General features: G+C 65.2%; 109 protein-coding genes (1 of these 109 only partly in view). 73 read left to right on the top strand and 36 right to left on the bottom strand.

Annotation, left to right across the window (positions count from 1 at the left end):
- From hemC to BJL86_RS13250, 9 genes are all read left to right on the top strand, one after another.
- Window positions 1-370, top strand: partial view of a hydroxymethylbilane synthase gene (hemC, locus tag BJL86_RS13285; RefSeq protein WP_075845021.1) — the 3' portion only. It extends 707 nt beyond the left edge of the window; only the last 370 of its 1,077 coding nucleotides appear in the window; its start codon lies off the left edge, out of view; it ends in the stop codon at window positions 368-370.
- A gap of 107 nt (window positions 371-477) precedes the next feature.
- Window positions 478-2,124, top strand: coding sequence for a bifunctional uroporphyrinogen-III C-methyltransferase/uroporphyrinogen-III synthase (locus BJL86_RS13280; RefSeq protein ID WP_067477858.1), 1,647 nt, complete (start codon window positions 478-480; stop codon window positions 2,122-2,124).
- Between the two features lie 293 nt (window positions 2,125-2,417).
- Window positions 2,418-3,461 (top strand): porphobilinogen synthase, encoded by a 1,044-nt coding sequence (hemB, locus tag BJL86_RS13275; RefSeq protein ID WP_067477855.1) that lies wholly within the window; start codon window positions 2,418-2,420, stop codon window positions 3,459-3,461.
- Window positions 3,462-3,502: 41 nt separating this feature from the next.
- Entirely contained in the window at window positions 3,503-4,474 is a 972-nt protein-coding gene (locus tag BJL86_RS13270) for a hypothetical protein (RefSeq protein WP_075845020.1), read from the top strand.
- Window positions 4,458-5,057, top strand: a complete 600-nt coding sequence (locus BJL86_RS13265) for a hypothetical protein (RefSeq protein WP_197487662.1) — start codon at window positions 4,458-4,460, stop codon at window positions 5,055-5,057. The genes BJL86_RS13270 and BJL86_RS13265 overlap by 17 nt, the downstream gene beginning before the upstream one ends.
- Window positions 5,050-5,388, top strand: coding sequence for a hypothetical protein (locus tag BJL86_RS13260; RefSeq protein WP_156515462.1), 339 nt, complete (start codon window positions 5,050-5,052; stop codon window positions 5,386-5,388). The genes BJL86_RS13265 and BJL86_RS13260 overlap by 8 nt, the downstream gene beginning before the upstream one ends.
- A 274-nt stretch (window positions 5,389-5,662) precedes the next feature.
- Entirely contained in the window at window positions 5,663-7,639 is a 1,977-nt protein-coding gene (locus BJL86_RS13255; protein ID WP_075845178.1) for an alpha/beta fold hydrolase, read from the top strand.
- A 278-nt stretch (window positions 7,640-7,917) separates the two neighbouring features.
- The gene (locus tag BJL86_RS17205) at window positions 7,918-8,124 is read left to right on the top strand and encodes a hypothetical protein (protein ID WP_156896129.1); all 207 of its coding nucleotides are present in this window, start codon (window positions 7,918-7,920) and stop codon (window positions 8,122-8,124) included.
- A 101-nt stretch (window positions 8,125-8,225) separates the two neighbouring features.
- Entirely contained in the window at window positions 8,226-8,972 is a 747-nt protein-coding gene (locus BJL86_RS13250) for a lytic transglycosylase domain-containing protein (RefSeq protein ID WP_067478245.1), read from the top strand.
- Window positions 8,973-9,020: 48 nt separating this feature from the next.
- Here the strand turns inward: BJL86_RS13250 and BJL86_RS13245 are convergent, their stop codons facing one another.
- From BJL86_RS13245 to BJL86_RS13235, 3 genes are read right to left on the bottom strand one after another with little or no spacing between them, the layout of a single operon-like run.
- A complete protein-coding gene (locus tag BJL86_RS13245) occupies window positions 9,021-9,956 on the bottom strand; it encodes an NAD-dependent epimerase/dehydratase family protein (protein ID WP_067478242.1) in 936 nt (311 codons plus the stop codon).
- Window positions 9,953-11,149 carry an aminotransferase class I/II-fold pyridoxal phosphate-dependent enzyme gene (locus BJL86_RS13240; protein ID WP_067478239.1) on the bottom strand — a complete coding sequence of 399 codons (1,197 nt, stop codon included), beginning with the start codon at window positions 11,147-11,149 and terminating at the stop codon, window positions 9,953-9,955. Before BJL86_RS13240 ends, BJL86_RS13245 begins: the two co-directional genes overlap by 4 nt.
- A gap of 5 nt (window positions 11,150-11,154) precedes the next feature.
- On the bottom strand, window positions 11,155-12,303 hold the full coding sequence (locus BJL86_RS13235) for an acyl-CoA dehydrogenase family protein (protein WP_067478236.1): 1,149 nt from the start codon (window positions 12,301-12,303) through the stop codon (window positions 11,155-11,157).
- A 589-nt stretch (window positions 12,304-12,892) separates the two neighbouring features.
- On the opposite strand from BJL86_RS13235, the gene hemL reads away from it, so the two are divergent.
- The 10 genes from hemL to BJL86_RS13185 all read left to right on the top strand — a co-directional run bounded on the left by hemL (window position 12,893) and on the right by BJL86_RS13185 (window position 23,999).
- Window positions 12,893-14,236, top strand: a complete 1,344-nt coding sequence (gene hemL / locus BJL86_RS13230; RefSeq protein WP_075845018.1) for a glutamate-1-semialdehyde 2,1-aminomutase — start codon at window positions 12,893-12,895, stop codon at window positions 14,234-14,236.
- A gap of 47 nt (window positions 14,237-14,283) precedes the next feature.
- The gene (locus BJL86_RS13225; RefSeq protein ID WP_083657646.1) at window positions 14,284-15,021 is read left to right on the top strand and encodes a histidine phosphatase family protein; all 738 of its coding nucleotides are present in this window, start codon (window positions 14,284-14,286) and stop codon (window positions 15,019-15,021) included.
- Window positions 15,022-15,919: 898 nt separating this feature from the next.
- The gene (locus BJL86_RS17200) at window positions 15,920-17,023 is read left to right on the top strand and encodes a type IV toxin-antitoxin system AbiEi family antitoxin domain-containing protein (protein WP_197487530.1); all 1,104 of its coding nucleotides are present in this window, start codon (window positions 15,920-15,922) and stop codon (window positions 17,021-17,023) included.
- Window positions 17,024-17,063: 40 nt separating this feature from the next.
- The gene (locus BJL86_RS13215) at window positions 17,064-17,963 is read left to right on the top strand and encodes a nucleotidyl transferase AbiEii/AbiGii toxin family protein (protein ID WP_075845016.1); all 900 of its coding nucleotides are present in this window, start codon (window positions 17,064-17,066) and stop codon (window positions 17,961-17,963) included.
- 258 nt (window positions 17,964-18,221) lie between these two features.
- Window positions 18,222-18,875, top strand: coding sequence for a TlpA family protein disulfide reductase (locus tag BJL86_RS13210; protein WP_231887131.1), 654 nt, complete (start codon window positions 18,222-18,224; stop codon window positions 18,873-18,875).
- The gene (locus BJL86_RS13205) at window positions 18,876-19,763 is read left to right on the top strand and encodes a cytochrome c biogenesis CcdA family protein (RefSeq protein ID WP_082908368.1); all 888 of its coding nucleotides are present in this window, start codon (window positions 18,876-18,878) and stop codon (window positions 19,761-19,763) included. It begins immediately after the preceding gene.
- Window positions 19,764-19,789: 26 nt separating this feature from the next.
- Window positions 19,790-20,746: an SDR family NAD(P)-dependent oxidoreductase gene (locus tag BJL86_RS13200; RefSeq protein WP_067472346.1), complete on the top strand. Its 957-nt coding sequence runs from the start codon at window positions 19,790-19,792 to the stop codon at window positions 20,744-20,746.
- 14 nt (window positions 20,747-20,760) lie between these two features.
- The gene (gene resB / locus BJL86_RS13195; protein ID WP_082908369.1) at window positions 20,761-22,431 is read left to right on the top strand and encodes a cytochrome c biogenesis protein ResB; all 1,671 of its coding nucleotides are present in this window, start codon (window positions 20,761-20,763) and stop codon (window positions 22,429-22,431) included.
- Complete coding sequence (gene ccsB / locus BJL86_RS13190; protein WP_067472349.1) at window positions 22,431-23,411, top strand: c-type cytochrome biogenesis protein CcsB; 981 nt, start codon at window positions 22,431-22,433, stop codon at window positions 23,409-23,411. The genes resB and ccsB overlap by 1 nt, the downstream gene beginning before the upstream one ends.
- A 108-nt stretch (window positions 23,412-23,519) precedes the next feature.
- Window positions 23,520-23,999 (top strand): MarR family winged helix-turn-helix transcriptional regulator, encoded by a 480-nt coding sequence (locus BJL86_RS13185; protein ID WP_156515225.1) that lies wholly within the window; start codon window positions 23,520-23,522, stop codon window positions 23,997-23,999.
- Window positions 24,000-24,113: 114 nt separating this feature from the next.
- On the opposite strand, the gene BJL86_RS17430 is transcribed toward BJL86_RS13185, so the two are convergent.
- Window positions 24,114-24,287: a hypothetical protein gene (locus tag BJL86_RS17430; RefSeq protein WP_197487531.1), complete on the bottom strand. Its 174-nt coding sequence runs from the start codon at window positions 24,285-24,287 to the stop codon at window positions 24,114-24,116.
- Between the two features lie 1,402 nt (window positions 24,288-25,689).
- On the opposite strand from BJL86_RS17430, the gene BJL86_RS17190 reads away from it, so the two are divergent.
- Window positions 25,690-26,091: a hypothetical protein gene (locus BJL86_RS17190; protein WP_156515226.1), complete on the top strand. Its 402-nt coding sequence runs from the start codon at window positions 25,690-25,692 to the stop codon at window positions 26,089-26,091.
- A gap of 253 nt (window positions 26,092-26,344) precedes the next feature.
- Here the strand turns inward: BJL86_RS17190 and BJL86_RS13180 are convergent, their stop codons facing one another.
- From BJL86_RS13180 to BJL86_RS13165, 5 genes are all read right to left on the bottom strand, one after another.
- Window positions 26,345-26,953, bottom strand: coding sequence for a hypothetical protein (locus BJL86_RS13180; RefSeq protein WP_075845015.1), 609 nt, complete (start codon window positions 26,951-26,953; stop codon window positions 26,345-26,347).
- Window positions 26,954-27,126: 173 nt separating this feature from the next.
- Complete coding sequence (locus BJL86_RS13175; protein ID WP_156515227.1) at window positions 27,127-27,396, bottom strand: hypothetical protein; 270 nt, start codon at window positions 27,394-27,396, stop codon at window positions 27,127-27,129.
- 224 nt (window positions 27,397-27,620) lie between these two features.
- Window positions 27,621-28,682, bottom strand: a complete 1,062-nt coding sequence (locus BJL86_RS17185; RefSeq protein ID WP_156515228.1) for a DUF6602 domain-containing protein — start codon at window positions 28,680-28,682, stop codon at window positions 27,621-27,623.
- Window positions 28,683-29,003: 321 nt separating this feature from the next.
- A complete protein-coding gene (locus BJL86_RS13170) occupies window positions 29,004-29,282 on the bottom strand; it encodes a hypothetical protein (protein ID WP_067472363.1) in 279 nt (92 codons plus the stop codon).
- Window positions 29,283-29,368: 86 nt separating this feature from the next.
- Window positions 29,369-29,650, bottom strand: a complete 282-nt coding sequence (locus BJL86_RS13165) for a DUF7218 family protein (protein WP_067472367.1) — start codon at window positions 29,648-29,650, stop codon at window positions 29,369-29,371.
- A 309-nt stretch (window positions 29,651-29,959) separates the two neighbouring features.
- Between BJL86_RS13165 and BJL86_RS13160 the strand changes: the two genes are divergently transcribed.
- Window positions 29,960-30,199: a hypothetical protein gene (locus BJL86_RS13160; RefSeq protein ID WP_067472370.1), complete on the top strand. Its 240-nt coding sequence runs from the start codon at window positions 29,960-29,962 to the stop codon at window positions 30,197-30,199.
- A gap of 133 nt (window positions 30,200-30,332) precedes the next feature.
- Window positions 30,333-30,791, top strand: a complete 459-nt coding sequence (locus BJL86_RS13155) for a DoxX family protein (RefSeq protein ID WP_067472373.1) — start codon at window positions 30,333-30,335, stop codon at window positions 30,789-30,791.
- Window positions 30,792-30,855: 64 nt separating this feature from the next.
- Here the strand turns inward: BJL86_RS13155 and BJL86_RS13150 are convergent, their stop codons facing one another.
- Window positions 30,856-31,425 (bottom strand): YdeI/OmpD-associated family protein, encoded by a 570-nt coding sequence (locus tag BJL86_RS13150; protein WP_067472376.1) that lies wholly within the window; start codon window positions 31,423-31,425, stop codon window positions 30,856-30,858.
- Between the two features lie 59 nt (window positions 31,426-31,484).
- Window positions 31,485-32,129 (bottom strand): hypothetical protein, encoded by a 645-nt coding sequence (locus tag BJL86_RS13145; RefSeq protein WP_067472423.1) that lies wholly within the window; start codon window positions 32,127-32,129, stop codon window positions 31,485-31,487.
- A 104-nt stretch (window positions 32,130-32,233) separates the two neighbouring features.
- On the opposite strand from BJL86_RS13145, the gene BJL86_RS13140 reads away from it, so the two are divergent.
- Window positions 32,234-32,857: a TetR family transcriptional regulator gene (locus tag BJL86_RS13140; RefSeq protein WP_067472426.1), complete on the top strand. Its 624-nt coding sequence runs from the start codon at window positions 32,234-32,236 to the stop codon at window positions 32,855-32,857.
- A 93-nt stretch (window positions 32,858-32,950) separates the two neighbouring features.
- Here BJL86_RS13140 and BJL86_RS13135 read toward each other — a convergent pair whose 3' ends face one another.
- Window positions 32,951-33,346, bottom strand: a complete 396-nt coding sequence (locus BJL86_RS13135) for a hypothetical protein (RefSeq protein ID WP_067472378.1) — start codon at window positions 33,344-33,346, stop codon at window positions 32,951-32,953.
- A 311-nt stretch (window positions 33,347-33,657) separates the two neighbouring features.
- On the opposite strand from BJL86_RS13135, the gene BJL86_RS13130 reads away from it, so the two are divergent.
- Window positions 33,658-34,032, top strand: coding sequence for a hypothetical protein (locus tag BJL86_RS13130; protein ID WP_067472381.1), 375 nt, complete (start codon window positions 33,658-33,660; stop codon window positions 34,030-34,032).
- Between the two features lie 122 nt (window positions 34,033-34,154).
- Here BJL86_RS13130 and BJL86_RS13125 read toward each other — a convergent pair whose 3' ends face one another.
- Complete coding sequence (locus BJL86_RS13125; protein ID WP_197487532.1) at window positions 34,155-34,499, bottom strand: winged helix-turn-helix transcriptional regulator; 345 nt, start codon at window positions 34,497-34,499, stop codon at window positions 34,155-34,157.
- A gap of 88 nt (window positions 34,500-34,587) precedes the next feature.
- Here BJL86_RS13125 and BJL86_RS13120 point away from each other — a divergent pair, with 88 nt between their 5' ends.
- From BJL86_RS13120 to BJL86_RS16835, 3 genes are all read left to right on the top strand, one after another.
- Window positions 34,588-35,385 carry an NAD(P)H-dependent oxidoreductase gene (locus BJL86_RS13120; protein WP_067472384.1) on the top strand — a complete coding sequence of 266 codons (798 nt, stop codon included), beginning with the start codon at window positions 34,588-34,590 and terminating at the stop codon, window positions 35,383-35,385.
- Window positions 35,378-36,550, top strand: a complete 1,173-nt coding sequence (locus BJL86_RS13115) for an epoxide hydrolase family protein (RefSeq protein ID WP_067472387.1) — start codon at window positions 35,378-35,380, stop codon at window positions 36,548-36,550. The genes BJL86_RS13120 and BJL86_RS13115 overlap by 8 nt, the downstream gene beginning before the upstream one ends.
- 348 nt (window positions 36,551-36,898) lie before the next feature.
- Entirely contained in the window at window positions 36,899-39,217 is a 2,319-nt protein-coding gene (locus BJL86_RS16835) for a CHAT domain-containing protein (protein WP_197487533.1), read from the top strand.
- 59 nt (window positions 39,218-39,276) lie between these two features.
- Here BJL86_RS16835 and BJL86_RS13105 read toward each other — a convergent pair whose 3' ends face one another.
- Entirely contained in the window at window positions 39,277-41,088 is a 1,812-nt protein-coding gene (locus BJL86_RS13105) for an alkaline phosphatase D family protein (protein WP_067472432.1), read from the bottom strand.
- A 282-nt stretch (window positions 41,089-41,370) separates the two neighbouring features.
- On the opposite strand from BJL86_RS13105, the gene BJL86_RS13100 reads away from it, so the two are divergent.
- Entirely contained in the window at window positions 41,371-41,973 is a 603-nt protein-coding gene (locus tag BJL86_RS13100) for a hypothetical protein (RefSeq protein WP_067472394.1), read from the top strand.
- Window positions 41,974-42,000: 27 nt separating this feature from the next.
- Here the strand turns inward: BJL86_RS13100 and BJL86_RS13095 are convergent, their stop codons facing one another.
- Window positions 42,001-42,549 (bottom strand): dihydrofolate reductase family protein, encoded by a 549-nt coding sequence (locus BJL86_RS13095; RefSeq protein ID WP_067472397.1) that lies wholly within the window; start codon window positions 42,547-42,549, stop codon window positions 42,001-42,003.
- A gap of 112 nt (window positions 42,550-42,661) precedes the next feature.
- Window positions 42,662-43,624 (bottom strand): sigma-70 family RNA polymerase sigma factor, encoded by a 963-nt coding sequence (locus tag BJL86_RS13090; protein WP_067472400.1) that lies wholly within the window; start codon window positions 43,622-43,624, stop codon window positions 42,662-42,664.
- Window positions 43,625-43,755: 131 nt separating this feature from the next.
- Here BJL86_RS13090 and BJL86_RS13085 point away from each other — a divergent pair, with 131 nt between their 5' ends.
- Window positions 43,756-44,370 (top strand): hypothetical protein, encoded by a 615-nt coding sequence (locus BJL86_RS13085; protein WP_067472403.1) that lies wholly within the window; start codon window positions 43,756-43,758, stop codon window positions 44,368-44,370.
- A gap of 29 nt (window positions 44,371-44,399) precedes the next feature.
- Here BJL86_RS13085 and BJL86_RS13080 read toward each other — a convergent pair whose 3' ends face one another.
- Complete coding sequence (locus tag BJL86_RS13080) at window positions 44,400-44,765, bottom strand: TraR/DksA family transcriptional regulator (RefSeq protein ID WP_067472406.1); 366 nt, start codon at window positions 44,763-44,765, stop codon at window positions 44,400-44,402.
- A 594-nt stretch (window positions 44,766-45,359) separates the two neighbouring features.
- On the opposite strand from BJL86_RS13080, the gene BJL86_RS13075 reads away from it, so the two are divergent.
- Together BJL86_RS13075 and BJL86_RS13070 are read left to right on the top strand one after the other, a co-directional pair.
- Window positions 45,360-47,207, top strand: coding sequence for a YPDG domain-containing protein (locus tag BJL86_RS13075; protein ID WP_156515229.1), 1,848 nt, complete (start codon window positions 45,360-45,362; stop codon window positions 47,205-47,207).
- Window positions 47,208-47,718: 511 nt separating this feature from the next.
- Window positions 47,719-48,912 (top strand): IS30 family transposase, encoded by a 1,194-nt coding sequence (locus BJL86_RS13070; RefSeq protein ID WP_198034346.1) that lies wholly within the window; start codon window positions 47,719-47,721, stop codon window positions 48,910-48,912.
- A gap of 75 nt (window positions 48,913-48,987) precedes the next feature.
- Here BJL86_RS13070 and BJL86_RS13065 read toward each other — a convergent pair whose 3' ends face one another.
- Window positions 48,988-49,329, bottom strand: a complete 342-nt coding sequence (locus tag BJL86_RS13065; protein ID WP_067478763.1) for a VOC family protein — start codon at window positions 49,327-49,329, stop codon at window positions 48,988-48,990.
- Between the two features lie 59 nt (window positions 49,330-49,388).
- Between BJL86_RS13065 and BJL86_RS13060 the strand changes: the two genes are divergently transcribed.
- Window positions 49,389-49,847, top strand: a complete 459-nt coding sequence (locus tag BJL86_RS13060; protein WP_067478766.1) for a MarR family winged helix-turn-helix transcriptional regulator — start codon at window positions 49,389-49,391, stop codon at window positions 49,845-49,847.
- Window positions 49,848-49,951: 104 nt separating this feature from the next.
- Here BJL86_RS13060 and BJL86_RS13055 read toward each other — a convergent pair whose 3' ends face one another.
- The 3 genes from BJL86_RS13055 to BJL86_RS13045 form a co-directional block, all read right to left on the bottom strand.
- Window positions 49,952-50,488: a hypothetical protein gene (locus BJL86_RS13055; protein ID WP_067478769.1), complete on the bottom strand. Its 537-nt coding sequence runs from the start codon at window positions 50,486-50,488 to the stop codon at window positions 49,952-49,954.
- A 406-nt stretch (window positions 50,489-50,894) separates the two neighbouring features.
- Window positions 50,895-51,863 carry a LysR family transcriptional regulator gene (locus BJL86_RS13050; protein ID WP_075845011.1) on the bottom strand — a complete coding sequence of 323 codons (969 nt, stop codon included), beginning with the start codon at window positions 51,861-51,863 and terminating at the stop codon, window positions 50,895-50,897.
- A 107-nt stretch (window positions 51,864-51,970) separates the two neighbouring features.
- Window positions 51,971-52,969 (bottom strand): IS110 family RNA-guided transposase, encoded by a 999-nt coding sequence (locus tag BJL86_RS13045; RefSeq protein WP_075844888.1) that lies wholly within the window; start codon window positions 52,967-52,969, stop codon window positions 51,971-51,973.
- A gap of 331 nt (window positions 52,970-53,300) precedes the next feature.
- Here BJL86_RS13045 and BJL86_RS13040 point away from each other — a divergent pair, with 331 nt between their 5' ends.
- Together BJL86_RS13040 and BJL86_RS13035 are read left to right on the top strand one after the other, a co-directional pair.
- On the top strand, window positions 53,301-54,404 hold the full coding sequence (locus tag BJL86_RS13040; RefSeq protein WP_067475643.1) for a TDT family transporter: 1,104 nt from the start codon (window positions 53,301-53,303) through the stop codon (window positions 54,402-54,404).
- 211 nt (window positions 54,405-54,615) lie between these two features.
- On the top strand, window positions 54,616-55,485 hold the full coding sequence (locus tag BJL86_RS13035) for a phytanoyl-CoA dioxygenase family protein (RefSeq protein WP_067475640.1): 870 nt from the start codon (window positions 54,616-54,618) through the stop codon (window positions 55,483-55,485).
- Between the two features lie 145 nt (window positions 55,486-55,630).
- On the opposite strand, the gene BJL86_RS17180 is transcribed toward BJL86_RS13035, so the two are convergent.
- The gene (locus BJL86_RS17180; protein WP_156515350.1) at window positions 55,631-55,795 is read right to left on the bottom strand and encodes a hypothetical protein; all 165 of its coding nucleotides are present in this window, start codon (window positions 55,793-55,795) and stop codon (window positions 55,631-55,633) included.
- Between the two features lie 517 nt (window positions 55,796-56,312).
- Between BJL86_RS17180 and nirB the strand changes: the two genes are divergently transcribed.
- From nirB to bla, 3 genes are all read left to right on the top strand, one after another.
- Complete coding sequence (gene nirB, locus BJL86_RS13030) at window positions 56,313-58,868, top strand: nitrite reductase large subunit NirB (RefSeq protein ID WP_067475637.1); 2,556 nt, start codon at window positions 56,313-56,315, stop codon at window positions 58,866-58,868.
- A gap of 75 nt (window positions 58,869-58,943) precedes the next feature.
- The gene (gene nirD, locus BJL86_RS13025) at window positions 58,944-59,315 is read left to right on the top strand and encodes a nitrite reductase small subunit NirD (RefSeq protein ID WP_067475634.1); all 372 of its coding nucleotides are present in this window, start codon (window positions 58,944-58,946) and stop codon (window positions 59,313-59,315) included.
- 96 nt (window positions 59,316-59,411) lie between these two features.
- Entirely contained in the window at window positions 59,412-60,419 is a 1,008-nt protein-coding gene (gene bla / locus BJL86_RS13020; protein WP_067475631.1) for a class A beta-lactamase, read from the top strand.
- A gap of 26 nt (window positions 60,420-60,445) precedes the next feature.
- Here the strand turns inward: bla and BJL86_RS13015 are convergent, their stop codons facing one another.
- On the bottom strand, window positions 60,446-61,012 hold the full coding sequence (locus tag BJL86_RS13015) for a TetR/AcrR family transcriptional regulator (protein WP_067475628.1): 567 nt from the start codon (window positions 61,010-61,012) through the stop codon (window positions 60,446-60,448).
- A 94-nt stretch (window positions 61,013-61,106) separates the two neighbouring features.
- Here BJL86_RS13015 and BJL86_RS17635 point away from each other — a divergent pair, with 94 nt between their 5' ends.
- The 3 genes from BJL86_RS17635 to BJL86_RS13005 are packed head-to-tail and all read left to right on the top strand — an operon-like array spanning window position 61,107 to window position 62,705.
- Window positions 61,107-61,535 (top strand): alcohol dehydrogenase catalytic domain-containing protein, encoded by a 429-nt coding sequence (locus tag BJL86_RS17635; protein WP_231887247.1) that lies wholly within the window; start codon window positions 61,107-61,109, stop codon window positions 61,533-61,535.
- Window positions 61,536-61,571: 36 nt separating this feature from the next.
- Window positions 61,572-62,270: a zinc-binding dehydrogenase gene (locus tag BJL86_RS17630; RefSeq protein ID WP_231887246.1), complete on the top strand. Its 699-nt coding sequence runs from the start codon at window positions 61,572-61,574 to the stop codon at window positions 62,268-62,270.
- An 18-nt stretch (window positions 62,271-62,288) separates the two neighbouring features.
- Entirely contained in the window at window positions 62,289-62,705 is a 417-nt protein-coding gene (locus BJL86_RS13005; RefSeq protein ID WP_067475625.1) for a tautomerase family protein, read from the top strand.
- 58 nt (window positions 62,706-62,763) lie between these two features.
- Here the strand turns inward: BJL86_RS13005 and BJL86_RS13000 are convergent, their stop codons facing one another.
- A complete protein-coding gene (locus tag BJL86_RS13000; protein WP_067475622.1) occupies window positions 62,764-63,081 on the bottom strand; it encodes an ArsR/SmtB family transcription factor in 318 nt (105 codons plus the stop codon).
- A gap of 178 nt (window positions 63,082-63,259) precedes the next feature.
- Between BJL86_RS13000 and BJL86_RS12995 the strand changes: the two genes are divergently transcribed.
- From BJL86_RS12995 to BJL86_RS12985, 3 genes are all read left to right on the top strand, one after another.
- Window positions 63,260-64,336, top strand: coding sequence for an NADH:flavin oxidoreductase/NADH oxidase (locus BJL86_RS12995; RefSeq protein WP_067475619.1), 1,077 nt, complete (start codon window positions 63,260-63,262; stop codon window positions 64,334-64,336).
- A 76-nt stretch (window positions 64,337-64,412) separates the two neighbouring features.
- Window positions 64,413-65,006 (top strand): flavin reductase family protein, encoded by a 594-nt coding sequence (locus BJL86_RS12990; RefSeq protein WP_067475616.1) that lies wholly within the window; start codon window positions 64,413-64,415, stop codon window positions 65,004-65,006.
- A 150-nt stretch (window positions 65,007-65,156) separates the two neighbouring features.
- Window positions 65,157-66,062, top strand: coding sequence for an aldo/keto reductase (locus tag BJL86_RS12985; RefSeq protein WP_067475660.1), 906 nt, complete (start codon window positions 65,157-65,159; stop codon window positions 66,060-66,062).
- A gap of 6 nt (window positions 66,063-66,068) precedes the next feature.
- On the opposite strand, the gene BJL86_RS12980 is transcribed toward BJL86_RS12985, so the two are convergent.
- Window positions 66,069-67,748 (bottom strand): hypothetical protein, encoded by a 1,680-nt coding sequence (locus tag BJL86_RS12980; protein ID WP_231887245.1) that lies wholly within the window; start codon window positions 67,746-67,748, stop codon window positions 66,069-66,071.
- Between the two features lie 359 nt (window positions 67,749-68,107).
- Here BJL86_RS12980 and BJL86_RS12975 point away from each other — a divergent pair, with 359 nt between their 5' ends.
- Window positions 68,108-68,866 carry an LGFP repeat-containing protein gene (locus BJL86_RS12975; protein WP_156515348.1) on the top strand — a complete coding sequence of 253 codons (759 nt, stop codon included), beginning with the start codon at window positions 68,108-68,110 and terminating at the stop codon, window positions 68,864-68,866.
- 659 nt (window positions 68,867-69,525) lie between these two features.
- Here the strand turns inward: BJL86_RS12975 and BJL86_RS12970 are convergent.
- A complete protein-coding gene (locus BJL86_RS12970) occupies window positions 69,526-69,822 on the bottom strand; it encodes a hypothetical protein (protein ID WP_067475610.1) in 297 nt (98 codons plus the stop codon).
- A 79-nt stretch (window positions 69,823-69,901) separates the two neighbouring features.
- Window positions 69,902-71,074: a sulfotransferase family protein gene (locus tag BJL86_RS12965; RefSeq protein ID WP_067475607.1), complete on the bottom strand. Its 1,173-nt coding sequence runs from the start codon at window positions 71,072-71,074 to the stop codon at window positions 69,902-69,904.
- A gap of 204 nt (window positions 71,075-71,278) precedes the next feature.
- Here BJL86_RS12965 and BJL86_RS12960 point away from each other — a divergent pair, with 204 nt between their 5' ends.
- Together BJL86_RS12960 and BJL86_RS12955 are read left to right on the top strand one after the other, a co-directional pair.
- Complete coding sequence (locus BJL86_RS12960) at window positions 71,279-73,612, top strand: TPR repeat domain-containing protein (protein ID WP_156515347.1); 2,334 nt, start codon at window positions 71,279-71,281, stop codon at window positions 73,610-73,612.
- A gap of 199 nt (window positions 73,613-73,811) precedes the next feature.
- Complete coding sequence (locus tag BJL86_RS12955; protein WP_067475602.1) at window positions 73,812-74,576, top strand: LGFP repeat-containing protein; 765 nt, start codon at window positions 73,812-73,814, stop codon at window positions 74,574-74,576.
- 86 nt (window positions 74,577-74,662) lie between these two features.
- Here the strand turns inward: BJL86_RS12955 and BJL86_RS12950 are convergent, their stop codons facing one another.
- Window positions 74,663-75,892, bottom strand: a complete 1,230-nt coding sequence (locus BJL86_RS12950; RefSeq protein WP_067475599.1) for a hypothetical protein — start codon at window positions 75,890-75,892, stop codon at window positions 74,663-74,665.
- A 94-nt stretch (window positions 75,893-75,986) separates the two neighbouring features.
- Here BJL86_RS12950 and BJL86_RS12945 point away from each other — a divergent pair, with 94 nt between their 5' ends.
- From BJL86_RS12945 to BJL86_RS12925, 5 genes are all read left to right on the top strand, one after another.
- Window positions 75,987-76,337 carry an ArsR/SmtB family transcription factor gene (locus tag BJL86_RS12945; RefSeq protein ID WP_075845010.1) on the top strand — a complete coding sequence of 117 codons (351 nt, stop codon included), beginning with the start codon at window positions 75,987-75,989 and terminating at the stop codon, window positions 76,335-76,337.
- Window positions 76,334-77,002 carry a cation diffusion facilitator family transporter gene (locus BJL86_RS12940; RefSeq protein WP_067475654.1) on the top strand — a complete coding sequence of 223 codons (669 nt, stop codon included), beginning with the start codon at window positions 76,334-76,336 and terminating at the stop codon, window positions 77,000-77,002. The genes BJL86_RS12945 and BJL86_RS12940 overlap by 4 nt, the downstream gene beginning before the upstream one ends.
- Before the next feature lie 39 nt (window positions 77,003-77,041).
- Window positions 77,042-77,803: a sulfite exporter TauE/SafE family protein gene (locus tag BJL86_RS12935; RefSeq protein ID WP_231887244.1), complete on the top strand. Its 762-nt coding sequence runs from the start codon at window positions 77,042-77,044 to the stop codon at window positions 77,801-77,803.
- A gap of 159 nt (window positions 77,804-77,962) precedes the next feature.
- Window positions 77,963-79,618: an SLC13 family permease gene (locus tag BJL86_RS12930; protein WP_067475594.1), complete on the top strand. Its 1,656-nt coding sequence runs from the start codon at window positions 77,963-77,965 to the stop codon at window positions 79,616-79,618.
- A 147-nt stretch (window positions 79,619-79,765) separates the two neighbouring features.
- The gene (locus tag BJL86_RS12925) at window positions 79,766-81,205 is read left to right on the top strand and encodes a serine hydrolase domain-containing protein (protein ID WP_231887243.1); all 1,440 of its coding nucleotides are present in this window, start codon (window positions 79,766-79,768) and stop codon (window positions 81,203-81,205) included.
- A gap of 132 nt (window positions 81,206-81,337) precedes the next feature.
- Here BJL86_RS12925 and BJL86_RS12920 read toward each other — a convergent pair whose 3' ends face one another.
- Together BJL86_RS12920 and BJL86_RS12915 are read right to left on the bottom strand one after the other, a co-directional pair.
- On the bottom strand, window positions 81,338-82,147 hold the full coding sequence (locus BJL86_RS12920) for a hypothetical protein (protein ID WP_067475591.1): 810 nt from the start codon (window positions 82,145-82,147) through the stop codon (window positions 81,338-81,340).
- A 218-nt stretch (window positions 82,148-82,365) separates the two neighbouring features.
- The gene (locus BJL86_RS12915) at window positions 82,366-83,265 is read right to left on the bottom strand and encodes a LysR family transcriptional regulator (protein WP_067475588.1); all 900 of its coding nucleotides are present in this window, start codon (window positions 83,263-83,265) and stop codon (window positions 82,366-82,368) included.
- A gap of 90 nt (window positions 83,266-83,355) precedes the next feature.
- Between BJL86_RS12915 and BJL86_RS12910 the strand changes: the two genes are divergently transcribed.
- The gene (locus BJL86_RS12910) at window positions 83,356-84,339 is read left to right on the top strand and encodes an EamA family transporter (RefSeq protein ID WP_067475586.1); all 984 of its coding nucleotides are present in this window, start codon (window positions 83,356-83,358) and stop codon (window positions 84,337-84,339) included.
- 330 nt (window positions 84,340-84,669) lie between these two features.
- Here the strand turns inward: BJL86_RS12910 and BJL86_RS12905 are convergent, their stop codons facing one another.
- Window positions 84,670-85,227 (bottom strand): hypothetical protein, encoded by a 558-nt coding sequence (locus BJL86_RS12905; protein WP_067475584.1) that lies wholly within the window; start codon window positions 85,225-85,227, stop codon window positions 84,670-84,672.
- Window positions 85,228-85,544: 317 nt separating this feature from the next.
- Here BJL86_RS12905 and BJL86_RS12900 point away from each other — a divergent pair, with 317 nt between their 5' ends.
- Genes BJL86_RS12900 through BJL86_RS12880 form a run of 5 tightly spaced genes read left to right on the top strand, consistent with a single transcriptional unit; the run spans window position 85,545 to window position 92,958 of the window.
- The gene (locus BJL86_RS12900) at window positions 85,545-86,972 is read left to right on the top strand and encodes a glycoside-pentoside-hexuronide (GPH):cation symporter (RefSeq protein WP_197487606.1); all 1,428 of its coding nucleotides are present in this window, start codon (window positions 85,545-85,547) and stop codon (window positions 86,970-86,972) included.
- Complete coding sequence (locus tag BJL86_RS12895; protein WP_075845008.1) at window positions 86,965-89,094, top strand: alpha-amylase family glycosyl hydrolase; 2,130 nt, start codon at window positions 86,965-86,967, stop codon at window positions 89,092-89,094. Before BJL86_RS12900 ends, BJL86_RS12895 begins: the two co-directional genes overlap by 8 nt.
- Window positions 89,091-90,017, top strand: coding sequence for a sulfate adenylyltransferase subunit CysD (gene cysD / locus BJL86_RS12890; protein WP_197487597.1), 927 nt, complete (start codon window positions 89,091-89,093; stop codon window positions 90,015-90,017). Before BJL86_RS12895 ends, cysD begins: the two co-directional genes overlap by 4 nt.
- Window positions 90,017-91,963 (top strand): adenylyl-sulfate kinase, encoded by a 1,947-nt coding sequence (gene cysC / locus BJL86_RS12885; RefSeq protein WP_067475214.1) that lies wholly within the window; start codon window positions 90,017-90,019, stop codon window positions 91,961-91,963. Before cysD ends, cysC begins: the two co-directional genes overlap by 1 nt.
- Before the next feature lie 23 nt (window positions 91,964-91,986).
- Complete coding sequence (locus BJL86_RS12880) at window positions 91,987-92,958, top strand: sulfite exporter TauE/SafE family protein (protein WP_075845007.1); 972 nt, start codon at window positions 91,987-91,989, stop codon at window positions 92,956-92,958.
- Here the strand turns inward: BJL86_RS12880 and BJL86_RS12875 are convergent.
- Window positions 92,955-93,575, bottom strand: a complete 621-nt coding sequence (locus tag BJL86_RS12875; protein ID WP_067475212.1) for a TetR/AcrR family transcriptional regulator — start codon at window positions 93,573-93,575, stop codon at window positions 92,955-92,957. The two genes, BJL86_RS12880 and BJL86_RS12875, sit on opposite strands and share 4 nt — an antisense overlap.
- Window positions 93,576-93,830: 255 nt before the next feature.
- On the opposite strand from BJL86_RS12875, the gene BJL86_RS12870 reads away from it, so the two are divergent.
- From BJL86_RS12870 to BJL86_RS12855, 4 genes are read left to right on the top strand one after another with little or no spacing between them, the layout of a single operon-like run.
- Window positions 93,831-95,081: an MFS transporter gene (locus tag BJL86_RS12870; protein WP_067475218.1), complete on the top strand. Its 1,251-nt coding sequence runs from the start codon at window positions 93,831-93,833 to the stop codon at window positions 95,079-95,081.
- A 6-nt stretch (window positions 95,082-95,087) separates the two neighbouring features.
- Window positions 95,088-96,134: a phosphotransferase family protein gene (locus tag BJL86_RS12865; protein ID WP_075845006.1), complete on the top strand. Its 1,047-nt coding sequence runs from the start codon at window positions 95,088-95,090 to the stop codon at window positions 96,132-96,134.
- A 40-nt stretch (window positions 96,135-96,174) separates the two neighbouring features.
- On the top strand, window positions 96,175-96,972 hold the full coding sequence (locus BJL86_RS12860) for an SDR family NAD(P)-dependent oxidoreductase (RefSeq protein WP_232228993.1): 798 nt from the start codon (window positions 96,175-96,177) through the stop codon (window positions 96,970-96,972).
- Between the two features lie 60 nt (window positions 96,973-97,032).
- Window positions 97,033-98,238 carry an acyl-CoA dehydrogenase family protein gene (locus tag BJL86_RS12855; protein ID WP_067476649.1) on the top strand — a complete coding sequence of 402 codons (1,206 nt, stop codon included), beginning with the start codon at window positions 97,033-97,035 and terminating at the stop codon, window positions 98,236-98,238.
- Window positions 98,239-98,263: 25 nt separating this feature from the next.
- Here the strand turns inward: BJL86_RS12855 and BJL86_RS12850 are convergent, their stop codons facing one another.
- A complete protein-coding gene (locus tag BJL86_RS12850; protein WP_067476646.1) occupies window positions 98,264-98,761 on the bottom strand; it encodes a DUF309 domain-containing protein in 498 nt (165 codons plus the stop codon).
- Between the two features lie 53 nt (window positions 98,762-98,814).
- Window positions 98,815-99,645, bottom strand: coding sequence for a hypothetical protein (locus BJL86_RS12845; protein ID WP_067476643.1), 831 nt, complete (start codon window positions 99,643-99,645; stop codon window positions 98,815-98,817).
- 167 nt (window positions 99,646-99,812) lie between these two features.
- Here BJL86_RS12845 and BJL86_RS12840 point away from each other — a divergent pair, with 167 nt between their 5' ends.
- From BJL86_RS12840 to BJL86_RS12820, 5 genes are all read left to right on the top strand, one after another.
- Window positions 99,813-100,466, top strand: a complete 654-nt coding sequence (locus tag BJL86_RS12840) for a hypothetical protein (RefSeq protein WP_067476640.1) — start codon at window positions 99,813-99,815, stop codon at window positions 100,464-100,466.
- A gap of 46 nt (window positions 100,467-100,512) precedes the next feature.
- Entirely contained in the window at window positions 100,513-101,346 is an 834-nt protein-coding gene (locus BJL86_RS12835; RefSeq protein WP_067476657.1) for a 3'(2'),5'-bisphosphate nucleotidase CysQ, read from the top strand.
- A gap of 132 nt (window positions 101,347-101,478) precedes the next feature.
- On the top strand, window positions 101,479-102,093 hold the full coding sequence (locus BJL86_RS12830) for a TetR/AcrR family transcriptional regulator (RefSeq protein WP_067476637.1): 615 nt from the start codon (window positions 101,479-101,481) through the stop codon (window positions 102,091-102,093).
- Complete coding sequence (locus BJL86_RS12825; RefSeq protein ID WP_067476634.1) at window positions 102,090-103,775, top strand: acyl-CoA dehydrogenase family protein; 1,686 nt, start codon at window positions 102,090-102,092, stop codon at window positions 103,773-103,775. The genes BJL86_RS12830 and BJL86_RS12825 overlap by 4 nt, the downstream gene beginning before the upstream one ends.
- Before the next feature lie 87 nt (window positions 103,776-103,862).
- Window positions 103,863-104,294 (top strand): PAS domain-containing protein, encoded by a 432-nt coding sequence (locus BJL86_RS12820; RefSeq protein WP_156515394.1) that lies wholly within the window; start codon window positions 103,863-103,865, stop codon window positions 104,292-104,294.
- Here the strand turns inward: BJL86_RS12820 and BJL86_RS12815 are convergent.
- Window positions 104,291-104,950: a TetR/AcrR family transcriptional regulator gene (locus BJL86_RS12815; RefSeq protein WP_067476627.1), complete on the bottom strand. Its 660-nt coding sequence runs from the start codon at window positions 104,948-104,950 to the stop codon at window positions 104,291-104,293. The genes BJL86_RS12820 and BJL86_RS12815 overlap by 4 nt on opposite strands.
- A 505-nt stretch (window positions 104,951-105,455) precedes the next feature.
- On the opposite strand from BJL86_RS12815, the gene BJL86_RS12810 reads away from it, so the two are divergent.
- From BJL86_RS12810 to BJL86_RS12790, 5 genes are read left to right on the top strand one after another with little or no spacing between them, the layout of a single operon-like run.
- On the top strand, window positions 105,456-105,899 hold the full coding sequence (locus BJL86_RS12810; RefSeq protein WP_197487628.1) for a PAS domain-containing protein: 444 nt from the start codon (window positions 105,456-105,458) through the stop codon (window positions 105,897-105,899).
- 28 nt (window positions 105,900-105,927) lie between these two features.
- Entirely contained in the window at window positions 105,928-106,932 is a 1,005-nt protein-coding gene (rfbB, locus tag BJL86_RS12805; RefSeq protein WP_067476622.1) for a dTDP-glucose 4,6-dehydratase, read from the top strand.
- Window positions 106,933-107,814: a glucose-1-phosphate thymidylyltransferase RfbA gene (gene rfbA, locus BJL86_RS12800; RefSeq protein ID WP_067476619.1), complete on the top strand. Its 882-nt coding sequence runs from the start codon at window positions 106,933-106,935 to the stop codon at window positions 107,812-107,814.
- Window positions 107,807-108,808, top strand: coding sequence for an SDR family oxidoreductase (locus BJL86_RS12795; RefSeq protein ID WP_231887265.1), 1,002 nt, complete (start codon window positions 107,807-107,809; stop codon window positions 108,806-108,808). The genes rfbA and BJL86_RS12795 overlap by 8 nt, the downstream gene beginning before the upstream one ends.
- Complete coding sequence (locus tag BJL86_RS12790) at window positions 108,805-109,425, top strand: YdcF family protein (protein ID WP_067476613.1); 621 nt, start codon at window positions 108,805-108,807, stop codon at window positions 109,423-109,425. The genes BJL86_RS12795 and BJL86_RS12790 overlap by 4 nt, the downstream gene beginning before the upstream one ends.
- 10 nt (window positions 109,426-109,435) lie before the next feature.
- Here the strand turns inward: BJL86_RS12790 and BJL86_RS12785 are convergent, their stop codons facing one another.
- Entirely contained in the window at window positions 109,436-110,275 is an 840-nt protein-coding gene (locus tag BJL86_RS12785; protein WP_197487627.1) for an oxygenase MpaB family protein, read from the bottom strand.
- Window positions 110,276-110,673: 398 nt separating this feature from the next.
- On the opposite strand from BJL86_RS12785, the gene BJL86_RS12780 reads away from it, so the two are divergent.
- Window positions 110,674-111,432 carry an SDR family oxidoreductase gene (locus BJL86_RS12780; protein WP_067476607.1) on the top strand — a complete coding sequence of 253 codons (759 nt, stop codon included), beginning with the start codon at window positions 110,674-110,676 and terminating at the stop codon, window positions 111,430-111,432.
- A 63-nt stretch (window positions 111,433-111,495) separates the two neighbouring features.
- Entirely contained in the window at window positions 111,496-111,954 is a 459-nt protein-coding gene (locus tag BJL86_RS12775; protein ID WP_067476605.1) for a MaoC family dehydratase, read from the top strand.
- Window positions 111,955-111,975: the final 21 nt, after the last annotated feature.

Genomic DNA, 111,975 nt, shown 5'->3' with positions numbered 1-111,975 from the left:
CGCGGTCACCGCGGAACGCCGGGTGCTCGCGGTTCTCGAGGCGGGCTGCACGGCGCCGGTCGGCGCGATCGCGCAGCTCGATGGAGGCGAGCTCCACCTCGAGGCCGTGGTCGCGTCCGTCGCGGGCACGAAGGTCTTGCGGGAGAGCGCCTCCGCCGTCATAGGTGACGACGCAGCGGCGGATGGGGCGCTCGGCGCCGCCAGGGAACTAGGCGAGACGGTCGCGAACGCGCTGCTCGCGGGCGGGGCGGCGGAGGTCGTCGCGGTCGCGAACGGCACGGCCGACGAGCGCGTGCCGCTCGCGCCGGAGATACCGCCCGAGCAAGGCGGGCAGCCAGGCGCGGAGCCCGGCGGCGAGAAACCGGGCTAGGCGAGAAACAGCCCTGCCACAGACCCGGGCAGCCGCCGCACACGTTTGACATGCAACTTGCGCCACATCCAGTGGCGAACAAAGAAGCGTTGGAGAGAAAGAAAACCATGACTCGAAGCAGCACCACCCGCCCCGGCACCGTTCGATTCGTCGGCGGGGGGCCGGGCAACGCCGGCATGCTCACCTGTCGCGCGCGCGACGTGCTCGCCGGCACGGCGGTCGTGTACGTCGACGCCGATGTGCCCGAGGACGTGCTCCGCCTCGTCGCCGGGGACGTGCTGGTTCCGCAGGAGCTGCTCGACGAGCGCCAGGCCGCGATGGACGAGGCTGTGGCCTCGGAGGACAAGGCCGAGATCAAGCGCCTGAAGAACGCGCCCGCGCCGACCGCCGCCGATGTGCGCACCGCGATCGGCGAGCCCAAGTCGATCGCGAAGACGCTGGTCGCGGAGGCAAAAAAGGGTCATGACGTCGTACGACTCGTTTCCGGTGACCCCATGACCTGCGACATCGCTTCGGCGGAGATCACTGCCGTGGGCCGCACGGTCGTCCCGTTCGAGGTGATTCCGGGACTGGCCCCGGCGACGTCCGTGCCCGCGTTCGCCGGCATCGTGCTCGGCTCGGGCCACGTTGCCGTCGACGCGCGCCGCGACGTCGACTGGTCCGTGGTCGCGCAGGGGCCGCTGCCGATCGTCATCACGACCTCGGCCTCGCATCTCGCCGAGACGCAGAAGGCGCTGTGCGAGCAGGGGCTCGCCCCGTCGACGGCCGTGACCGTGACCGCCGCCGGTTCGATGGTCTCGCAGAAGTCCGCGGACGGAGCGCTGTCGGAGCTGGCAAGCTTGGGGAAGACCTTCGACGGCGAGTTGGTGGTGACCTTGGGCAAGCAGGCCGCGGCCAGGCACAAGCAGCAGTGGTGGGAGTCACGCGCGCTGTTCGGCTGGAACGTGCTCGTGCCGCGCACGAAGGAGCAGTCCGGCGACATGAGCGCCCGGATCCGCGACTTCGGCGCCGTGCCGATCGAGGTGCCGACCATCTCGGTCGAGCCGCCGCGCTCGCCGGCGCAGATGGAGCGCGCCGTCAAGGGCCTGGTCGACGGCCGCTACGAGTGGGTCGTGTTCACCTCCGCGAACGCCGTGAAGGCCGTGTGGGAGAAGTTCTGCGAGTTCGGCCTGGACTCGCGCGCGTTCTCCGGTGTCCGCGTCGCAGCGGTGGGCGAGAAGACCGCCGAGCGCGTTCGCGAACTGGGGATCACGCCCGAGCTGCTGCCGCGCGGCGAGCAGTCCTCGCAGGGCCTGCTCGAGGTGTTCCCGGCGTACGAGCCGGACGTCGACCCGGCCTCGCGCGTGCTTCTGCCGCGCGCGGACATCGCGACCGAGACGTTGGCCGCGGGCCTCGCCGAGCTCGGTTGGGAGACCGAGGATGTGACGGCGTACCGTACCGTCCGCGCGGCGCCGCCTGCTGCGGAGATCCGCGACATGATCAAGTCCGGCGGGTTCGACGCGGTGTGCTTCACCTCGTCGTCCACCGTCCGGAACCTCGTCGGCATCGCCGGCAAGCCGCATGCGCGCACGTTGATTGCGTGCATCGGGCCGCGGACTGCCGAGACCGCCGCGGAGTTCGGGCTGCGCGTGGACGTGCAGCCGACGAACGCGAATGCGGTCGAGCTGGTCGAGGCCCTCGCCGAGCACGCGCAGGTGCTGCGCGAGGCCGGCGAGCTTCCGCCGCCGCGCAAGAAGTCCCGCCGCCGCGGATAGGCGCGATCTCTCGCTAGGTTCGAAAAGCCGGCGCCCGCTTCGGTGCGCGCCGGCTTTTTCGTGCCTTCGGCGGGGCTCCGCTCCCGCCGGCGCTCCCGTCTGGACGCCACTTTGTGCCGATGAACGCTCTCAGGGACGCGGAAAATCGGTGTCTATCGATACAAACTGGCGTCCAGTCGTAATCGAAGCGCGCAGGCCCGAGAGAAGCCCGGCGAACTATGTCACCGGCATAGCCGGCCGGCAAGTCAGGAACCGCCGGAGGACCCAACGCCCTCGCAAGTAAACTCGGCCCCATGGGTATTCAGCAGCCGTTCCACCGCCCCCGCCGCCTGCGGCAGTCCCCGGCCATGCGCCGGCTCGTGTCGGAAACCTCCCTCGAGCCGCGCCACCTCATTCTCCCCGTGTTCGTCGCGGACGGCCTCACCGAACCAAAGGAAATCTCCTCCCTCCCCGGCGTCTACCAGCACACCATCGAGTCGATAAAGCAGGTCGCCCATGACGTCGCCGCCACAGGCCTCGGCGGGATCATGGTCTTCGGCGTCCCCAAAGACGAAGACAAGGACGCGACCGGAGAGGCGGGCGTCAGCCCCGACGGCATCCTCAACCGCGCACTCGCCGCGATCCGCGAAGATGTCGGCGACGACACGCTCGTCATGAGCGACCTGTGCCTCGACGAGTTCACCGACCACGGCCACTGCGGGGTGCTCGGCACCGACGCGCGCGGCGCCCAGGTCGTCGAGAACGACGCCACGCTCGAGCAGTACGCCAAAATGGCGGTCGCCCAGGCGAAGGCCGGGGCGCACATCGTGGCCCCCAGCGGCATGATGGACGGACAGGTCGCCGTCATTCGCGAGGCCCTCGATGCGGCCGGGTTCGAGGAAACCGTCGTGCTGGCCTACGCCGCCAAGTATGCGAGCGCGTTCTACGGGCCGTTCCGGGAGGCGGTCGGGTCGTCGCTCAAGGGAGATCGGCGCACCTACCAGCAGGATCCGGGCAATGCGCGCGAGTCGTTGCGCGAGGTTGAGCTCGACATCGACGAGGGCGCGGACATCGTCATGGTCAAGCCGGCGATGTCGTTTTCTGACATCATCGCGCAGACCGCCGCGAGCGTCGACGTGCCAGTCGCGACGTACCAGGTCTCCGGCGAATACGCGATGCTCGTCGCCGCGTTCGAGCGCGGTTGGCTCGACCGCGAACCGGCAATCGTGGAGTCGCTGTACAGCCTTCGCCGCGCCGGCGCAGACATGATCCTCACGTACTTCGCGCTGGAGGCGGCACGGCTTATTAATGACGGCGGAGCCCACGGCGCGCCGGTCGGCTGGCAGAATCGCACGTAATCGTCCATTCCGCCCGGCCGGGGCGAAGAAAGGGGTCTCCTGTGGCGCAGCCGCCGTTCCCGCAGCCGCAGCCGGAACCGAACTTTCCGGGGCGTCCGGAAGGTCCCGGGCTGCCGCAGCCCGGTGGTGAGCCGCGCCTGCCGGAGCCCGACTGGGGTTCGCCGGTGCCCGGCGATGGCCGGCCGGGCGGGGATCCGGAACCGCACACGCCGGGCCGGCAGCCCGGCGGCGCGGGGGAGCCGGGGATTCCCGGCGGCGGAGGTGCCGCGCCCGGCGGCTACGGCGGCGGCTTTCCCGAGGGCGAGCGCTCCGGCGAGCTTCCCCGCGAGGGCGAGGTCCCGCCCGAGGGCGACCGCCGCGGCGGCGACGCCGGCTACGGCGGAGGCGGGGGAGGCCAGTGGCCGCCGCAGCCGCGCGAGCCGCAGCGCCCGGATAACCAAGGCGGCAACTACCCCGGCGACCCAGGCGATTCCGGCGACGTCAGCCGCAAGAACTCCGACGCGCCCGAACAGGTGCGGACCGCGTGGATCCTGTACATCATGGCCGCGCTCGCGGCGACCCTCGCGTCGGCGACCGCGCTGCTGCCAGGCGGCCGCTCGGTGTCGGTAGAGCAGGTCCGCGATGCCGTGCCCGGCGGCATGAGCGAGTACTCCGACGAGCAGCTGCAGGCGGCCGCCACGCTGTCGGGCATCATCGGCGTCATACTCGTAGTTGTCTTATCCGCGCTGTTCCTGCTCGCGGCGCGCCAGCTGTTGAAGGGCAAGCAGTGGGCGCGGGCGCTGCTCACGGTCGGGTCGATAGTGCTCATTGCGCAGGGGCTCGCGGCGCTGCTCGTGCTGTTCGCGGGCGGTTCGCCGCAGGGCGCGCCCGCCGAGGCCGACCCGATCCCGAACTTCATCGAGCTCGCCGCCTCGGTGTGCGCCGGGCTGTTCGCGGGTACGGCGCTGTGGCAGCTGTACACCAAGGATGCGACCACGTTTTTCCAGGAGCATTCCGGTGTCGGCAAGCCCTGAGTTCCCCGACGACCCGGCCGCCGACCCCGGCGCCGGCGCAGAAGCCCGGATGCCGCGCGATCCGGACCCGCGCCTGCGCGACCAGACCGTCCTCTACGCCGAGGACGGCTGGTCGTGGGCGTGGATCCTCGCCGCGCCGATCTTCTGCGCCGCCGCCGGCCTGTTCGAGATCGCCACGGGCGCGCCGGTGCATTGGCTCATGCTGGCCGTCTGCGCGCTGGGCACGATGCTCACCCACGGGATCATGATCGCCGCGACCCGCGTCCACGGCCGCCTGCGCGTCACCGACGAATCGCTGTGGCAGGGCACCGAGGAACTCCCGTACACCGAGGTCGACGGTGTGCTGCCCGAACCCGTCGACGGCACCCGCCTGCTCGGCGAGCTGCGCACCGTCCCCCGCAAGCGCGGCGAGGTCGGGATCAAACTCGTCGACGGCTCCCTCGTCCGCGCCTTCGCGCGCGACCCCGAGGCCCTCGAAGCCGCCCTCATCTCGCAGGTCGGAACCGCCGAGCCGCCGAGCGATACGCCCGCCGGGGGCACGGACGGAACATCGCTGGATGACGGCGGAGGCACGCATGACTAGCCCCCGCCGCCTCGCGCCGCGAGCGAGGACCCGGGCGATTCTGCTCGCCTCCGCCGTCATGGCCGGATTGTTGGCCGTTGTGCTGTGGTACTCGGCGTCGGAGATGGCGCTTGCGGGCTCCCCGGTGGACGCGGAAGGGCAGGTGCTCGACCGGTCGTGGGACACGCGGCTGCTCGGGGCGGCGGTGGTGCTGTTCAACGTTGCGCTCGTCGCGCTGTTCGCGGCGCTCGTTCCGCCCAGTGGCGAGACCGGCGCGCCTCAGGACGCGCCAGAGGAGACCGCCGGCGCGCCCGAGGATGCCCCCGTTCAGGAAGCGCGAGACGAAAACTGAGCGATTCGACCCAGCAATGTGCAGCGACTTTCAGCATCCCCTTACTTAACACAGGTAACAGTTGAATTTCGTTTCCAGATCGTTGCTTATGTACCTTTCACCGCCTGTTTGGACCGACTAATGTGATGGCGGATCGAACGCGGGAATTACAACCGTGTGAGATGAATAGCACGACTAACCGTCGGTGCCCCGCTCGCGACGAAGCGGGGAGGCCCGGCGCATTGTGGATCGGGGAATAGTGCAGGTCAAAGGCAAGATCGTAAGTGTGGCGGCAATGGCGGGGGCCACCGCGGTAATCTCGGCGGGAACGGCCACGGCGGTGCAGCCGATCCAGTGGCAATCCTGTGAGACGCTGTTCAATCTCGAGCCCGGCTCGGTCCCCGAGGAGCAGCGCCTCGAGTGCGCGATCGTCGACGCCCCGCTCGATTACGACAACCCGGACGGCCCGACCACGCCGATCGCCGTGTCGAAGGTCTCGCCGAAGTCCGGCCAGTCGAAGTCCGCGATCTTCGGCAACCCCGGCGGCCCCGGCGACGATGCGCTCATGTTCTGGGCGAACCGCGACACAGGCATCGCCCCGACGGACCTGTACAACGACCACGACCTCATCGCCGTGCAGCCGCGCGGCCTGTGGGGCTCGAACCCCATTCAGTGCGACCCGTCGCTGGCCTCGCCGTTCGCGCTCAACCCGCTGCACGATGCGTGCTACGGCACCAATGGCGCCTACATCGAGTCGATGACGACGGAGAACGCCGCCCGCGATATGGATTTTGTCCGCCAGTCCATGGGCCTGGAGACCATCGACTACTACGGCGTCTCCTACGGCACCAAGCTCGGCGCCGATTACGCGACCCTGTACCCGGAGCACACGGGCAAGATGATGCTCGACTCCAACGTCGGCCCGGACTGGGCGTGGTCGGAGCAGTCCGCGCAGACCACCGAGGCGCAGCACGCCCGAATGTACGACATGTTCGAGTGGATCGCGTCCAACGACGAGACCTACGGCCTCGGCGATACCCCGCTCAAGGTGTTCAACCGCTGGAAGGCGATCTCCGACCAGGAGGTCGGCGGCCCGTCGAACATGATTCCGCCGGCCGCCCAGGAAGGCGATCTGCCGAACGAGCTGCGCGGCACGCCCGTGCAGCAGCCGGCGCTCGACGTCATCAACACCACCGCCCCGGGGCGCGCGCGCCTCGAGGGCCTGTGGAACGCCGTCACGCTGCGCGAGCTCACCAACAACGCGGCCTCGGGCATGTACGACACGGCCGTCGGCGCCTCGTTCAATGAGACCTCGTGGCCGATGGTCGCGAACATCCTGTCGTACTACGACAAGAACCAGGGCGAGATCCCGCGCGTCAGCCCGGTCGCGGCGCAGCGCATCCGCAACGCGAAGGCCTCGGACAACACGCAGTTCAACACGCAGCACGACATGTTCCGCATCGTCACCTGCAACGAAGACCAGACGGTCCAGAACCCGCTGGCGATCGGTTCGGCGGAGCTCGACGCGAAGACGGGCGGCGACCGCCTGCTCGCCCAGGCCGCCGGGCAGCGCGCCGGCTCGGACTGCTTCGGCTACCAGCCGGTCACCGAGCCGATCAAGGTCTCGGGTGAGGGCCTCGAGCAGAAGCCGATCATCCTGCAGAACGTGCACGACGCGGTCACGCCGATGGGCGGCGCCGAGAACATGCTCGAGCGCATGGGCGGCAAGCTCGTCACGGTCGACAACGGCGGCCACGGCGCGTTCCGCACGGGCAACAAGTTCATCGACGATGCGGTCGCGGACTTCTTCACCAACGGCACCGTCCCGCCGGACACTCTCCCGGGACGCCCGACCCCGAAGCCGCTGCCGACCACCCTTGAGGGCGAGTACCCGAGCAACACCGTCGGCTACGGCGAGGGCGAGAACCCGTTCGCCCAGGCGCAGCGCGGCATCTCTCAGGCCGTGGATGCGGGCGCCCAGGCGGCGCAGGATGCTGTCGAGCCGGCGGGCCAGCAGGCTCAGCCCACCGAGCAGCAGGCTCAGCCCACCGAGCAGCAGGCCGGCGCCGAGCAGTCCGGCACCGAGCAGGACCCAGCGGCCACCGGCCAGCAGGCTCAGAACACCACCGCCAATGACGGCGGAGCTGCGGAAGATCCCGCGGAGAAGGCTGCTCGCGACGCAGCGGCGGGCATCGACCAGGCGGTCGGCGCGCTCACGGGTACGCAGCAGAATGGTGCGCAGTACACGGTGGATCAGTACTACGGCCAGTAGCCTTCGGTAGCCTTCCCGGCTATAGACGACCAGCGGCCTGCGGCGGGAGAAATCCCACCGCAGGCCGCTTTCGTTCGCCGACTCCCGCAGGAGCCAAAACACCGCGCGTGGCTGGAAACACACACGCTGGCCGCAGTGTTTCCGGCCGAACGTGTCGTATTCGCCCACCCGCCCTGCAGGACATCCCGCCCGCGCCAGGGCCTCCCGCAGCATTCTCATATTACAGCGGCGTCTTCGCGGAGAACCTACTGTGTGTAACGGAAAGGAGTGAGCGAAAGGTGAACCACAAATTTCGCGCCCTGACAGGCGGAATGTCGATGTGGGTTCTTGTGGCCGCAGCGGTAATTGTTCTCGCGCTGTACGTGCTCCAGGGAGTCTTCAGCGACTGGGTGTTCTTTATCGCCCTGGCCGTCGTTGTGATCTTGGTAGTAGCGGTATTGAGGTATCGAAAGAACAGAACGGCAAGCGCGAATCGACGCGTCTGATTGAGAGCCACTTTCGAAGGCGGCGTCGCCCAGACGATAAGGGGCGAAATCCGGGAGGTCCCCGATGTCGACACGGTCGCGCCCGGGAAGGATGGGAAGCGATGACATCCTTTTCCATGCGCCACGCGGCGCTCGGGGCGCCTCTCGCCGCCGTCGCCATGGCCGCGGCCTCCTGCTCCTTCGGCCCCTCCGGCGAACCGTCCGCGCCGGTACTGCCCGGGATTCCGCCTGACGCCGGAGAGCCTGTGCCCGAAATCGATATCGGTGCGCCCGGCCGAACGTCCGACCAGCTGCGCCCGTGGGCGCAGGGCATCAACGAGCAGATGGACATCCCGCAGGCCGCACTGGCCGCCTACGCCAACGCGGCCGAGACCATGCGGCAGACGCTGCCCGAGTGCAACCTCGGGTGGACGACGCTCGCCGGGATCGGCCACGTCGAAACGCGGCACGGCAGACACCAGGGCGCGTCGATCGGTGACGACGGCGTCGTGAACCCGCCGATCATCGGCGTCAAACTCGATGGTTCGCCCGGCTTCGCCGATATCCCCGACACCGATGGCGGCGCCTTGGACGGGGATCCCGAACACGACCGCGCGGTCGGGCCGATGCAGTTCATCCCCGAATCGTGGAACAAGTACGGCCGCGACGCCGATGGCAACGGGCACGCCGATCCCCATCAGATCGACGATGCCGCCGTCGCCACCGCGCGGCTTCTCTGCGAGGCCGGGGGAGACCTGAGCCAGGCCCAGAACTGGCAGCGGGCGGTGCTCGCCTACAACGCCTCGCAGGAGTACGTGGCCGACGTGCGCGACGCGGCGGCGGCGTACGCGGCGGGGACCTCCGCGTAGCTGCCGCGCGCCGCCGGCGGCGCGACGTGAACACTGCCGCCCACCCGCTCAGCCCTGAGCGGTATCCGAGATCAAGCGAAGTGCCTCCCGGCTCGAGCGGGATGCCTGCCAGCCGAGCACCTCGCGGGAACGGGACGGCCGCATCACGGGATCGCCGTAGGTGACCCAGCGCGAGGAGAACGTCGTGAGCCCGGTGGCGAACCCGAGATCGCTGGCCTTCCGCGCAAGCCACAGCGGGACCCCGATCGCCCGGTGGCCCTGAGCGCGGGCGATGTCGCGGACCGTCAGCGAATCGTCCGGGGCGAGGTTGAAGGTGCCGCCGGCCATTGAACCCACGATGCGGGCCAGGGCATCGGCGACGTCGTCGACGCCGATGAACTGGTAACTCGAATGTTCCGGCGCCGGGTAGAAAAGCGGGTCCGACGTCATGGTTGACAGGGCCGAATTGGCCACGCCGGGCCCGACCACCATGCAGGGGCGCGCGATGGCGAAGGTTGCGTCGCCCCCGAGCTGCGCGAAGGATCGGATCGCGATCTCGCACAGGAATTTGTGGTGCAGGTAGAAGTGGTGCGGCGCGTCGGAGATGGGATCGGACTCGGCCAGGGGAACGGGCCCCGAACGCAGGCCGTAGGCGTTGGCGCTGGACACGAACGTGATGTGGCGAACGCCCGCGCCGGAGGCCGTGGAGAGCAGGCGCAGCGAACCCTCGACGTTGGCGGCGAACGCCTCGGCCTGGCGCGGGGTGTCCTCGATGATGAACGCGGCGTGCACGAGCGCATCGACCCCGCGGCCCACGGCGGCCGCGACGGCCTCGCCGGGCCACAGGTCACCGAGCTCCCACGGCACGAAATGGGCGCGGCCCGGGAGCCGGTCCGGCCGGCACCTGCCGAGCACCACGAGCCCCTCGACCCAGTCCTGCCCGCCGAGGTGCTGCAGCAGGGCGGAGCCGACGGCCCCGGTGGCGCCGGTGAGCGCGACGATCACGACGCGCCCACCAATTCGCCGAGGTCGTCGACGAGCTTGTCGATCTCGTCGGACGTGGTGCCGGCGGTGACGCACAGCCGCAGGATCGCGCCGTCCTCGGGGACCGCCGGATAGAGCGCGGCGCCGACATAGGTGCCCGAGCCGATGAGGGAACGGGAGATCGACGCCGCGCGCAACGAGTCGCCGATCTTGAACGGCGTGATCGGGGTGACCTCGCGCCCGGAGTAATCGGCGTGCTCGGTGCCGAACGCCTTCGACAGCGACGTGCGCAGGTAGGTGGATTGGTGAAGCACATCGGCGCGCAGGTCCTCGCCCTCGGCCGAGCCGATGACCCCGATCGACGCGCGCGCCGCGGCGGCTGTCGCGGGTGTGGAGGAGGTCGAGAACATCAGCGCGCGGGCGGTGTAGCGCAGGACGTCGATGAGCTCTTCGGAGCCGGCGATGAAACCGCCGGTCGAGGCGACGGCCTTGGACAGCGAGCCCATGAGCACGTCGACCTCGTCGGCCACCCCGCATTCGGCGACCCAGCCCGAACCCCCGGGGCCGAAGACGCCGATACCGTGGGCCTCGTCGACCATCACTGCGGCGCCGAAATCCCGCGCGGTCTGGCAGATGTCGGCGAGCGGCGCCAGCGAACCCTCCATCGAGTAGACGCTGTCCACGATGATCAACGTGCCTGCGCCGTCATCTGTGGTTCGTAGTGTCTCGCGCAGGTCGTCGACGTCGTTGTGCCGGAATTTCTTCAGCTGCGCCCCGGACATCTTGACTCCGTCGAGCACGGACGCGTGGACGTACTCGTCGACGACGGCGGTGTTGCCGCGCCGCAACAGCGCGGCGATCGTGCCGACGTTCGCCTGGTATCCGCTGGGGAAGCTGAGCGCCGATTCGGCGCCGACGAGGCCCGCGATCGCGGTGTCGAGGTCGGCGTGGAGGTCGTAGGTGCCGTTGAGGAGGCGGCTGCCGGTCGTCGCGCTGCCGAGCGCCTCGGTGGCGGCGCGCGATGCGGCGATGACGTCGGGGTGGTGGGCGAGTCCGAGGTAATTGTTCGAGCCGAACATCGACAGGCGATCGCTGCCGCGGATCTCGTCGCGGGAGAACACGCGGTGGTACATCGACGACAGGTCTGTCTCGGCGAGCTGTTGTTTGAGCTGGTAGACGGGGTGTTGCTGGGTGCTGGCGATGATGGGATGCATGGGGTTCACCTCTGCTGCGTGTCGGTATAGGAGAACTGGCCGGTCGACTCCTGCGTGCGGACCGCGCTGACCGTCTCGACCCTGGACGGCGGGTGGTACTCGTAGGCGTGGAGCACCTCGATGAAGTAGTTGAGGTCCGCGTTGGAGGAATAGCGGCGCCCGCCGCGTAGCCGCGAGAGCAACGCGACAACGTCGGCGAGCGCCGACTTGAGCGAGGTTCTCGTGAGCAGAAGGTCGGCGATGTCCGCGTCGCCGACGCGGGCGCCCGGCTGGCGCAGCGCCGCATAGCGCAGCGCACCAGTGTGCGCGGCGATTCGCGCCTGCGCCTCGACGAGCAGGTGCTCGTCGAGGGGTCCTCCGTCGTCGAGCTCGTTGATGGCGCGCTGGGCTGCGCCGAGGTATGCGGCGCTGATGAGGAGACCGAAGACCTGGTAGGCGGCCTTCTCCAGCGAGCCGTCGGGGTCGAAATCGTCGTTCTGGAACGTGAGGCTCGCGGGGACCTGCGCGTGGTCGAACACGACCATCTCCGACTGGGAGCCCTTGAGCACGGGCGCGTTCCAGATATCGGTGACCGACACCCCTTCGGTGTCCGCGGGGACGAGCGCCACGGCCCGGCGCTCGTGGGAGTCGAGGTAGCTCGCCATGAGGAAATCCATCGAGTGGCTCAGGCTGCACGGAGCCTTACGTCCGTCGAGCACGACCGTGGCCTCGGCGCCGTCCCCGTCGTCGTCGCCCGGTCGTCCGGTCATGCTCGGGGCGAACACCGATCCGCCGGGAATCGATTCGGAGAACGCGGAGGCGAGCACCGCGTGGCTGGAAATGAGCGCGATGACCGTCTCCCGGTCGTCCTCATCGGTCGTGGATTGGCCGAAGTCGACGAGCGAGAGCATCGACAGGTGGTGCATCGTCGTAGCTGCGGCGAGGGACGGGGAGAAATATCCCAGGGCGCTTTGCAGCGTGATCATGTCGTCGAGGCTTGCCCCCTCGCCGCCGAACTCGGTCGGCGCCACCGCTCCGGGGAGCGCGGAATCCTTCCACCGGTCGATGGCTTCTGATCCGGCGCGTTCGAGCTCTGCGCGCTCGGTATCGCGGAGAAAATCCGCGAGAGGCTGGCTGTAGTCGGAAATTATTCGATGTGCGCGTGATTGATCCATGGCAACCTTTCTGCACCGTCGGTGTTCCGGAACATGTCCGGCGGGGATATCCAGTTGGCGGCGAGCGGTCGCCGCGACGTGCGCGGTTACCGCCGCGGCCGATCGGGCCGCGCGATATTTGCACGGAGCAACGGGATGCCCGCCGGTGCGTGGTTCGGAGCGCCGCGGGAGGGGGATGGGTCGCGGCGCGAAAAAGTTTCGCTAAATATTTGTTCGGGCAAGGTGTGACGTTTTCGCAGGCGCCGGCAATACAGTGTTAGCCGCCGACAAACACGATCTGCTCTGGACGCCAGGCGCCGCCGAAACCCTCACGGGATCGCGCAGCCATAAGAGGCTGCACCCCGTCCCGGCGCGCGCCGTTCGAGTCCGGTCGCCACGTAGGCGCAACGCTTGGCGTGCAGGTGTTGTCGAGTGCTGGGAGAGCGAACGCGAGGGGGCTTTCCCAGGGATACGAGCGGCGCACGTTCGAAGCGGGTCCGAAAGGTCGGGCCCGCTTTTGTGCATTTCAGGCTGTGCTGGTCGATCGAATCCGACTGAATGGCACAGGCCGCGCCTGGCACGCGCCGAGGTTTCTGGGACACTGGAAGCCGTGAGTACGCCACAAGATGCACAGCCCGCTTCCGCCGAAAACCCGCCGCAGCCCACGGAGAAATCGGCCGCCTGGTTCAAGGCGGCGTCCGACGTCATCCCCGGTGGGGTGAACTCGCCGGTGCGCGCGTTCGCCTCGGTGGGGGGAACGCCGCGGTTCGTTGGCGAGGCGGCCGGCTCGCAGCTCACCGACGTCGACGGCAATACGTACGTCGACCTCGTCTCGAGCTGGGGGCCGATGATCCACGGGCACGCGCACCCGGAGATCGTCGACGCGGTGCAGCAGGCCGCGGCGAAGGGGCTCAGCTTCGGCACGCCCACCGCCGGCGAGGTCGAGCTTGCGCAGGAGATCGTGGCGCGCGCGCCGGTCGAGCAGGTGCGGCTGGTCAATTCGGGCACCGAGGCGACGATGTCGGCGGTGCGGCTCGCGCGCGGGTTCACCGGGCGCACGAAGGTCGTCAAGTTCGCCGGAAACTACCACGGCCACGTCGACGCGCTGCTCGCCGAGGCGGGCTCGGGAGTCGCGACGTTCGGTCTGCCCGGCTCGCCCGGGGTGACCGGAGCGAGCGCGCACGACACGATCGTCGTGCCCTATAACGACATCGAGGCCGTGCGCGGCGCGTTCGCGGAGTCCGGCGGCGAGATCGCGTGCGTGATTCTCGAGGCCGCCGCCGGCAACATGGGCACGGTACCGCCGCTGCCCGGCTTCAACCAGGCGCTGCGCGAGCTCACCGCCGGGCACGGCGCGTTGCTCATCCACGACGAGGTCATGACCGGCTTTCGCGCCTCCCGCGCCGGCTGGTGGGGGATCGAAGGTGTGACGCCGGACCTCGCCACCTTCGGGAAGGTCATGTCCGGCGGCCTGCCTGCGGCAGCGTTCGGCGGGCGCAGCGACATCATGGCGAAACTCGCGCCCGCCGGGCCGGTGTACCAGGCGGGCACGCTGTCCGGGAATCCCGTGGCCGTCGCGGCCGGGCTCAAGAGCCTGCAGCTCGCGGATACGGGCGCGTACACGCAGCTGCAGTCGAACGCCGATCGGCTCGAGCGGCTCATCTCCGATGCGCTCACCCGCGAGGGCGTCGCGCACCGCATCCAGCGGGCGGGCACGATGCTCTCGCCCTTCTTCACCGATAACCCGGTGACCAATTTCGACGAGGCGAAGGCGGCCGAGTCCTTCCGCTTCGCCCCGTTCTTCCATGCGCTCCTCGCGGGCGGCGTGTTCGCGCCGCCGAGCGCGTTCGAGACGTGGTTCGTGTCCACCGCGCTCACGGACGACGATTTCCAGAAGATCGCCGACGCGCTCGTGCCGGCCGCGAAGGCCGCCGCCGCGGCCACGCCGAACTGACCCACGCCGAACTGACCGCCTGCCGGATTAACCGCAAAGGACCCTCGATGTCTCAGATCTCCGGACTCTCCCGCGCCGTGCGCGGCGCCCACCCCGAGCCCGCCGAGGCGCCGCCGGCGCTCGACCCGGCCGCGAACAACGGGCCCGCCGAGGAGCGCCAGACCATCGTGCACCTGTGCCGGCACGGGGAGGTGCACAACCCCGACGGCGTGCTCTACGGGCGACTGCCCGGCTTCCGCTTGTCGGAGCTCGGCCAGAGCCAGGCCGAGACCATCGGCCGCACGCTCGGACATGGCCACGACATCAAGACCGTGACCGCGTCCCCGCTGCAGCGGGCGATCGAGACGGCGACTCCGCTTTCCGAGACGCTCGGACTGCCGATTTCCATCAACGAAGAAATCATCGAGGCCGCCAACTCGTTCGAGGGCTCGGTCGTCGCAGGCCGCGGGGGAGCGCTGGCCGATCCGAAGCGGTGGAAGTCGCTGGTCAACCCGTTCAAGCCGAGCTGGGGCGAGCCGTACCTCGCCATCGCGCACCGCATGGTCGGCGCCGTATACACCGCGCTCGATGGCGCGCGCGGGCACGAGGCAGTGCTCGTCAGCCACCAGCTGCCGGTGTACACCACGCGACGCTTCCTCGAGGGCCGCCGCCTGTGGCACGACCCGCGCTCGCGCCAGTGCTCGCTCGCCTCGGTCACCTCGCTCGTCTTCGAGGGCACGACGCTCCGCGAGATCGTCTACAGTGAGCCCGCAGGCGCCTCGGATCCCTCCCAGACCGGGGCGTAGCGCGCGGCGAAAAGCCGCCAAGCGCAAGCTGATCGTATTTCTCAATCAACTCCGATGGTGGAATTTGACCCCCGGAATTCGTCTTCGACTAACTATTCTCGCGCGAAGAGTTCGCCTTGGCCGCCGTCGAGATAGAGTTCCCGATTCGGGACAAGGACCGGGCCATCCGAGTGCGGTTCCTCTCGTGAGCAAGCTCGGTCGCCTTGGCCAGACGGCCCCCGCCGGAGAGATTGATTCGACCTGCTCCCTGAACTATCGCCCTCGTCCTTGACATGCCTTGGATTGTATCCATCGTCGCTCCTGTTTTCCTCGTACGAATCCTGATCGTGACTCACTAGAAGCCCACAAGTCTTTTGACGAACGCTGGTTAGGTCGCAATACCTCAATCAATTGAGCTTCTACTACCTGGGGGATAGGTCGGCGCGATTGTTCATCAAAAGTGGGACTGTCCGTATATGCCGACGAAGAACTCATTGGATTTGGCTCTCGGGACGCCCATTCGGCCGAGGTTGTCGAGGACAGAGCAAGTCCAAGACGTGTGCCGAGGTCCTTGCTCGGCCACGCGCCCCCGCGCCGCTTCCGCAGGGATCAATGACCAGGCACGTCCTGTACGTCGGCTCATTCTCGTCGGAATTGGCCCGGTTCTTCGTCTTCGTGTCTGTATGCCGCGCAAGGTCGTCAGCAGCAAGCCGCCCGTATCTGCGGATCTACCAGGTAATGAAGGTATTCCCTTTACTCCGCGCGTGCCCAAGACAGCGACATTGAAGGGCCGCGGGGTCAACAAGTAGCGCGAAAACAGCTGAAGTGAAAAGTACTGAATAAGTTGCGCACGCAATTAACGAACTACCGGTTAAGTAACAATGAAGTGTAACGTAACCAGTATTAGTGGAGGTGAATGATGAAATCCGCAACGATTCTTGGACGCCTTGAGTCCGCCGCTGTTGGTCAGAGAGGACTGATTACTACAACGCAGGCCCAACGAGAAGGTGTTGAACGGGTCCAACTTAAGCGTTTGGAGGGCGCAGCCGTCATCGCGCGAGTCCGGCGTGGCGTATACGCGCTCCCGTCTGCGGAGCCATCAGCCTTGCTAGAGGTTCGGGCCGCCTGGTTACATCTTGATCCGACGCGATTCGCAGAAGAACGCCTCTTCGATGATCAAAAGATCGTCATCTCGCACACTTCGGCTGCAAATGTGCATGGCCTCGGGGTGATGATTCCGAATCGCCACGAGTTCACAACGAATTATCGAAAGCAGAGCACGCAGGACGACATCCAAATCCGTCGCGGAGCGTTCGGAGATGACGACACGGCGATCGTGGAGGGTATGTTGGTCACCTCGATTACGCGCACCGTGTCGGACCTTGCTCGCTCCCGCATCGAGTTCGGCTATCTCGCTGACGTTGTCTCTGATGCCCTGTCTCGGCCCGAAATACGAGTCACCGATGTCGTGCGAGTTCTTGACCGATGGGCAGAGCGTTACGAATTTAGTTCGGGCGGGGCCATGCTTGAGGCCTGTCGAGCTCATGCTGGTGAAGTTCATGACCAGGCCGAACAGCTCGCACGGCTATCTCCTTCAGCCCGTGAACAGTTGAGCAAGCAGATTTCGGCAGCAATAGCCCCAACTGTGCAGCTGCAGGTCCAAAAGATCCTCGATGCACAATTGGCGGGCCGAACGCCTCAACTCTCTGTGCAATCGGCGCTCGAGAACACGACTAGGCACCAGCAGAAGCTCGTCCGAGATGCATTGCAAGTTGCGTCCGCCGGATTAACTATCCCAGCTGGCGTCGCTACACCCCCAGTGTTGCCGAAAGGTCTGTCGGAGGCCCTGGGAAAAGTTTGGGAATCCAACTCGACAAACCTGGCCATTGCGAAGTCGATGGAGGCAACCACTAGACAGATCTCGTCGCCTGTGATCCCGCAAGATGGCGACTCAGCGACTGCCAACGACGGCACCGATCGCGCCGTCGAGAACGAAGACGAGCTGAGGCGCCACAGTGAGTAAGGGCGGGGACTCTCGGTCGGAACGAGATCGGCGATTGCAAGTGAACCTCGAGATTAAGACCTATGCCATGGAAAATGGTGTTGGCCCTCAAATCGCCAGATCCCGGCTCGCATTCAATGAGTTTCTATTGGTGATATTTCGGGACGGCGCTGGTGAGTGGATCCTCAAGGGGTCAACCTCCCTCGTGCTACGGACCGGTGGAGGCCGGTTTACCGAAGACATAGACATGGCTCGAGCGCGTCAGTGGGCATCACCGAGCGAACTGGTCGATGATTTGAAACGACGCGCAAGTCAGCACCGAGTCACCGATCCTCTGCGCTTTGAGATTCGTGGAGCAAGGAATCAATCTGAAGCTGATCCTGCCGGCTACTGGGGCGAGAAAGTGAAAGTCTCGATTCGGAGCTACATTGGCGCGACTATCTTCAACAACTTCTCCGTCGATGTTACCCTGCAGCGGCAATCTCAAGAGCCGCGCAAGAGCGTAGAGGTCAAACCCCTCGGCCCCTTCGCTCATGAAGGGCGCGAAGTGGAGACGACATTCGTCCCCGTCGTTGCGATTGAGGGACAGGCCGCCGACAAAATCTGCGCAATGTACGAATTTCACGGCCCGAATGCTTCAGTTTCAACGCGGTTTCACGATTTGGCAGATCTCGCCAGAATCGTGAGATACGAAGCGCTAGATGCAAGTCTGCTGGACGCTGCAATTCATTCCGAGTGTCGGCGGCGGCGAATCGATCGGCCGACTGCGATGGTGAGCCCCGGCGGACTTTGGGAAAACGAGTTCGGCAAACAGTCCGCAGAATTTGCGGACTATCCAGTCGAATTGCGAAACCTTGAAGCTGCACTCAGCTGGGTAGGGGATTGCGTGAACGAAGTTCTGGATACCACGAGGCGCGTGGGAACCTGGGATCCGAAGGAACGACGATGGAAGCACTACTAATCGTGCCCCGCGGAATGGAAAATCCGATAGCCGTGTCCCGACAAAGTCCACGCCGGGGCAGCGACTCAAGAAGTACTTTCGGTCACAGTTGCCCAGAGCGAAATAAAATCGACCTTGTCCAACCCCTCAAGACCCCTCCCACCCCACCCCCTCGCCGGTTACCGCCCGGCACCCCGATCCCACTACGCTGGAACGCGATCGTCTTCAGCAAGCCGGCGGCGCCCAGGCCCCGCCGAAGACAGGAGCGTTAGACCCGTCGTGCCGTGGCCAAGCAAGCCCCACCAAGCCCTCCGCGCGCGCACCGCGAAGGTGGCCCGCAGCGCGGTCGCAGCGCTCGCAGCGGTCACCGTCCTTGCCGCCGGGTGCTCCACGGGCCGCGGCGATGCCGTGTCCTCCGGCGAGACCTTCGATTTCGTCTCCCCGGGCGGACAGACCGAAATCTCCTATGACGTCGGAGAGCGCAAACCCCTGGCCGAACTCAGCGGGCCCGACGTCATGGATAAATCCACCCAGATCGGTCTCGATGACTTCGACGGCGAGGTCGTGCTCATCAACCTCTGGGGCCAGTGGTGCGCGCCGTGCCGCAGCGAGGTCGACGATCTGCAGCGCCTGCAGGAGGAGAACGAGGACAAGGGCTTCAGCGTCCTCGGCATCAATCTGCGCGACCCGAACATCCAGAAGCCGCAGGACTTCATCAAAGACAACGGCGTCACCTATCCGTCGATCTGGGATCCCTCGCAGGCCGCGGTCGCCGCGCTGCACGGTTTCCCCACCTCGGTCGTCCCGTCGACGATCATCCTCGATAAGGACCACAAGGTCGCGGCGGTGTACCTCGCGGAGGTCAGCGATGTGCAGCTGCAGCCGGTCATCGACGAGCTTCTCGCGGAGCCGGCAGGGGAGCAGGCGGCGTAGATGATGGGCGCGGAGGCGGCCGACACTGCGGCCGCCGCTAACACGGTGGTTCTCGCTTCGGTGGGGGAGTCGTTCCAGAACGCGGTCGCCTCGGGCCCGCTGCTCCTCGCGATCGGTGCGGCGCTGCTCGCGGGGCTCATCTCCTTCGCCTCGCCGTGCGTGGTGCCGCTCGTCCCTGGCTACCTCGCCTACCTCACGTCCATCGGCGCGCCCGAGAAGGCCCCCGCCGGCGCCGCCACCTCCGCAACCGTCACGGAAACGGACACCCAGCAAGCCACTGCAACGGCCACCGAAACGAAGTCCCTGCGCTGGCGCGTCACCGGAGCCGCCCTGCTCTTCGTCGCCGGCTTCACCGTCGTCTTCGTCCTGCTCAGCGCGGTCGTCCTCGGCGCCATCCAGTACCTCGCCCCACAGCAGGAGCTACTCCAGCGCGTCGGCGGCGTCATCACCATTCTCATGGGCCTGGTGTTCATCGGCCTCGTCCCCGCGCTCCAAAAAGACACCCGCATGCAGCCAAAGGCCGTCTCCACCTGGCTCGGCGCCCCGCTGCTCGGCGGCGTGTTCGCGCTCGGCTGGACCCCGTGCCTCGGCCCGACGCTCGCCGCGGCGCTCGCCCTCAGCGCGGGCACCGGCGCGGACGCCGTCCGCGGGGTGTCGATGATCGTCGTCTACTGCCTCGGCCTCGGCCTACCGTTCGTCCTTCTCGCGTTCGGTTCGACGTGGGCGGCGGGTGCAACGCGGTGGGCCCAGCGCCACAGTCGTACGATTCAGGTAATCGGCGGGGTCATGCTCATCATCGTGGGCGCGCTCCTCGCCACCGGCCTGTGGATGGAGTTCGTCGCGTGGCTGCGCGACTTCGCCATCTCGGACACGACGCTCCCCATCTAGAGATCGCCCAGGAAAGGACCACAACCATGAGCCCCGAGGTCAACCCCAAGAAGGTTCTCGTCACCGGCGGCGCCGGGTTCATCGGTTCCACCCTCGTCGACCGGCTCATCGCCGAGGGCTACGAGGTCGCGGTTGTCGACAACCTCGTCTCCGGGCGCCGCGAGAACCTCGCCAAGGCGCAGGAGACCGGCAAACTCTCCTTCCACCAGGTCGATATCACCGACCCGGCGCTCGCCCAGATCGTCGAGAACGAAGCCCCGCACACGATCTTCCACCTCGCCGCGCAGATCGACGTCCGCAAGTCCGTGGAGGACCCGATCTTCGACTCGGAGGTCAACGTCGTCGGCACCGTCCGCATCGCCGAAGCGGCACGCCGTGCCGGCACCCAGCGCATCGTGTTCACCTCCTCAGGCGGCTCGATCTACGGCCCGACCGACGACATCCCGGTCTCCGATTCCCGCCCGGTCAACCCGCTGAGCCCCTACGCGGCGGGCAAGGTCGCCGGCGAGATCTACCTCGAGATGTTCGCCCAGCTCTACGGCATCTCGTGGGCGGCGGTCGCCCCGGCGAACGTCTACGGCCCGCGCCAGAACCCGCACGGCGAGGCAGGAGTCGTGGCGATCTTCTCCGAGCGCCTCCTCGCCGGCACCCCGACCCGCGTGTTCGGCGACGGCGGCAACACCCGCGACTACGTCTTCGTCGACGACGTCGTCGACGCCTTCTTCCGCGCCGCCACCACCGAGCAGGCCGCCGGCCTCCGCTTCAACATCGGCACGGGCGTGGAGACCTCGGACCGCCGGCTGCACACCCTCGTCGCCGAGACCATCGGGGTCGCCGATAACCCGGACTTCGCCCCGCCACGACTTGGTGATGTCGCACGTAGCGCCCTCGATGCCGCCCGCGCCCGCGACGTCCTCGGGTGGGCACCCGGTGTCGACATCGCCACCGGCGTCGCCCGCACAGTGGATTTCTTCCGAAAGTAGTTCAAGCAGAGTTCATGGCCCCCACCGCAACGTCGAACGAGAAGCCGGGCGAGAGCCCGTCTCCCGCGCCCGAGAAGAAGGCCCGCACGGGTCCGAGCCTCGCCAATCGCATAATCGCCCCGTTCCGTAACGCCTGGCGCATCCTCACGCAGATGCGCACGGCGCTCATCCTGCTCATGATGCTCGCGATCGCCGCGATCCCGGGCGCGCTCCTCCCGCAGCGCAACCTCAGCCAGCAGAACGTCGACCAGTACCTCGCGGAGCGGCCGACGCTCGGCAAGGTCTTCGACGCGGTGCAGCTGTTCGACGTGTTCTCCTCGTGGTGGTTCACCGCGATCTACGCGCTGCTGTTCATCTCGCTCATCGGCTGCCTCACCCCGCGCTCGTTCGAGCTGGTCCGCCAGCTCAAGACGGAGCCGCCGAAGGCGCCGAGCCGCTTCACCCGCCTCCCGCACAACGCCAAGGTCACCACCGATCTCGCCCCCGACGAGGTCGAGGACGTAATCCGCGACAACCTCAAAGGCTGGCGCGTCCGCTACAGCGACGGCGACGGCCGCGTCAAGGGCGCGAAGGAATTCTCCGCGGAGCGTGGCTACTTGCGCGAGATCGGCAATATCGTCTTCCACTTCGGCATGCTCGCGCTCCTCATCGCCATGGCGCTCGGCAAATTCTTCTACTACGAGGGCATGGTCATCCAGATTCCGGGCCGCGACGCCCCGGCGTTCTGCAACACCACGCCCGCCGCGTTCGACTCGTTCCGCGCCGGCCTGCGCGTCGACGGCACGGAGCTCAGCCCGTTCTGCGTCCGCGTCGACAACTTCTCCGCGGACTACCTGCCCAACGGCCAGGCCAAGATGTTCTCCGCGGATATCCGCCACAATGACGAGGTCGAGGCCTCGGATCCGAACACGTGGGCCACCCACCACCTCAAGGTCAACGATCCGCTGCGCATCAACGGTGACCGCGTCTACCTGCAGGGCCACGGTTACGCCCCGACGTTCACGGTCACGTGGCCGAACGGCGAGACCCGCACGGACACCTACCAATGGGCGCCGACGGATCAGATGACTTTCTTGTCCTCCGGCGTCATGCGCTTCGACCCGCCTGCCGGCATGTACCCGGACTTCGGCGAGCGTGTCGAGAACGGCATCGCCATCCAGGGCCTGTTCGCCCCGACCGCCGCCTTCGAGGGCGAGCTGCTGTCCTCCTCGTTCCCCGCCATGAACGACCCGGCCGTCGCAGTCGACGTCTACGTCGGCGACACGGGCCTCGAGACCGGCCGCATGCCCGGCGTATTCTCACTGGACCAAACGCTTATTGACGACGGACTGCTCAACCGCGAGGCCCGCGTCAACCTCGCGCCCGGCGAATCGACGACCCTCCCGAACGGCGTGGAGGTCCGATTCGACGGTGCGCAGGAGTTCGCGAACCTTCAGGTCTCGCACGATCCCGCGCAGATCTACGTCGGCATCTCCGCCGTGGTCATGATGGGCGGCCTGATCCTCTCGATCTCCGTGCGCCGCCGCCGCTTCTGGGCGCGCATTACCACGGATGACGATGGACGTACCGTGCTCACCCTGGGCGGCCTCGCTCGCACCGACCGAGCTGGATGGGGTAAGGAGTTCGACCGCATGAGACAATCGATCCTGGATTCGCTGGGTAAGACAACGAAAGAAGGCGTCTGATGAGTGACGTGAACACCGACCTCGCCCGCTACTCGGATTTGGCGTTCAACACTTCGTTTGCCCTGCTTCTCGTGGGCCTCGTCATCGCAACGGTCGGTTACGCGCGCTACCGCGTCCGCCGCATTACTCCGCAGCGCGAGCTCGCCACGGTCGGCGGCGGCACCTCCATCGAGGAATCGACCTCGTCGACGGAGCACTCGGACGCCGAGGCGGGCGCCGCCTCCGAAGGGCCGTGGGCCCGCTTGGCGTACCTGTTCTCCGCTCTCGGCACCGTCTTCATGGTGGCCTCGGTCGTGCTCCGTGGCTTCGCCACTCACCGCATGCCGCTCGGCAACATGTACGAGTACGTCATGTTCACGCTCGGCTTCGTGATGATCGCCTCGCTGTGGTTCCTGCGCAAGCCCGGCTACCGCCAGCTGTGGCCGTGGGTCCTGCTCCCGGTGTTGGTGATGATGACGGTCGCGGTCCGCGTCCTTTACACCGATGCAGCCCCCGTCATGCCGGCGCTGCAAACGTACTGGGTGCCGATTCACGTCACCACCATCACGCTCGGCTCGGGCATTCTGTTGCTGTCGGGCCTCTTCTCTATTACCTTCCTCCTGCGCTCGTACCAGTCGAAGGGGGAGGAGTCGGGCTTCTTCGGTTCCATCGCGCGGCCTTTGCCGTCGAAGGAATCTATCGATCGGATGGCGTACTACACCACGCTGCTCGGTTTCCCGATCTTCGGCATCGGCGTCATCTTCGGCGCCATCTGGGCCGAATCTGCGTGGGGGCGGTTTTGGGGCTGGGACCCCAAGGAGACCGTCGCCTTTATCAACTGGATCGTCTACGCCGCGTACCTGCACGCGCGTGCGACCACCGGCTGGGGCGCCAACCGCGCCGCTTGGATCAACATCCTCGGCCTCGCAGTCAACATTTTCAACCTGTTCTTCATCAACATGGTCGTCTCCGGCCTCCATTCCTACGCAGGGCTCGGGTAGAGGCGTATCGACGCGAGAGCGCATGGAGTACCAAGAGTTCGCTCAAGTCGATGAAAACTTCTACCTGGGGAGTGTCAAGAGTGGGGCGGCTGCGCTAATGTCTGCCAGGTGGACGGTAGGGAAGCATTCGAATTAAGACGGGGCGTGCTGCAATTGCATCGGGCCCTGAAACTTCATCAGTTCGATGTTCGCCACTTGAGCGAACTCTTGGTCCTTTATGCGATTGAGAAGTCCGGGGGCGTTCAAACATCCGGGGCAATAGCCGATGGGCTACGAATGCAACGGTCGAATGTTGCGACTTATACGAACAGGCTGGAGCGCGACGGCTTGCTCACCTGCATCTTCGGAGAAGATCGCCGGCGTAGGCATTATTCCCTTACGGACACGGGCCGAGCAGTTCTGGAGCATGACCGAAAGCTCCGTGACGACAAACTGGCGCAAATCGCCAACGAGCATCTCGACGTCGCCGAGTTGAGAACGCTTGTTGAAGCAAGCGGCATATTGAACCGCCTGGAACAAGCGATCTTCGAAGAAGATCGAAAGCAAGAGGAAGTGGATGAGTCCGAGCCCGAGGGCATACGTTCCTAGTCGAAAACGCCCGGTCTAGACAGTCGAGGCCGTTTTTGCCTTGAATGCGCTCCATTTCGAACGCATCCTTCCTGGATTTGGAGTGTCCAGCCCGGCGAGTCAATACATCAGTGTCTACTTGCCCGACACCGACGCGCCCATGATCGCCGTCCACTGCCCGCGCGCGAAGTCGACCGTCAGCCCATCGAGCGCGTGCCCCTTCCCTCCGCCGCTCCGATAGCTCTTACGGAGGTCCGTGGCGCGGACCGCCCGCGCTCCATCGGGCATGACGTCGGACCTACTTCTCATTCGGGCCTTCCGGTTCGGCGGACTTCCAGCGTGCACGGCATCGAACCGCGCGATCCACACGCGCATGCACAGCGCACAGGCAAACACCGCAGAGTCTAGTAGCCGAACTAAGTTTCGTCTCCGGGTTGCCGGGTTTACCCAGGACACTTGGCGCCCTATCGCGCTGTCAGATCTCCGCCGCTCTCAGGATGTCCGCCGTACACTTGCGAAGCGCCCCCGCCCGCCATGGGAAGTGCCGCCCAAGGAAACGGTTGGAAATCTCGAGACGAAAGTTGAAATGTTGAAATTATCCGCGCACGACTAACGGCTTTTTAACACCGTGCGCATCTATTAAATTTCGCGGAATTGCGATTCCCTGCGAATACCGATTGCTCGGTCGTCGCTTCAATGCCCGTTTATCCGTGTAGCCAGCGCCAGCTGAATTCCCGGTTCCGAATTCAGACTGAAGCTCAGAACCTCTCCTGAACTTGCAGCGGACCGTCTCCATAGGCGCGCGGCCATTCTTCTCCTCTAACGGAAGATGTCAGCGCGGATCGCCTCAAGGCGAAGATCCCTGAGCTCAACGGAAACACTCAGACTGTAGAGCCGAGGAGAACCGTCTAGATCTGTGGACTCCTCGAAAAGTCTTTGCATACATAGGTGTCACTGGAAACTCGGCAGAGCGCACGATCTACATCCGGCGCAACGGGGACTGCAAGGAATTGGACCGGTCACGGTCGCATACCTCCTGCTATCTCTCGAGGGTGAGTCGGTTTGTCAGAGGGGTGGAGCATGATTCCTTCTGGTACCTGCGCCATGAATCGATTCGAGGTGAAATTCGGTGGACGTCACTGAGACAGATTGGACGGCGATCCTTGCGCTGGCAATCAGCTTATTTACGATCTTTGGGTACGGGCTTGGGTCAATCGATAAGCCTTCAAGGGTCAGACCTAGTCTGCGAATTCTTTGTCTGGCTATGTGGTTTTCGTTGCTGGTACTAATGGTGTGGACGTCGCTGTTTCCACCTCGTGATATTCGATTCGTCGTTGAGTTCGCAATCATATTGGCCCTACTTGCCATCGGCTGGCTTGCAGGCACTCACGAGCGGCGAATCGACCGATGGGCATCCGAATTGAGTCCAGAGACTAACCGCATCTGGAGCACAGCTGCGAAGCTATGGCGCCGACGCGGAGCAATCATGCTATTCATGCTAGTTTCCGGGGCGTCGGGGCTAGGGGCTGATCCGGCGACCCGTTCAGAGAATATCGTGGGGCTATGCGCGGTATCGATCTCTATTGCCGGTCTCCTGATTTGTGCACGCTTTTTGTCCGAGAACGGAATGTGGAAGCGCGGCGAGGCGTGCGGAGTGCCCGTATGTTGGAGGCTCGCGGGGTACCTACCGACGGTGGCTCTAGGCGCTCCCTTGACTATCGCTTACATCATCAATCCAGAATTTCCGGCTAGTTTTCGATGGGGGCATTGGATCAAGCCCGACCAAGTTTTGCTCTCGGTACTCTTGCTCACGGTAGGCATTTCATTTGCTCTATTTGCCGCTGCTTGGCGGCGCTCCAGAACGGATAAGAGCGGACTCGCTGATGAAGCGACCGAAAAGGCCAAGTGGCACCAAGAATTTGCTGTGCTGGTCATTCTCACATCTTTGGCCACAATTCCAGGAGCTTTATCTTTGCCTTGGACGCCGGCGCTGCTGTGTACGCTGCTCATTCCTCTTCTCGTAACGGACCTTCGGATACCGCAACAAGCCACAGTGGGAATTCAAGATGATCGAAAAAGTCGGGTTAAAGTAGTGCCCTATAAGGTGGAGTAATCATTCGGTGGGAGGCCTTCGCCCGAGTCGCCGAGTTCAGGAGTGGCTGGTGCTCTCGGTGAAAATTCGAAGGCCTAGCGTGCCTAGAAGGACGCACGTGGCCAAACACCGATCCGAATCACACCACTCCAAGGGGCACTATCCAATTGGTTCGATGCAAGTTCCAAACATGCGGTTTACACCGGTGAGAGTTTCACCTTCCCCCTGGGGTGGCAGGACGCAGCGGCGATCGGTGCCGGGGATAGTTATGGAACTAGGGGACGACGACTTCGCCGCCACAACCGGTGTAGGGGAGCACGGGCGGCGGAACCAGGCCACCCGTGATCATCTCGACTGACAATCCCGGTATGAAGATTCCGGTCTCGTGAGCGTCGAACGTCCATGTGATTCGCCCGGGGCCGGTTTCGATATCGGCCCCCCACACATCTTCGCCCTGGAACTCGAACCAATGGATGTGCCCGGGAAGCGGGTACTGGGTAACGGTGCCCGTCTCGCCGGTGTCCTCGTTCTTCCAGTTGATTACCGGATCCTCGGTTTTCGTGGATCCCTCCGAGGGCAGGTTCTGGTCAACGAGGAAAGCGGTGTGGCCGGGCTGCTCACCCGATACGGCGGTCGTGTAATTGCGCTGGCCGATTCCCAGCGATCCGAACGTCGGGTCGACGGCCGTGCATTGGCCCGGCAGCGATCCGGTTGCCTCGCCGGATCCGATTGCGCCGCCGATCCCGACCGAACCGGAGGTCACCGAGCCCAGGGCGGCGTCGACTGTATCGGTTTGTGCGTTTGCGGTCGCCCCAAATGGGGAGGACGCAGCGAGTCCGGTCGCCGCGACAATGCCGACGGCGATTCGTGTACTGGGTTTCATGGCTCTTGCGACCATCATTGAGCCTTCCTCATCTCCCCGCACTGCCACTCCGCGCGCGTCGCTGTGTCACACCGAACATCGGCGTGTGCCTTGTCGCCATTACACCCGACGCGCCCGCAACTATCCGGCAAACGGCAAGATTCACAACGGTATTGGGAGAATTCTTGGGCGAACTATTCCGTGTACTCGGGGCTCGCGCTCGAGGGGCCGGTGTCGTTGCGGGACTGAATCCCGAGGTAGATGAGCCACACGACGACCCCGACAACGATGAGCGGGAGAAGCTTGAACGTGAGCGCCACGGCCTGGAAGAGAAGGATGAAGAAAGCGACAACCGCCGCTACGCCGCTCACGGATGCGAGGCAGAGCCCGATGAAGCGATTCTTGTCCCAGAACGAGTAGGCGCCGTAGCCGGCGAGGGCGGCGATGACGATTGTGGTGAACATGAAACCCATGACGCACCTCCGGTGCTGAATAGAGCGATAACTACGCCCTCAACGTTATTCAGCGGTACGTGCGAAATCTTCGGGGAAGACCCCGATCTTTGGTCCCTGGGTTTCTCGGGGTTCGCGACTGAGGTTGACGACTTGACGTGTCGCAAGAGCGTGAAAGTGGTCGAGCCGAGCCGCGACTCTTTTGCGCTGAGTCCAGATGAGTCTATTCGGGTGGGTCACCATGGCACATGCCAGCCGTATGTTGTTGAAAACGGAGCTCCGAAGGTGAAATGGTCCCAAAGCTGCCAATTCGTTTCGCTAACCGCTGGTGAAAGAATTTGATCTACTTCCCAATCGCGGCTCCTGTCGCGACCTCCAGAGTCTGCGCCCATAAGCGAGAACGAATCGGCAAGGGATTTCAGTTCACGATCTTCCAATGCCAACCTGGAGTACAACGACGTAAGGAATGACGCCAAGACGTCGCCTTCTCGATTTGCGGGATTTAGCGCGAACGTTGAGCGAACTTGCATCGTGCTGAAGGATTCGATAGCCGCCTCTCGGTCTTCGGCAGATAGATCTTCGACTAGTTGCGTAGGTATGGGTGTGGGTGGACTGACGCTCGTAATATGATTCCACGTTCCCAAATCCAGTACGCATGCCATGTCTAAGGATGCCGCGGGAGTTGAAGCAAAGTTCTGGTCAGCTTCGAAAAGCTGTTTTGACATATTGAATCTAGGGCTGGAGCTTTCTTTCTTCCAGGTGTGAGAGCTTGCAAGTAGTCCGAATACGAATGGACGCGTCAGCTCTTTCCGTGCTGTCCCCTCCCGGGGCGCGAGAGTTCGGTGAAGGCGGGCACACGAATCCGCTGCTTCCTGTATGCCGCTAGAGTTCAGCGTCGATTTCACCGAAAAAGCTGCGGCGACGCCACTCACTAGAATGTGTGATTCTTTACGAAGCGACGTGGGGTAGCTCGGGCGGAGGACGACAATGTCCGTCTCGTCGGGATCTTCACCTGTTTCCACTTCTCCGTAAATATGCTTGTTCTGCACCACTTCGTATTGAGGCGGCAACCAATTTTCCAGAAACGAAGCCCAAGCAGCTTCAGTCTGCATCCCCGATTCTTGACTTCGGCCGGTGCGCTTGGAAGCACGTTCGAATGCTTCTTCGTAGTCCCTTTCCATCCTCGAAGAGGCTAACTCAAGCCAATTCAAATGGTTGCCTGTTGGCTTTTGGGCGTATCCTCCGAGATTCCCAAACGTGTATTCACTGGCATCCTCATATCTGATGAAGTCGCTCAATGTTCCTGATCCTTAATCGCAAACTTTTCGACCGAAACCACTAAGAATAGTTGTTGAGGAATAGGTCGACTTAGTTGAGACAGCAAACTCTGGGACCAACATGTAGCCAGCGCACTTGTAGCTCTTCGCTCGGCGGCGGAACTTGCCTGCAGCTCAAGCGCTCAATGGTTGTGTTGAGATTTTGCGTCAGATCGAAATGCTAATCCAGAAGAATTCCAAGGGCGTGCCACTGGAGAAGTCTTCTGAAGGGAGTGATCGGCGAAGTGGCCACCGCCGAGAAGTCCTGTGGTTCGCTTTTCGGGTTCGGCACTTCGAATAAGACTATCCGTTGTAGCGCGACTGGACGGTGGTGCTCTTGTCGTCGCGGTCCTTGGTGACCGCGCGATAGATCAACCAGATCGCGAGGACGAGCAGGATGATCGGCAGGAGCTTGAATACGAGGGCAACGGTCTTGATGAATGCCGCGAGGATTGCAAGTGCCGAGGCGATGGCGCAAATGAATCCGCACACGATCGAGATCATGCGGTTCTCGCGCCACGCGAAGAACGCGGCAATGCCCGCCAAAACGGCGATGATCGTGGCGGTAAGAGTGAAACCCATGAGATACCTCCAGGGCGAAAGAAAAGTGAGACCGACTTAACGGCCAGTGTACGGACTGTCCGAACTCGGTCGGCGCACCTAAAGCGCTAGGAATTTCGGAGCGCTTCGATGAGTTCGCCCTTGTTCATCGTCGACCGTCCAGAGATGCCGACCTCGCGGGCTTTATCGCGTAACTGGGCGACGGTCCAATCCTCGTAGGTGCCAGCCTTGCCGCCCTTCTTGCCGACCTGCTTGCGCGAGGAATTTGCGGCGGCGTTGGCTATTCGGGCGGATTTTTCCTTGCTGTTGCCTTCTTCGCGGAGGCGTTCGTACATATCGTCGTCCTTGACGGACGGCCCGCCACCTTTGGGTGCGTTCTTCTTCGCCATGATCGAGCTCCCAACTCATAGAAAATGTGGCGCTCATCGCTCATTGTACGAGTAATCGATCTGGCAAGTCAGAGGCCGACAGTGGGGGCTTCACTGCGCTCGCGGACGTGCGACACACATCCATTTGTTCGGTCCGACAACAGATCTCGCGGACCTTCCGTTGCTGAGACGGGCCACATCAAGTTCGGGGGCAGGCGGTGCAAAGTTCGGGCTTGTCGAAATCTCACAAAACTCGTGTCGTGTCTATATCTCTGATACGACTGGAGTAATCGCCGATTCAGATAAGGATCGGCAAGGAGGTTCGAACGAATGTCTGCCCAAAAGCTAGACCCGGTCAACCAAATGCACATCATCGTCGTGGGACTCGCGATGATTTTGATCGGCAGCTCCCTGTTCGTCGGCGACGCGCTGATCCCACGGATGGTCGTGCCCGGAGCGATCGTCGTGGCGCTCGGATTCGCCGCGATCGGAATATCTTTCCTGCGCTTCCCGAATGTCGAACATTCGTGGAGCCACGCGACAGCGCCGCCGAATACGGCGTCCGCGTAAGAGAATGCGCTGAGCCCGCCCCAGCTACTAAAAGGTAGTTGCGGCGGGCTTTTGGGTGTGAGCTTGCACCTTTGTAGTTGATACGACAACAATGATGGGCCCGTACCTACCCCACGACCTTTAGGTGACACTCATGGCACGCATCCTGACCTCTGGCCCCGGCACCCGCGCGGCGCTCAGCGACCTCGCACTTCTGGCATTCCGCGTAATCCTCGGCATCGTCTTCATCGCCCACGGCTGGCAGAAGATCTCCGAGAACGGCTTCGGCGGCCAGGCCGACGCCTTCGAGGCGATGGGCATCCCGGCACCCGCGGTGGCGGCGGCGTTCGCGATCATCATCGAGTTCGGCGGCGGCATCGCGCTCCTCGCCGGCGTGCTGATGCCCGTGGTCGGCGTGCTGCTGTTCGTCGACATGGTGGGCGCCTTCATCTACGTCCACGCAGGAACAGAAATCTTTGTTGACGCAGGAGGCTGGGAACTGATCGCCGTCCTCGGCTTCGGCGCGCTTCTCCTCGCGATCGTCGGCGCAGGACGCTTCAGCGTCGACTGGCTCGTCGCCGGCCGCAAGCGCACCGCACCCGTCGTCGCGTAACTGCTTGGCCCGCAGATTCACGCGCGGCGCGTCCTTCGGGGCGCGCCGCGCGTTTTTGTGTCCGCTACAGCGAGTCGACGAGCTTCCCACTCTTCGCCAGCTCCGGGTCCGTGCACGAGGACAGGTCGAAGCAGCACGGCCGACGCTTACCGTTATCGATCTTGTCGATAGTTACGTGCACGCGCTTGTCGCGGGTGGCCGCGCTCTTCGTCGCGCCGATCCAGCGCACCCACTCCCACCGTGCCATCGGGGTGATGTCCTCCCACGTCCCGATGAGCTCCGGCGCCGCATCGAGCGCCGCCCGCAGATCGTCCGGCACCTCCGGCTCGGGCCACTCTTTCGTCGGCGTCACCTCCACCGCCACCTCGGTGCCGCCGTCGAGCCCCAGCGCCTTCTCCAGCGCTGCGCCCACGGAGATCCAATGTCCCTTCTTCCCATCCGGCTCGAGGACGGTGTCGAAGGCGTGGTCGTTCATCTTCGCGTTGACGGCGACCTGCCCACGCGAGGGAAGTTCCTTGCTCGCCGCCTCCGGTAGCCGAACGATGAGCCGTTCACCGAGCCTGTCGACCTCCGCGGAAAAGTCGATCGAGGTCGCAGGCGCGGAATTCTTCTTCGTTGCGGTCTTCTCAGCCATCGCGATTCTCCAGTTTCGGGTCGGTGGGCGTATTGGGTTCCAAGTATATTCCGATTGTCCTACGCGCCGAAGCTGTCGAGGAGCCAATGGTGCCGCAGCCGCAGGCTTCGCTCGGTCGTGGCCGCAGCCGCGCCCAGCGCGAGCACGACGTTGAGCCACAGCGGCAGGTGGATCGGCGACTCGAAATGGCCAAACCGCTCGACCAGCGGCGGGATGTTGGCGATGGGCTCGATGATCTGCACGGCATTGAGTCCGACGCCCACGATCAGCAAGATCACCGAAATCCACGCGATGACGGCGTCCGCGCGCGGATGCCGGCGTGCGAGGGCAATCCGTCTGCCGGCAGCCGAGCGCGCGTCCGGCTCGAGGTGATGGGACTGTCCGGCGTCATCGACGAAGTGGAAGCGCTTGAGGCCGGAGGAGCTGAGCGCCACGTGAATCGAGCCGCCATCGACCGTGAAGAGGGCGGGGAGGCGGGACGTGGCCTCCTGGAAGCCGCCGACGTAGAGGTGGGCGAGTGGGTGCTCGCCGCCGGTGCGCACGTCGACCGCGTAGGTAAGCTCGCGGCCCGCGGCGCCGTGGGCGTGGACATAGCCGAGCTTGCGGCCGGTGATGTGGTGCCACCAGCGGAATCGCTTGAGTGGGGTGCCGTCTCCGGGGACGATTCGTTTGGCGGCGCGCTTGTTCTTCCATTCTTCCAGCATTTCGGACCCTTCGAGGCGCGCCACGGGGCGAACCAGTACAGCGTGTTAGTGCGTTGGTTCGTGATACTATCACGGTGTACTAGCACAGCGTGATGGAGAAGATCATGGGACAGCGTCCACCTGAGGGGTTGGGGAGTCGCGACAGGATTCTGTGGGCCGCGACGACGATGCTCGGCGAGGGGCCGGGGGCGATCTTGAGCGTGCGGGCGGTCGCCGCGCGTGCGGAGGTGAGCACGGGTTCGCTGCGGCATCACTTCCCGACGCAGCGGGAGCTGATGGACGCGGCGCTCGGGGTCGTGTACGACGTGCTGCTGCCGGAAGACAGCATTCACGATCGCTCGCTGTCGGCGCACGAGCGTCTCGTGGCGTGCCTGCAGCGGTTGCTTGCGCCGGCGGGGGACAAGGTGGATTCGCGCGATGCGTGGCGACGGGCATTTGAGAGCTACGTTGCGGGTGAACCTACCCAGGCCGCTCGAGACGAGTTCCTGGCGATCGACCGCGAGATTCGTCGGCGGCTCGACTACTGCCTGCGCGTGCTCCAGGGCGAAGGGGCGGTTCCTGCCGGAGACAATTCGGCGCGGGTGGCGCTCCTGCTCAACGTTGTCAACGGCCTGTCCATCGCGCAGGTAATGCCGACGGAGGTGCCGCGCGCACAGGCCGAGCTGGATACTCTACGGCTCGCTGCTGATTACGTGCTCGGGGAGGCGAAGGGCGCCGGGGGGAAGTAGCTGCGGCGAGCGGCGGGCATAAATGCAAAGAACGCCGGGCTTTCGCGTGTGCGAAGGCCCGGCGTTCGTGGAGTGCCTTGTCGATCTCGGGGGTTAGAGGCCCGGGATCTGGATGCCAGCGGGGAGTTCGAAGCCCTCGGGGAGCTGGATCGTGCCGTTGGCTACGCCGACCGCGATGGCGGCAGCTGCGCCGGCGGCGAGACCGCCACCGATGAGCAGCGCGCCATTGACGTTGTCGATCTTCAAGGTGGTGGCGGTCGAGCCGGAATCGATCGAGGCGACGGCCGGAGCAAGCGAGCCAAGGGTCGGCTCTCCAATGAGGGAGTCGGTGGTGTTGATCGAGCCGTGGGTCTCCGGGTTCGTTGACGTCGAACCGAGCGAGCCGGAGGAAAGAGAGCCTTCTTCGGCCGAAGCGACACCCTGTGCGCCGGAGAAGGCGATCGCGGCGGCGGCCACAACGGCGGCCGACTTGGCGAGTTTCGAACTCATAGGTTTCCCCTTATGGTTTTGCGGCAGGTCGATAGTTTCCTAGCCGATAGCTGGTGGTGAGTGATGTTTCGAGTTGCCACTGGCTGATAAACATCAACTTAACTATATGTCGACAGCGGGAATATTAGAAAGTGTTCCTGTTTGGGTCCGCCCCCGTCTTCGCCTTTTGCGGTTCAGTGGTGGGTAGTGCCGGAGGTTGACCAGTGGTTCACCACCGGTCGGTCGGCGCCTGGATGAATGGTGACTTATCTCCATAGCTGCGGGGATATCTTGGGAGCGTCAAAACGCTAATTTGTTGTTAAGGTAGTTTCATGAAGAAAACACTTGCCGCCGTCGCGTTCACGGCATCCCTTGTCCTCGCCTCTGCTCCCGCAGCAACGGCCCAGTCCTCCAACCTCTTTGATGGCGACAATCCCTTCGGTAGCGCCGTCGAAACCGGTCTCGGCGGAAGCACCGCCAACGGGTTCGGCAGCAACCTCGAAGGCGATAAGTCGGGAAGCGTCGCCACCGGAAGCGACATCATCGGCGCAGGCGGGCTCGATTCGTCCAGCCTCAACCCCGGCTCCAATGGCGACGAAGAAGAAGGCGAGACCTCCGGCAGCCTCAGCAACACCGGAATTCTCTTCGCCGGCGTCATCGCCGTCGGCTTCGCGGTCGCCGCAGCAATCGCGGCGAGCGGCGCCTAAGTACGGACGCTGATCTCGCGGGCCGTCTTTCAGGGCGCGGCCCGTTCAGAACCTGTCCATTCCCAATCTTCGGCGGCACGAAGGCAGGACACTCCAAACGGAGTGTCCTGCCTTCGCTTCATTTATTCGGTCGAGGGGAGCTGCGCAGTAAAGGTCTTGCCCCACTCGTTCATCGACTCGACGATCGGACGCAAGGTCTCACCCAAATTGGTTAGCGAATATTCGACGCGTGGAGGAACCTGCGGATAAACGGTCCGATCGATGATTCCGTCCTGCTCAAGCTCCCGCAGCTGTCGCGTCAAGGTCCGTTCGCTGACCAACGGGATCGAGCGATGGAGCTCCGCGGTGCGTAATGTCCCGCGCTCGAGAAGTTCCTTGACGATGCTGAGCTTCCAGCTCCCACCGAGGATCGCGACTGCTACTTCGACCGGGCACACTTCCAGTGCTTTCTCCACTGAATTGCGCATCGATTATCCCCTCGCGGTCATATATGTCCGTACGCGGCACAAGTGTACGTACTGTACGGCGTGCTGCCGGGCAGCTGATGATGGAGACATGACTCATCGGAAAGTTCTGTGGATCAGCGCTCATCCGTCGACGCGCTCGCTCAACCATGCGCTCACGAGCGAGGGAATCGCAGCGTTGAGGTCCAACGGTATTGAGGTCCTTTCCTCGGACCTGTACCGGATGGGATGGAATCCGGTGCTCGACGGCGAAAGCTACGGCGAGACGGTTGAGGACTTTCACCCTACGAACAGCGTTCGTCGTGCCTACGTGGAAAATCGGTTGCCCGCGGATGTCCGGGCGGAGCAAGGCAAGATTCGGGCCTCTGACGCGGTGGTCCTTCAATTCCCGTTGTGGTGGTACGGGGTGCCGGCGATCCTCAAGGGGTGGTTCGACCGCGTCCTCCACTCAGGATTCGCCTTCGGAACCGACCCGGACACCGGAACCCGGCTCCGTTTCGAAAATGGCCCGTTCCGAGGAAAGCGCGCGCTCGTTATCACGACATTGGGCGACCGACCGCAGGCGATAGGCCCGAGAGGGAAGAGCGGCGAACTCCACGAGCTACTCTTCGGGCTCCTCCACGGAACCCTCGCGTACACGGGCTTCGACGTGCTCGATCCTTTGGCCATTCCCTCGGCGGACCGTCTCACTGACGATGGGTTCCGCGAAGTGCGCGACGAGGTGGAGTCGAGGCTGTGGCAGATCTTCACCAGCACGCCCATTCCGTACCGGCCACAATTCGCGGGCGAGTACACAGAGCAGTGGGCGCTGGCAGATCACGTCCTTCCCGGCCAAACCGGGCTGTCGATACATATAGACCACAAGAAAGCGGGATGTCTGCATGAATGAGCAACGAGATGATTTACTCCGCGAGTTCGTCCTCGACGTCCCCGACGCCGAACTCGAGGACCTCCGTGAACGACTGGACAGGGCGCGGTTGCCGGAAGCGGAGACGGTCCACCGACCCTCGCTGGGCCGCAGCCGTTGGGATCAAGGCGTCCCGCTGGAGGACCTTGTCGAGTTTGTCGACTATTGGCGGAACGAATACGACTGGCGTCGCTTCGAACGACGGCTCAACGAAATCGGCCAATACTTCACGAAGATCGAAGGCCTGGGTATCCATTTCCTGCACCGGAGATCGCCTCGACCGGATGCACCTGCCTTGATACTCACCAACGGATGGCCGGGCAGCGTCGCCGAGTTTGTCGACATCATCGACGAGTTAGCCGATCCAGAGGACGAGTCCGCGCCGGCATTCCACGTAGTCGCGCCGTCATTGCCCGGTTTTGGGTTTAGCGGGAAGCCAGTCGCTACGGGGTGGGGTACTGAACGGATCGCCGCAGTATGGGTGGAACTCATGGGAAGAATTGGCTACTCCGATTTCCTCGCGCACGGCGGTGACTGGGGTGGGCCGATCACGACGATTCTCGGTGCCCGCTTTCCCGGGCAGGTCCTAGGGATCCATTCGACGTATGCCGCCGCGCTGCCTGGGCTCTCGAAGGACGGGCTTTCTGCGGATGAAATCGAATGGATTGATGCGACCGCAGACTTCTGGAAAACCCACGCTGCGTATGCGAAGCAACAGGCCACCCGCCCGCAGACCATCGGCTACTCGCTCGTAGATTCCCCAGTCGGCTTGCTTGCGTGGATCCTCGACAAGTTCGCCGAATGGTCTGACACCGTCGACTCTCCGTTGGAGACGATCAGCCTGGACCGCATCCTCGACAACGTGACCCTGTATTGGCTGACCGGAACCGGGGCGTCGGCGGCGCGAATTTACTTCGAGAGCCACGATTCACTGGATCCAGAGCTACTCGTCGACGTTCCGTCCGCCATCACGATGTACCCGGCCGACATCAGTTCTCACTGCCCGCGCGTTTGGGCCCAGAAGCGGTACCGCAACATCGTGCGGTGGAATACGCCTGATGCCGGGGGGCACTTTCCGTCTCTGGAACGGCCCGAGTATTTCGTCAAGGACCTTCGCGAGGGGCTTCGAGCTGTCCTTGCGAAATAGCTCCAGGCTGCTAAATTGCTCAATCTGAAAGCTACTCGCCTAATTTGGTTCGACGTCTTCGCTTGTGACTTAACGGAAGCATGATCGCTTCAAAACGTAGAGTTCCATTCAACTAATCGAACTCACGGTGCCAGATATACAGCGTAAATCCGTGTTCTAATCCGAAGTATGAAAAATTCTCGGGATTCTAGATCGATGTTGTCAATCGTCAAGGACTCATACACCGAGGCGTATGGGGGTCAAGCGGAACCAGAAAGTGTCGAGTCAGGGGTTTCGATCGGCCGTGGCCTAATGCGAAGGGCGGACAAATTATGCATGAACCACGAGAGGATATCAGTCTCGGATGCAGTGAGCATTGCAGAGATCTACGGTCGAACGGAGAGGATTGCTGAATATTTAGGTGATGAAGATCAAGTATTGATTTCCCGGGGCAGATTGGGTCAGCTCTTATCCAAGCTAGTCATTACGAATCGAGACCAAGCGAAACGGGCCGCTTCTGAAATTCTTGAACAAATTGGAAACCAGTACTTTTCCCGTCGCAAATATAGAGAGGCAGCGATAGAACTCACTAACGCCGCTATGGTCGTTAATGAGATGCATAATCCCACGCTCAAAGAGTTGGAAAATTCTCGCTCTATCTTACGTAGGACCCTACAGATGCGTAAGAAAAATACTATTGACTTTGCATACAGCGAATTCAATTTAGCCATTTCAGAGAGGCTTTTAGCTAAGAGGCAGACGGGCGGGGTCCCGCGAGAGTTGTTTAGTCCAATATTTACTAAACTTGAAAGGGCGCACAAAGTATTTGTCAAGTTTGGTGACTACGACCATTACTCGGTCTATCTTCGCGCTCGTCTCGAACTACTTACAGACTGGCTATTGGCCGAACATGATCGAATATTGGAATCGCGGTTGGCTGCGATCCCCGATTTTATTGATCTAGCTAATTCCATTGGGTTGAACGAGCACAAGCCGCTTGCACGTCTGTTGACAACGAATCCAGAGTCGCTCGGCCTGGACCGAACGCCCGATTGGCTCCCGTCCGAAGAATCAAATCTTTCCGAAGCGCTTTTTTCTGTGCCTGAGCTAAGTTGCGTTTTGGACGATATCGCCCAATACAAGAAGGAGTTAGGCGCTAACGATTGTGATCTCGACCTGAAGCTCTTCGAGCTGGAGTCCGTAGTTTACCCAGTGAGAAGATCGTTCACGGATCCGTTCACGGCGATTAATCGCCTTTGGGCCGACCAGGATTATGAATTGTTCTTGATCAAGGCAACGTCGTTGCTCCAATGGGAAAACTCAGATCAATTTGAACGAAAGGAGTATTTGCTTCTACTTAACCGATTGCCTCAATGCATAGCGAAGATTATTGAGACATGGAATGATTTCGATATCGAGGGGTTGATGAAAAGGAATCCTGCTGCATTTCGTTTTGCGGCGTGTGAGCTTATGGAGTTCGGCGAATGGGACAATGCATTTCGTCTGTTGGAGCTCACTCGGGGTGTGGTGGCGAGTGGTTTGTATAACCAAATCGTTCAGATTGGAGAAGCAAATGTGCCGATAGGGACGGATTTTGTTCACGTAACACATAGTCCTACTGCAACCTATGTAGTGATGAAGCAAGCCGACGCTTTCGTAGGTTCGGCATTTTTAAATTTGAATGGAAAGGTGCTTGCAGCGGGTTTCTCGGGATTGTCTCCCGCCGGGCTATTGATCGCGCAACTAAATAGAAATCGATCCCGTGCAATGTCGGCCGCAAGAGAGCTGCACGAACAACTCAGTGATGTCGGCGACTGGATAGATGCACGATGTTCGGAGTCCCTCGTCATTATGGCCGGCGGTCTATTTCAATCTTTTCCAATTTGGTCGACGGGAAATTTGGGCAAATCTGTTTTGTCAGGGCAGAAGAGAGTGTTCCACTCAACGAGCTTGAAGGTGGCTTCGTATTTAAATGGTCACAGGTTTGCTGGGGATCTGAAGGAACAGCTCTCGCTTCAGTGTGCGGCGGAAGTTCCGGGGCAGCTGTCGTTGCCTAAAGCGGGCCTTGAGCCAGAGTTAATTGGTCGGGCAGCGCCTAGGGGCTGGGATGTCGAAATTGCCGATGCCACGGCCGAGTCACTCACGATTGCTCTCAGTGAACCTGGAATCACTCATTTCACCGGACACTCGATGGCTTCGCCGAACCCGAAGCTATCCAGGTTGATCACATACGGATCACCCCTTAGCGTGGATGACATTTTAGACCGCGACCACAAATCTAGATTGGTAGTCCTTGGCTCTTGTCAATCTGCACTAACATACGGGTTGGCGATGCAAGATGAGGTGTTAAGCATTCAAACCGCGCTTTGGTACCGAGGCAGCGAATCAGTGATCGGCACCTATTGGCCAATTTCAGATTATGCCGGAATCGCGTTCTCCACGCACTTTTTTAGCCTCTTATTTGAGTTGGTTGAGTCTGACTCGGTTTCGGTGGAGGCGAATCTAGTTCAGCAATGTTGGCGGAAAACAATCAATTGGATGCGCCAAGCGACGGAGGACGAGGTGCAATCTCTTTTCTTGGAGAACGCCGCATCGGTATCGTCACAAAATGTAGGCAGCGGATTGGCTTTCCACTTCTACGATTGGGCAGCCTTTCAAATGTTTGGAGTCCCGTACGAAACCGCGTGAGGAACGAGGATTATGGGTCCGCTTTACAGGCTGCTTTCACCCACGCTTTAAGGTGTCGGTTACCCCGCGAGCTTCTTGTTGAGGGTCCGGCGGAGGATCTGCCGCGGGGCGGTCTTCGCATCTCCGCCGTCAGAGGTGCGGCCCTTCCTGCGCGGCATCGCGAACGGCACGCGCGTGAGGAAACGGCCGAGTCCTCGCAGCGGCCACACGACCTGCGCATGGTCGACCTCGACGTGGGCGTGGCGGCCCTCGAGCACGAGTGTCATGACCCCGTTGCCGAACCAGATCCCGTCCGATACGCGCCACGAGACCGGCGGCTCGACCACGCCGCGCCCGCGCGCGAGCAGCCGCATCACCGCGATGATCGGCCGTAGCCGCGCGATCTGGTTGACCACGCGGATCGGCCGGTGCAGCGGATTGCGGTACGGCGACATCACAAGCTGATGCACCTGCGTCCGCGAATCGGCGACGCTCGGATCCGTGAGCTCCACCTCCTCCAGATAGGAGCAGTGCACGTCGCCGCCCAACACGAGAATGGATGACGGCGTGCGGCGGCCTTCTCCTCGGGCGAGCTCGGTGAGCAGCTCGACGAAATTATCGAAGGACTTCCGGAACGCCGCCCAGTGCTCGAGATCCACGGTGCGGCGCATCCACTCGGCGAACTTGGACTGCTGCGGGTGCTTGTCGAGGAGCTCGACCGTCGCCTCGTTCCAGCCCTCGATGTGGTGCAGCGCCGGCACCATGAACGCCGGCAGCGAGGAGCCGAACAGGAGATGGTCGACGTCGGCGTCGAGGCTCATCTTGCGGACCCAATCCCACTCGCTGTGGTCCATGACGAGGCGGTCGCCCTGGTGCAGGTGGCGCGAGGCGCGCACGTCGAGCATGAGCACCCGGACGCGACCGAAATCGCGGTGGTAGCTCCACGTCGAGGTGGCGGGGTCGGCGTCGGCCTCGACCGAGAAATCGGTGAGCAGGGTTTCGCGTTCCTCCGGGGAGGTGCGGGTGCGCAACTGCTGATAGGTGGGTTCGTCAGCGAGCTCGTCGGGGGAGAGGTTGCCTAGGTGCTGGTAGACGAAGTAGCTGGAGAACGCGCCGGCGACACGGTCTTCCCACCAGGGCTGCGCGGTCATCTCCGCGCGCCAGAAGCGGGAGGAGTTCCAGTCGTCGCGCAGGTCGTGGTCGTCGAGGATCATGCAGCTCGGGACCGTGGACAGCAGCCAGCGCACGTCCGGATCCGACCAGGATTCGTGGTAGAGCCACGAGTATTCCTCGAAGTCGCAGATCTCCTGGGAGACGTCGCGGTCGCCGCCCGCGCCCCTCGATTCTCTGACGGCCTTCGGGCCCTGGCCGGCCTCGCGGCGCTTTTCGAGGCGAGTGGCGATGTCCTCGCTGGGGATGTCCGCGTAGATCTGGTCGCCGAGCAGCAGCATCGCGTCCGGCCACAGCGAGTGCGGAGTATCGGACATCTGGTTGGCGAGCGCGACAAGGGCGTCCGCGCCGATCTTGCGCAGCATCTGCGGGGACTGCTTCTCGCCGCGGCGGCACGAACCGAACGACAGCCGCACGGCAGTGTTCTCGCCGAGCGTGCGGATGACGCTTTCGCGACCGCCGGGCTCGGGCCATACCTGCGCGCCGTCGATATCGAGCTGGTAGGGGAGCGTCTCGCCCTGGGGCAGGCCTTCGAGCTGGACGAGCGCGAAGTGGTGGCCGAAGACCTCCCACGTGCGCTCGCTGAATTCCTTGCCGTCCACGCGCACCGTGGCGGAGCACGGCTCGGAGGTCTCGACCCACACCGTCGCGCGGGTCTCGTCGACGTAGCGCAGCATGGGGCCGAGGAGCAGGGCAGGAGTTGCGGACTTTGCAGGATGCATGGCGGCCATTGTTCCCGTTGCGACTGTGTGGCGGATGAGAACTGCCCGGAATCAGGTGGGGGACTTGGAATTGCGCGGGGGACGGGAAATGGTCGGCGACTGCTTTCCCGCGTCATAGAGGCCCTGTCTCAAGCGGCTTTCGCCGTCGCGAGCGTCGCTTCGGCCACGCGGAAGTAACGACTCGGGCGACAATGCTGATGAACTGTTGACGCCGTTAATTAAGTGCAGCAAAGTTTTGTGCGACGGTGACGCACGTCATATCCCCTGTGGAAGGACATCCCCATGCGATCCTCAACCCTGACCCGCGGACTGGCGCTCGTCGGCGCCGGCGCACTCCTCCTTACGGTGCCGGCCACGGCCGCCGCCCAAGACAGTGGATCCATCGACCCCGCATCGCTCGGGCCCGCGGAATTCCCGGCCGTCATGTCCATGAACACCGTGGGCGGCTCGCTCGCGCTGGCGGGCTCGTCCGACCTCGCGACGCAGGTCGCGGGAGGTAATTGCGTCGCCATCGACCCCGCCCTCGGCTCGCTCGCGGCGAATTCGCTGCAAATCACGATGGGGTCGAAGGAAGGTGAGCCGGGGGTCGCGGCCACCGAATTCCTCGGCGGTATCGTCAGCGGAACTGTGGGCACGCTGCACTGGACCAACGAGACCACTGGCGCTTCGGGCGCGGTGGACTTCGGTCCCCTCATTGCGGACGCGGCTTACGCGTATCACGACATCCCCACTGGCGCCGGCCATGTGACATGGCACGCCGACGCCCGCCAGGAAGCCGTGCCGTTCTCCGTCTCCGTGCCGCTATCTGCGGTTGGCATCTTCGGCGAAGGTCCGGTCATCACCACCCCGGTATCGACCTGCACCGGCGCGGCGGACATCGCCTAGCGGCTTGAAGCGCTTCGGCGTCCGACGTCATCCATTGGTGTCTTTGAGCGCGTATGTGGAAATGACGTTGCCCGCCGGAGTTCCGGTGGTGCGAAGGAGCTGGAGGCGGGTGATCGGCGTCTCGGCATCGAAGAGCTTCTTGCCGTGGCCTGCGATGACGGGGTGCGTGGTGAGCGTGAGCTCGTCGATGAGGCCGGCGAGGAAGAGTGAGCGCACGGCCTCGACGCCGGAGACGACGATGTCGCCGGAGGTGGATTCCTTGAGGTCGCGGATGTAAGTTTCCACGTCGCCGTCGATGACGGTGCTGTTCCAGTCGAGATCGCCCGAGTGCTGGCTGGAAAGGACGTGCTTGCGGACGGGGTTGACCCACTCGCCGAAGGGGCCGCCTGCCTGCGGCCAGAATTCCGACCACTCCTGCCAGAGCGTGCGGCCGATGACCATCTCGGTGGCGTTAGAGACGAGCTCGCTCATCGTCGCGCTTTCTTCGGGGCCGAACGCGTCGAACTGCCACTGGTCGGGGCTCTCCACGACGCCGTCGAGGGAGTAGAAGAGACCGGCAATGATTTTCGTGGACATGGTGTGCGCCTTTCTTGGTGTGCGAAATGCTTTCACCAATACAGACGGAGCGGGCGCGCGGAAATGATCGGTGGGGGCGAAGATTTTTTCGCGCGTGGGTGTGCCTTTGGTTCTAGGCCGGGTGTTCGTCCAGCTTCGGCGGCAGGCCGAAGTCGTGGAAGTGCTCGGGGCCGATGAACTGGGTGATCATCGAGATTCTGTCGTCGGCGACGTCGAGCACGTGGATTGCGAAAGGGGCCCACTGGCCCGGGCCCGCCGAGTGATAGACGGCGACCGCCGGCTGGCCGTTCGCGGTCGTGATGATCGTTCGGGCATTGCGGCACACCTGGCCCGGCCCGCGCCACCACTGCTCGATGGAGTCGCGGCCGCGGAGCCATAGTTCGAACGGCGGCATGCTGAATCGAGCATCCTCTGCGAGCAGCTCCACGAGGCGCGATATGTCGAAGGCTTCGAAGGCGGATACGTACTCGCGGAGTAAGGCATCTGCGGCGTCATCCAACGTGGTGCTTGTTCCGGCGGGGTCGTGCTCCGCCATGGTGAGGCGGGCGCGGGAAAGCGCGGAGTTGATGGATGCGACGCTGTCGTCGAGGAGTTCCGCGCATTCTTTCGCCGACCACGCGAGGACGTCGCGGAGGATGAGGACCGCGCGCTGGCGGGGCGGCAGGTGCTGGAGCGTGGCGATAAAGGCGAGGCGGACCGAGTCCCGCTGGAGGGTGAGTTCGGAGGGGTCGCCGGCGTGGCCGAGGCGGGCGTCGGGGATAGGGCCGATCCACGTGCGCTCGGGACGGGTGGTGAGTGGGTCCTGCGTGGTGGGGACATTGCCGGAGTCGACGAGGTCCATGGGGAGGGAGCGGCGCTGCGGGGCGCGCTGCATGTCGATGCACACGTTGGTGGCGATCGAATAGAGCCACTTGCGCAGGGACGAGCGCTTTTCGAGGTCCTTTTCGCGCGTCCATGCGCGGAGCATCGTTTCCTGGACGGCGTCCTCTGCGTCGGTGAGGCTGCCGAAGAATCGGTAGCAGTGGACCGTGAGTTCGCGGCGGTAGGTTTCTGTTTCGAGCGTGTGGGTGGCCATCGCGGCGCCGCTCCTTCCTCCCCGTGGATTCGTGTGGCGCGATCGGGTGAAAAACGTTGACACCGTTAATCGATTGTTGCAGAGTCTAACCAGAGGCGGATGGGCTCTCGTATCACTTCAAAGGAATTGCCATGCAACCTTCCACCATTGCCCGCGGCGCCGCAGCCTTTTCGGCTTGCGCCTTGATGGTCACTATCCCCGCGACTGCCTCCGCGCAGCCGACCGGATCCATCGACCCGAACTCGCTCGAAGGTGCCGTGAACTCCGCGGAGATGTTCCCCGGCTCCGTTGCCGCGCTGGCCGGGGGCGGCCTCGCCTCCGCCGGCTCCGGAGACCTCGGTTCCGCCGTCGCGGGCGGGCAGTGTGTCGGGCTCGACCCGTCTCTCGGTTCGGTCGCCACGAGCGTCGACGTGCAGGTTGTCACCAAGGAGGGCGAATCCGGCGTCGCGGACGTGTCGATTGAGGGCGGATCGTGGTTTACCAACACCTCGGGAACGTTCCACTGGACGAACACGACCACGGACGAGACAGGCGAGGTGCCGTTCGGGCCGTTCGGTGGCGATGCCCCGTTCGCGTACTTCGACGTGCCCACCGGTGTCGGCACGGTGACGTGGCGGGTCGAGGGAAGCGCCGAGGGGTTCCCGCTGTCGGTGTTGTTCCCGCTGATCATCGTCGGCAGCGTCAATCCTGTGCCCATGAGCGCGGCGCCGTACTCGACGTGCGAGGGCCAGGCGGAGATCGCCTGATCGGCCAAACTCGGCGAAAGGGCCGGCGACTACGCCGGCGACTCTCGTGTTTTGGCGCACTCAACGCAATGCGCGCGGAAGGGGCGGGCCATCAGCTGCCCCTCTGGAATCGGCTCGCCGCACGACGAGCAGAACCCGTACGCGCCCTCGGCTAGTCGAGCGGAGGCCTCGTCGATCTCGCGGAGTTGTCTTTTGGACGACTCCAACAGCCCCGTGAGCATTGACCATTGCGACGACAGCGAGTCTCCCTCGGGATCGTGTTCGTCGTCGTCAGACTCGTTTTGGCGCTTGCGAATGAGTGCGTCGAGAGAGTCGCGGAGCTCATCGGCCCTCGACTGGGCATAGGCGCGCTCGTCGGCTAGAAGTTGTCGCCAGTTGGGGTCGCTGCTGGTCATGCGCCAATCGCCTTGCCTCGGTGGAAGCCGCCATCTATTTGATTCGAGAAGCCCAGGGGTGCTCGGTTCTATGAAGTCGAGCCTAATCGAATTCTCACTATGCAGTTCCCGCGAGCGGCTTCGCCCGAGCGAATGCGTGTCTTGGGGCGGGAGGGCTCTCGCGCGCGTGCGGCACCTTGCCTGCGACGTCATAGGTGGACGTGATGGAGGCGGGGGATGAAGGCGTGGACGACACGCTTTTCCACTAAAAAGGGGTGGCTAGCGACGGAGTCATAAAATAAATGAAACATTACGCCATGCAGCTCGACGGCGGCGAAGGTTAGGCAATCGCGAAGAAAGATGTGGCTTCACCTGCGTGGTCCGCGCTGTAGAACGGCGATTACTCAGGCTTACTAAACACATTCTGTTACTCGTGGGCAGGATGTGGCTTTGGTGAAAGGCTTACAGAAAGGTGTGTAACAAAAAAGAAAAGCACACAGATAGTCTTAATGTCGGATAGAGGCGCGGTACAGTCGGCGCCCACCGAAAAATTCGCATGAAGCCATTTCGACAGGGGAGAAGTGGCGAGCAACGTCATGCACAACAGGGGGAAAATTGAAATATCAGATCCGTAACCGGCGCACAACTGCGCTATGCGCAACCGCAGTCCTTTCGGCGAGCGCGATGGTCGCGCTGGTGCCGGCGGCGGTGCCAGCGAACTACGCCGCGACCGCAAACGCGCAGCAGGCGAACATCTCGCAGGACATCTACAAGCAGAACACGTTTGCCAGCGCACCCGTGACCGCGCAGGGCAATCTCTCGGATCCGGCGACCTGCCAGATCAAATGGAACCTGCAGGCCGTGTACTCTCGGCAGCTTTCGACGGTTTCGGATAAGCCGGCGTCCAATTCGGGCTGGATCCAAAATGTGATGTCCGGTGGGCCTGCTCTCGGGGCCGGGCACGCTTCGCTGCAGCACTTCACCCTCGGGCAGGCTTTGGTGAGGTGGCGCGTCCCGATCTCGATCGACGATCAGATCGCGAATGGCAAGCTTGTTTTCCACCTGGACGACGAAGACTACGACCAGGCGGCCATCCAGAACCTATCGGCAGCGCAGGTCGAGCAGAGCAATGGGTGGGAGACCGCCCCGACGGCAACGGCCCCGGGCCGGACCTGGGCGGAACGCTTCGGTGGGGCCCCGGCGGGATACACCCCGATCCAGCGCACCCTGCCGGTGACCGTCGACGCGGCTGCCAAGACTCTTACCGTCGACATCGGCTCGATGCCCGCAAAGTCCACAGCGATGATCGCGTTCTCACTACCCACTGCGGGTGGGGTGCTTCCGGATGCGGCCAGCAACAACACCGCCTACGGCATGCGCGCGGAGCTCAACGGCTCGTCGATCGCGTCGTGCCAGAATCCAGGATATGAGCCGGGCGAAGCGGTCGCCGGCCATCCCGCCACGCTTCCGCAGACCGGCGACACTGATCTGCCCGCAGGCACCCGCTTCGCTCTGCCCTCGGATTACTCCGCTCCCGCCGGTTGGCAGGTGGACGTCGACGCGATCACGGGTGCCGTGACCACGACCCCGCCCGCAGAAGCCGTGCCAGGCGATTCGATTGAGGTTCCGGTCGTCGTGACGTACCCGGACGCAACTACGGATACTGTGACCGCAACCGTCACGGTTTCCGAGGATTTGGAGAATGACGACGGAGGTAGTGGAAGCCTGGGCAGCGACTCGCTCGGCTCTCTCGGCTCGGACTCTCTGGGCAGCGGTTCTCTAGGCGGAGGTTCGCTCGGAGACGGCTCGGCCGGCGATGGCTCCTCGGACGCCGGATCGCTATCGAACCTCGGTGCGGGTTCGCTTGGCTCGCTTGCACTCGGACTTGGTTCGCTCGGCCTGATTCCAGGACTCTTCACCGGTTCCGTCGGAAATGGCTCGAGCAGCAATGGTTCGAGTGTTCCCGGCTCGACGGGCAACGGCTCGGAAGGGAACGGGTCGACCGGCAACGGATCGACCGGCAACGGATCGCCCGGCAACGGCTCGACGGGCACTGGTTCGGACACCCCGGGGTCAACGGAAACGGGGTCTCTCGACAATCTAGGTCTTGGGTCTCTGAGCTCGCTTGGACTCGGACTCGGCTCGCTGGGGCAGCTCCCCGACATGCTCGCCGGGTCGCTCGGTAACGGTTCGAGCGGCACGGGTTCGCTTCCAGGCGGATCTGCATCGGCTGCAGGTAGCCACGTCAGCGTGGGATCGTCGACCAACAGTGCGGTGTCGTCGACGGCGGGACCGTCGAGCGCGTTGGCTCTCGGTCTCGGTTCGCTGGCGCTTGGCGGACTCGCATTCGGCGGCCTCGTACACGCGTTGAATAGCGGCGTGATCACGCTGCCGGCAGGGGTTTCGGTACCTCCGCAGCTCGCGTGGATGTTCCCCTTTCTGGCCAACGACAACGGCGAATAGCGCCACGGGTAGCTGCGTCCCCTTCGGATCGAAGCCTATCGCGGTGACCATTGGGGATCAGCAGGTCCGACGTCATAAGTGAATAAAGAAGAGCGCCCGCAGCGAGGGCGCGGGTTCACATGATCGTCGCAACACTCTCAGATGAGAGGTTGCGGCGATCATGTCGTTTCAGGAGGACTGTGTTCAGTTCGGTGACCAGTTAGCGCGGCTGGTTGATGCCGGGGTTCCGGTGAAGGAAGCCGCTGTGGTGGTGGGTGTGCCACGGCAGCGGTGTTATGCGATTTTGCGGGCGATCGGTCGGCCGGTGGGGCGCCTGCGTGGAGCGGGCAAGCCGGCCGACTCGAGGCAGATCGTGGAGGTGTTCGATCGCACCGGGTCGATCAACAAGGCAGCGATCGAGTGCGGTGTGGCGTTCTGCGTGGCTCGTCGAATTTTGGTCGCTGCTGGTCTGGTTGACGCTGCCCCGCGGGCGTTCGGTAAGCCGGAGGCCAAGAAACGGTTCCTCGAGTTGATGGATCAGGGTTGGACCGCAGCGCGCGCGGCCCGCGAGGTGGGAGTCAACGAGCGCACCGGCCGGGACTGGCGTCAGGGAATCCGTCGTACCCGCAACACGCGGATCTATCCGGACGGTCGGGTCGTGGATTATCGATCCGGCACGGTCTACAAACAAACCGTGACTAGTGCGACCTGCGTAGACGCCGCAGCATCTCCGGTGATCAGTACCCGTTACCTATCTCTCGATGACCGGATTGCGATCGCCGATGGGCTGGTGGTCAAGGATTCGATGCGCACGATCGCTGCCCGGATCGGCAAGAATGTCTCCAGCATCTCCCGCGAGGTACGCGAGCACAGCATCGCTGGCCGGTATCTGCCGCATCAGGCGCATCGCGATGCGGCGGCGGCGCGGGTGCGGCCGAAGCGGTCCAAACTGGTGGTGAACAAAGTCCTGCGGGCAGCGGTCGAGGAAGGCTTGTCGAGAAAACTTTCGCCGGAGCAGATCTCGCACCGTCTGCGGCGGGATCATCCCGACGACGAAAGCATGCGGGTGAGCCACGAAACGATCTATCAAGCGCTGTATTTCCAAGCCCGCGGCGGTCTGAAGAAGGAAGTGCAGCACGCACTCCGGACTGGGCGGACCAAGCGTAAGCCGCAGCGGAAAGAAGGTGAGCGGTATCAGCGGTTCGTCGACCCGATGGTAATGATCAGCGACCGTCCCGCCGAAGTGGACGACCGCGCTGTTCCCGGGCATTGGGAAGGGGATCTGATCACCGGTGAGCAGAACAAATCCGTGATCGGGACTCTCGTCGAGCGTGCCACCCGCTACACGATGTTGCTGCACCTGCCCGACGGGCACGACGCCGAACAGGTCCGCGACGCGCTCATCACCGCGATCGGTGATCTGCCCGCGCACCTACGCGGATCGCTGACCTGGGATCAAGGTGCCGAACTCGCCCGACACAAGCAGATCACGGTCGCCACCGACATGCAGGTCTACTTCTGCGACCCTGCCAGCCCCTGGCAGCGCGGAAGCAACGAGAACACCAACGGCCTGCTGCGGCAGTACTTCCCCAAGGGCACCGACCTGAGCGTTCACAGTCCTACCGATCTCGAGCACGTCGCCCAGGAACTCAACGGCCGTCCACGCAAAACGCTCGACTGGGATACCCCAGCCGAGCGTCTGCGTGATCTAATCACCACCAACTAACAGCAGTGTTGCGTCGACCACTAGAAACCGCCGGGAGGAACTCGCTGCGGGCGTTTGTTTGTGTGATGGGCGGGGTTAGGACTGGTCCGGTTCGAGGGAGAGTCCGAATTCCACGCCTTGTGTGTCCGTGCAGAGGGCGAATGCACCCGAGGGGATCGTGACGGGGTTGTCGGCGGTGCCACCGAGTTCGCGAACTCGGGCGACGGCGGCATCGATATCCGGGACAGCGAAGTAGATCCGCGGGTGCTTGGATGCCTCGTTGTGTGGGGAACCGCCGAGCGGGGTGGGGCCGTCGATCATCGAGTAGCCCGGGAGGTTGCCTTCGCGGAAGTTCCAGCCGAAGAGCGAGCCCCAGAATTTCTCGGTGGCCTCGATGTCGGTGCTCGGGACTTCGAAGTATGTGACGTTGCCAGTCAATGCCCTGTCCTCTCGTTGATGTCAATGGACTGACATCGACGGTATGTCACAATGCTGACATGGGTCAAGAGTCTGTGGGAGATCTGGAGTTTTCGCTCGGGTACGTGGTCAAACAGGTGCACTCTGCGTTGCGGGGCGCGATGGAAGATGGGCTAAGGCCTATGGGGCTGACGGTTCCGCAGTACGCGTGCCTCGAATTGCTTAGCCAGAATCCGGGGCTGTCGAACTCGGAACTGGCGCGACGAGCCTTTGTATCGCGGCAATCTATGAACCTCGTGTTGCGGAGACTGGAGGAACGCCGGTTGTTGGAGCGGCCGGACATGGCTCCTTCGGGGCGTGCGTTGCCGAGCGTGCTTACAGAGCAGGGACAGGAATTGGTTCGCGAGGCGGGGGTGGTCGTGCGCGAGGCCGAAAGGGCTTTGTTCGCACCGCTGTCGGTCGAGGCTCAGGGGCAGATTCGCGCGGACCTGGCGGCATGTATCGTGCAGGCGAGGGCGGGCGACCTGGCGGATGAGTAGGTCCGACGTCATAAATTAAGACAATGCAGCGCCCGCAGCGAGTAAGTATCTCGTTGCGGGCGCTTGCCATGTCGGGGCCGCGATGGCGGCTGGCTGTGGCCGGGCTAGACCTTGATGCCGAAGGGGACGTCGATGCCGGTCATGTCGTTGGCGACGGGGTTCCACACGTAGACGGTGTAGTCGAAGGTCGCGGCCGCGTTCGGTTCTCCCTCCGGCGGGGCATGCCACTCGCCGACGGACACGTGGAACTGGGACGACGAACCGAGGACGCGGCGTGCGCTCTTGTCGCCGGTCTGCGTTCCGGTGAGATCACAGTGGTGGTAGAGCAGGACCTTCGTCGGCGACGAGCCGGTACCGCCCTCGGTCTCAAGGAACAGGTAGCCGACATTGGAGCCGAGGTCGTTGTGCTCGCCGACCGTCCAGCCGACTTCGGGCCGGTCGGGGAAGGGGCCGGGCGTATCTGCGGCGACCTGTGCGGGATCGATATCGCAGGGGACCGGGCCGCCGAGCGAACCGGTGATATCGCCGAAGGGATCCTCGACGGACTGCGCGCCGGCCGCGGGGGCGAGTGCGATCGTGGACATGAGCGCCGCCGCGGAAACGGCGGTTGCTGCGCGAACCTTGCTGACTGTGCTGGACATGTGAGCTCCTCGGAGTCAGGGCCGAGCGGAGTGCCCGGCGCGCTCATAGGGTTATCGTCCCTCGCTTCGCGTTGCGCTACGCAAGAACGGGTCACGGTTCGGCGGCGCCTTGGTAACGGGGTTTGTTGCTTGGGTGCCGGGTTGGGATGTGGTGGCCCTGTGGCTACCGTGCTTCGTGTCCCTGCCTCGCTGCGCGGCGAGGCGAGCCGACCGTGCCGACAACCGCAGTGATCGCGTCCCGCAGTGGCGGCTGTCTTGGCAAGGCGCCGGACGATGTGGGCCAACTGGCGCGTGCATTTTCTTTCGCATTCTGTAGTCAGTGTCTACAAGATTCGATGAGAAATGTTTTGGCAATTTCGAGCGCCCGCGTGCTTCGCCGGATGGCCTCTGCGAAACGGGCGCGGCATCACGGGTGCGAAGTCTGGCCGGGGCCGAAAGCGACGGCCGCGGCAAGGAGGTCCGCGGCGAGCCCGCGCGGACGGCGTCGCGGATTCCATACCGCTCGCAGCGTGCGAGGGAACGCCACCCCGGAGACGGGGACGCGCACGAGCCGCCGGTCGGCGAGGTCCCGCTGCACGGCCAACGAGGACAACACCGCCGGAGCGTCGGCCGCGAACACGGCCTCGCGGACCGCCGCAGTGGACCCGAATTCCATGAGCGGCGGAACGGCGGTGATACCGAGCGCCGCGAGCGCCGACTCGAAGGTCGTCCGGGTTCCGGAGCCATGCTCGCGCATGACCAGCGGCGTCATCCCCAAAGCCTCCGCCGACACAGGCGGAGGCTCGCCGCTCTCCGTAGGCGAGGCCGCCGGGGAACGCCCACGTGAGGCCCACGCGTGCTCGGGCGGGACGACCACGACGAGCTCGTCTCGGGCGACATCCAACGAGGACACCGTGTGCGGGATCGATGGGCCCTCGACGAAGCCGAGGTCGACGCGATCGGACTGCACGGCGTCGAGCACCTGCTCGGAGTTGCCGGGGATCGCGGAGATCTTCGCCTGGGGGTTCTGACGTCGGACCGTCGCCGCCCACTTCGGGAACAGCCACTCCGACACTGTGTTCGAGACCGCGACGGACGCGCTGGCCAGGGGATCGCCGCGCAGGTCGGCCGCACCCGCGTCGAGCGCCGCGGCGGCCCGCAGCACCTCGTCGGCCCACGTGAGGATGCTGCGGCCGGAATCGGTGGGCGCGACGCCGGACGGGCTCCGCACGAACACCACGACGCCGAGCAGCCTCTCGGCCGTGCGCACCCTCGCCGACACGGCCTGCTGGCTGAGACCGAGGAGATTCGCGGCCGCGCCCATGGACCCGCAGCGCGCCGTCGTCACCAAGGAATCGAGGACGTCGAGATCCGGCACGCGCGCAGAGAGGGGCATGCGTATCTCCTATGTCAAGCGGCTTGCGAGGCGCAAGTCGTTGGGGTGGGGTTCAGTGGGATCGGGGTGTTGGTGAGGGTTTCGGCGTGGACTCGGGTGAGGGTGCGTCAGATGCGGCGAGCGATCTGGTTCTTAAGGCAGCGCAGGGCTTCCATGACGGTCTTGCCCTTTGCTCGGAGGCGTTCGTAGTACTCTTTGCCGGGTCCTTCGAGGCGGGTCTGGGTGATCGCTATGCGGTGGATCGCGCAGTTCAGCTGCCGGTTCCCGCCCCTGTTCAACCGGACTCTGCCTTCTGTCTTGCCCGACCAGACCGGGATCGGTGCGCAGCCGGCGAACATCGCGAACTTCGACTCCGTGGCGAATCGCTCGATCCCGGCGGTCTCGGCGATGATCTTCGCGGCCGACAGCTCCGCGCATCCGGGGATCTCCAGCAGTACCGGCTCCTGCTTTCGCACCATAGCCCGCAGGCGCGCATCGAGCTCGCCGATTAAGGAGCAGAGCCGTTCGAGGTCGGTCAGATTCATGCCCGCGATCTCCGCGACGATCCCCGCACCGGCCTCGATCACCTCCCGCACCCGCTCCTGGGCAGGACGATGGGTTAGTGCGCGTGGAGCGGGGTCGACCTCGGGATCGAGCTCGTGCAGGTGCCACCGTAGACGGTTGATCACCCGCGTCCGCTCTGCGACCAGATCCTCCCGACGGTCCAGCACGAGCTTGATCTCCCGCGCCTGCTCATCGGTGAACGCGGCTGGCAGATCCTCCTCCCTGGCCATCGCCCGCGCGACGGCGAGAGCGTCGATCGGGTCGGACTTCCCACGCGTGCGTGCTGTGGCGCGTTGTCGGGCCATCAGCTTCGCCGGCACCCTGACCACCGGCTCGCCGTGGGCGAGGAGATCACGCTCGAGGAGGCTGGTGAGGTGACGGCAGTCCTCCAGCCCCCACCGGCGGTCCTGTTCGATGAAACTCTTCCGGGCCCACCGGTAGGCCTTCTCATGACCGCTATGGGTCGCGCGGACAGTGATCTGCCCGATCTGCTTGCCCGCCGCGTCGACGGCGACGAAGGTGTGTGAATTCTTGTGGACGTCAGCGCCGATCAGGACCACCATGGTCTCTGCCTCCCTTGTATTCGAGTGGGGGTCGAACGGTCGGGCCGGTCGGCGGACAAAGCTCAGTGGGGCAGCTGCACGCTCCTATCAAGTCACGCCGGCCGGTCCATCCCACCCGGCGACGGCAATACGCATGCAAGCCAGCCCGAAGTCGAGCGGCAGCGAGTGTAAGAGCCAGTCACCGGATGGAAAGGATCCAACCACCGCGACATCCGCGGCACCACCAAGTCTCACACTGAGCGAGTGTAGCGTGGAGGCCACAATCGGTGTTTGTGACCGCTCCACGGTGCACGGCCTACCGAGAGCGCCGAGCCTCACGTTGACTGAAAGCATGATCTTGGCACAGTTCACCCCTCGCGCCGGCGCCCCGGGCGCGAATCGGCCACTGCGGGTTCCGCTCCCGCCAGCCGGGCCGGCGTGGTTCCCGACCGTTATGGGGACCGGCATCCTCAGCACGCTCATCGGGTTGTTGTGGGGCGATTCCCGGGCGGGGCTCGCGGTGTCCTCGGTGTTGCTGGTGGCGGCGTGGGTGCTGATGATCGGGCTCGCCTGCGGGTTTGCCAAGGCGTGCGCGCGCGATCGATCCGTGCTGGCCGGCGCCGTGCGGGAAGCCTCCCAGCGGCCGGCGTGGGGGACGGTGTCGATGGGCGTTATGTCGGCGGGGTCTGCGGCGAGCACCGTGCTTCCGTTGTGGTCCGAGGCGCTTTCGGGCGTCGCGCTCGGGACCGACGCGGTGTTGTGGACGGCCGGGACGGTCCTCGGTCTCGCCGTCGCCGCGGACTTCGCCAGGGGGACGGGAAGGCTGGGGAACCCGACGCCGGTGTGGGGGCTCACGGTCGTTGCGCCGATGGTCTCGGCCACGGCCGGCTGCGCCTTCGTCCCGCACCTCGGCTCCGCGGCCGCCAAGGTGGCGTTGCTCGGCGTGGTCGCCGTCTGCTTTGCTACCGCGCTCGTGCTCGGCGCGATGGTGTTCGCCGCCGCGTACCACCACCATTGGCGGCGCGAATCGCTGCCGCTCGCGTTGCGCCCGTCGCTGTGGATCCCCCTCGGCGTCGTCGGGCAATCGACCGCGGCCATCCAACTTATCGCTTCGAACGTCGCCGATCTGCTGCCCGCATCCGCGCGCCCCGGCGTGCTGCACGCCGCGCACCTCTACGGGATCGTCGTCCTCGCCGGAATCGGAACGGCGGTCTCCGCCTACGCCGCGGCGATGACGATTTCCGGATTCGCTCGCCGCATGCCGTTCGGCGCCGGCTGGTGGTCGCTCACCTTCCCCGTGGGCACGTGCGCGCTCGGCGCGTTCTACCTCGGCCGAGTGCACGGAGAGGTGGGATGGCTCCATGCCTCCGGCGTCATTACCGGGGTGTTGGCATGCACGTGGACCCTGTGCGCCGTGGCAAGCCTGACGGCGGTCGCGCTCGAACGCCACGCCTGAGGGTGGGCGCGGCGATTGCCACGTACTTCTCGGTGAAACGTGCAGTGCGCCAACCGGAGTCGCCGGAATCTCGGCAGGGGGTAGGCGGGGCCGAAATCTTTGCAGAAAGTAAGAAGCCGGGGTAGGTCTGGAGGAGGACCACCAACGGCGCGCGCTCCGGTCGTTGTCGAGTGGCTGGAGTGTGTGCAGCTACTTGAGAAGGAGGTTTGGCGTGTCGACGGTTGTCGCAGACGACTATCCGACTCGTGTCCCCAACGAACCGAGGATTTTCCGGCGGCCCGACCCCGTGGTGTGGGGCGACGCCGAACGACGAAACGGCGACGTTGCCGCCTACGCGCGCGACGGATACGTCCAGCGCGAACGCGCGATTTCGGTTGCCCGCGTACGGGAGTGCCTCTCCGAGATCGAACGCATCGGCGCCGACCCGGCCATGGCCGACGACCCGCGCGTGATCCGCGAGGATGGGACACAGGCGGTGCGCTCGATTTTCGACGTCCACCTGCTATCCGAGGCCGTATGGGCCGCAGTCGAGGAGAGCGGCGCGATCGAGCTCGCGCAGGAAATCCTGGGCTCCGACGTCACGGTGCACCAGAGCCGGCTGAACTACAAGCCCGGATTCGCCGGGGGAGCGTTCTATTGGCACTCCGATTTCGAGACGTGGCACGCCGAGGACGGGATGCCGCGCCCGCGCGCGTGCAGCGCCTCGATCGCGCTGACGCCGAACCGTGAATACAACGGGCCACTGATGATCATGCCCGGAACGCAGCGGTTCTTCGTGCAGACGGCCGGCCAGACGCCGGACGACTTCTACAACGAATCGCTGGTGACGACCGGGCCGACGGTGGGTTCACCGTCAGAGGAGGCGATCGCGGAGCTCGGTGAGTCGCACGGCATCGACCTGATCACCGGCCCCGAGGGCTCGATGACAATGTTCGACTGCAACGCGCTGCACGCCTCCGGCGGGAACATCACGCCCACACCGCGCTCGAATATCTTTGTCGTGTTCAACAGCGTGGAGAACGGATTGACCGAGCCGTTCGCGGGAACCGCGCCGCGGCCGGAATATCTGGCGCGGCGGTAGGGATTCTGCCGCTGCGCGATAACGCCCGGAACCATTCCGGCGGACGCATTGGGCGCCCCGCGCCTTGGATAACACTGGAAACGAAAAGGCCGGACCCGTGCGGGTCTGGCCTTTTCGCGGCGTCGTGTCGTCGTGTTCCGGGGCGCTAGAACCAGCTCGTGAGGATCGAGGAGCCGTTCTGCACCGAGCCGATGAATGCATCCACCGGGTTATCGGGCATGTCGGTCGACCAGGCGATCGTCTCCGACAGATTGAAGACGGCGGTCAGAGAGTCGGACGGGCTGAGGCTTTGGGCGGCAATCGAGTCCATGGAGGAACCTTCCCTTATGTGTTGCTCTGTAAAACATAACTCAGATGACGGCACATCGATATGGGCAAGGTCCGTCGGGCTGCTTTAAGGCATTGGCATCCTCGCGGTTAGGAGGCAGCGCGATGCGATTTCCGGGCGTTCCGCCTTGGACGTGTTCTTTAGATTTGGCCGTATCTAAAGGCGGAATTCCATGGCAATTGTGGACTGTTCACGCCGACAAGAGGTGCTCGCGTAGACCACGAAACATCGCCGAAATAATTCCGACACTCGGATTTAAGAATAAGGTGGCGGCGAGCGGGCGGGTTCTCGCGGTATCGGCGGGAAAGTGCGAGTTAAAGCGGTGTTGCATCATGCTTGAGTGACGTCGGTCGCATTGTGGATTGCGGCTGGAAATCTTCGCAGGAATGGCGATTGTAAAAGCGGCGTGAAGAGTTCCAATTAGTCTGGAATATTCATGCAATGGCGACATAGAATTCGGTTCCAGAAAGACCGAATTAGTGACGAAAGGGCCGCCGCCATGTCGAGTAGTTCCGCCGCACAAAGCCACCCGAAGCACGTCGTCGTCATCGGCTTCGGGATGGTCGCGCACCGCACGGTGATGGAGATTCTCGCCCGCGAACCGAAGACTCGGATCACCGTCATCGCCGAGGAGGCCGGCCACGCCTACGACCGCGTCGCCCTGTCGAGCTACGTCGGAAGCTGGGACCGCGGCATGCTCGAGCTGGACACGCTGCCATCGGCAGTCGAGGTCCACAACGCACGTGCCACCGGCATCGACCGCGACACCAAGCTCGTCACATGTAGTGACGGACGCGAGGTCGCCTACGACCACCTCGTCCTCGCCACGGGGTCGGCGCCTTTTGTGCCGCCGGTTCCCGGCCACGATCTCGACGGCGTCTTTGTCTACCGCACGCTCGACGATCTAGACGCTCTCCGCGAGCGCATCGACTCCGCAAAAGCCGCGGGCCGCATGCCCGTCGGCGCTGTCATCGGCGGCGGCCTCCTCGGGCTCGAGGCCGCGAACGCTCTGCGGCTGCTCGGCGCTGAGACCCACGTCGTCGAGATGGCGCCGCGTCTCATGCCCATCCAGGTGGATGCGGCCGGCGGCGCGGTGCTCGCGCAGAAGGTCGAGGCGCTCGGCGTGGCCGTGCATGCGGGACGTGCGACGTCATCCATTGCCGAAAACCCGGCTGATCCGAACACGCTGACCATGACGCTCGGTTCCGACGAGGGCGACGAAGAACTTGCTGTCGACCTCGTCGTCTTCTCTGCCGGCATTCGGCCGCGCGACGAACTCGCGGAGCCCGCGGGCCTCGAGCGCGGACCGCGCGGCGGGTTCGGAGTAGACCGCCATTGTCTGACGTCGGACCCCGCGATTTCCGCGGTCGGCGAGGCCGCCGCCGTCGATGGGACCTGTTACGGGCTGGTCGCGCCGGGCTACCAGACCGCGCAGATCGTCGCCGACCGCCTGACCGGGCGCGACGCGCGGACCTTCGTCGATCCGGACATGTCGACCAAGCTCAAGCTGCTAGGCATCGATGTGGCGAGCTTCGGCGACGCGCACGGCGTGGCCGAGGGCGCGAGCGAGCTGCACGTCAATGATCCGGTGGCGGGGGAGTACAAAAAACTGGTGCTCGCGGCAGACGGGAAGACGCTGCTCGGTGGGATTCTCGTCGGCGATGCGGCGCAGTACTCGGTGTTGCGTTCGCTCGTGGGCGAGCCGCTACCGGGTTCGCCGATGGCGCTCATCGCGCCGGCGGCGGGGGAGGCGCCGGCGATCGGAGTTGGCTCGCTGCCTGCGGATGCGCAGATCTGCTCGTGCAATGCGGTGTCGAAAGGGGATATTTGCTCGGCGATCGCGGACGGTTCGCACTCGGTGGGCGATATCAAGACGTGCACCCGCGCAGGCGCCTCGTGTGGTTCGTGCGTGGGGCTCATCAAGCAGCTGCTCGACGCCGAGGGGATCGAGCAGTCGACGGCGGTGTGCGAGCACTTCGCACAGTCGCGGGCTGAGCTGTTCCAGATCGCGTCGTCGACCGGAATCTCTGACTTCTCTACATTTATCGAGCGCTTCGGTCAGGGACGCGGGTGCGAGGTGTGCAAGCCGACGCTCGCGTCGATCTTCGCGACGCTCAACAGTGCGGACCACGTGCTCGACGATGGCCGCGCAGCGCTGCAGGATTCCAACGACCGCTTCCTCGCCAACATCCAGCGCAACGGCTCCTACTCGGTCGTGCCGCGGATGCCGGCGGGGCAGGTGAGCGCCGAGCAGCTCATCGTGTGCGGCGAGATCGCCAAGGATTTCGACCTGTATGTGAAGGTGACGGGCGCGCAGCGGATCGACATGTTCGGCGCTCGCGTGGACCAGCTGCCCGAGATCTGGCGGCGCCTCGTCGACGCCGGAATGGAATCGGGGCAGGCGTATGGGAAGTCGCTGCGCGCGGTGAAGAGCTGCGTGGGGACAGACTGGTGCCGCTATGGTCAGCAGGATTCGGTGAAGATGGCCGTCGATCTCGAGCTGCGCTACCGCGGCTTGCGGAGCCCACACAAGCTGAAGATGGGCGTGTCCGGGTGCGCCCGCGAATGCGCCGAGGCGCGCGGCAAGGACGTCGGGGTTATTGCGACCGAGAACGGCTGGAACCTCTACGTCGGTGGAAATGGCGGAGCGACGCCGCGGCACGCGCAACTTCTGGCGAAGGACCTGGACGACGTCACTCTGATTCGTTTTATCGACCGGTTCCTGGGGTTTTACGTGCGCACGGCGGACAGGCTACAGCGGACGGCGGCGTGGATGGAGAGCCTCGAAGGCGGGCTCGACCACATTCGCGAGGTCGTGTGCGAGGACTCGCTCGGGATTGCGGAGGATCTCGAGGAGTTCGTCGGGCGGCACGTCGATGGGTACACGGATGAGTGGTCGCGGGTGCTTGAGGACCCGGAGAAGTTGTCGCGGTTCGTGTCGTTCGTCAACGCGCCGGAGTCGCCGGATCCGACGATCCAGTTCGAGAAGCGCGACGGGCGGAAGGTGCCGCTGCCCGCGCCGTCGATGCCTGCGGTGCCCGTGGGTGCCCGATAGGGCTGAGGCGGCCGCTGCGGCGCCAGGTGCCGCGCTCCATTGATTTGTGATCCACTACTTCTATAGGAGACCGACATGACCGTTATCGAAACAACTGGACTTCGCGCCGGCGCGGAGGTCGCCGTGTGCACGGCGGACGCGCTCGAGGCGAATCTCGGCGAGTGCGTGCTGCTGCCCGATGGGCGGCAGGTCGCGCTGTTCAAGGTGTTCGACCCGAAGATGGACATCGAGCGGGTGTATGCGGTGTCGAACATCGACCCGTACATGAATGCGGCGGTGATGAGCCGAGGGATCGTCGGCGAGCACGATGGTGTGCCGACGGTTGCCTCGCCTCTGCTCAAGCAGGTGTTCCGGCTCGACGATGGTCGCTCGCTCGACGACGACAGCCTCGGTCTGGAGGTGTTCCGCGCCGAGATTCGCGACGGCGAGGTCATTATCGCGTACTGAAATCGGCCGCGAACCTGCGGCGATAGCTTCGTCCACTGAGCGGGCGGTGCGCAGGCTTATTGCCAATGCGGTGCTGCGAGGGCAACAGTTGCTCTCATGACGAAGACGAAGACGAAGACGAAGACGAAGACGAAGACACAGAAGAGTGCCGTGCTCGCGTCGCTGGTCGCGTTCGCCCTCGCCGGGAGCGGCGGCTGCGCGAACCAGGCGGCCTCTCCGGTCACGCCGTCGGCTCATGCTGCGATGTCGGCGGGTTCGCTGGGAATGTCGGGCTCGGTGGGATCGGCATCGCTTGCGGGATCGGCAATCGATCAGGACCTGACCGCCCGAATAGTCCACATGATCGACGCGTCCGAAGCCGACGTCGGGGTGTTCGCCCAGTCGCTGGATACCCGCGAAACGGTGGAGATCGGCGCGGACGAGTCGTACCCGATGCTGTCGACCTTCAAGGTCTACGCCGTCGCCGCGTTTCTCGATCGCTTCGGAACGAGTGCGGCACTCGACGACACCGTCACGATCGCCGAACCCGACCTCGTAGACAACTCGCCGGTGACAAGCGAGAACGTAGGCCGCCCCATGAGCTACCGGGACCTGGCCATCGCCGCACTCACGCGCAGCGATAACACCGCCGGCAACCTGCTTCTGCGCAAAATCGGCGGGCCCGCCGAGATCGGCGAATTCGCCGGTCGGGTCGGTGACTCGGCCTCCCGCCTCGACCGCTGGGAAGTGGAACTCAACGAAGCCACTCCCGGCGATGAGCGCGATTCGACCACCGCGCGCGGGCTCGCCGCCGGCTACCGGGCCGTCCTGGATGGGGATGTCCTGACGCCGGAGGCGCGGGATCTTCTCGTCGGCTGGATGGGCGAGACCGAAACCTCGGACAAGTTATCGCGGGCCGAGCTGCCCGAGGGCTGGACTACGGCGGACAAGAGCGGTGGGGGCTACTACGGCACGCGGAACACCGCCGGCCTCGTGCTCGGCCCCGAAGGCCAACGGATACTTCTGGTCGTCCTTTCCCGAGACGGGAAGGATCGGCGCGATGGGCCGTATGCCGAGCAACTCATCTCCGGCATCGCCGCGGAGACGACAGCCCTCGGGCGGTAGCGCCGCCGCTTCCGTTGCCGCAGCGTTCAGGGAATGAGCAGTGGACAGATGCGCCTGCGCACGGCTTCGACGGGAGCGGTGTCGCGAGTGATCCGTGCGGTGAGTATCGCTCCCTCGAGCGAGCTGATCGCGAGCATGCTCAGCTCATCGGCGTCGTCGGCGGAAACTCCGTCCCGGCGAAGCGTCCGGGCGAGCACCCGCACCCATGACTCGAGGATCGTGCGAAGTCGTGGGGCGAACTCTGTATCGTCGTGGATCTCGGCGAGCGCGGAACCAATGGGGCATCCCGAGCGGAACCCAGATCCGCGAAGGCTCTCGGCATAGAATTCGCACATCGCCCCGAGCAATTCCGCGCCCGTGCGGCCCTGCTCCTCCATGTCGATGAGGGCGGCTTCGACCTGCCCGCCGACCTCGTCGAATGCGGCACTCACAAGCTCGCTGCGACCGCCGGGAAAGTGAAAGCCCACCGATCCCCGCGGTGCGCCGCTGCGTTCAAGAACCGCGCGCACCGTCGTTCCCGAAAAACCCCTCCTGCTGAGGATCTCCGTCGCAGCCGTCACCATGTGTCGACGAGTTTCCGTGCGCGCTCCCATTCTCCACACAGTAGCAACGCATTCCACTATGCTCGGCGGCATACAATAGTTCGGAAAGTGGTCCGGACGCCCCAGGCGAGTAGAAAGTGCCCGAATGCGCGAACTCAATGTCCTCACGCCCGGAAAGATCGGCTGGCTCGACAAGCCCGAGCCCGTGCTCGAGAATCCGACCGACGCGCTCGTGCGTCCCTTCATCGCGAGCCGCTGCGATGGCGACGCCCTGCCGATCCACATGCACTCGGCCACCCACAAGGCGATGACGGCGGGCGTGCGCCTCGGCGCCATCGACGCCTCGGTCGGCGATATCGTCGGCCGCACTCCTTTCGAGGGCCCGTTCGGCATCGGCCACGAGGCCATCGGGCAGGTCACCGCCGTGGGAACCGAGGTTGCCGACATGCAGGTCGGCGACGTCGTCGTCGTGCCCTGGGCCGTGTCCTGCGGCACGTGCTACGAATGCTCCCTCGGTCTGACGGCGAAGTGCTCGACTTTCCTGCCGAACTCGCCGGGCAAGACCCTCAATTGATACGGCTTCGGTCCGACGTCAGGAGACTGGGGCGGGGTGATCACCGACGTGCTCCGTATCCCCTTCGCCGACCACATGCTCGTGCGCGTGCCGGAGTCAGTCGACCCGCTGCGCGTCGCGTCGGCGGGCGACAACCTCACCGACGCCTGGCGCGCGGTCGCGCCAGCCCTCGAGCGGCGCCCCGGCGGCAAGGTCCTTGTCATCGGCGGAGGCGCCCAATCGATCGGCCTCTACGCCACCGGCTTCGCCGTCGGCCTCGGCGCCGACCGGGTCGACTACTTCGACGACCGCGCTGAGCGCCTCGAGGTCGCCGAACACTTCGGCGCCACCGTGCACCGCATCCCCAAATCGCGCCGAAAGTCCATCCTCGGAAGCATCTCCGACAGGTATGACGTCGCCGTCGAGGCGTCCTCCCAGGCGCAGGGGCTGCGCGACGCGTTGCGGGCCCTGCGTCCGGGCGGAATCTGCACGGGCACCGGCTACTACCTGATGAAGAACACGGGGCTACCGGTGATGGACATGTATGCCACTAGTTCCGAACTGCACGTGGGAGTGTCGCATGTGCGGCCGCACCTGCCGGCGATGCTCGACTTCTTCGCCACCAGCGGCTTCGAGGCCGAAAAGGTCACCAGCGTGCTCGCCGACTGGGATTCGGCCGAAGAGGCCTACGCGGCCCACACGACGAAGGTCGTGCTTCACCGCCCGAAGCTCGAGCTCGCCGGCGCCGCCGGTTGATGTGAAAGGACACGTTCTATGCCACTGATCGAACTGACCGCACCCGAAGGATCCCTGACCGAATCCGGACGCGCGACCATCCAGAAAACGCTCGTAGCGACCCTGATGCGGTGGGAAGGCGCGCCCGACAATGCGTTCTTCCGGTCCATCTCGTGGTCGTATCTCCACGAGGTTCCCGCCGATGCACAGACCACCGCGGAGGATGAGGAACCGCGATTCCTTGTCAAAGTGACCGTTCCCGCGGGAGCGGTGAGTGACAAGCAGAAGGAGGGCCTTGTCGCCGACGCGACCAAGGACGTGCTCGCGGCCGCGGGATTGGGGGAGGACCAGGCGTTGCGCGTGTGGGTGCTCATCACAGAGCAGGCAGACGGTACCTGGGGCGGAGGCGGGCAAATCTTCCGCTACGCCGATCTCGTCGCCCTGGCGAACGGTTAGATCACGCGGTAGAGGATCTGCCGAGCGAACGTCGTCCGACGCGTTAACCGGCTGCCGCTTAGGCCCCGGCGGCGTTCTGCGCGTCGAACACGGCCTGAAGTAGACCGGGAAAGCGCTGCTCCAGGTCCTCGCTGCGCAGCGAGTTCATGATCGAGGTGCCCACGTACTCCTGCCGGATGACCCCGGCTTCGCGCAGCACTCGAAAGTGGTGTGAGGCCGTCGACTTCGAGACGGGCAGTTCGAAGGTGAGGCACGCCTGGTTATCGTCGCAATGCGACAGCCGGCACGCGATAAGCCGCCGCACCGGGTCGGACAGCGCGGCGAGCACCGCGTCGAGTTGAATGTCCGGCGTATTCGGATGATTGAGCGTGCGCATACGTCCTCCCTCCTGAATTCTCGTAGCGGCGACGTCATACCTCCATCGAGGCGATGCCCTGATTCTAAGGCCTCCCCGAAGTGTGGGCGGTCCCGTCCTGCGCGTTAGTACGATGGTTCTCGAACTATGGTACAACGAAGGGCGTCGAACCAACCGACTCTTCGCTAAAGGAACCCGCATGAGCCACGCCCTGCTCGAACCGATCACCCTCCGCGGCACCACGTTTCGCAACCGTGTGTGGATCCCGCCGATGTGCCAGTACGTCGTCGACGCCGAGGACGGCGTGCCCACCCCGTGGCACCTCATGCACATCGGCTCGTTCGCGCGTGGCGGCGCCGGTGCCGTGATCGTCGAGGCCACCGGCGTCGTTCCGGAGGGGCGGATCAGCCCCCGCGACCTCGGTCTGTGGAACGACACCCAGCGCGATGCCTTCGCGCCGATCGTGTCGTTCGCGCAGTCGCTCGGCGCGAAGGTCGGCATCCAGCTCGCGCATGCCGGACGAAAAGCGTCGACGCACCCGGAGTGGGGCACCGACGGTACGGGGTCACTCACCGAGGCCGAGGGCGGGTGGCAGACCGTCGCCCCCTCGGCGCTCGCCTTCGAGGGGCTCGACGCGCCGGTCGCGCTCGATGAGGCGGGCATCGCCGACCTCGTCAGCGCCTTCGCCGACTCCGCCCGCCGCGCGGTCGAGGCCGGCTTCGATTTCGTCGAGATCCACGGCGCCCACGGCTACCTCGTCCACGAGTTCCTCTCGCCGCTGTCCAACGAGCGCACCGATGCGTACGGCGGCGACCTCGCCGGCCGCTCCCGCTTCCTGTTCGAGATCGTCGACGCGGTCCGCGCCGAGATCCCCCAGGACATGCCGCTTCTCGTGCGCCTTTCCGCAACCGATTGGAATGACGCCGGAGTGACCGTTCCCGAGACCGCCGAACTCGCCGCGCTCCTTGCCGATCGCGGCGTCGACCTGATCGACGTGTCGACCGGCGGCAACGTGCTCGCTGATATTCCGGTCGGTCCGGGCTACCAGGTGCCCGCGGCCGCAGAGGTGCGCGCATCGAGCGGCGTGCCTGTGTCCGCCGTCGGCATGATCGATGAGCCCAAGCAGGCCGAGCAGATCGTGGCCACGGGCCAGGCCGACGTCGCCATGATCGGCCGCGAGGCTCTGCGCGACCCGAACTTCGCGCTGCGCGCGGCCCGCGAGCTGCGCGTGGACATCGACTACGTGCCGCGGCCCTATCACCGCGCGTACAAGTAGCGCGGAAGTCAGTGTGTAGCTCGCCGAGCGCGCACGGCATCTCCGCCGTCATCCCTGATACGCCTACGCTTGTGCCATGCGCAGAAATCTTCCCGCGGCCGAACGCTCGCCGGACCAGGTGTATTCGCTGCTCACGTCGTCGATCGTGCCGCGCCCGATCGCGTGGGTGTCCACGCGCTCGCTCGAGGGCATGCTCAACCTCGCGCCGTACTCGTTCTTCACCGTCGCGTCGCAGGACCCGGCGATCGTGTCGGTGACCTCAGTCGGCCGCAAGGACACGCTCGCGAATGTCCGAGCGACGGGGGAGTTCGTGGTCAATATCGGCTCGGAACATCTCATCGACCAGATCAACGAGAGCTCGGGCGCCTACCCGCGTGAGTTCGACGAGTTCGAGGCCGCCGGCCTCACTCCCGAGGACTCCGAATACATCGACGTCCCGCGAGTGGCGGAGGCGGCCATCGCGATCGAGTGCGCCCTGCACGATCTCCACGAGGTCGGCAACGGGACGCTGATCCTCGGGAAGGTTGTGAACTTCTCGATCTCCGAGTCCGTCCTCGCCGAGGATGGGCTGCCGCTGATCGACAAGGTGCGCCCGCCGTCACGCCTGGGTCGAACCGAATGGGGGCTGGCCCCAGAGGTCACGGAAAGGGAGCGCCCGCAGGTGAAGTAGCCCGCGGGGAATCGAACCTCGCGCGCCCCGCCGCGGCAGGTGTATTACTGGTGCCACGCACATCGCGCCGCGCGGCCCGTCGCACACGCACCGCAGTGCATCCCGCACGGTCGCCGCACCGCGCAGCGCATCCGCGAGAAGGAGTTCGCAATGGCACAGTCAAACAATCAGGTCCCCGTCTTCGAGCTCGGGGGAGGCGTGCAGATCCCGGCGATCGGGTTCGGCGTGTTCCAGACCCCCGCGGAGGAGACCGTCGCGGCCGTCGAAAAGGCGCTCGAGGTCGGCTACCGCCACATCGACACCGCCGCCGCCTACGGCAACGAGCGCGAGGTCGGCGAGGCGATCCGCAATTCCGGCCTCGCCCGGGACGACGTGTTCATCGGGACCAAGGTGTGGCCCACCGACTACGGCTTCGAATCCACGCTGCACGCCTTCGACAAGGCAACGGGCAAGCTCGGCGTCGACACTCTCGATCTGCTCATCCTCCACCAGCCCGCCGTCGACGCGTTCGACCGCACCCTCGAGGCGTACCGTGCGCTGGAGAAGCTGCGCGCCGACGGCAAGGTGCGCGCCATCGGCGTCTCGAACTTCACCCCACCGCTGCTTGACCGGCTGCTCGAGTCCGCCGAGGTCACCCCGGCGGTCAACCAGATCGAGCTGCATCCGTATTTCAGCCAGGTCCCCTCGCGCGACGCGAACGCGCGCCGCGGCATCCTCACGCAGGCCTGGTCTCCCATCGGCGGGATCACGAAATACTATGACGGTGGAGCTCCCGGGCGCGTGGCCTTCGAAGATCCCGAGTTGCTCGACATCGCCTCGGCCCACGGCAAGACCCCGGCGCAGGTCATGCTGCGCTGGCACCTGCAGCAGGGCCGGCAGGTCATCCCCAAGTCCACCAACCCCGCGCGCATCGCCGAGAACTTCGACGTGTTCGATTTCGAGCTCACGGTCAAGGAACTCAAGCGCATCGACGATCTCGACACCGGCAAGCGCAGCGGTCCGGACCCGGACTCCCCGCAGCCGGACTTCTTCAAGATGGAGATCCCGGAGGCCTAACGCGGGCTACCGCACCACGAGATCGCTGTCGGTCGCACTCATCGTGATCGGAGCGATGCGCTTGCCCTTCATCCACCCGTCGACAAACGCCGCCACCGCCGGGTCGGACCCGCGCGCGTCGAACACCTCGGGTGCCAGCTCGACGGCGCCGATGAGATGACGCGGCTGCGCATCGAGTCCCGCCGCGCGCGGGTACATCCGCATCCCGTCGGCGCTGTGCAGCTGCACGGGAATCGTCTCACCGTCCGGCGTCGTCACGCTCGCCGCACGCGTGGTCGCCGCGGGATCGAAACCGTCGACGTGCAGTTCGTACCCCGACGGCGCCGCAGCCTGCCCGGCCGCGTCGAGCAGTCGCGGATCCACCACTGAGTACGGTAGCCCGATATCGAGCAACAGATCCGCGTCGACCATCGCGTCTCGCGAGGGGAGCGAGGCGGTAAAACCCCAGGGTGACGGCGGAGCCAAGGTGTCCACAGAGCGGTCAGTGGGCGCGTTGTCGATGAGATCGTCGTGGAGCTCTTCGCCCGTGGCCTCAAACGTCCACTCTGCGTCCGTGAGCATCTTGTGCCAGAAACCGGTGACGCCATCCCTGCGTCCCTCGACTCTCAACTCGCGGCGGTCTGGACCCGGCCCGGTGGTATTGATGCTGATGGTCGAGGTGATCTCGCCATCGATCTTCGGCTGCTGCGCCCAATCCGGAGCGGGAAGCTGTACGGCCGCCGTCCCGCGATCGAAGAGCTCGAAGATTAGGTTCGAGGCTGACGGCTTGTGCGATTGGTCCTCCCAGCTATAGCGGAAGAAGACGCTGTCCGAGCCGGAGGAATCGAAGTCGAACGTCCGCGTATACATGTCGCCGTACTTGTTCATCACGAACGTTGTCGATCCCGAAGCGGACAGGGACGAGGAGATGAACCGCCCGCCGAGCGGGCCGCCGATCTCGTAGCTGTTGTCGTTGGGAAGCCACGGGTCGGCGTAGGTGATTCGGCTGCCGTCGCCGGTCAACGCGGGCACCATCGTCATCTTCGCGAGCCCGACCGGATGAGTGCGGCCGGCGATGTCGGTGTACTCCTTGGTGTCCCAGGGCGAGGCGACGGACAGCGCCCACGAGTTGTTCTCGATTCCTGACGGCGCCCCGTCCGCGGTAGAACCGGGAACCTTCTGCCCCGGCGCCGACCACAGCATCGCGCCCCACGCCGAGGTCCAGTTCCACGTGATCGGATCCTGGCTCACGTTGTCCATCGTGTACATCCAGCCACGATCATCGACCGCGACCATTTCATCGTCGTCGACGGAGATGGCGACGATGTTTCCGCGCAGGCAACTCGGCGTCGGCACGTGCCGCCACGGCTGAGCATCGCCCGAGCGCGGCCGCGTGAGCATCGCCCCCTCGACGAGCGCGAACTCGTAAAACCGATTGAACTGCGTGCGCGGTGTGCGCAGGTCGACGCGCGAGGGAGCATGGGCGCCGTCATAGGTGGGGAGGTTGTCCAGGCCGAACTGGCCGGCACCCGAGGGCAGACCGGGCGGGAGCTGCGCGGTGCCGAACGGGACGCACGCCTCCGGGCCGCCCAGTGCGACGGCCGATTGTGCGTCCGCGCTTGCGGGCGACAGGGTGAGGCCGAGCGCGAGAAGCGGAACGAACGCGGCGAGGCGACGTGAACGTGAGCGGATCCCGGGCGTAGTCATGGTGCCGAAGTGTGCCCGAATCGCCGCGCTGCCGAGGGCGAATTGCGGAGCTCGGAACGGGGGCTAGCGGCGCTCATGCGGCAGCGTAATGGGGCCGAATTACGCATTGGCGCAGAAAAATTTTGTAAGAGTTTTGCGAATTGTTGCGTTTGGGATGCGCTGCACGGATGAAGAAAAATTATTTGCGGCCAAAGCGAAATTGGATATTCGGCGGTACGGAATGTGTAACAGGTCACGGTGGGCGGTCGACAGTCCTGGTGTGACGGGTGAGCAAATCCTCCGGCGAATGCGCTGGTACTCGCCCTGGAGGTCACTCGCAATCGCTGCATCCCTTGGTCAGCGAAAACAAGGAGATCATCATGTGTGCCACTCATTCCCCGACAAATGTAAACGACGATAACCGGCAGGCTGGTTCTCGTAATGTCGGTCGTCGCGCGCTCGCTGCCGCCGTCACCGCAGGCGCTTTCGTTGGACTCTCTGGCGTCGTCGCGCCGATGGCCTCGGCGCAAGAAGAGGTCAAGGGCAAGATCGGCGAAGAGTACGTCGCCGCGGCCGAGGCGAACGGCCAGACTCCCGAGGAGTTCTTCGGCGCGGCCACCTCGCCGGAGCTCGATGCGGCCAATGGCGGCAAGTTCCAGACCTTCGAGAAAGACAAGAAGTCGATCTACTGGAATCCTGACGTCGCCGGTGGCCAGGCCAATCAGGTCGGCGGAGATATCTTCGACCTGTGGGGCGAGACCACGATGAACGGTTCCCCTGGATACGAATGGGGCCCGCTGCACTACCCGACGACGCGCGAGTGGTCGACGAACGAATCCGGTGCATCCGGTGTTACCGGCCGAGGCAACCACTTCGAAGGCGGCTCGATCTACTGGTCGCCGGACCACGGGGCTCAGCTGGTCTGGGGTCTCGTGCGGGACGCGTGGTGGCACATTGGCGCCGAGTCGAGTGAGCTCGGACTGCCCATCGCGCCCGAAACTTTCGACGGCTCGGGGTGGATGCAGAAGTTCGAGGGCGGCGTCGTTGTCGTCCGGACCGACGGGCTGGCGCGAGTGTCGACGGAGAATTCGCCGGCCGGCACCGAGCCGGTGCCGATCAACGAGCTGACAATCGGATAACGGATCCGCAAGTCGGCGACGTACGGCTGCGAGCCACGTGATGCGGCGGCGACCTGGAGTCAGGTTGCCGCCGCATTCGTGTGCCGCGATCGCCCTTGGTGCCACGTCCGTGCCATCCCTGTCTGTCCTTCCGGTTAGCCGGACATCCAGCTCCCGTCGGCGTCGGCAAAAGCTGGTTCTGGGGAGTCGAAATTCGAGCTTGGCCTAGTCAAGTGACGGCCGTTTCGTCACGTTCCCAAGCCCGTACTCGGCGCCCGAAATAAACCGCTACGCCAGTACACAAACCGTCGTGTCATGACGCGGGTGAAAGGTGACTCGCGCTTCGGTCTGGGGGCGGCGGGAGTGGCGGCGGCCGGGATTGGGCGATTTCTGGCGATTCTGGGCGTGCGCGAAGGCTGCGTTGGGGCGCCCGAAATTGCGGCAGCACGTAATTGCAGGTAGGCGAGTTGCGCGTCGGCCGGCTTGGGCATGGACAGGCAACGCGAACTCCGCGATAACCGGGCGGCTGCAGGAAGCGGCCGGCTCGGGGCGCAGGCGGCCGGGAAGGCGCGGCAGCCGGCATGAATGGTTGAAGGCCCGCCCGAGAGATTCGGGCGGGCCTTGGCGGGTGCGGTGGTCGAGCGCGCTGAGGCAGCGATCAGGGATGCGTCGATCTGGGATTAGTCGTCCCAGTCGTCATCCCAGTCATCATCGAAGTCGTCCCAGTCGTCGTCGATGAAGTCGAGGAGGGGCCACGGGACGGTGATCCCGACGGAGCCGAGAGCGGAGTTGACCTGGTGGCGGATGTGAGCGGGGATGTCGATGCCGTCGTAGTGGACGACACCGTGGGTGGAGGGGTCGGCGGGCGCGGTCACGGTCTGGGCCGAAGCCGTGCCGGCTCCGAGTCCAACCGCGAGGGCGATGGTTGCAGGGACAGAGGTCAGGAGGGTCAGTGCCCTCGTCATGTTCTTTGACATGCCTCTACGATCTCGGCGCCGAATGAGGGCAGAATGAAACGATTATGAGGAGCAATTCATGTTCGGCGTCCGGGTGTGATCACTCGCCTCGGTAGCCGTCGAAGGCTGCCTCTACATCTGCAGTGGAGAGTCCGTAGTCGGCCAACGTGTACGAATGCTTCGGGGCGCGCGCACCGGACAGCGATTTGGTGTTCTCCGCGATCACCGCTGCCTCGACATCCGCCGTGTACTCCGCACCGGCGGCGGCGTAGACCTTGCGGACGGCAGCTCCGGCGTCATCGAGTAGTTCGGAATGCGTGACGTCGACGAACGTGGCCTCCGGATGGCGGGCGCGCGCGGCGGTGAACTCTGAAAGCCCGCGCGACCACAGCTCGAGCTGCGTGCGGCCGATGCGTTCGCGCGTGAAACCGGTGGACCACGTGCCCGCCGCGTGCTCGGCGAGCGAACACATCGAGGCCATCGACTTCACCGGATCGCGATGAGTATGGACGATGACGGCATCGGGGTAGACGTCGAGCAACGCATCCAGCGCGAACAGGTGGCTCGGGTTCTTGAGCACCCATCGCTTACCGGGATCGTTCGCGCCGATGAGCTGCAGGTTGCGCTTGTGTCGGGCGTACGCAGGCCGCCAATCGGTGCCCGCGAGCCACCGCGAATAGCTCGGCAGGTAGGCGAGGCATTCGTAGGAGATCGAGGTGAAGGACTGGCGGAGTAGTTGCCAGCATTCCTCGAGGTCGTCGGCGGAGATGTAGTGGACGCCGCCGAAATCGGGGTGCTCGGTCATGAAGCCCGAGTACAGGTCTCGGATGCCGGTGTACGTCGGATCGGATACCCATTGCTCGCGCGGCGGGCGTGGCTGCGGGACCTCGGTGAGCCACAGCTCGAGGCCCTGGTGGGCCGGGTCCGCGCCGAGCAGGCGATGCAGCGCGGTGGTGCCGGTGCGCGGCAGGCCGGTGACGAAGATCGGCCGCTCTACTTGTGTATCGAGAACGCCCGGGCGGCGCGCGATCCCGTCCTCGGCGAGCAGGCGGGCCGCGATTGCGCCTTTGAGGGTCGCGCGGAAATACTTCGACCCCTCCGGGGTGAGCTCGGCGTCGGAGTGCAACGAATCGAGGAGCCGCGAAAGGCCCTCGCGGTGGTGGTCCGCGTCCGGACCGAGCTCGGTGAGCCCTGTCGCTCGCTGCGCGGAGGCGTGGAGATCGTCGACGTCGCCGACGAACGTGCGCGTGGCGTCGGTATTCGGTGCGCTCATCTGGTCGATCCTTCGCGAGTGGCGGGTCCAGCGGGTGGGTTCGCCAGTGTAGGCCCGTACGTTGCGGCGAAGACCACTTTTTCCGACCGCCGGAACCGCCGCGAGGCACCGGCTTTCGGCGCGGGGCGTGCGGTAAAAACAAGGGGAGCGATGCAGGTACACCGGACGCGCGAGGTGCGCCCGGGACGGCGATAAGGGGGAGCGGTGGCACGGTGGCGGCGCTGGGTGGCAGGGGCGATCATCGTGCCCGCGCTCGCGGCGGGCTCGGCGAGCTGCAGCTTCCTCTCCGACGAGGTGCCGGTCCCCGAGATCCCGCTGACCTCCGCCGAGCGCGACTGCCTTACCGTGGCCGCCGCGCTCACCGACGCCCAGCTCACCTCACTCGCGCGCGGGATGGACGTGTGGATCCCGCGCGAAAACCTCGAATACCTCGCGTCCATGGCCGCGACCCTCGACGCCCGCGGTGGCGCCCTGGCGCTAGCCGCCTCCACCAAGAATGACGCCGGAGCTCGGCAGATTCTAGGCAACGCGCTGTCGGTGCTCGCCAATCCACAGGTCCACACCCCGGGATCACTCGGCCCTGCGGTAGAGGAATTCGAGGGCCCGGGCCCGGATGCGGCGGTGGACCCCGCGTGCTTCGACCCGTCGCCCGAGGACTTTTCCGCACACGACGCGGCTTCGGCTGAGCTCGAGGAGAATCCGGACTACTCCGGGCGCGCGCGGTCGGAGTCGGAGGCCCGTGGCCGGGCCGCCGAGCAGGCACGTGCCGAAGCCTCCGCGGAAGCCGAGGAATCGGAAGAGCCGGGTGCGGGCGAAGCGAGCCACGCTGCGGAACCGGGTGCGCGCGAGCCGGCCGCGGAGTCCGGCAGCGCCACCGAGACGAGCGCCGCCGAGGAGGCCGAATCGGAATCCGCCGACGAGGAGGACGCGCCGGCGCCGATCGTCGTCGAGCGCTTCATCGACATGCGCGGCGACGCACCCGAGTCCGGCGGGATCGATGCTCTGCCGTCGGAGTTGCGGGCGGCGCTCACCTCGAGTCCGGTCGCGTGGAACGCGAGGATCTTCGGTCTCGGTGGGCGGGTCACCCTACGCACGTTCTCCGAACTCGAATCGGTGTCGGCGGTGGTCGACGCAGCCGACGAGGATGTGCGGCGCGGCTCGGATATCGACCGCGCGTTCATCGCCCGCGCCGGGGAGATCGCTGGCGCGGTTGTCGGCCACGGCGGCGGCGATATGTCCGTGCCCGGCGAGCGCAACCGCGTCGCCGAAGACGAGATCGCGCGACTGCTGTCGACCATGATGTCCGCCGCAGCGCCCGACACGACCGCCGTGCACGACGCGTTCGTCACCGGGCGCGAAGGCGGGCCGCAGCGGCTCGGCGAGATCCCCGGCGGAAGCTTCGTCGCGCCGGGCATCGCGGACATCGAACCCGAGGACGCGCGGTACGGCAACCTCGAGTATTCCTCGGCGCATGCGATCGGCCATCTCCTGGCGTTCGACTGGCCCGACGATCCCGGGATAAGGAGCGGCGCGGAAAAGTTGTTCGGAAATCTGGGCGACTCCGACGTCATATTCGAAGGTCCCGAGCAGCCTGCTGAGGCTGCGGCGTTCGCGGGGGAGGCGACGGGAGAGCTCGCGCGGATCGTCGCGGCAGCGCGTGGGCCGCTGCTCAAGGTCGACGGGTACGGGGATCGGCCGATGGGCGTGATCAACCCCGGCGTCTCTACGGCTGTAGCGAATGCGATCGGGCCGCGGCTTCTAGAGCTTTCAGGGGATGACGGCGGACGCGCCGGGCTTTCCGGCGCGCGGCCTCTCGACTCGCTTGAACAGGCGAGCGATGTGATCGCGGTGCTCGCGACGTCCTCCGATGCGGCGAGGACGCTCGCGACGCACGCGGCGGACGGGATCTTCGTGGCCGAGGCGCAGTACGCCGGCGAGCCCGGAGGCGCGGTGGGAGACGAGGCCGCGGACGATGCTGCGGTGGTGCACAAGCGCATCGACGCGGCGCTGACGGATGGGCTGCGGACCGCGTGGGAGCGGATCGACGCGCGCGGGACGAATGCTGAACGACAGCGCGTCGAGGACATGATCGCGAACGGGATATTCTACGATCCGGCGTCGAGCGTGCTCACCAAAGCGCCACGCGGAGTGGATGTTCGGGCCGAGGAGCCGTTCGTCGGGACTCCTGTAATTGCTGCGGATGCGTCGCAGGCGCGACTCGTGCGCGAGGGGGAGCGGTCGGTGGCCGACGTGCTAGATGAGCTCGGGCTCGAGGTGGAGTCTGGACCGGGATCGGCGCGGGCCTTGTACGCGTTCCTCGTGGGTGCGCCTGCGGATCGCGACGTGTTCGAGCGCGAGAAGTGGGAGGACGAGGACGTCGACTTCATCGATGGCGATGACTCGTTCGACAGGCGCGCGGCGGCTGCGAATGAGGAACTGTTCGTTGAGCTGGCCGAGCGGATTGTCGGCGAGACGGACGAGGCCTATGGCGAGGCATTCGACGATGGGTATGCGGCGGGTGACTGGTCGACTCGCTGAATTCAGCTACGGGTTTAACTGACGATTTAGAATTCAGAACGACAGATGCCCTATCGATGTGTGTAACGCCTCACGTGGCTTTCCCGACTATACAGATGTGACGGGTGAGCAATCCTTCCGGTGAAAGCGCTGGTACTCGCCCCAGAGTTCACGTTGTTCATGCCGACCAAAGGGTGTCGGCGATGCCAAGGAGATCGCTATGCGTACCACCATTTCGCCCGAGAAAGTAAGCATCACAAACACGGCTGCGGGTTCTATTGGCCGCGGTCGTCGGATCTTCACCGCCGTCATCGCAGCCGGCGCGTTCGCCGGACTGTCCGGACTCGTCGCCCCGACCGCAAATGCACAGAACGTCGGCGGCCGCATCGGCGAGGAGTACGTCGCCGCGTCTGCGGCCAACGGGCAGTCGCCGCAGGGCTACTTCGGCCCGGCGACCACGCCCGAACTCGACGCCGCCCGCGGCGGCAAGTTCCAGAACTTCGAGAAGGACAAGGCCATCTACTGGCACCCGCTCGTCTCCGACGGTCGCGCCAACCAGGTCGGCGGCGCCATTCGAACCAAGTGGGGCGAGACCACCGCGAACGGCAGTGCTGGGTGGGAGTGGGGCCCGCTGATGTACCCCACGACCCGCGAGTGGTCCTCTCGTCCCTCGTCCGAGTCGGGCAAGGTCGCCCGCGGTAACCACTTCGAGGGCGGCACCGTGTACTGGGTACCGGAAGTGGGCACGTACGTGACCTGGGGTCTCGTGCGCGACGCATGGTGGAGGATCGGCGCGGAGGACAGCCGCCTCGGCCTGCCAACCTCGGACGAGCGCCGCCTGTCCACCGGCTGGGAGCAGGACTTCGAAGGAGGCGTCATCAACGTCGACCTTCGCGGCAACGTCACCATCATGGTCTACGGCCCGCGCGGCGAGCGCGAAGAGGTCCAAGGCCCGGTCGCGGTCCAGGACCTCGTTCCGGAGTAGTCGGGGAGCTCGTTAGCGGGGCAACTCGGTAACCGGGAAGCTCGGTAGCCAATTAGCTAGGCACCCCGATTCGCCCGCCGCGAGCGCTACGAGCGCATGCGGCGGGCGAACGCACGTCTGCGGGCGGCGATGCGCTCGGACCACTGCTCGGGCGTCACCATCTGCTCGGCGAAGTCGGGTAGTTCGGAGGCGATATCGGCGGCGTCCACGATGCGCGCGGTAGGTCCGGCGTCATCCGTGATGGGCGCCGACACCCGCTGCCAGCGGAACTGCATGATTCCCTCGGCGTGCCCCATCGTGTCGATCCAGTTCGCCACGCCCGGGTTATCAGCGGCGAGGACCATGTGGATCATGCCGCCGGTCGCATGCGCCTGCCGCGAGGTGAGCGAAGTCTGCCGATGCACGTAATCGAGCGAGATGTACCACGGGCTACCGAGCTGAAACCCCTGGTACGGCGCATCGGACACGGGAACCGAGACGATCATCGCCTGCCCGGGCGCGAGCGCGAACCGGCCCGCCGAGGAGTACTGCGTGGCGAGCCCGCCGGGGGTCAGCCGCGGCGCGCCGAACGTGTTGGGCTGCTGCTCGCCGAAGAACCATCCCGGGAACGCGAGCCACGTGTGCATGCGCGAGACCAGCGCCTTGCCTGCACGTTCGTAGAACTTCGCCATCGCCTCGGGTGTGACGTCGGACTTCGGGTTCTCTTCGCCGATCGTGTCCGTGCGCGTGAGCCAAATCCGCCCGGGCGTTTCTGATTCCCAGTCGGAGAAAACCTCGCGTATCGAGAGGATCGACGAGCCCTCGGCGAGGCCGAGGTAGCTCGGGTCCGCGGGCGAATCGTCGCCGCGCATCGGTCCCATCCGGAAAGAGAAGGAGCCGTCGTCGGCAATGTTCAGGTCGCGGTCGTCGAACGCGGTGGCGCTGCCGGCGACCTCGGAGGCCGAGTAGTTGCCCTGGAGGACCTGGAACGACAAATCGGTGGTCGTCCCTCGGACGCCTTCCACGAGATACTCGGCGCCATCGGCCAGGTTCGCGTGGTAGTAGATCGTGTCCGGGTTGTCGAGGCCCATCTTCGTGAACGGGCCCGTGGACTCGGATAGGAGAGGGAAGCAACGATCGGAATGCTGCCGCGATTGGATGACCGCGCGCACCGAACCCGCGAGGTAGTCAAGCCCCTCAGCGAGTATCTGCTCGCTGGTGCATAGCGGAGACGAGCGAAGTATGTGCTCGGCCTCGGCGATCGCGTCGGTGAGCGGCTTGGTGGCGGTGGTGTCGAGAGAGCGTGGTCGTGCCTCGTTGTCCGGTCCTTCGGTCATGATCGCCAGGCTAATGCGGTGCCAATAAATACGCGGAAGAAACCGGGGGAGTGGAACCATTGAATAGTACAGAGAAAGCTGTACTATCCGAGGGGTGTCGAATACTGTGACTCTCTCCCATACAGCGTCGGTGTCCCGGTTCGGGTATGCCCTCTCCGACGAGACCCGCGCCCGAATCCTGCTCGAGCTGCGCGGCGGGCCGGCGACCCCTTCCGAACTGCTCGACATCCTCGGGGTGTCCAAGCAGCTTCTCTCCAATCATCTTTCGTGCCTGCGCGGGTGCGGCCTCGTCGCGTCCGAGCGTCACGGGCGCCATATGCGCTATTCGCTCGCGGTTCCCGAACTCGGCGCCGCCCTCGGCTCACTGGTGCAGCTCGTGCTCGAGGTGGACCCGCACTGCTGCGAAAGTGCCGGCTGCGCAGAGAACGGGTGCACCTGCTCATGACGGCGCCGCACACACTTACCGATGGACGCCGCGAGGTACTTCGGCGCCGAATCCGATGGATCGTCGCCGCGACCATCACCTACAACGTCATCGAAGCGGTCATCGCGCTCCTCGCCGGGCGTGCCGCCACGTCGGCGGCCCTCGTGGGATTCGGGCTCGATTCGGCGGTGGAAGTGCTGTCCGCGGCGGCCGTCGCGTGGCAGTTCTCCGGCCGGGACCCTGAACGGCGAGAACGCGCCGCGCTCTATACCATCGCCCTGTCCTTTTTCGGTCTCGCCGCCTTCGTGACCGTCGACGCCGTGCGCTCGCTCGCGGGCGCGGGGGAAGCCGAGCATTCGACAGTCGGCATCGTCCTTGCCGCCGTGAGCTTCGCGATCATGCCCGCATTCTCCTGGTTCGAGCGGCGCACCGGCCGGGAACTCGGTTCGGCTACTGCGGTCGCGGACTCCAAGCAGACGCTGATCTGTGCGTATCTCTCCGGTGCCGTGCTCCTCGGGCTCGCGGCGAACTCGCTATTCGGGTGGGCGTGGGCCGACTCGGTCGCGGCGCTGGGGATCGCCGTGTTCGCCGTCCGCGAGGGCATCGAGGCCTGGTGGGGCGAGACGTGCGCGCAGCCGGTGTCCGCGCTTACCGGAGAAAGCGCCGGAAACGACTCCTGCTGCTGATGGCCCGAAGCGGGAACCCGGGCGGACTACGATGTGGGAATGATGACGATGGGAACCGTGGCGATCATTGTCGCGGCGATCCTCGTGGGCACGGTGCTGCAGCGGATTTCCGGAACCGGCGTGGGGCTCGTGGTGGCGCCGACGTTGTCGATTCTGCTCGGGCCGGCGCTCGGCGTGCTCGTGACGAACATGACGACTGTCGTGTCCGGCTTTCTCATCATGATCGCGGTGTGGTCGCGGATCGACTGGCGCCGCTTCTGGCTCATCGGGCCCGCGGCGATTCTCGGAGCGATTCCCGGCGCGCTCGTCGTCGGCGCGCTGCCGCCCGGCTGGCTGTCGATTCTCGTCGGCGCGATCGTCGTGTTCGCCCTGCTGGTCACCGTGGGGATGCGGACGTTGCCGCGGGTCGACGGGAACCCGATCGCTATGCTCAGCGGATTCGTTGGAGGCTTCTTCAACACGACCTCGGGCGTCGCGGCGCCGGTGATGGTCATCTATTCGCGCCTTGCCAGGTGGCAGCAGTTGCGCTTCGCCGCGACCTTGCAGCCGATCTTCATGACAATGGGCGCGGCGTCGGTGGCGAGCAAACTCGCGACCGGGGTGACCGCGGATGCCGGCGGCGCCGACCTCCATCTCGGCTGGCTCGCGCCCGGCGTCATCGCCACCGTGCTCGTGGGGATCGCCGTGGGCACGTGGCTCGGCACGCGCGTGCCGGTCGCCCAGGCGCGGAGGCTCGCGCTGCTGCTCGCCGCCCTCGGCGGTGTCGGCGCGATCGTGCGCGGGGCGCTCGAGGTCATCTAGCAAAGGTCGCCGCCGATTGTTCGCGGCAAAAGTGGGACGGTGCCGAACTCCGTGTGATTAGCTCGGGGTATTCGGCCTGGTGATCCGCGCCACATCCGATCGGTGTCCGCGCGCGGTGAGGCCGAATGTATCCGCGCCCACGATCCCAGGAGTGCCGACATGTCGACCACCACCGCCCCCAAAGACACAGAAGGCCGCGAACTCTCACCCGGCGCGCGGGAAAAAGGAGACGACAAGCCGACGCTCGTGCGCCGGATGATCGGTCTCGTCCTCGGCGTCGTCGGCGCGCTCGTCGTCTACTTCCTCATGCCGAGCGACCTCGAAATGTGGCCGCGCATCACGGCCGCAGTCGCCGTGCTCATGGCGGTGTGGTGGATGACGGAGGCCATCCCGATCCCCGCGACCGCGCTGCTCCCGTTGGTGCTGTTCCCGCTGCTCGTACCCGAAGGCGATTTCGGCTCGGGTGACGAGGCCGCCGGTGGCATCTCGGTCGATGACGTCGGCGCGAGCTACGGCAACAACATCATCTTCCTGTTCATGGGCGGATTCATGCTCGCCCTCGCCATGCAGAAATGGAACCTGCACCGGCGCATCGCATTACTCACGCTCCGGGCGATGGGGTCGAAACCGGCGAACCTCATCGCCGGGTTCATGATCTCCACCGGATTTATCTCGATGTGGGTGTCCAACACGGCAACGGCCGTGATGATGCTCCCCATCGGCATCTCCGTCCTCATGCTCGTCAACAAGGTGGTCAAGGAACAGAGTCCTGACGGCGGAGGACTCGAATCGCCGGACGTCGACCCTGCCGGCGGCGACGAAGATGGCGAAATCGGCATGTCGCAGGAAGCGGTGAAGTCGAAGTTCGGCACCGCCCTGATGCTCGGCATCGCCTACGCGGCCTCGATCGGCTCGGTGGGGACTATCATCGGCACCCCGCCGAACGCACTCCTCGTCGCCCACATGGACACAACACATGGTGTGTCGATCGGCTTCGGCCAGTGGATGCTCGTCGGCGTTCCCGTCGCCATCGTGATGCTCATCGCCGCCTGGCTCCTTCTGACCAAGGTGCTGTTCCGGCCCGAGATCGACGAGATCCCCGGCGGATCGGAGCTGATCAAAAACGAGCTCGACAAGCTCGGCCCGATGAGCTCGGGGGAGAAGCGCGTGCTCGCGATCTTCGTGCTCGCCGCGGTCGCGTGGATCGCGGTGCCCCTCGTCTCCGACTACCTCCTCGGCCTCGAGGACCCGTTCATCTCCGACGCGGGCATCGCGGTGTCCATCGCCGTGCTCCTGTTCCTCCTTCCCGGCGGCGCCGCGCGCGGGGTCCGCCTGCTCGACTGGGACTCGGCGGTCAAGCTGCCCTGGGGCGTGCTCCTTCTCTTCGGTGGCGGGCTCGCGCTGTCCTCGCAATTCTCGGATTCGGGGCTCTCCGAGTGGCTCGGTTCGCAGCTCGAGGGCCTCGCGGGCGTACCGATCTGGGTCATCGTGCTCATCCTGTGTGCCGGCATCCTGCTGCTCACGGAGATGACCTCGAACACAGCGACAGCAGCGACGTTCCTACCCGTGGCCTCCGGCGTGGCGATGGGCACCGGGATCGAGCCGCTGCTGCTCGCCGCTCCGCTCGCGCTGGCCGCGACCTGCGCGTTCATGCTTCCCGTCGGAACACCGCCGAACGCGATCGCCTACGGCTCCGGCTACGTCACCATCGGCCAGATGGTTCGCGGTGGCGTCTGGCTCAACGTCACCGCCGTCGTCGTCATCACAGCCGCCTCGCTGACGCTGCTCGTGTGGGTGTTCGGGCTCTCGCTCTAGCCCGCACCCTCGCCGGGGGCTCGGAAACTCCGCCGTCATGGGTGGGGAATGGGCAGTTTTGTGCCATTGACCGATGTGCGGCGCCCGGTCCTGCGATAATGAGCCGCGTCATTCGTGACTCAGGTCACCGGAAAGGGTTGATGGGTAGTGGGTACGACGTCGAAATGGGTGCGCGCGGTGCTTGGGCTCGGTGCGGCGGTGGCGATCGCGCTGCCGACTGCCGGGGTCGCCGGGGCGCAGGAAGTGCAGTGGCCGGAGCCGAGCGGGGTCGCCGGCGCGCCGGCACTGGAGGGCCAGGAACAATGCGCCCCTCCGGAACCCGGCGCCGGACCACAGACCGCGACGGCGGGAGACGTGGGCATCGACCAGGCGAAGCTCGATGAGGCCATCGCATTCGCCGCCTCGCGAATGCGGATCAATATCCAGGTCTACCGCAACAACTGCCTTATCGGGCGTGGGCCGCTCAATGACCACACCGACGACCTACGGTGGAACATCTGGTCATCGACCAAATCGGTGGTCGCGATGCTCGCGGGAATCGCCAACGGGCAGGGCAAGCTCGACCTCGACGCGCCTATTGGCCAGTACCTCGACGAGGGGCAGGGCGATGAGGCCCATCGCGCGATCACCGCGCGGAATCTGCTCACGCAGACCTCTGGGTTGCAGCAGTCGATCGTGTCCGAGGGTGTGCCGAGCGGACTCGACCTCGACCCTTCGATCGTCGAGCAGGCCCTCGCGCTTCCCGTGATCCACGAGCCGGGAACGTTCTTCGAGTACACCCAGCGCGGGCCGGACCTACTCGCCCATGTCATCGAAAAGGCGGTGGGGGAGGACCTGCAGGCCTTCGCACAGCGCGAGCTGTTCGACCCCATCGGCGTCGGTGCCGACCGCTACCACTGGTCGCGCGACCGCAGCGGAAACACGTACGGCTTCGCCGGGCTGTTTATTCCGCCCGTCGACTTCGCGCGGATCGGGATGCTGCTGTCCAACAACGGCGAATGGAACGGCAACCGGATCATTCCCGTCGACTACATGCGCCAGCTGCGCACGCCGTCGGAGACGAACGGTTGTTATGGCTACCTCACCTGGGTCAACGGTTCGCCGTGTACGCCCCCGACGCTGCCGTCGCGCAAGACCTTCGATATGTCGCCGTTCGCGGGGATGCCCGAGGACGCGTTCGCAACGGTCGGGGCGCTGCAGCAGAACAACTTCCTCATCCCCAGCCTCGGGATGCAGGTGACATGGAACGGCTTCCTCGGCGATGTCTCGCCGGACCCGAGCACGGTGCTCAGTGCAAACTCCAACAGCGAGCTCTACCGCGAATTCTTGCGCAAAATGCTCGCCGCCTACGAGGCGCCGAGTGTTCCGGACCCCGGAGCCTACGAACCGACGTTCAACCTCGATATCGACATTCCCAACCTCGCCAACCCCGACGTGTTCACCGCTCCATTCGGAATCGGGCCGATGGCGCCGGAGAACTGCGACGTCTTCTCGTGCGGCGAGGCGCCATTACGCCCCCCTCTTCAGGGGAACGAAGGCTGCTTTGTTATCGCCTGCCTTCCCAAGCAGGGGACCGGCTCCGCCTGATCGGCGCCGGATGAGGGCGAGACGGTCGACGGTAGGTCGTCGGTAAAAGTAAGCGATGGCGCCGACCAGAATTGGTCGGCGCCATCGCAATTTGTGCTGAGAATTCACCAGGGCGCCAAGGCCCACGTGCATCTACTCTGCGGGGGCGGTGGGCTCTTCGGGATCGGTGGGCTCTTCGCCCTCGTCGTCACCACCGGCGAGCGAACCGAGAGCACCGGCACCGAGCTCGACGCTGCCGCCGCTGATGCTGCCCGGCCCAACGGGGGCGATCGAACCGCCGGGGATCTTGTCGTTGATCTGATCGGCCACGACCTGCTTGTCGATGCCGAAGTTGACCTCGAGACCTTCCAGTCCGTCTGCCGTGCAGATGACCGCAGCGGCAGCGGGCTCCTCCGTTGGGTTGGTCGACGCCCACGTCACTTCTTCGCCAGCATCGACCGTGACACCGCCGCCGCCGAGCAGTGCCAAGGCTGCGGCGACGATACCTTCCTCTTCCGTTGCATCATGAGCTGCGGGGTCGCCGTCTTCGTCAGCATCCAGGACGGAAACATCGCCTCCATCTTGGATCTGGCCGAGAAGCTCGAGGGCGCCAAGGAGATCCGAAAGGTCGATAGCGTTGGGGTCGATGTCATTTTCTTCGATGGTCGAATAGGGCATCGTGAAGCCGACGCAGGACGTCGCGTCTTCACCCTCATTCGCGAATGTGACCGAAGGACCACCTTCTTCACTACCTGGTTCGACAGACACCGGGCCGTTGAGCGCCTGAGCTGCCAACTGAAGATCGCCCGCTGTGTCCTCCAGGTCGAGACCGAGGGAGCCCGAGCTCATCGAGCCGGTAGGAGCCTCGCCTTCGTCCTGCGCCGCGGCCACGCCCGCGCCGGCGGCGAGCATCCCGATGGCCACAGCTGCCGTCGACGTCGTTGCCGCAAACTTCTTCAACATAAAAAGCCTCCTGGAAAATGCGCCGCCCCGTGTGGGCCGCGCCCTCACATGCGAAATCCAGCGTGGCACAGGTCACAGTTATTTCGCCGCAAAAGATCGGCATTTATTTATATAGGCGTCCTAATGGGGGTGGAAGTATGCACCAATGGTGCAGTTCAGCCCCAATAAACACCATGCTTAACACAAGATTTATGTAGGTATGACGGCGGGAAGCGCATTCACCCGGTCGGTCCCTGCTCGGCGAGTGCCTGTCGAAATGCCATGACGGCCGGGTGGGTCTCGGCCCCCGCGCGAACCGCCGTCCACAACGTGCGCCGAGGCGAACCGGGAAGATCGATCACGTCCACGCCATCGACCCCGTCGCGAATGATCAGCTGGGGTGCCAGTGCGAGGGCATGGCCGCCGCGCACGAGGTGTGCCTGCAAGAACGGATCCGGCGTCGAATACCGTACGGACGGCTCGAATCCCGCGCTACGGCACAGGTCGCGCACCCAGCGGCCCATCACGTGCGCCTCGGGATCCACCGCGAGCGGTGCCTCCCGTAGCGCATCAAGCCCGCGCGGCAGTTCGGAGTATGGTCCCTTCCGCGGAAACAGCAAGTGCATCGTGTCCTGCCACAGCACCTCGACATCGAACCCTTCTGTCGGCACCTGCGGCACCCCGGGGTAGTCCTCGCCGATCACCACGTCGAAGCCGCGAGAGGCGAGGCCCTTGACGCCCTCTTCGATATCGCGCTGCGTCAGCTCCACTCGCAGGTCCGGGTGGCGGGCGCTCAACGTATCGAGCGCGGACGGAGTCGCCGCGGCGAGTACGGTCTGGAACCCTGCCACGCGAAGCGTTCCGCGCACGTCATCTGTAGAGTTCGCCAGCGCTGCCTCGGCCTCGTCGGCGAGCGCGAAAATCCGCCCCGCGTAGTCGGCGAGCACCTGCCCCTGCGTCGTGAGCCGCACATTCCGCCCGGCCCGTTCGAGCAGCCGGAATCCGGTGTCGCGTTCCAGGGTCTTGAGCTGTTGTGATACCGCCGAATGCGAATACGACAGCACCTCGGCCACCCGCGTCACCGTGCCGCGTTGCTGCAGCTCGAGGAGCATCTTCAGCCGTGTGAGATCCAGGTCCATACTTTCACCGCAATATGTAAGTAGAACTGACCAATACCGTCTATAAACTATCGCTAGATTAACCGATCGCGCCGCACCACACTGGGTGTCATGGCAGCAACCACCCTCGCGAACCCGCAGCGCGGCACCGGCGTCCTCCTTCTTGTCGGTTCGTGCTTCTCGCTCCAGCTCGGCGCCTCTGTCGCCCACGGACTGTTCCCGCACGCGAGTTCCTGGGGCGTCACCGCCGTGCGTCTCGCTGTCGCCGCGCTCATCCTCCTCGCGCTCTCGCGCCCGGCCATCCGCACCTGGGACCGCCAGACGTGGATCTCCGTCGCGCTCCTCGGCGTCACCCTCGGCGCAATGAACGGCTTTTTCTACGCCGCCATCGCCCGCCTACCGCTCGGCGTTGCCGTCACCATCGAATTCCTCGGCCCGCTCCTCCTCGCGGCCGCACTCTCGCGCCGCATTGCAGACATCGGCTGGGTCCTCCTGGCGTTCACCGGTATCGGCCTCCTCGGTCTCAATTCATTCATGACGTCGGACGTCCTCGATCCCATCGGCGTCGGGTTCGTGTTGTGCGCGGCCGCGATGTGGGCGTGCTACATCCTCGCAGGGGCGAAGGCGTCGAACACGGTGCCGGGAATGGGCGGCCTCGCGGTGGCCTTCGCCATCGGCGCCGCGGTCAACGCGGTCCCCGGCTTCTCCGGGGCCCGCACCATTCTCACCACGCCCGACCTGCTGTGGCCGGCTCTGCTCACCGGTCTGCTCGGCTCGCTGGTCCCGTACTCGCTGGAGTTCCTCGCCCTTCGCCGACTTCCGCGACCGGTGTTCGGCGTGCTCATGAGCCTCGAGCCGGTCTTCGCCGCGCTCGTCGGCTGGATCGTCCTCAGCCAGGATCTCTCCCCGCTGCAGTGGCTCGCGGTCGCTGCGGTCATCGCCGCAACCGTCGGCAACACACTCTCGTCCAGCGAGCGCAATTCGGGCACGACAGATGTAGAGAACGAAACGTCCATCGAAGTTACGAGCTCTCCGCAGGAAATGCAGTCGCGGGGGCACGAGAAATCCGCATTCGTAGACAGCGAGTCCCGTTAGATTACAAAGTTGCCGACCGCCAAGAGTTTGTTGTGCCCCGCATTTTTCCCGAATGGGAAACGAGAAAAGTGCGGCCATCCCTCGTGGGATAGCCGCACTATTCAGGCGCGTTTCTCGAGTCTTACTGGGAGCCGTACCGCGGTCGTCTCGCGAGTGTCCTACCGATTCGTTGCCAGCCTTGACGGCCACGAGTGGTCACGATACTCGCGACGATGAGCCCGAATACGAGGCCTTGGGAGATTGCCGTCCATGAATATGGAGTAGCGCCCCAGAACATCGGGACTCCGCTCCAGGCAATGGCTACCAGTAGTACGACGAGGAAGAACACGATTACCACCCCATTGCCGCGGACACGCCGCCGGAAACGCAAGATACCGCGAGGCCCCAGCCGATCTTTCCTCCAAGCCACTTGACAAACGTCCAATACGACACCCTGCGCTCGAGAATCTCCAGGATCGCGTCGTAACCAATCACGCCGCCGGCGCAGCCGGCGACTGCCTGGGCTGCGTTCTTCATGACCGAATCGCCACCTTCGGCGCGGAGCTCAGCACCTTGCTTGCTGGGCTGCTGTGGTTCGGTGAAGTCCGTGGGATTGTCTTGAACAGCGATCGATGTGCCACTAGAGTCCTTGGCTTTCACTGTCCCGTCATCGCTCAGTTCGAGCGCAGCGGTATCGGACGGGAGCGCGGGCAAGTTGTCGGACTTTCTGGCCTCGTTGAGCTTCGACAGCGTCTTCTCATCGATATCGACGGTGTCGGAATAGTGAGAGACGGTGTTCGAGGATGGTGCTGGCGCTGGCTTTGGTTGCGCTGCGGCTGCGCGGGAGCCGAGGGGAACGGTAAATGCGGCGATCACGAGCGTCGTTGCCGTCTTCCGAGTAAAGGTCACAGGTGGCCTTTCGTGTCCTGGCATGGTGTTTGCGCTGCCGAGAAGGGGGCGCGGCGAAAATTCATCTTCGTTTCGGGGTGAAAACTTAAACTGACGACAATGCGATTGAAAATAGGTATTACCGAACCGTTACATTGCAAGAATTGCTGTAGGCAAACGCTTACTCCTGGGGCTGCGGAAACAGAGAATGTTCTGTTTCTACTTATGTTGATGGGAATCCTTGAATAAGATTCTGTCGCGCGATTCAGTACGATATGGATTATTCGTTTGTGGCCAATTACTCAATTGCGTAAGCGCCGTGGGGCACACTGGCACTCGTGACCAAAGACGATGGGCGCCGGGAGCAGGTCGGCGGCGCCGCCGCGCCGGCCGACGAGCCGCTCGCGCGGCGCAACACCTGGGGCTTCGGCCTGGGAACCCTCGGCCGAGACATGGTGGCCGCGATGGTCACGATGTTCCTCATGGTCTACCTCACCGAGGTGCTCGACCTGACGAATTCCACGCTCGCCGCCGTCACCGTCGTGCTCGTCGTGCTACGCGTGTTCGACGCCGTCAACGATCCCGTCATGGGCCTCATCGTCGACAACACCCGCAGCCGATTCGGCAAGTTCAAGCCGTGGATCGCCGGCGGCGCGGTCGCATGGGCGCTCGGCACAGCGCTGCTGTTTACCGATTTCGGTCTCGAAGGCGCCGCGTTCGTCCTTGCGTTCACCGCCTGCTACCTCGTGTGGGAGATCGCCTACACCGTCAACGACATCTCGTACTACGGCATGGTTCCGGCGCTCTCGCGCAACCAGACCGAGCGCGAGAGGATCGGCGTCGTCGCCCGACTGTGCGCGAACATCGGCATGTTCGCGGTGGTCGTCGGCATCGTCCCGATCACGAATGTGCTGGAGGGCGCACTCGGCTCGGCCACGAGCGCCTGGCTGGTGTTCGCCGTTGCCATCAGCGTGATCATGCTCGCATTCCAGACGATCACGCTCGTCGCGACCCGCCAACGCGTAGGGACTGACTCGCCTCCGCCCACCCGGCTATCGGAGCTCTTCGCCGTCATCGCGCGTAACGACCAGCTCCTGTGGGTCACCGCCGCGATGTTCTTGTTCATGACCGGATTCACCGCAACCGCCGGGTTCGGGCTGTACTACTTCACCTACATTTACGGCGACGACGGCATGTACGCGGTCTTCGCCGCGATCCTCGGGGTGACCCAGATCGCGGGGCTGCTGTCATTCCCGCTCGTCGCGGCGAAGCTCAGCCGCCGGCAGGTGTTCACCCTCGCCTCGGGTGTGTGCGCGGTCGGGTACATCCTCTTCGCCTTCGCCGGCACCGAGGTAGTGCTCATCGGTGTCGCCGGGGTCGCGATCTTCTTTGCGCAGGCCTACATCCAGCTGCTCATCATGATGTTCATCGCCGACTGCGTCGAATACGGGCAGTGGAAGCTCGGCCGCCGCAACGAATCCGTCACCTTCTCTCTCCAGCCGTTCCTCTACAAGGCGGCGAGCGCGGCGGCAAGCGGCATCGTCGGGCTCACGCTCATCCTCTCCGGCATCAACGAGGCGGACGGGCCTGCGGACCTCGACTCCGGAGGGGTCGCGCTGTTCAAGTTCGCGATGTTCGGCGTGCCCGTCCTCGGTATCGCGGTCAGCTGGATCATGGTCCGGCGCAAGTACGTCCTCGACGAGGACACCTACGCTGGGGTCGTCGCCGATCTTCGCGAGCGCGAGAGGGCGGGCGGCGATGAATAACAACCCGAGCATCGGCGCGATCTACTCCAACCCCGTCGGGCGCGACGCCATCGACAAGGTCGTGCTCCAGCTCGGCCGCGACCGCCGCTGGGTGGATAACCCGCTCGTGCGCCGGCTTCCGCTGCGCGCCGTCGCGCGGCTCGCCAGGCCGGTGCTCGGCGAGGGTTTCGCCGACTCGCTGCTGCAGCTCCTACGCGACCACCCGGGCACACCTGCGCCGCGACTGCCCGCCGCCTCGGAGACCGAGACCGGCGATGGCCCGCCGCCGTGGTGGCATTCGGCCGTGTTCTATCAGGTCTATCCTCGCTCCTTCGCCGATTCGAACGGCGACGGCATCGGCGATCTCCCCGGCATCACCGCTCGCCTCGACTACCTCGCAGGCCTCGGCGTCGACTGCCTCTGGCTCTCGCCGATCTTCGACTCCCCGGGCGACGACGGCGGCTACGACATCCGCGACTACCGCGCCGTCGCCGCCGAATTCGGCACCCTCGACGACCTCGACGCGCTCATCGCCGCCTGCCACGAGCGCGGCATGCGCATCATCTTGGACCTCGTCGTCAACCACACGTCCGCCGAACATCCCTGGTTCCGCGCCGCCTGCGAAGACCCGGACGGACCGTACGGCGACTATTACTTCCTGCGCGACGACCCCGGCCCGGCCGGCAACCCCGCTCCCGACAGCGCCCCGCCAAACAACTGGACCTCGTTCTTCGGCGGCAGCGCGTGGCGCCCGCTCCCGGAGGCGAGGCGCTGGGCGCTCCACCTGTTCGCGCCCACCCAAATGGATCTCAACTGGGACACCCCGGCCGTCCGCGCCGAGGTCGCCGACATCGTGCGCTGGTGGCGCGGCCGCGGGATCGATGGCTTCCGCCTCGACGTCATCAACTACATCTCCAAGCGGCGCGGCCTTCCGGACGGGAATCCGGCGATCGGAAAACTTATCGGGTTCACCGGGATCGAGCACTACTTCTTCGGGCCGCGCCTGCACGCGTACCTGTCCGAGCTGCGCCGCAACGGCTTCACCCGCGGGGACTCAGATTCTCCGCCGTCATCCACCGTGCGGGAGCGGCGCGCGGACGGGAGCCTCGGGGACCGGCTGCCGCAGGACCGGGTCGGCGTGATGGTCGGGGAGACGCCCGGCGTCGGGGTGGAGATGGGCCGCTTGCTGACGGCGCACGAACCGCGCGCGCTCGACCTGACGTTCAACTTCGACGTTCTCGACGAACCCGGGCGCGTGCGCTGGGACGACTACCGCTACGACCTCGCGTACCTCAAGGACTTCTACCTCGACTACCTCGGTCGTCTCGGCGCTGGCGAGCGGATCGCGCTGTTCCTCGATAACCACGACAATCCGCGGATGCTGTCGAAGGTGCTCGGGGAGGATGCGGCCAATCCGGCGCTGCGCGCGGCCGCGGCGAAGGCTCTCGCCGCGATCCAGCTGCTGCTGCCCGGCGTGCCCTTCCTGTTCCAGGGGCAGGAGATCGGCGCCATCAACCAGGACTTTCGCGGCATCTCGGAATTGCACGATCTCGAGTCCCTCAACCGCTACGAGGAGCTTCGCGCCGCGGGAGCGAGCGCGGACGAGGCGTTCGCGCAGGTGTTACCTGGCGCGCGCGACCACGCCCGCGTGCCGATGCGCTGGGCGCCCGGGCCCGGGCACGACCACAGCTCCGGCGATGCCGCGCCGTGGCAGCCGGCGGCCGAGCGCTCGGCCGGGTTCACCGTCGCCGAGCAGGACGGAGACCCCGAGTCGGTGCTCGAATTCCACCGCGCGCTCATCCGCCTGCGGCGGGAAGAACCGGCGCTGACGTCGGAGGAGGTCGAATTCCTGCGGCCGCACTCGCGCGAATACTTCGCGTGGATCCGCCGCGATCCGGTGACCGGCACGGAGATCACGGTCGAGGTCAACCTCACGGCGGGGGATCGCGCGGCCCGGGGATCCGGGCACGTCCGACGTCATACTTACAGCCGATGCGGCAGGTGGCGGGCGCGGCGACGAGATGGCGCCATTCGAGGTCACGGTGTCGCGGCGAGGGTTGGTGGTACAGGGTTCGCCGAAATAGACAGAGCGGTCTACACTAGACAAGTCTGTCTATTGCAATTGGATTGGGAGGAAACGTGACGGCACCTGCCCAGGCCGCAACCCAAGAGCTCTCGCATCTCGATGCGTTGGAAGCCGAGTCGGTCCACATTTTTCGTGAGGTCGCTGCCCAGTTCGAGCGCCCCGGGATGCTTTTCTCCGGCGGCAAGGATTCGGTGGTGATGTTCCACCTGGCGCGGAAGGCCTTCTGGCCGGCGCCGATGCCGTTCCCCCTCATGCACGTCGACACCGGACACAACTTCGACGAGGTCATCGAATACCGCGACCGCGTCGTTGCCGAGACCGGAACGCGGCTCGTCGTCTCGAGCGTCCAGGACGATATCGACGCCGGCCGGGTCATCGAGGACACGAGCCCCGGTGCCTCACGTAACCGTCTGCAGACGGTGTCTTTGCTGCGCGGCATCCAGGAGAACCGCTTCGACGCGGTGTTCGGCGGCGCCCGCCGCGATGAGGAGAAGGCCCGCGCCAAGGAGCGCGTGTTCTCCTTCCGTGACGCGTTCGGCGCATGGGATCCGCGCGCCCAGCGCCCCGAGCTGTGGAGCCTCTACAACGGTAAGCACCGCCGCGGCGAGCACATCCGCGTTTTCCCGCTGTCCAACTGGACCGAGCTGGACATCTGGGAGTACATCGCCCGCGAGAACATCGACCTTCCGCCGATCTACTACGCGCACGAGCGCGAGGTGCTCGAGCGCGACGGCATGCTGCTCGCCAACACCCGCTTCCTCAAGCTGTTCGAGGGCGAGACCTTCCGCACCGAGACCGTCCGCTTCCGCACCGTCGGCGATGCGACGTGCACGGGCGCCGTCGAATCGACCGCGTCGACCAACGCCGAGGTCGTTGCCGAGGTCGCCGCGACGCGCATCACCGAGCGCGGCGCCACGCGCGCCGATGACCGCATCTCCGAGGCCGGGATGGAAGACCGCAAGAAGGAAGGCTATTTCTGATGACCACCACCGACATCGGAACGTCCCTCGCCCAGGTCGGGCTCGACGAGCAGGCCGACCTTCTGCGCATCGCCACGGCAGGCTCGGTCGACGACGGCAAGTCCACGCTCATCGGGCGGCTGCTGTTCGACTCGAAGGCTATTTTCGAGGACCAGCTCGCCTCGGTCGAGGCGACCTCGGAGAAGCGCGGCGACGAGTACACCGACCTCGCGTTGCTCACCGACGGCCTGCGCTCGGAGCGCGAGCAGGGCATCACGATCGACGTCGCCTACCGCTACTTCTCGACCCCGCGGCGCAAGTTCATCATCGCCGACACCCCGGGCCATGTGCAGTACACGCGCAACATGGTCACCGGCGCGTCGACGGCGGACGTCGCGATCATTCTCATCGACGCGCGCAAGGGCGTGCTCGAGCAGACCCGTCGCCACTCGTACCTGTCCTCGCTGCTGGGCATCCCGAACCTCGTGGTGTGCGTGAACAAGATGGACCTCGTCGACTACGACGAGGCCGTGTTCAACTCGATCCGAGCCGACTTCGACAAGTTCGCAGACAACCTCTCGGTCGGTCAGATCGATTTCGTCCCGATCAGCGCGCTCAAGGGCGACAACGTCGTCACCAAGGTTTCCGACATCCCGGGCTCGGCCGATGCGATGCCGTGGTACGAGGGCCCGACGATGCTCGACCTCCTCGAGACGATCCGCGTGGCGCACTCGGAGGCGGACGGCGAGTTCCGCTTCCCCGTGCAGTACGTGATCCGTCCGCAGCGCTCGGACGGGCTCGACCACCGCTCCTTCGCGGGGACCATCGCCGGCGGCGCCGTGTCCGAGGGTGACGAGATCGTCGTCCTCCCGAAGGGCCAGCGCTCCGCCGTCACCAAGATCTGGGCGCCGGGCGGCCGCGAAGTCGCCACCGCCAGGGCGGGCGAGGCCGTGACCATCGCGATCGCCGACGAGATCGACATCGTCCGCGGCGAGATGCTCGCCCACGCCGATGCGCAACCGAAGCGCGGCACCGAACTCTCGGCGACCGTGTGCTGGTTCGCCGACGACTCCGAGCTCACCGCCGGGCGCAATTACCTGCTCAAGCAGACCACGCGCGACACGCGCAGCGTCGTCACCTCGCTCGACTACCGACTCGACGTCAACACCCTCGCCACGGACTCCGCCGCCGAGACGCTCGCTCTCAACGAGATCGGCCGGGTCACGCTGCGCACGCAGTCCCCGCTCATGTACGACAAGTACGGCACGAACCGCGCCACGGGCGCGTTCATCCTCGTCGACGAGGTCACCGGCGACACCGTCGCCGCCGGGATGATCGAAGGCGCGGGCGAAACCGAATCCGGTGTCGTGTGGCATGCCGGGGCGGTCTCGTCCGGGGACCGCGCCGCGCTGCTCGGTTCTGACGGCGCACGTCGCACCATCTGGTTGACCGGACTCTCGGGCTCGGGCAAATCGTCGATCGCCACGGAATTGGAGAAGGCGCTGCTCTCCGCGGGGCACAACGCCTATGTGCTCGACGGCGACAATCTGCGCCACGGCCTCAATTCCGATCTCGGATTCAGCGAAGCCGACAGGACCGAGAACATCCGCCGCACCGCGGAGGTCGCGGCGCTGCTTACCGACGCCGGGGTCGTCGCGATCTGCGCGCTCATCTCGCCGCTCGAATCGCAGCGGGAGCTGGCGCGGCAGGCGCACGATCGTCTCGGCGTCGAGTTCACCGAGGTCTTCGTGGACACCCCGATCTCCGAGTGCGAAAAGCGCGACCCGAAGGGCATGTACGCGAAGGCGCGCGCCGGGGAGATCCAGAACTTCACCGGAGTGTCCGCACCCTACGAGGCGCCGCAGAACCCGGATCTGCACATCACCCCAGAGGTGGGCACCGCTGCAGAGGCGGCCGAGCGGATCATCGCCCGGCTCTTCAGTGACGACACCTCGACAGTGATCTAGCGCGTGTCGGGATCTCTTCTCTGATGGCCGAATTCCTGGCGAGCCAGGCGCCGATCCTCATGCTCGTGAGCCTGGGGATCGGCGTCGTCATCGGCCTCACCGGCATGGGCGGGGGCGCGCTCATGACGCCCGCGCTCGTGCTGCTCGGCATCCCGCCGACGGTCGCCGTCGCCAACGATCTCGTTGTCAACGCGGCGAACAAGATCGTCGGCGGGGCAGTCCACTTCAAGCGCGGGAAACCGAATCTCACAATCGCGATGTGGCTGGTCATCGGCTCGGTGCCGACAGCCTATTTCGGGGCGTGGCTCGTCCACGCGATCGGCGCGGACGATATCCAGGGCCTGCTCAAACACGCCATCGGCGTCACGCTTCTCGTCGCGTCCTCGGCCTACGTGCTGCGGGCGTTCCTCGGGCTCATCGGCAAGATCTCGTCGGGAACCGACGAGAACCCGCCCGTACGGATCGTGCCGACGCTCCTCGTGGGGCTCGTCGGCGGATTGATGGTCGGTGTCACCTCGGTCGGTTCGGGGACGCTCATCATGATGTGCATCATGCTGCTCTATCCGACGCTGGCGCCGCTGCGCCTAGTCGGTACCGACCTCGTGCAAGCCGTGCCACTCGTCATCGCCGCGGCGGTAGGCCACCTCATGGTCTCAGGCGTGGATTGGTCGCTCGTGTGGCCGCTGCTCATCGGCGGCACCATCGGCACATTCATCGGTTCCAGGCTCGCGCCGTGGATGCCTTCGGGGATCATCCGCCGCTCGATTGCGATCGTCCTCGCGCTCACCGGCATCGCCATGCTCGGAGCGCCGCCGGTCCTGCTCGCGTTTCTCGCCGCGGGGGCCGTACTGCTCGGCCCCGCCGCGTGGGGATGGGTGCGCCACGCCACCGGGCACGAGGCGTTCCCGATCGCGCACCATAGGCACGACAAAAAGGCCGCCGATGCCCGGCCCGTCGAGAGGGCCGACGGGCCGGACCCCGACTTCGTGATCTAGCCCCGCGGAGCAGGTGCGTCGTCGAGGCGCCCGGCGATGGAGCGACAGAACCCGAGGTACTGGGCGACGATGTCGTTCGGGTCGAGCGCCCCGCCGGGCCGGTACCAGTTCGCGATCGACACGCACAGCGAGGACACCGCACGGGCGGCGTCCACGGGGGAGGGGCAGTCGAATTCCCCCGACTCGTTCCCCTCGGCGATCGCCGAGCTGATCATCTCCTGCTCCTCATCGCGGGAGGCCACGTGTACCGCGCGGACCTCCGGGTTCATGCTGCGCATCTCGGTCGAGGCGACGAACGCATGCTGGCGCCTGGACAGGTGAAACAAGATCAGCGCGGTGACGATGTTGTCGAAACGCCCCGCCGGCGTGCCGTCCGAGTCCTCCGCGGCTGCCCGCGTGTGTGCCAATAGCTCGTCCATCGCCGCCCCGACGACCTTGTTGAGGAGCTCCTGCTTCGAGCGGTGGTGGTGGTATAGCCCTGGTACGGACAAGCCGGCGACGTCCGCGACCATTCGGATCGAGGTCCCGTGATAACCGTGCGCGGCGAAACATTCCAGCGCCGCACGTAGTGGTGCGTTGAGAGTGTCGTCGCCGAACTCGCGCCAATCGGCGGCCATGGAACCTCCTGTGAACGGTGCAGATACAGATACTACTCGGCGGGAGGAGTTGACTTTGTGCCGTGTCGTAGATCACACTGTCAGGGACCGAGCGATCGTTCGGTCGGGGGCGTCGGACGCGGATTTCGCACGAGGAGCTCCCTCCGTTTCCCGAGTAGGAGAGGCACCATGACGATCTCACTGTCCGCCGCAGACGAGAGCCGGGACGCGCCACGCGAAGCCGGTGCGGCACGCGCGTCCTCGCCCAGAACCGACATGAAGAGCAAACGGCGATCGCTTTTCGCCAGCGGCGTCGGCAACGTTCTCGAATGGTACGAGTGGAGCGCGTACGCGGTCTTCGCGCCATTCATCGCCGCAGTCATGTTCAACCCGGACAATCAGGTCTCCGCGCTCTTGTCGACCTTCGCGGTATTCGCGGTCGGGTTCCTCATGCGCCCGCTCGGTGGCATCGTCTTCGGCCGGATCGCCGACAAGAAGGGCCGCAAGTTCGTCCTGGTGACGACGATGATGCTCATGGCCACGGGCTCGCTCATCATCGGCGTCATGCCCACGTACGAATCCGTGGGCGTGTTCGCCTCGGCGATCTTGCTCTTCGCGCGTGTCCTCCAGGGCTTCGCGCACGGTGGCGAATCCGCTACGGCCTATTCCTACGTCGGCGAAATCGCCCCGCCGAACCGCCGCGGAATGTGGGGTTCGGTCACGTTCATCGCGATCTTCGGTGGCTCCGTCCTCGCCTATACGCTTGGCGGCGCGATCACCTCGACCCTGTCGGAATCCGCGGTCGGAGAATGGGGCTGGCGCATCCCGTTCCTTCTCGGGGCGGTTCTCGCGCTCGTCGCGCTCTACATCCGTCGCAACATGGAGGAGTCCGACGTCTTCCACGAGGAGGACACCGCCGACGCTCCCGAACCGGTCGACAAGAAGGTCCTCGCCAAGGCGATCCTGCTCATGATCGGCATGACCTCGGGAATCACCGCCGCCCACTACACGTGGTCGTCGTACATCTCGACCTTTGCGATTACCGAAAAGGGGATGGACCCCGATACCGCGTACTGGGCGCTCGTTTTCGCCCAGGTCATCGCGATCGTCTCGTTGCCGCTGTTCGGCAGGCTGTCCGACAGCATCGGGCGACGTCCCATGCTCGGCTTTTTCGCGATCGCGATGGCGGCGCTGCAGTTCCCGCTCACGGCGATGATTACCGACGCCGGGTGGACCCTTCTCCTCGCCACGACCGTCGCCTTGCTCATCATCTCCGTCCCCGCGTGCATCCTGTCCGCGACGTTGTCGGAAGCGTTTCCCACCCGCGTTCGCACGGCCGGAATCGGATTCGCCTACTCGTTCTCGGTCGCCGTCTTCGGTGGCACCGCGCCGTACCTCAATCAGCTGTTCACCAACCACGACGTCGGGTGGATCTTCCACGTCTACGTCATCATCTTGTCCCTCGCCACGGGCGTCGCGTGCCTCATCATGAAGGAAACCCGTGGCGCCAACCTCAAGGAAAGGTAGGCGCTCATGACCTCGACCACGCACCAAGAGCACCGCGCAGAAGAGCTCATCGCCCATGACGTCGTGGGACGCAGAATTGCCGCCGCCACCGGCCGCGAGGAATGGTCGACGTTCTCCGCCGAGTTGATCTCCGGCGGGAAGTCGAACCTCACCTTTGCCCTCAGCAGCGCGGCGGGCGAGCTCATCCTGCGTCGCCCACCGACCGGCACCCTCCTCCCCAGCGCACACGACATGGCCAGGGAGGCGACGATCCAACAAGGCCTGCGTGACGGCGCCGTTCCCGTTCCCGATATCGCCGTCGTCGATGCCGCCGGCGAGGATCTCGGAGTCCCGTATTACGTGATGGAGAAGGTTCCCGGTCACGTGATCCGCGACGAGCTTCCGGCCGGGTACGCCGAGTCCGACTCCGACAAGGTCGCCATGGCCGACGCCATGGCCGACACACTCGCCGCGCTCCACATGACCGATCCGGACACCGCCGGCCTCGGCGACCTCGGCAAGCGGACGGGCTATCTCGACCGGCAGCTGCGCCGCTGGCTCGGGCAATCGGAGAAGGCGGCCGAGTCCGTTCGCGCGCCGCAGCTCCCCGTCCTCGCCGCGGAATTGCGGGCGTCGATGCCCGCGGAGCGTACGGCGCGCATCACCCACGGCGATTTCCGCATGGACAACTGCGTATTCGACACCCGAAACCCGGGGCGGATCCGCGCGATTCTCGACTGGGAGCTGTCGACCCTCGGCGATCCGGTCGCAGATCTCGCCCTCTCGCTGTTGTACTGGGGAGACCGGCAGTGGCCGCAGGCCCCGCTCGTCCCGTCGCTGACCCGCGAACCGGGCTGGCCAGGCGCCCGCCATTTCCAGGACCGATATTGCTCCGCGACCGGCACCGACGCCGAATCGCTCGACTGGTACCTCGCATTCTCGGCCTTCAAGTTCGCCGCGATCGCGCAGGGCGTCGCCACAAGGGCCGAAGCCGGAGACATGGCGGGGCAGCACTTCGGCGACCTCGGCGGGCAGATCCGTGAGCTCGTCGACCTCGGCCGCTCGATGCTGTAACTGCACACCCCAACCACTTTTCGAAGGAAAGGCGCACCCCATGGGAATCGACCCCCGCACCGGCGACGACACCGCCATGTCTCTTCTCGACCGCTTCGCGCTCGACGGCAAGGTCGCAATCATCACCGGCGCTTCGTCCGGGCTCGGCGCCGGCTTCGCCCGGGCGCTGTCCTCGACCGGAGCCCAGGTGCTGCTCGCAGCGCGCCGCGTGGACAAGCTCGAGGCGCTCGCCGACGAGCTGGCGGCCGAGGGGCGCTCGGTAGCCACTGTGGCGTGTGACGTCGCCGACCCGAATTCCTGCGCGGAGGCCGTACGCGCCGCGCTCGACGCCTTCGGCCGCGTGGACATCCTCGTCAACAACGCGGGCGTCGGAACGGCGGTCCCGGCGCTCAAGGAGACCCCGGAGGAGTTCCGAAGCGTCGTCGACGTCAATCTGAACGGCACGTACTGGATGGCGAAGGAGTGCGCTGCGGTGATGGAGCCGGGGTCCTCGATCGTCAACATCGCCTCGGTCCTCGGGCTCACCGCGGGCTACGCACCACAGGCCGCCTACACAGCTACGAAGACGGCGGTGATCGGGTTGACGAGGGACCTTGCCCACCAGTGGGGCTCGCGCCGCGGAATCCGGGTGAACTCGCTGTGCCCGGGCTACTTCCGATCCGAAATGACCGACGAGATCCCCGCACCGATGATGGAATCGATCACGGGCTCGACGATCCTCGGCCGGCTCGGCAGACAACACGAGCTCGACGCGGCGCTGCTGTTCCTCGCCTCCGACGCCTCCTCGTTCGTCACCGCATCCACGGTGGTCGTCGACGGGGGCATGACAGGGCACTGAGGGAAGACAGGTCCGACGTCATATATGAGAAGAAAACAAAAGTAGAGGAGAGGGCGGGCAATGGATTTCACGCAGAGTGAGAAGACGATCGAACTGGCCGAGTCGATGTGGGACTTCATGCGCGAGCACGTGTTCCCGGCGGAGCCGAAGTGGCATGCCTACCTCGCAGAACACGGCGAGCACGCGCACCCGCCGGTGATGGAAGAACTCAAGACCGAGGCGAAGCGGCGCGGTCTGTGGAACCTCTTCCTCCCCGAGTGGTCCGGGGTATCGAATCTCGAATATGCGCCGATCGCAGAGATCTCCGGGTGGTCTCCGGTGATCGCCCCAGAGGCGATCAATTGCCAGGCTCCGGATACCGGAAACATGGAGACGCTGGAGAATTTCGGCACGGCGGAGCAGAAGGCCCGCTGGCTGGAGCCGCTCAAGGACGGGCGCATCCGTTCGGCGTACGCGATGACGGAACCGGCGGTCGCGTCCTCGGACGCGACGAATGTCGAGACGTCCATCCGGCGAGAAGGGGACGAGTACGTCATCAATGGGCGCAAGTGGTGGATCACCGGGGTCGCCGACGAGCGCTGCGAGATCTTCATCGTCATGGGGCGCACAGATCCCGAAGCGCCGACGCACAGGCAGCAGTCGATGGTGCTCGTGCCGCGCGATACCCCGGGGCTGACGATCAAGCGACACCTGCCGATCTTCGGCTACCAGGACCAGCACGGACACTCCGAGCTGGTGTTCGACGACGCGCGGGTGCCCGCCGAGAACCTGCTCGGCGGCGAGGGGGACGGGTTCGCGGTCGCGCAGGCGCGGCTCGGCCCGGGGCGCATCCACCATGCGATGCGGGCAATCGGGATGGCCGAGCGTGCGCTGGCGCTGATGGTGCAGCGGGCGAAGGATCGCGAGGCATTCGGCGGCCCGCTCGCCGATAAAGGAGTGGTGCGGGAGCTGATCGCGAATTCGCGGATCGAGATCGACCAGGCGCGGCTGCAGGTGCTGCATTGCGCGTGGATGATCGACGAGGTCGGAGCGAAGGAGGCGCGGTTCGAGATCTCGGCGATCAAGGTGATCGCGCCGCAGGTGGCGTGCGCGGTGATCGACCGGGCGATCGAGGTGTTCGGCGGTGCCGGAGTGTCCAACGACTACGTGCTCGCGTATTTCTACGCGTGGGCGCGAGTGCTGCGCATCGTCGACGGGCCGGACGCGGTGCACCGCAGCACCGTTGCGCGCGGCGAGCTCAAGAAGACGCCGCCGTACGTGGGCTGACATAGCGAATGCGCCGTCCGGGGCCTCAGTCGGGCGAGCGCACCAACTGGGGGCGCAGCCACTCGGCGTCCGGCTCGGAACCGCCGCGAAGCTCGGCGATGAGGCCGTCGGCGAAGCGGACGAGGCCAGCGGCGTCGATCCCGTACGGCGCCTTACCGGCGAATCCGGCGATGCGCCCGGAAGCGCGTTCGAGCAGCGACCGGGCGCCCTTGAGATTGCCGCGCTGCAGGTGCGTGATCCCGACTGCGAGCTGGGCGAGACCCTGCCACAGTTCTCGCTCCTGCGCCGGACACGACTTCCACGCTCCTTCGAGCACCTCGTGCGCGTTGAATGCGAGTCCCCGGTCGAGCAGGTCCTGCGCCCATGCGAGCGATTTCGCCGGCGGCAGATCGAGGTCCTCGGGAATCCGCTCGATGCCCTTTGATCCCGGCGGTAGCGGCCGGCCGAGTTCGTCCCGAGGGCGCGCATTGTTGGCGCGGCCTTCGTCGTCGCGATCGCGGTCCTTGCGAGCTGGGTTGGTCATACCTCCATCGTCCCACTCCGGCAGCGGCGAGGAGCCGCGAGCCGGTGGGCGCGTCAGGTAGGGATGGGTGCGTCGCCCGTGGCGGCCGAGTCGGTGGGCGGAACCTCGACGCCGGCGTGCCGGGCGAGCTCGGTGCACAGGCGCTCGATGAGCGACGGGCCGCCGTCGAAGGGCCGCGTGTAGTGATCGGTGTGCCAGCCGCCGTAGTAGCGGTCGACGTCGCCGCGCAGCTGCGCGCCGCGATCGAACAGCTCCCGCAGCCAACGCACCGGATTGCCGTCATACAACCCCTGAAGCTGGAACGATTCGGCCGCGAGGCGAGTGCGGATCCCGTCGAGCGCGCCGGTGAGGCGCTTTTCGTCCATGTGCGTGCCGATATCGGCGGCCGTGCGCAGCATCGCGTCCGGTAGCGCGGCGGTGGCCGCGTCGCCCTCGGCCGCGCACCATACGGTGCGCTCCGGGATCGGGCCGTAGTCCTGCCCGCACAGGCCGTAGCCGCCGGGGTCCGGGGTTCCCGGGGTTCGCTCGCCCGCGGGCCGCCACGGATCGGAGACCAATCCGACCGCCCGGACCCGCGTGAGCAAGGCCGCGTCTCCGGCTTCGGCCGCTTCGTTCAGGAAATCATGGACGATGCGATTGCCTCCGGAGTAAGCGATGAGTATCACCCCGTCGTCATCGGTGGAAAGCTTTTCGCGCAGGTCCGCGAGGCCGATCGCGGCGTTGGCGACCCACGAACCTTCGCCGCCGACACCAACCATGGCCGCGGGCCAGTCGACCCACTCGGGAACTGCGCCCGTCCAGCGCGCGAGGGTGCGCGCAGCCTGGGACGAGACCTCCGAATGCTCGTGGGCTGTGTCGATGCCGTCGGCGAAGATGATGCGCATGTCTGCCAAGCTAACGCCACTGCCGCAACGCCGGCTGAGAGGAACACTGGAATGGGCAAAGATTTCGGCTCCCGGGCGTGGGATAAGGCACAATGCGGGCAACGCTACTGCGCGGCGGGAAGCCGCGAGTACTTTCAGACGTGAGGAAGAAAAGGGGCGAGCAATTCATGTCGCGACCGAACGACGACCAGTACCGCGCGTGGAGTGAGGGCAACGACCAGACGCGCGCGTTCGACGGATATGGCGCGCAGAACTACCCCCAGAACGCCGGGTACGGGTACGGCGAGCCTGCGCCGCAGGGCGGCGGCTACTACGAACAGGATGGTGGGCGCGACTACGCACCGGGGTACTCCGAGCGCTCGCAGAAGCAGCGCCGGGCGGCGTCGCTCACCGAGCTGTTCAACCTCAAGTCGCTGTGGATCGAGCTGTTCATCGTCGCGATCGTGGCCGGCGTTCTCTACGGGATGATCGTGTGGGTGTTCGACCTGCTTGCCGTGCGCTTCTCGGACGCCGTGTCCGGCGAATACCTCGCGCTCGGCGATCCCTTCGAATACACGATCCGCGGCGTTGGGCTCGGCATTCTCGTGCTCGTCGCCGGCGCGGTAATGATGGGGCTGCACGCCGCCGTCAACCAGCCTGCGCAGCTCTTTAACCTCCTGTTCGTCGTGGTGGGCCTGTGGGCGCTCATCCTGCTGCTCACCATGGCGCTGTGGCAGTCGATCCCGGAGGTGATCCTGCTGCTCATCGGCGCCGCGATCATCTGGGGCGTGATTCCCATGCGCGTCGGCGCCTACCGCACCGGGGTGCCGCGGCTGCGGTAGAACAGCCGGCCCTGCCGCCCGAGCGGGGTGGACTACAGTGGATTTCATGACCCCTTCCGACGCGGATCTCGCCGCAGACCAGCTCCTCGCCGAAACGCTCGCGGTAGAGGCGGGCGAGCTCCTGCTCCAGATCCGCGACTCCGAGAAGGCGACGGGCCGCTCGCTCGGCGATATCGGCGACCGGCGCTCGAACGAGTTCCTCCTCGCGCGGCTCGCCGAGGAACGCCCCGGCGACGCGGTGCTCAGCGAGGAGAGCCCGGACGTCTCCGCGCGCGAGACGGCAAGCCGGGTATGGATCATCGATCCCGTCGACGGCACCCGGGAGTTCTCGATGCGCGGCCGTGGCGACTGGGCCGTCCACGTCGCGTTGTGGCTTCGCGACGGCACCCCGGAACGCTCCCGACTCGACGTCTCCGCGGTCTCACTGCCGGGTCTCGGCCTCGTGATCGGCACCGGCGGTGCCCGCACCTTCGCTGGCGAACCCGTGCCGTTGGAGCCGGGCGAGACCGCCGGCGGACTGCTCGATCCGCTGGATGACGTCGCAGGTCCCCGAATCGTGGCCTCCGGATCGAGGCCACCTCGATTCCTCGCGGGGGTCGTTGCCTCTCTCGGCGGAACGCAGCACGCGGTGGGCTCGGCCGGGGCGAAGGCGATGTGCGTCGTGCGCGGGGAGGCCGACGCCTACATCCACGCCGGAGGGCAATTCCAGTGGGACTCGGCGGCGCCCGCCGGGGTCGCGATGGCGCACGGGTTCGCCGCGTGCCGCATCGACGGCACGCCGCTGGAATACAACGTTGCCGACACCTACCTTCCCGACCTCATCATCTGCCGACCCGAGCTGCGCGACGAGATAGTCGACGCGATAGCGGCCCATAGATAGTCGCCCATCTGCGGCGTGTGCTCGCCAGGCCAGGGCATCGTGGGGGTTGGCGTGTACGCTTTGCCTTAATTGAACGACGGTTCAAACCTTGAGGCCGCGAACCCTCGTTCGTCATGATTCGGCGAGGTGACCATGGTGTATCGCGAAACTCCGCAGGTGCGTGTGCGGGCGGCTACACGCAGGCAGGCGATCCTCGATGCGGCCATCAACACGGTGGCGCAGAGTGGCTTCGCAGGGGCAAGTGTGCGCGAGATCGCCGCCCGCGCCGAGGTCTCAACCGGCAGCGTGTACTCGTACTTCGGTAGCCGCGACGAACTGCTCACGGAGGTGTTCCGAGTTGTCGCGGGGCACGAACTCGAATATGCGCGTGAGGCGCTCGAACAACCGGGCGCCGACTTCCTCACGCGCCTGGAGAGCTTTCTCACCACATTCGCCGGGCGGGCCTTCCGGGGTCGAAGGATGGCGGAGGCCCTGCTGTTCGAGCCCGTGAGCCCGGCAATCGAGGCCGAGCGTCTCGCTCTTCGCCAGCGCCACCACCGTTTCTTCTCCGAGACCATCGCCACCGCAGTCGACTTCGGTGAATTGCCCGAACAGGATCCCGCCCTTGCCTCCCGGGCCGTGATCGGAGCCATCAGCGAGAACCTCTTCGGCCGGATGACCGCGCCTCAACACGGCCCGGATGACGACGGCGAGGTCACACGATATCTGCTCGCCTTCTGCATTCGAGCGCTCGGAGCGAAGTCATGACACATTCGAATCCCCATCCAGACTCGCCCGATCATCTTCGGCCGCCGCGCCGTGGCCGCACGCACGAGGTTGCGAACCAGGCACCACCGCGGGCCGGTATCGACGAGTTCACGGCGAATCCGGCGCTGGTAGAGGCGGTCGCTGCCTATGCGCCTGCCGCGGACACCGGCAAGTTGCGCCGAATCGGAGAGCGCGTAGGCACCGCCGAATACCAGCACGACGCCCAGCTCGCGAACACCTGTACTCCCCGGCACGTGGCCTTCGACCGATGGGGGCACCGCGTCGACGAGATCGAATTTCACCCTGCCTACCACGAGATCATGGGGTACTCGATTGCCGAGGGTTTGCACACCAGCGCCTGGGCCGACCCTGGGCCGGGCGCGAATGTGCAGCGCGCTGCCGGCTTCTACCTCGCCGGCCAGATCGAGCCCGGCCACTCGTGCCCGGTGTCGATGACACACGCGATCGTCCCTTCGCTCCGCCACTCGCCAGGTCTCGCTGCGCAGTGGGAGCCGAAACTGTTGTCCACGGTCTACGATCCGGAGCTTCGCGATCCCGCGACAAAGGACGGACTCATCGTCGGCATGGCGATGACCGAGAAACAGGGCGGCTCCGACGTTCGCGCCAACACCACGACCGCCGAACCGGCGACTTCGTTCGGGGAGGACGTGTACGCCTTGCGTGGGCACAAGTGGTTTTGCTCGGCGCCGCAGTCGGATGCGTTCCTCGTACTAGCGCAGGCCCCGGAGGGGCTGAGCTGCTTCTGGCTGCCGCGCATCCTGCCGGGCGGGGAGCGCAACGCCTTCCTCGTGCAGCGCCTCAAGGACAAGCTCGGCAATAAATCGAACGCCTCTAGTGAAGTGGAGTTTGACGGCGCGCTGGCGTGGCTCGTGGGGGAGCCGGGCCGCGGCGTGCGGACCATCATCGACATGGTCGGGCGCACCCGGCTGGACTGCGTGATCGGCGCGGCCGCCGGTATGCGGCAGTCGGTGGCCGAGGCGGCCTGGCACGCGCGTCACCGCGCGGCCTTCGAGACGACGCTCATCGAAAAGCCTGCGATGCGCGGGGTCATCGCGGACTTGCAGATCGAATCCGAGGCAGCCACGTGGACGGCGCTCCGACTCGCGCAGGCGCATGACAATGAGGGGGAGGCCGCCCTGCGAAGGATCGCGACCGCCGTCAGCAAGTATTGGGTGTGTAAGCGAGGACCGGGGCATGCCTACGAATCGCTGGAATGCCTCGGCGGGAACGGTTACACCGAAGACTTCCCGCTCGCGCGGCGCTACCGGGAGGCTCCGGTATTGGCCGTGTGGGAGGGCTCGGGCAACGTGATCGCCCTCGACGTGCTTCGCGCGCTGGCCCGCGATCCCGATTCGGCGCGGGCATTCGAAGCGGAGATCGCCGCCCAACGCGGCACGAATCCCGATTTCGACGCGCATACGGAGCGGACCCTCGCCCTTCTCGCTGACGCCGCGCGTGACCCGATGTCTGCAGAGGCCGGTGCGCGTCGGCTCGTCGAGTCGATGGCGCTGTCCTTCCAGGCGTCGGTGCTGCTGCGCGATGCGGACCCGGCTGTGGCCCAAGCTTTCTGTACGGCTCGACTCGGGGCGGGCCGAGGATTTGAATACGGCGCCATGGTGACCGACGGGATCGACCACGATACTGTGATCGGTCGTGCGTAGCCCTGCGGTGAATCCCGATATGCGCAGTGCGGCAGGCGAACCAGAAACACTGTAGACATTGGCAGGCGGGTTTGTAAGACTATCGGTGTGAATTCCCGCGATCCACTCCAACCCCAGCAGACCGCGCCGGGCTACGACGTAAACCTTCAATGCCTGCTGCGCTCATCGCCTATGCCCATGGTGGTCTTCAACCACCAAGGGGTAATCATCGATGTGAATGATGCATTCGCGGACGTTCTCGGGCGCCTCCGCGGAGATCTGCTCGGAATCCCCGGCCGAGACCTGGGGTTCGTCAACGTCGAATCGAAACTCGATGATGCACTTCTCTGGCTCTTCGCAGGGGTAACGGAAAGCCTGTCCGTGTGCTGCCAGCTGACATCCGGTGAGGGCTTGCCGGTATGGACAGAAATGCACATGTCCGTGTCTATCGGACGCGACCATTCGGAAGTACTGGCCATTGTGCAGGACCGTACCGACGAGATGTGGGACTCCGGATCCTCTCGCGACTTCGGGAGCTAACCGGCGAATTCCGCCTGAGCCCGGTCCGTGCGGCGACGCAGAAATTCGTAGAAATAGCTGCGGCGAGAAACGGGCACGAGCGCCGCCAGGGCCAACTGCCACCACACATTGAGCGCTTGAACGAAACCCTTGAACGCCTGAGCGTCCCCGGCTGCCTCTTCCTGGAGACCTCGCAGTTGCATCACCAGGTTCTGGGCGACAAGGTCCATCGAGATCTCTGATTGAACGTCGCCGCTCGCCACCGCTTGATCGAGATGGGTCTCGACATGCTTCGCAATGTCGGCCATAAACGAATCGGACACGCCGTTGCGGCGGCCGATCTCCTGCATCATCCTGGCGCCGGCCTTGGCCCTCGTGTCCGTTGCGATGACCTTGCTCGCCGCGAAGGTCCAATCGATGAGCGATTCGATTCCCAAGCCGGATTGTTCCGGCATCGCGCCGAGGGTGCTGAGGATCTTGTCCGAGTACACCGCGACGAGGGCGCGTGCGAGATCTTCCTTCGTGGAGAAATGAAAGTACATCGCGCCCTTGGTGACGCCGGCGCGCGCACACATCTCGTTGAGGCTCGCGCTCGAATAGCCATCATGGATGAAGGACGTCGCGGCGGAATTGATAATCGCCCGGCGGGTAACCTCGGCCCTTGGCTCCTTGGCCATCTCCATGATGCGCCCCCGATCAAGTCGTTGGTAGGAAATTATCGCCCCCGCTGGGCTGGTGGTCGGCAATCCAGATCAGCGCGGGCTGGTGGAATAATTTCACGATATTGTTTCATGGCCTCCCGGGAACGGCCAAATCCGACGCGCCCTGATGTCGATGCAGATATAGCGTCTGCGCCTTGGCATTTGGGAGGAAGGCCACTGTTCTTAAGCCTAGCTACTTCTGGTTGGCTTTGGAATGGAATTCAAATAACGGTTTGGAAAAAAGACCCGCGGTACGCTGTTTGCGTTCGCAGGCGCGGCAAATGGCAGGCTCGCGAGGTGTCGTTGCTGGTCGCCGCGACTTTCCCTATTTCGAGCGAGCCTACGCGCCGGTAGGGTTGCCTTTGGGGGCGTTGAAGAAGTCCGGTTCACCTGTCAGGGTAAATTAGCTCAGAACGTACCTAGGGTATGAAAAAGGACTAGTTGAAGTCCCAACGGTAGCGGAAGGGGGGCGTCGATGGGGATGGCTGAAGACAGTAGGTCTCGGTTCGGCGAGCTCGATCCCGATGAACCGGCCGGCCACGATGAGCGCCTTAGTCGCCAGGACTTCGGCGAGCTCTTCGAATTTTCGCCGATGCCGATGGCCGTCTATTTGGAGGACTACCACCCTGCGGCGATCAACAACGCCTTCTCGGAGCTCCTCGGCGTGCCACGTGAGACGCTGATGTCTGGTCCAACCCTCGGGTACATGCACCCGGACGATCGAGAGGCCGCCCGCTCCGGGATGGACATGATGTTCGCCGGCGCCGACGTTCCCCCGACTGCCATCGTGAGGATGTTCTGCACCGAAGGGGTTATCCGGACCATCGAGGCCTCCGCGAGCGTCACCTACGGAATCGACGGAACCAAGTACCTGTTGATGATCTTCCGCGATATCAGCGAGGAGCTGTGGAACCGCGGGCAATGATTCGGAACGGCCCACTAGAGTTGGACGCATGCGGCTACTTGTTACAGGCGGCGCCGGGTTTATCGGCTCCAATTTCGTCCGCCTCACCGGGCGTGTGCGCCCAGATACCCACATCACCGTGCTCGACGCGTTCACGTACGCCGCGAACGAGGCAAGTGTCGCGGATGCGCCGTGCGACGTCATTCGCGGGGATGTCGCCGATCCGGGCGTACTCGACGAGATCCTCGCCGGGTTCGGGCCGGACGATGCGATCGTGCATTTCGCCGCCGAGAGCCATAACGACAATTCGATCGCCTCGCCGGGGCAATTCGTCCACACCAACATCACAGGCACGTTCGAGATTCTCGAGGCGGCCCGGCGCCACGACGTACGCCTGCACCACGTCTCCACCGACGAGGTGTACGGAGACCTGCCGCTCGGCACACCGGAAGCCTTCACCGAGGACACCGCGTACCGACCGTCCAGCCCGTATTCGGCGTCGAAGGCGAGCGCGGACATGCTCGTGCGCGCGTGGATTCGCACCTATGGGCTCCGCGCGACGCTGTCGAACTGCTCCAATAACTACGGTCCGCGCCAGCACGTGGAAAAGTTCATCCCCAGGCAGATCACCACGCTTATCGACGGCGGACGACCGCGCCTCTACGGCAGCGGCGAGAACGTGCGCGACTGGATCCACGTCGACGACCACAACGCTGCAGTGTGGGAGATTCTCGAGCGCGGCCGGATGGGGGAGACCTACCTGATCGGCGCGGACGGGCAGGCCTCAAACCGCGAGATCGTGCGCGAACTATGCCTACTGTGCGATCGCGACCCCGACGAGGTTGATTTCGTTACCGACCGACCCGGGCACGATAGGCGGTACGCGATCGACGCGACGAAGCTTCGCCGCGAGCTCGGGTGGGCGCCCGAACATACCGACCTACGGTCGGGGCTCGCCGATACCGTCGAGTGGTACCGCGAGAACCGCGAGTGGTGGGAACCGGTCAAGGCCGCCGTCGAAGCCAAATACGCAGAAGTAGAGGAGGTGCTGTAGGTGAAGGGAATCATCCTCGCCGGAGGCGCCGGGTCGCGGTTGCGGCCGCTCACCGCGGCGGTGAGCAAGCAGCTCATGCCCGTGTTCGACAAACCGATGGTGTACTACCCGCTCACCACGCTCATGCTTGCCGGCATCCGGGACATCCTGCTCATCTGCACCCCGCACGACCGGGCGCAGTTCGAGCGGCTACTCGGGGACGGCTCACAGTTCGGGATCTCCATCGCCTACCGCGAGCAGCCAGAACCCCAAGGTCTTGCGCAGGCTTTCGTCCTCGGTGCCGAGCACATCGGAGACGACTCGGTCGCGCTCGTCCTCGGCGACAACATTTTCTACGGCCCGCGCATGGGCACGCAGCTGCGCCGCTTTCGCGACGTCTCCGGCGGCGCCGTGTTCGCCTACCGCGTAGCAAATCCGAGCGACTACGGGGTTATCGAATTCGACGCCGACGGCACCGCGGTCTCCATCGAGGAAAAGCCCGCCGAGCCGCGATCGAACTTCGCTGTCCCAGGCCTCTACTTCTATAGCAGCGATGTCGTCGACATTGCCTCCGAACTCGAACCCTCCGCCCGCGGGGAGTATGAGATCTCCGACGTCAACAAGCGGTACCTCGAGCAGGGGCGGCTCTCCGTCGAGGTCCTGCCGCGCGGAACGGCGTGGCTCGACACCGGCACGCACGCCTCGCTGCTCGACGCCGGCAACTACGTGCGCACGATCGAGGAACGCCAGGGCCTGAAGATCGGGGCGCCCGAAGAGGTTGCGTGGCGGATGCGGTTCATCGACGATTCCGCGCTCGCCGCCGCGGCCGACGCCCAGCTCAAGTCCGGGTACGGCGCATACCTGCACGGATTGTTGGAACGGGAGCGGGAACTCGGTGGCTGAGGCACACGCACCCATGACGCCGGGCGCGCCGATCCTCTCGCGGTGCCGCGTGCTCGTCGCGGGCGGTTTCGGGCAGCTCGGGCGCTGGCTCGCGCGACGGCCGGTCGGCGATCTCGTCGAGGTCTGCAACGTCGGGAGGAAACACAGCGAGATCTACGGTCCGGGAATGGACCTTTCCGACCGCGGGTCGATCGAGCACGCGCTGGAGGTCTTCCGTCCGCAGGTGGTGATCAACGCCGCCGCGTTTACCGCCGTCGACGCGGCCGAGGATGATGAGGCTGCCGCGGCGGCAATCAACGTCGACGGGTCCGCGCGGCTCGCCGCCGAATGCGCGCGGCGAGACATTCCCCTGGTGCACGTATCGACGGACTACGTTCCCGGGCTCTACGCTCCTGTCGAGGATCCGGCCGGGGCCCCGTCGCTCGCTGCCTCGGTGCCGGAGGCGATCGACTTCGCTAGCGAAGCAGGGGTCTACGCGCGAACGAAGTGGGAAGGCGAACTGGCGGTGCGGCGCGCGCATCCTGGCGCCACCGTCGTGCGCACCGCCTGGGTGTACAGCGGCCCCGCTCGGTCGAGGCTCGAAGGCCTCGGTGGCGGCGACTTTGTCACCACGATGCTGCGGCTGGAATCCGAGCGCGACAGCGTCAACGTTGTCGACGACCAATGGGGGAATCCGACGTTCGCGTGCGATCTCGCCGAAGGGCTGTTACAGCTGGCTAATCGATTGGCCTCGGGCGATCGCGCGCTATCCGGCGCGGTGCTCAACGCCGCCGGGGGAGGACGCGCCACCTGGCACGATCTCGCTGCCGAGGCGTTCGCACTCGCCGGCGCCGACCGTGCCCGCGTGCTACCGGTGGGCACCGACGAGTTTCCGCGTCCCGCGGCGCGCCCGAGTTTTTCCGTCCTCGGCGACTCCGAGTGGCGCCGCGCCGGACTCATGCCGTTGCCGCACTGGCGAGACGGCCTGCGCCGAGCCTTCACGATGGCTCGATGAGCGCAGCCGCGCGGAGGGTATCGGCCAGGGCTCAGCAGTCCCGCCGGCTTCGCCGTTTCGTGCGAGTTCTGCTCGTCCTCGTGTGCATTGCGGTCGTTGTCTGGGTGGGGCTGGGCGCGTGGTTCCTGTCGGAACGGCATCGTTCGGAGCCGGTCAGGTCCGATGCGATCGTCATGCTCGCCGGCGCCGATGACGGGCGCCACCGCGTTGCCCGCAATCTCCTACAAGACGGCTATGCGCCCGAGCTTCTCGTGTCCAACCCGGACAGTGCAGGGAAAAAGAAGGCCGCGGAGCTATGCCGAATGAAGGCGACGGATTGTTTCTCGCCCGTGCCGAAGACGACCGCCGGGGAGGTGCGCGCGGTCCGGGAGGCGGCGGAGGGAGCCGAAGACTCAGGCGACGGGTGGGACAGCATCATCGTCGTCACCAATAAACCGCACGCGGCCAGGGCGGGCGCGTTCTTCCGGAGGTGCCTGGAGGAGGCCGGCGAGGATGGTGGGCCGATTGCTGTGCGCGTGGTGAGTATCGAGGGGCTCGATAAATCGCGACTGCCGATTCATGTGCTCCGCGAGACGGCGGGGTTCATCAAGGAAGCGACCGTCGCAGAGGCGTGTTAGCCCGCAGCGACTACGCGAAGTGGCGGGTGATCTGCAGGGCGCTCGGTGCCGCAATCGGGCACGGAACATCCCAGGCGTGCGGGTCGAGATCCGAATGTGCCGACGTGGCCGGCATCTCGAAACGCGAGAGCGACGCCGACGACATGCACTCGGTGCCGAACAAGCGGCGCACGCTCGCCGGAAGCACCGCGAAGGCCGCGTGAGAGACGCGCAGCAAACCGGTGTCCTTTTCGTGTAGTAGCGCCTCGGCGTACGCGCGGGACACGGCAGTCGGGCGGAGGCCACTGACCTTGCCGCGCATGTACGAGTTGAGTTCCACCAGCGAGGTCGCGGGGCGCGGGACACCGGACAAACGCGCGATCGGCGCCCAGCCCTGTACGGCCGATTCGGAATCGAAGGGGAGTAGCGGGCGCTGCGCGTGGCCACGGTTGGCGCCGAGCATCGCCCACAGGCGCGACTGGTGGGTCCACTCGAGCAGCGAGCGGTCGGAGCCCCAGTAGTACGAGCCCGTCTCGTCGTAGCCGGTGGCGGCCGAGTGGGCGTCCATCTGTTGGGAGATGACGACGACACCATCGTCGACAGGGCCGCTGACTATGACGTGATGAAGCTCCGCGGTGGACCGCACCGCCGCCCACGGCTTCTCGGCGAGCCCGAAATCGGTGAGCACCGCGGCGCTGGCCGGGTGCAGAGAGCGCAAAAGGATGCCGGCAAGTTCGCCGATAAAAGCCGAAGCATCCGAATGTAAACGGCTGACCGGATGGTCCTCGGAAAACCATCGAGGGCCGGGAACGAGGCGTACCGGGGGATGCGAATCGACGGCGCGGCTACGGAATTCTGAGAAATCAGCCATGGACAATCCGGCGTCCGATCGGTAGGTCCGATGGGTGTCCGCTGCTCGCTGCATTCGGCGATTCCTGAAGGTAGAAGCCATTAAACACAATCGATGCCACTCGTGTTCGAGCGTTCGCTTCTTCGAGTAGCACAGGGCAAGCCCTGCAGATGATTATGCACCCTTAGAAACAAATAACAACTGTGATGAGAATAACTCTGGGTTAACCCAGGCCGCGCTTGGGTGGCTGGGAGGCGCATTACCCGCATATTTCCTCTGCTAACATTCGCAAATCGGCTGGTGCCGTGTGGCGAAGCTCTCATTCGCCGCACTAGCGTGGACGACGTGTAGCGGTAATCTACCGCGTTCCAGCGACCGGATCGACGAGGGAGGCGCGCGTGGCGCAAGAGGATCAGAATATGACCGGACGGCGGTTTGAGGGGCAGGTCGCGGTCATCACGGGCGCGAGCCGCGGTATCGGCTTCGGTATCGCCCGGCGCCTCGTCGATGAGGGGGCGAAGGTCGCTATCACCGCGCGCGGGGAGGAGGCGCTCGCCGACGCTGTCGAAGAACTCGGCGCCGACAACGCGATCGGAATTCCCGGCAAGGCACACGACCCGGCTCATCAGGACGACGTCATCGCGAAGGTCACCGCGAGGTTCGGCCCCATCGATCACCTCGTCAACAACACGGGCATTAATCCGGTGTACGGCGGCCTGCTCGACATCGACGTCGAGGTCGCGAAGAAGATCGCCGAGGTCAACGCAATCAGCGCGCTGCAGTGGACACAGAAGGTGAACAAGGCGAGCCTCGGCGAGCGCGGGGGCAACGTCGTGTTCATCGGTTCCGTGGCGGGGATGCGCAACTCCCCGGGCATCGCGTTTTACGGCGCCTCGAAGGCCATGATCGCTCGGCTCGTCGAGGACCTGGCCGTGGAGATGGGGCCGAAGTGCCGCGTCAACGGGGTCGCGCCCGCCGTCGTCAAGACGAAATTTGCCACCGCGCTGTACGAGGGCCAGGAGGATCCGGCGGCGCCGTACCCGCTGAAGCGCCTCGGCGAGCCCGCCGATATCGCCGGCCCCGTCGCGTTCCTGCTGTCCGAGGACGCCGCGTGGATCACCGGGACGATGCTGCCGGTCGACGGCGGCCTGCTTGCCGCGGGAGCCTCGCTTCTCTAGGCGAAGGTAGCGTTGGAGAGGTGAGCGGGCCGGCGAAGGGCCCGCGGGACGAAAGGATCGAAAATGCGTGAATTCAACGGCATCGCCGAACTCGAAGCGGCTATCGGCGAGAACGTCGGCACCTCCGACTGGACCGAGATCACCCAGGAGTCCGTCAATCTCTTCGCCGAGGCCACCGGCGACCACCAGTGGATCCACGTCGACCCGGAGAAGGCGAAGGACGGCCCGTTCGGCGGCACCATCGTCCACGGCTTCCTTACTCTTTCTCTGCTGCCGAAGTTCGGCTGGGAGATCTACACGGTTTCCGGCATGGCGATGATGATCAACTACGGCCTCAACAAGGTGCGCTTCCCCGCGGTCGTGCCCGTCGGGTCGAAGGTCCGCGCCTCCATCACCCTCGACAAGCTCGAGCAGAAGTCCTCGGGCTACCAGCTCACCACGACCACCACGGTCGAGGCGGAGGGCGTCGAGCGTCCGGTGTGCATCGCCGAGTCGCTCATGATGCTCGTTCCGGAGCAGTAGAGACCCTCCAGGGCGCACGCG

The sequence above is a fragment of the Dietzia timorensis genome, from assembly GCF_001659785.1.
GTDB classification, from domain to species: Bacteria; Actinomycetota; Actinomycetes; order Mycobacteriales; family Mycobacteriaceae; genus Dietzia; species Dietzia timorensis.
Note: the sequence above shows the minus strand (reverse complement) of the source record. Positions and strands in the feature narration are given on the sequence as shown.

What these genes read in the sequence shown, in the direction of transcription:
- BJL86_RS13280 (WP_067477858.1), top strand. Translation starts at nt 478, where the DNA reads ATGACTCGAAGCAGCACCACCCGCCCCGGCACCGTTCGATTCGTCGGC.
- hemB (WP_067477855.1), top strand. Translation starts at nt 2,418, where the DNA reads ATGGGTATTCAGCAGCCGTTCCACCGCCCCCGCCGCCTGCGGCAGTCC.
- BJL86_RS13260 (WP_156515462.1), top strand. Translation starts at nt 5,050, where the DNA reads ATGACTAGCCCCCGCCGCCTCGCGCCGCGAGCGAGGACCCGGGCGATT.
- BJL86_RS13255 (WP_075845178.1), top strand. Translation starts at nt 5,663, where the DNA reads ATGGCGGGGGCCACCGCGGTAATCTCGGCGGGAACGGCCACGGCGGTG.
- BJL86_RS13250 (WP_067478245.1), top strand. Translation starts at nt 8,226, where the DNA reads ATGACATCCTTTTCCATGCGCCACGCGGCGCTCGGGGCGCCTCTCGCC.
- BJL86_RS13240 (WP_067478239.1), bottom strand. Translation starts at nt 11,149, where the DNA reads ATGCATCCCATCATCGCCAGCACCCAGCAACACCCCGTCTACCAGCTC.
- BJL86_RS13235 (WP_067478236.1), bottom strand. Translation starts at nt 12,303, where the DNA reads ATGGATCAATCACGCGCACATCGAATAATTTCCGACTACAGCCAGCCT.
- BJL86_RS13225 (WP_083657646.1), top strand. Translation starts at nt 14,284, where the DNA reads ATGTCTCAGATCTCCGGACTCTCCCGCGCCGTGCGCGGCGCCCACCCC.
- BJL86_RS17200 (WP_197487530.1), top strand. Translation starts at nt 15,920, where the DNA reads ATGAAATCCGCAACGATTCTTGGACGCCTTGAGTCCGCCGCTGTTGGT.
- BJL86_RS13205 (WP_082908368.1), top strand. Translation starts at nt 18,876, where the DNA reads ATGATGGGCGCGGAGGCGGCCGACACTGCGGCCGCCGCTAACACGGTG.
- BJL86_RS13200 (WP_067472346.1), top strand. Translation starts at nt 19,790, where the DNA reads ATGAGCCCCGAGGTCAACCCCAAGAAGGTTCTCGTCACCGGCGGCGCC.
- resB (WP_082908369.1), top strand. Translation starts at nt 20,761, where the DNA reads ATGGCCCCCACCGCAACGTCGAACGAGAAGCCGGGCGAGAGCCCGTCT.
- ccsB (WP_067472349.1), top strand. Translation starts at nt 22,431, where the DNA reads ATGAGTGACGTGAACACCGACCTCGCCCGCTACTCGGATTTGGCGTTC.
- BJL86_RS17430 (WP_197487531.1), bottom strand. Translation starts at nt 24,287, where the DNA reads ATGAGAAGTAGGTCCGACGTCATGCCCGATGGAGCGCGGGCGGTCCGC.
- BJL86_RS13180 (WP_075845015.1), bottom strand. Translation starts at nt 26,953, where the DNA reads ATGAAACCCAGTACACGAATCGCCGTCGGCATTGTCGCGGCGACCGGA.
- BJL86_RS13175 (WP_156515227.1), bottom strand. Translation starts at nt 27,396, where the DNA reads ATGTTCACCACAATCGTCATCGCCGCCCTCGCCGGCTACGGCGCCTAC.
- BJL86_RS13170 (WP_067472363.1), bottom strand. Translation starts at nt 29,282, where the DNA reads ATGGGTTTCACTCTTACCGCCACGATCATCGCCGTTTTGGCGGGCATT.
- BJL86_RS13165 (WP_067472367.1), bottom strand. Translation starts at nt 29,650, where the DNA reads ATGGCGAAGAAGAACGCACCCAAAGGTGGCGGGCCGTCCGTCAAGGAC.
- BJL86_RS13160 (WP_067472370.1), top strand. Translation starts at nt 29,960, where the DNA reads ATGTCTGCCCAAAAGCTAGACCCGGTCAACCAAATGCACATCATCGTC.
- BJL86_RS13155 (WP_067472373.1), top strand. Translation starts at nt 30,333, where the DNA reads ATGGCACGCATCCTGACCTCTGGCCCCGGCACCCGCGCGGCGCTCAGC.
- BJL86_RS13150 (WP_067472376.1), bottom strand. Translation starts at nt 31,425, where the DNA reads ATGGCTGAGAAGACCGCAACGAAGAAGAATTCCGCGCCTGCGACCTCG.
- BJL86_RS13145 (WP_067472423.1), bottom strand. Translation starts at nt 32,129, where the DNA reads ATGCTGGAAGAATGGAAGAACAAGCGCGCCGCCAAACGAATCGTCCCC.
- BJL86_RS13140 (WP_067472426.1), top strand. Translation starts at nt 32,234, where the DNA reads ATGGGACAGCGTCCACCTGAGGGGTTGGGGAGTCGCGACAGGATTCTG.
- BJL86_RS13135 (WP_067472378.1), bottom strand. Translation starts at nt 33,346, where the DNA reads ATGAGTTCGAAACTCGCCAAGTCGGCCGCCGTTGTGGCCGCCGCCGCG.
- BJL86_RS13130 (WP_067472381.1), top strand. Translation starts at nt 33,658, where the DNA reads ATGAAGAAAACACTTGCCGCCGTCGCGTTCACGGCATCCCTTGTCCTC.
- BJL86_RS13125 (WP_197487532.1), bottom strand. Translation starts at nt 34,499, where the DNA reads ATGCGCAATTCAGTGGAGAAAGCACTGGAAGTGTGCCCGGTCGAAGTA.
- BJL86_RS13120 (WP_067472384.1), top strand. Translation starts at nt 34,588, where the DNA reads ATGACTCATCGGAAAGTTCTGTGGATCAGCGCTCATCCGTCGACGCGC.
- BJL86_RS13115 (WP_067472387.1), top strand. Translation starts at nt 35,378, where the DNA reads ATGAATGAGCAACGAGATGATTTACTCCGCGAGTTCGTCCTCGACGTC.
- BJL86_RS13105 (WP_067472432.1), bottom strand. Translation starts at nt 41,088, where the DNA reads ATGCATCCTGCAAAGTCCGCAACTCCTGCCCTGCTCCTCGGCCCCATG.
- BJL86_RS13100 (WP_067472394.1), top strand. Translation starts at nt 41,371, where the DNA reads ATGCGATCCTCAACCCTGACCCGCGGACTGGCGCTCGTCGGCGCCGGC.
- BJL86_RS13095 (WP_067472397.1), bottom strand. Translation starts at nt 42,549, where the DNA reads ATGTCCACGAAAATCATTGCCGGTCTCTTCTACTCCCTCGACGGCGTC.
- BJL86_RS13090 (WP_067472400.1), bottom strand. Translation starts at nt 43,624, where the DNA reads ATGGCCACCCACACGCTCGAAACAGAAACCTACCGCCGCGAACTCACG.
- BJL86_RS13085 (WP_067472403.1), top strand. Translation starts at nt 43,756, where the DNA reads ATGCAACCTTCCACCATTGCCCGCGGCGCCGCAGCCTTTTCGGCTTGC.
- BJL86_RS13080 (WP_067472406.1), bottom strand. Translation starts at nt 44,765, where the DNA reads ATGACCAGCAGCGACCCCAACTGGCGACAACTTCTAGCCGACGAGCGC.
- BJL86_RS13070 (WP_198034346.1), top strand. Translation starts at nt 47,719, where the DNA reads ATGGATCAGGGTTGGACCGCAGCGCGCGCGGCCCGCGAGGTGGGAGTC.
- BJL86_RS13060 (WP_067478766.1), top strand. Translation starts at nt 49,389, where the DNA reads ATGGGTCAAGAGTCTGTGGGAGATCTGGAGTTTTCGCTCGGGTACGTG.
- BJL86_RS13055 (WP_067478769.1), bottom strand. Translation starts at nt 50,488, where the DNA reads ATGTCCAGCACAGTCAGCAAGGTTCGCGCAGCAACCGCCGTTTCCGCG.
- BJL86_RS13050 (WP_075845011.1), bottom strand. Translation starts at nt 51,863, where the DNA reads ATGCCCCTCTCTGCGCGCGTGCCGGATCTCGACGTCCTCGATTCCTTG.
- BJL86_RS13045 (WP_075844888.1), bottom strand. Translation starts at nt 52,969, where the DNA reads ATGGTGGTCCTGATCGGCGCTGACGTCCACAAGAATTCACACACCTTC.
- BJL86_RS13040 (WP_067475643.1), top strand. Translation starts at nt 53,301, where the DNA reads ATGATCTTGGCACAGTTCACCCCTCGCGCCGGCGCCCCGGGCGCGAAT.
- BJL86_RS17180 (WP_156515350.1), bottom strand. Translation starts at nt 55,795, where the DNA reads ATGGACTCGATTGCCGCCCAAAGCCTCAGCCCGTCCGACTCTCTGACC.
- nirB (WP_067475637.1), top strand. Translation starts at nt 56,313, where the DNA reads ATGTCGAGTAGTTCCGCCGCACAAAGCCACCCGAAGCACGTCGTCGTC.
- nirD (WP_067475634.1), top strand. Translation starts at nt 58,944, where the DNA reads ATGACCGTTATCGAAACAACTGGACTTCGCGCCGGCGCGGAGGTCGCC.
- bla (WP_067475631.1), top strand. Translation starts at nt 59,412, where the DNA reads ATGACGAAGACGAAGACGAAGACGAAGACGAAGACGAAGACACAGAAG.
- BJL86_RS13015 (WP_067475628.1), bottom strand. Translation starts at nt 61,012, where the DNA reads ATGGGAGCGCGCACGGAAACTCGTCGACACATGGTGACGGCTGCGACG.
- BJL86_RS17635 (WP_231887247.1), top strand. Translation starts at nt 61,107, where the DNA reads ATGCGCGAACTCAATGTCCTCACGCCCGGAAAGATCGGCTGGCTCGAC.
- BJL86_RS13005 (WP_067475625.1), top strand. Translation starts at nt 62,289, where the DNA reads ATGCCACTGATCGAACTGACCGCACCCGAAGGATCCCTGACCGAATCC.
- BJL86_RS13000 (WP_067475622.1), bottom strand. Translation starts at nt 63,081, where the DNA reads ATGCGCACGCTCAATCATCCGAATACGCCGGACATTCAACTCGACGCG.
- BJL86_RS12995 (WP_067475619.1), top strand. Translation starts at nt 63,260, where the DNA reads ATGAGCCACGCCCTGCTCGAACCGATCACCCTCCGCGGCACCACGTTT.
- BJL86_RS12990 (WP_067475616.1), top strand. Translation starts at nt 64,413, where the DNA reads ATGCGCAGAAATCTTCCCGCGGCCGAACGCTCGCCGGACCAGGTGTAT.
- BJL86_RS12985 (WP_067475660.1), top strand. Translation starts at nt 65,157, where the DNA reads ATGGCACAGTCAAACAATCAGGTCCCCGTCTTCGAGCTCGGGGGAGGC.
- BJL86_RS12980 (WP_231887245.1), bottom strand. Translation starts at nt 67,748, where the DNA reads ATGACTACGCCCGGGATCCGCTCACGTTCACGTCGCCTCGCCGCGTTC.
- BJL86_RS12975 (WP_156515348.1), top strand. Translation starts at nt 68,108, where the DNA reads ATGTGTGCCACTCATTCCCCGACAAATGTAAACGACGATAACCGGCAG.
- BJL86_RS12970 (WP_067475610.1), bottom strand. Translation starts at nt 69,822, where the DNA reads ATGTCAAAGAACATGACGAGGGCACTGACCCTCCTGACCTCTGTCCCT.
- BJL86_RS12965 (WP_067475607.1), bottom strand. Translation starts at nt 71,074, where the DNA reads ATGAGCGCACCGAATACCGACGCCACGCGCACGTTCGTCGGCGACGTC.
- BJL86_RS12955 (WP_067475602.1), top strand. Translation starts at nt 73,812, where the DNA reads ATGCGTACCACCATTTCGCCCGAGAAAGTAAGCATCACAAACACGGCT.
- BJL86_RS12950 (WP_067475599.1), bottom strand. Translation starts at nt 75,892, where the DNA reads ATGACCGAAGGACCGGACAACGAGGCACGACCACGCTCTCTCGACACC.
- BJL86_RS12940 (WP_067475654.1), top strand. Translation starts at nt 76,334, where the DNA reads ATGACGGCGCCGCACACACTTACCGATGGACGCCGCGAGGTACTTCGG.
- BJL86_RS12935 (WP_231887244.1), top strand. Translation starts at nt 77,042, where the DNA reads ATGATGACGATGGGAACCGTGGCGATCATTGTCGCGGCGATCCTCGTG.
- BJL86_RS12930 (WP_067475594.1), top strand. Translation starts at nt 77,963, where the DNA reads ATGTCGACCACCACCGCCCCCAAAGACACAGAAGGCCGCGAACTCTCA.
- BJL86_RS12920 (WP_067475591.1), bottom strand. Translation starts at nt 82,147, where the DNA reads ATGTTGAAGAAGTTTGCGGCAACGACGTCGACGGCAGCTGTGGCCATC.
- BJL86_RS12915 (WP_067475588.1), bottom strand. Translation starts at nt 83,265, where the DNA reads ATGGACCTGGATCTCACACGGCTGAAGATGCTCCTCGAGCTGCAGCAA.
- BJL86_RS12910 (WP_067475586.1), top strand. Translation starts at nt 83,356, where the DNA reads ATGGCAGCAACCACCCTCGCGAACCCGCAGCGCGGCACCGGCGTCCTC.
- BJL86_RS12895 (WP_075845008.1), top strand. Translation starts at nt 86,965, where the DNA reads ATGAATAACAACCCGAGCATCGGCGCGATCTACTCCAACCCCGTCGGG.
- cysC (WP_067475214.1), top strand. Translation starts at nt 90,017, where the DNA reads ATGACCACCACCGACATCGGAACGTCCCTCGCCCAGGTCGGGCTCGAC.
- BJL86_RS12880 (WP_075845007.1), top strand. Translation starts at nt 91,987, where the DNA reads ATGGCCGAATTCCTGGCGAGCCAGGCGCCGATCCTCATGCTCGTGAGC.
- BJL86_RS12875 (WP_067475212.1), bottom strand. Translation starts at nt 93,575, where the DNA reads ATGGCCGCCGATTGGCGCGAGTTCGGCGACGACACTCTCAACGCACCA.
- BJL86_RS12870 (WP_067475218.1), top strand. Translation starts at nt 93,831, where the DNA reads ATGAAGAGCAAACGGCGATCGCTTTTCGCCAGCGGCGTCGGCAACGTT.
- BJL86_RS12865 (WP_075845006.1), top strand. Translation starts at nt 95,088, where the DNA reads ATGACCTCGACCACGCACCAAGAGCACCGCGCAGAAGAGCTCATCGCC.
- BJL86_RS12860 (WP_232228993.1), top strand. Translation starts at nt 96,175, where the DNA reads ATGGGAATCGACCCCCGCACCGGCGACGACACCGCCATGTCTCTTCTC.
- BJL86_RS12855 (WP_067476649.1), top strand. Translation starts at nt 97,033, where the DNA reads ATGGATTTCACGCAGAGTGAGAAGACGATCGAACTGGCCGAGTCGATG.
- BJL86_RS12850 (WP_067476646.1), bottom strand. Translation starts at nt 98,761, where the DNA reads ATGACCAACCCAGCTCGCAAGGACCGCGATCGCGACGACGAAGGCCGC.
- BJL86_RS12845 (WP_067476643.1), bottom strand. Translation starts at nt 99,645, where the DNA reads ATGCGCATCATCTTCGCCGACGGCATCGACACAGCCCACGAGCATTCG.
- BJL86_RS12840 (WP_067476640.1), top strand. Translation starts at nt 99,813, where the DNA reads ATGTCGCGACCGAACGACGACCAGTACCGCGCGTGGAGTGAGGGCAAC.
- BJL86_RS12835 (WP_067476657.1), top strand. Translation starts at nt 100,513, where the DNA reads ATGACCCCTTCCGACGCGGATCTCGCCGCAGACCAGCTCCTCGCCGAA.
- BJL86_RS12830 (WP_067476637.1), top strand. Translation starts at nt 101,479, where the DNA reads ATGGTGTATCGCGAAACTCCGCAGGTGCGTGTGCGGGCGGCTACACGC.
- BJL86_RS12825 (WP_067476634.1), top strand. Translation starts at nt 102,090, where the DNA reads ATGACACATTCGAATCCCCATCCAGACTCGCCCGATCATCTTCGGCCG.
- BJL86_RS12815 (WP_067476627.1), bottom strand. Translation starts at nt 104,950, where the DNA reads ATGGCCAAGGAGCCAAGGGCCGAGGTTACCCGCCGGGCGATTATCAAT.
- BJL86_RS12810 (WP_197487628.1), top strand. Translation starts at nt 105,456, where the DNA reads ATGGCTGAAGACAGTAGGTCTCGGTTCGGCGAGCTCGATCCCGATGAA.
- rfbB (WP_067476622.1), top strand. Translation starts at nt 105,928, where the DNA reads ATGCGGCTACTTGTTACAGGCGGCGCCGGGTTTATCGGCTCCAATTTC.
- BJL86_RS12790 (WP_067476613.1), top strand. Translation starts at nt 108,805, where the DNA reads ATGAGCGCAGCCGCGCGGAGGGTATCGGCCAGGGCTCAGCAGTCCCGC.
- BJL86_RS12785 (WP_197487627.1), bottom strand. Translation starts at nt 110,275, where the DNA reads ATGGCTGATTTCTCAGAATTCCGTAGCCGCGCCGTCGATTCGCATCCC.
- BJL86_RS12780 (WP_067476607.1), top strand. Translation starts at nt 110,674, where the DNA reads ATGACCGGACGGCGGTTTGAGGGGCAGGTCGCGGTCATCACGGGCGCG.
- BJL86_RS12775 (WP_067476605.1), top strand. Translation starts at nt 111,496, where the DNA reads ATGCGTGAATTCAACGGCATCGCCGAACTCGAAGCGGCTATCGGCGAG.